The organism is Yoonia maritima (genome assembly GCF_043641945.1).
Classification (GTDB): Bacteria; Pseudomonadota; Alphaproteobacteria; order Rhodobacterales; family Rhodobacteraceae; genus Yoonia; species Yoonia maritima_B.
In genome coordinates this window covers 279,162-393,654 of the sequence record NZ_JBHZRX010000004.1, presented here as the reverse complement: position 1 = coordinate 393,654, position 114,493 = coordinate 279,162, and the positions used below count along the sequence as shown (strand labels likewise).

The 114,493-nt window shown below is 54.3% G+C and carries 106 protein-coding genes and 1 pseudogene (1 of these 107 running past the window's edge); 70 read left to right on the top strand and 37 right to left on the bottom strand.

The genetic code is table 11. The annotated features are described in order from the left end of the window. The first annotated feature begins 1 nt into the window (after window position 1). Entirely contained in the window at window positions 2-349 is a 348-nt protein-coding gene (locus tag ACHUEV_RS11505) for a hypothetical protein (RefSeq protein ID WP_106357897.1), read from the top strand. Window positions 350-356: 7 nt separating this feature from the next. On the opposite strand, the gene ACHUEV_RS11500 is transcribed toward ACHUEV_RS11505, so the two are convergent. Then, window positions 357-1,526 carry a MalY/PatB family protein gene (locus tag ACHUEV_RS11500; RefSeq protein ID WP_394179959.1) on the bottom strand — a complete coding sequence of 390 codons (1,170 nt, stop codon included), beginning with the start codon at window positions 1,524-1,526 and terminating at the stop codon, window positions 357-359. Between the two features lie 111 nt (window positions 1,527-1,637). Here ACHUEV_RS11500 and def (ACHUEV_RS11495) point away from each other — a divergent pair, with 111 nt between their 5' ends. The 19 genes from def (ACHUEV_RS11495) to ACHUEV_RS11405 all read left to right on the top strand — a co-directional run bounded on the left by def (ACHUEV_RS11495) (window position 1,638) and on the right by ACHUEV_RS11405 (window position 18,508). Beyond that, window positions 1,638-2,159 carry a peptide deformylase gene (gene def, locus ACHUEV_RS11495; protein WP_106357895.1) on the top strand — a complete coding sequence of 174 codons (522 nt, stop codon included), beginning with the start codon at window positions 1,638-1,640 and terminating at the stop codon, window positions 2,157-2,159. Between the two features lie 4 nt (window positions 2,160-2,163). Beyond that, window positions 2,164-2,625, top strand: a complete 462-nt coding sequence (gene def / locus ACHUEV_RS11490) for a peptide deformylase (protein WP_394179956.1) — start codon at window positions 2,164-2,166, stop codon at window positions 2,623-2,625. Then, the gene (gene def / locus ACHUEV_RS11485; protein WP_394179954.1) at window positions 2,622-3,122 is read left to right on the top strand and encodes a peptide deformylase; all 501 of its coding nucleotides are present in this window, start codon (window positions 2,622-2,624) and stop codon (window positions 3,120-3,122) included. Before def (ACHUEV_RS11490) ends, def (ACHUEV_RS11485) begins: the two co-directional genes overlap by 4 nt. 72 nt (window positions 3,123-3,194) lie before the next feature. Next, complete coding sequence (gene fmt, locus ACHUEV_RS11480; RefSeq protein ID WP_394179952.1) at window positions 3,195-4,094, top strand: methionyl-tRNA formyltransferase; 900 nt, start codon at window positions 3,195-3,197, stop codon at window positions 4,092-4,094. Window positions 4,095-4,162: 68 nt separating this feature from the next. Next, window positions 4,163-4,972 carry an aldo/keto reductase gene (locus ACHUEV_RS11475; RefSeq protein ID WP_394179950.1) on the top strand — a complete coding sequence of 270 codons (810 nt, stop codon included), beginning with the start codon at window positions 4,163-4,165 and terminating at the stop codon, window positions 4,970-4,972. Then, on the top strand, window positions 4,969-5,397 hold the full coding sequence (locus ACHUEV_RS11470) for a VOC family protein (RefSeq protein WP_394179948.1): 429 nt from the start codon (window positions 4,969-4,971) through the stop codon (window positions 5,395-5,397). Before ACHUEV_RS11475 ends, ACHUEV_RS11470 begins: the two co-directional genes overlap by 4 nt. Before the next feature lie 107 nt (window positions 5,398-5,504). Continuing rightward, window positions 5,505-6,536, top strand: a complete 1,032-nt coding sequence (locus ACHUEV_RS11465) for a DUF4240 domain-containing protein (protein ID WP_394180191.1) — start codon at window positions 5,505-5,507, stop codon at window positions 6,534-6,536. Window positions 6,537-6,758: 222 nt separating this feature from the next. Next, on the top strand, window positions 6,759-7,964 hold the full coding sequence (locus ACHUEV_RS11460; RefSeq protein WP_394179946.1) for an aminopeptidase P family protein: 1,206 nt from the start codon (window positions 6,759-6,761) through the stop codon (window positions 7,962-7,964). 176 nt (window positions 7,965-8,140) lie between these two features. Next, window positions 8,141-9,817, top strand: coding sequence for a Hint domain-containing protein (locus ACHUEV_RS11455; RefSeq protein ID WP_394179944.1), 1,677 nt, complete (start codon window positions 8,141-8,143; stop codon window positions 9,815-9,817). A gap of 133 nt (window positions 9,818-9,950) precedes the next feature. Then, a complete protein-coding gene (locus ACHUEV_RS11450; protein ID WP_394179942.1) occupies window positions 9,951-10,742 on the top strand; it encodes a L,D-transpeptidase in 792 nt (263 codons plus the stop codon). Window positions 10,743-10,872: 130 nt separating this feature from the next. Continuing rightward, entirely contained in the window at window positions 10,873-11,952 is a 1,080-nt protein-coding gene (locus ACHUEV_RS11445; protein ID WP_394179940.1) for a coiled-coil domain-containing protein, read from the top strand. 99 nt (window positions 11,953-12,051) lie between these two features. After that, window positions 12,052-12,336: a hypothetical protein gene (locus ACHUEV_RS11440; protein WP_394179938.1), complete on the top strand. Its 285-nt coding sequence runs from the start codon at window positions 12,052-12,054 to the stop codon at window positions 12,334-12,336. Beyond that, window positions 12,314-13,444: a hypothetical protein gene (locus ACHUEV_RS11435; RefSeq protein ID WP_394179936.1), complete on the top strand. Its 1,131-nt coding sequence runs from the start codon at window positions 12,314-12,316 to the stop codon at window positions 13,442-13,444. The genes ACHUEV_RS11440 and ACHUEV_RS11435 overlap by 23 nt, the downstream gene beginning before the upstream one ends. 74 nt (window positions 13,445-13,518) lie before the next feature. Next, window positions 13,519-15,459, top strand: a complete 1,941-nt coding sequence (locus tag ACHUEV_RS11430; RefSeq protein WP_394179934.1) for an AAA family ATPase — start codon at window positions 13,519-13,521, stop codon at window positions 15,457-15,459. Further along, window positions 15,456-15,833, top strand: coding sequence for a hypothetical protein (locus tag ACHUEV_RS11425; RefSeq protein ID WP_394179932.1), 378 nt, complete (start codon window positions 15,456-15,458; stop codon window positions 15,831-15,833). Before ACHUEV_RS11430 ends, ACHUEV_RS11425 begins: the two co-directional genes overlap by 4 nt. After that, window positions 15,826-16,170 (top strand): hypothetical protein, encoded by a 345-nt coding sequence (locus tag ACHUEV_RS11420; RefSeq protein ID WP_394179930.1) that lies wholly within the window; start codon window positions 15,826-15,828, stop codon window positions 16,168-16,170. Before ACHUEV_RS11425 ends, ACHUEV_RS11420 begins: the two co-directional genes overlap by 8 nt. 22 nt (window positions 16,171-16,192) lie before the next feature. After that, window positions 16,193-17,542 carry a DUF6638 family protein gene (locus ACHUEV_RS11415; RefSeq protein ID WP_394179928.1) on the top strand — a complete coding sequence of 450 codons (1,350 nt, stop codon included), beginning with the start codon at window positions 16,193-16,195 and terminating at the stop codon, window positions 17,540-17,542. Next, a complete protein-coding gene (locus tag ACHUEV_RS11410; RefSeq protein WP_394179926.1) occupies window positions 17,542-17,817 on the top strand; it encodes a hypothetical protein in 276 nt (91 codons plus the stop codon). Before ACHUEV_RS11415 ends, ACHUEV_RS11410 begins: the two co-directional genes overlap by 1 nt. A gap of 10 nt (window positions 17,818-17,827) precedes the next feature. Further along, window positions 17,828-18,508, top strand: coding sequence for a DUF1523 family protein (locus tag ACHUEV_RS11405; protein WP_394179924.1), 681 nt, complete (start codon window positions 17,828-17,830; stop codon window positions 18,506-18,508). Window positions 18,509-18,565: 57 nt separating this feature from the next. On the opposite strand, the gene ACHUEV_RS11400 is transcribed toward ACHUEV_RS11405, so the two are convergent. The 3 genes from ACHUEV_RS11400 to ACHUEV_RS11390 all read right to left on the bottom strand — a co-directional run bounded on the left by ACHUEV_RS11400 (window position 18,566) and on the right by ACHUEV_RS11390 (window position 22,825). Next, window positions 18,566-20,881 (bottom strand): aldehyde dehydrogenase family protein, encoded by a 2,316-nt coding sequence (locus ACHUEV_RS11400; RefSeq protein ID WP_394179922.1) that lies wholly within the window; start codon window positions 20,879-20,881, stop codon window positions 18,566-18,568. 4 nt (window positions 20,882-20,885) lie between these two features. After that, on the bottom strand, window positions 20,886-21,890 hold the full coding sequence (gene deoC, locus ACHUEV_RS11395; protein ID WP_106357864.1) for a deoxyribose-phosphate aldolase: 1,005 nt from the start codon (window positions 21,888-21,890) through the stop codon (window positions 20,886-20,888). A gap of 98 nt (window positions 21,891-21,988) precedes the next feature. Further along, the gene (locus tag ACHUEV_RS11390) at window positions 21,989-22,825 is read right to left on the bottom strand and encodes a helix-turn-helix transcriptional regulator (RefSeq protein ID WP_394179920.1); all 837 of its coding nucleotides are present in this window, start codon (window positions 22,823-22,825) and stop codon (window positions 21,989-21,991) included. Between the two features lie 109 nt (window positions 22,826-22,934). On the opposite strand from ACHUEV_RS11390, the gene rpe reads away from it, so the two are divergent. The 3 genes from rpe (at window position 22,935) to ACHUEV_RS11375 (ending at window position 25,449) form a co-directional block, all read left to right on the top strand. Next, on the top strand, window positions 22,935-23,618 hold the full coding sequence (rpe, locus tag ACHUEV_RS11385; protein WP_394179918.1) for a ribulose-phosphate 3-epimerase: 684 nt from the start codon (window positions 22,935-22,937) through the stop codon (window positions 23,616-23,618). A gap of 242 nt (window positions 23,619-23,860) precedes the next feature. Then, on the top strand, window positions 23,861-24,541 hold the full coding sequence (locus tag ACHUEV_RS11380) for a response regulator transcription factor (protein ID WP_394179916.1): 681 nt from the start codon (window positions 23,861-23,863) through the stop codon (window positions 24,539-24,541). Then, window positions 24,526-25,449 (top strand): ATP-binding protein, encoded by a 924-nt coding sequence (locus ACHUEV_RS11375; RefSeq protein WP_394179914.1) that lies wholly within the window; start codon window positions 24,526-24,528, stop codon window positions 25,447-25,449. The genes ACHUEV_RS11380 and ACHUEV_RS11375 overlap by 16 nt, the downstream gene beginning before the upstream one ends. 23 nt (window positions 25,450-25,472) lie before the next feature. Here ACHUEV_RS11375 and ACHUEV_RS11370 read toward each other — a convergent pair whose 3' ends face one another. Beyond that, window positions 25,473-26,693 (bottom strand): urate hydroxylase PuuD, encoded by a 1,221-nt coding sequence (locus tag ACHUEV_RS11370; RefSeq protein WP_394179912.1) that lies wholly within the window; start codon window positions 26,691-26,693, stop codon window positions 25,473-25,475. Window positions 26,694-26,783: 90 nt separating this feature from the next. Here ACHUEV_RS11370 and ACHUEV_RS11365 point away from each other — a divergent pair, with 90 nt between their 5' ends. From ACHUEV_RS11365 to ACHUEV_RS11350, 4 genes are read left to right on the top strand one after another with little or no spacing between them, the layout of a single operon-like run. Beyond that, a complete protein-coding gene (locus ACHUEV_RS11365) occupies window positions 26,784-27,704 on the top strand; it encodes a LysR family transcriptional regulator (protein WP_394179910.1) in 921 nt (306 codons plus the stop codon). Between the two features lie 60 nt (window positions 27,705-27,764). Further along, on the top strand, window positions 27,765-29,165 hold the full coding sequence (gene puuE, locus ACHUEV_RS11360) for an allantoinase PuuE (RefSeq protein WP_394179908.1): 1,401 nt from the start codon (window positions 27,765-27,767) through the stop codon (window positions 29,163-29,165). After that, the gene (locus tag ACHUEV_RS11355) at window positions 29,162-29,635 is read left to right on the top strand and encodes an ureidoglycolate lyase (RefSeq protein WP_394179906.1); all 474 of its coding nucleotides are present in this window, start codon (window positions 29,162-29,164) and stop codon (window positions 29,633-29,635) included. The genes puuE and ACHUEV_RS11355 overlap by 4 nt, the downstream gene beginning before the upstream one ends. A 44-nt stretch (window positions 29,636-29,679) precedes the next feature. Then, window positions 29,680-31,095, top strand: a complete 1,416-nt coding sequence (locus ACHUEV_RS11350; protein ID WP_394179904.1) for a uracil-xanthine permease family protein — start codon at window positions 29,680-29,682, stop codon at window positions 31,093-31,095. Window positions 31,096-31,165: 70 nt separating this feature from the next. Here the strand turns inward: ACHUEV_RS11350 and ACHUEV_RS11345 are convergent, their stop codons facing one another. Continuing rightward, on the bottom strand, window positions 31,166-31,411 hold the full coding sequence (locus ACHUEV_RS11345) for a hypothetical protein (RefSeq protein ID WP_394179902.1): 246 nt from the start codon (window positions 31,409-31,411) through the stop codon (window positions 31,166-31,168). Window positions 31,412-31,621: 210 nt separating this feature from the next. Here ACHUEV_RS11345 and phnC point away from each other — a divergent pair, with 210 nt between their 5' ends. The 6 genes from phnC to ACHUEV_RS11315 all read left to right on the top strand — a co-directional run bounded on the left by phnC (window position 31,622) and on the right by ACHUEV_RS11315 (window position 36,796). After that, window positions 31,622-32,443 (top strand): phosphonate ABC transporter ATP-binding protein, encoded by an 822-nt coding sequence (gene phnC, locus ACHUEV_RS11340; protein ID WP_394179900.1) that lies wholly within the window; start codon window positions 31,622-31,624, stop codon window positions 32,441-32,443. A 59-nt stretch (window positions 32,444-32,502) separates the two neighbouring features. Then, entirely contained in the window at window positions 32,503-33,411 is a 909-nt protein-coding gene (gene phnD / locus ACHUEV_RS11335) for a phosphonate ABC transporter substrate-binding protein (protein WP_394179898.1), read from the top strand. 72 nt (window positions 33,412-33,483) lie between these two features. Next, window positions 33,484-34,353 (top strand): phosphonate ABC transporter, permease protein PhnE, encoded by an 870-nt coding sequence (phnE, locus tag ACHUEV_RS11330; protein WP_394179896.1) that lies wholly within the window; start codon window positions 33,484-33,486, stop codon window positions 34,351-34,353. Further along, a complete protein-coding gene (gene phnE / locus ACHUEV_RS11325; protein WP_394179894.1) occupies window positions 34,350-35,651 on the top strand; it encodes a phosphonate ABC transporter, permease protein PhnE in 1,302 nt (433 codons plus the stop codon). Before phnE (ACHUEV_RS11330) ends, phnE (ACHUEV_RS11325) begins: the two co-directional genes overlap by 4 nt. Before the next feature lies 1 nt (window position 35,652). Beyond that, window positions 35,653-36,267: an LbetaH domain-containing protein gene (locus tag ACHUEV_RS11320; protein WP_394180189.1), complete on the top strand. Its 615-nt coding sequence runs from the start codon at window positions 35,653-35,655 to the stop codon at window positions 36,265-36,267. A 112-nt stretch (window positions 36,268-36,379) separates the two neighbouring features. Continuing rightward, on the top strand, window positions 36,380-36,796 hold the full coding sequence (locus tag ACHUEV_RS11315; RefSeq protein ID WP_394179892.1) for a VOC family protein: 417 nt from the start codon (window positions 36,380-36,382) through the stop codon (window positions 36,794-36,796). 44 nt (window positions 36,797-36,840) lie between these two features. Here the strand turns inward: ACHUEV_RS11315 and ACHUEV_RS11310 are convergent, their stop codons facing one another. Beyond that, window positions 36,841-38,031, bottom strand: coding sequence for an alpha-D-ribose 1-methylphosphonate 5-triphosphate diphosphatase (locus ACHUEV_RS11310; RefSeq protein ID WP_394179890.1), 1,191 nt, complete (start codon window positions 38,029-38,031; stop codon window positions 36,841-36,843). 70 nt (window positions 38,032-38,101) lie between these two features. After that, on the bottom strand, window positions 38,102-38,812 hold the full coding sequence (gene phnF, locus ACHUEV_RS11305; RefSeq protein WP_394179888.1) for a phosphonate metabolism transcriptional regulator PhnF: 711 nt from the start codon (window positions 38,810-38,812) through the stop codon (window positions 38,102-38,104). A 105-nt stretch (window positions 38,813-38,917) separates the two neighbouring features. On the opposite strand from phnF, the gene phnG reads away from it, so the two are divergent. The 8 genes from phnG to phnN are packed head-to-tail and all read left to right on the top strand — an operon-like array spanning window position 38,918 to window position 44,260. After that, complete coding sequence (gene phnG, locus ACHUEV_RS11300) at window positions 38,918-39,373, top strand: phosphonate C-P lyase system protein PhnG (RefSeq protein ID WP_394179887.1); 456 nt, start codon at window positions 38,918-38,920, stop codon at window positions 39,371-39,373. After that, window positions 39,373-39,960 (top strand): phosphonate C-P lyase system protein PhnH, encoded by a 588-nt coding sequence (phnH, locus tag ACHUEV_RS11295; protein WP_394179885.1) that lies wholly within the window; start codon window positions 39,373-39,375, stop codon window positions 39,958-39,960. Before phnG ends, phnH begins: the two co-directional genes overlap by 1 nt. Beyond that, a complete protein-coding gene (locus ACHUEV_RS11290) occupies window positions 39,960-41,042 on the top strand; it encodes a carbon-phosphorus lyase complex subunit (RefSeq protein WP_394180187.1) in 1,083 nt (360 codons plus the stop codon). Before phnH ends, ACHUEV_RS11290 begins: the two co-directional genes overlap by 1 nt. After that, a complete protein-coding gene (locus ACHUEV_RS11285) occupies window positions 41,039-41,317 on the top strand; it encodes a hypothetical protein (protein ID WP_394179883.1) in 279 nt (92 codons plus the stop codon). Before ACHUEV_RS11290 ends, ACHUEV_RS11285 begins: the two co-directional genes overlap by 4 nt. Before the next feature lie 51 nt (window positions 41,318-41,368). Then, on the top strand, window positions 41,369-42,238 hold the full coding sequence (locus ACHUEV_RS11280) for an alpha-D-ribose 1-methylphosphonate 5-phosphate C-P-lyase PhnJ (protein ID WP_394179881.1): 870 nt from the start codon (window positions 41,369-41,371) through the stop codon (window positions 42,236-42,238). Further along, window positions 42,235-43,005 carry a phosphonate C-P lyase system protein PhnK gene (phnK, locus tag ACHUEV_RS11275; RefSeq protein WP_394179879.1) on the top strand — a complete coding sequence of 257 codons (771 nt, stop codon included), beginning with the start codon at window positions 42,235-42,237 and terminating at the stop codon, window positions 43,003-43,005. The genes ACHUEV_RS11280 and phnK overlap by 4 nt, the downstream gene beginning before the upstream one ends. A 35-nt stretch (window positions 43,006-43,040) precedes the next feature. Further along, complete coding sequence (phnL, locus tag ACHUEV_RS11270) at window positions 43,041-43,724, top strand: phosphonate C-P lyase system protein PhnL (RefSeq protein ID WP_394179877.1); 684 nt, start codon at window positions 43,041-43,043, stop codon at window positions 43,722-43,724. Beyond that, a complete protein-coding gene (gene phnN, locus ACHUEV_RS11265; protein ID WP_394179875.1) occupies window positions 43,721-44,260 on the top strand; it encodes a phosphonate metabolism protein/1,5-bisphosphokinase (PRPP-forming) PhnN in 540 nt (179 codons plus the stop codon). Before phnL ends, phnN begins: the two co-directional genes overlap by 4 nt. On the opposite strand, the gene ACHUEV_RS11260 is transcribed toward phnN, so the two are convergent. Further along, on the bottom strand, window positions 44,242-44,919 hold the full coding sequence (locus ACHUEV_RS11260; protein ID WP_394179873.1) for a DUF1045 domain-containing protein: 678 nt from the start codon (window positions 44,917-44,919) through the stop codon (window positions 44,242-44,244). The genes phnN and ACHUEV_RS11260 overlap by 19 nt on opposite strands. Window positions 44,920-44,953: 34 nt before the next feature. Between ACHUEV_RS11260 and ACHUEV_RS11255 the strand changes: the two genes are divergently transcribed. Next, the gene (locus ACHUEV_RS11255; protein ID WP_394179871.1) at window positions 44,954-46,099 is read left to right on the top strand and encodes an alpha-D-ribose 1-methylphosphonate 5-triphosphate diphosphatase; all 1,146 of its coding nucleotides are present in this window, start codon (window positions 44,954-44,956) and stop codon (window positions 46,097-46,099) included. 76 nt (window positions 46,100-46,175) lie between these two features. Here the strand turns inward: ACHUEV_RS11255 and ACHUEV_RS11250 are convergent, their stop codons facing one another. Together ACHUEV_RS11250 and ACHUEV_RS11245 are read right to left on the bottom strand one after the other, a co-directional pair. Beyond that, window positions 46,176-46,385, bottom strand: coding sequence for a cold-shock protein (locus ACHUEV_RS11250; RefSeq protein ID WP_394179869.1), 210 nt, complete (start codon window positions 46,383-46,385; stop codon window positions 46,176-46,178). Window positions 46,386-46,625: 240 nt separating this feature from the next. Further along, the gene (locus ACHUEV_RS11245; protein ID WP_090195363.1) at window positions 46,626-46,832 is read right to left on the bottom strand and encodes a cold-shock protein; all 207 of its coding nucleotides are present in this window, start codon (window positions 46,830-46,832) and stop codon (window positions 46,626-46,628) included. A 273-nt stretch (window positions 46,833-47,105) separates the two neighbouring features. On the opposite strand from ACHUEV_RS11245, the gene ACHUEV_RS11240 reads away from it, so the two are divergent. Further along, window positions 47,106-47,501, top strand: coding sequence for a BrnA antitoxin family protein (locus tag ACHUEV_RS11240; protein ID WP_394179867.1), 396 nt, complete (start codon window positions 47,106-47,108; stop codon window positions 47,499-47,501). Window positions 47,502-47,551: 50 nt separating this feature from the next. On the opposite strand, the gene ACHUEV_RS11235 is transcribed toward ACHUEV_RS11240, so the two are convergent. Next, entirely contained in the window at window positions 47,552-48,550 is a 999-nt protein-coding gene (locus ACHUEV_RS11235) for a hypothetical protein (RefSeq protein ID WP_394179865.1), read from the bottom strand. A gap of 232 nt (window positions 48,551-48,782) precedes the next feature. Further along, window positions 48,783-50,438, bottom strand: a complete 1,656-nt coding sequence (gene ettA / locus ACHUEV_RS11230) for an energy-dependent translational throttle protein EttA (protein ID WP_394179863.1) — start codon at window positions 50,436-50,438, stop codon at window positions 48,783-48,785. Between the two features lie 330 nt (window positions 50,439-50,768). Here ettA and ACHUEV_RS11225 point away from each other — a divergent pair, with 330 nt between their 5' ends. Both ACHUEV_RS11225 and ACHUEV_RS11220 read left to right on the top strand, forming a co-directional pair. Further along, window positions 50,769-51,209 carry a universal stress protein gene (locus ACHUEV_RS11225; RefSeq protein ID WP_394179861.1) on the top strand — a complete coding sequence of 147 codons (441 nt, stop codon included), beginning with the start codon at window positions 50,769-50,771 and terminating at the stop codon, window positions 51,207-51,209. Window positions 51,210-51,219: 10 nt separating this feature from the next. Further along, window positions 51,220-52,773 carry an alanine/glycine:cation symporter family protein gene (locus ACHUEV_RS11220; RefSeq protein ID WP_394179859.1) on the top strand — a complete coding sequence of 518 codons (1,554 nt, stop codon included), beginning with the start codon at window positions 51,220-51,222 and terminating at the stop codon, window positions 52,771-52,773. A gap of 126 nt (window positions 52,774-52,899) precedes the next feature. Here ACHUEV_RS11220 and ACHUEV_RS11215 read toward each other — a convergent pair whose 3' ends face one another. From ACHUEV_RS11215 to ACHUEV_RS11160, 11 genes are all read right to left on the bottom strand, one after another. Continuing rightward, window positions 52,900-54,339 carry a type IV pili methyl-accepting chemotaxis transducer N-terminal domain-containing protein gene (locus ACHUEV_RS11215; RefSeq protein WP_394179857.1) on the bottom strand — a complete coding sequence of 480 codons (1,440 nt, stop codon included), beginning with the start codon at window positions 54,337-54,339 and terminating at the stop codon, window positions 52,900-52,902. Between the two features lie 215 nt (window positions 54,340-54,554). Then, on the bottom strand, window positions 54,555-56,147 hold the full coding sequence (locus ACHUEV_RS11210; protein ID WP_394179855.1) for a phosphate ABC transporter substrate-binding/OmpA family protein: 1,593 nt from the start codon (window positions 56,145-56,147) through the stop codon (window positions 54,555-54,557). A gap of 553 nt (window positions 56,148-56,700) precedes the next feature. Continuing rightward, window positions 56,701-57,774: a BMP family ABC transporter substrate-binding protein gene (locus ACHUEV_RS11205; protein ID WP_394179853.1), complete on the bottom strand. Its 1,074-nt coding sequence runs from the start codon at window positions 57,772-57,774 to the stop codon at window positions 56,701-56,703. A gap of 24 nt (window positions 57,775-57,798) precedes the next feature. Further along, window positions 57,799-58,713: an ABC transporter permease gene (locus tag ACHUEV_RS11200; RefSeq protein WP_394179851.1), complete on the bottom strand. Its 915-nt coding sequence runs from the start codon at window positions 58,711-58,713 to the stop codon at window positions 57,799-57,801. Beyond that, window positions 58,713-59,792 (bottom strand): ABC transporter permease, encoded by a 1,080-nt coding sequence (locus ACHUEV_RS11195; RefSeq protein WP_394179849.1) that lies wholly within the window; start codon window positions 59,790-59,792, stop codon window positions 58,713-58,715. The genes ACHUEV_RS11200 and ACHUEV_RS11195 overlap by 1 nt, the downstream gene beginning before the upstream one ends. Next, on the bottom strand, window positions 59,779-61,302 hold the full coding sequence (locus ACHUEV_RS11190) for an ABC transporter ATP-binding protein (RefSeq protein ID WP_394179847.1): 1,524 nt from the start codon (window positions 61,300-61,302) through the stop codon (window positions 59,779-59,781). Before ACHUEV_RS11190 ends, ACHUEV_RS11195 begins: the two co-directional genes overlap by 14 nt. Further along, window positions 61,299-62,039 (bottom strand): xanthine dehydrogenase accessory protein XdhC, encoded by a 741-nt coding sequence (gene xdhC / locus ACHUEV_RS11185; RefSeq protein ID WP_394179845.1) that lies wholly within the window; start codon window positions 62,037-62,039, stop codon window positions 61,299-61,301. The genes ACHUEV_RS11190 and xdhC overlap by 4 nt, the downstream gene beginning before the upstream one ends. Next, window positions 62,036-64,336, bottom strand: a complete 2,301-nt coding sequence (gene xdhB / locus ACHUEV_RS11180) for a xanthine dehydrogenase molybdopterin binding subunit (protein ID WP_394179843.1) — start codon at window positions 64,334-64,336, stop codon at window positions 62,036-62,038. Before xdhB ends, xdhC begins: the two co-directional genes overlap by 4 nt. After that, complete coding sequence (locus ACHUEV_RS11175; protein WP_394179841.1) at window positions 64,333-65,688, bottom strand: xanthine dehydrogenase small subunit; 1,356 nt, start codon at window positions 65,686-65,688, stop codon at window positions 64,333-64,335. Before ACHUEV_RS11175 ends, xdhB begins: the two co-directional genes overlap by 4 nt. A gap of 216 nt (window positions 65,689-65,904) precedes the next feature. Beyond that, window positions 65,905-66,381, bottom strand: coding sequence for an SRPBCC domain-containing protein (locus tag ACHUEV_RS11165; RefSeq protein ID WP_394179839.1), 477 nt, complete (start codon window positions 66,379-66,381; stop codon window positions 65,905-65,907). A gap of 14 nt (window positions 66,382-66,395) precedes the next feature. Continuing rightward, the gene (locus tag ACHUEV_RS11160) at window positions 66,396-66,695 is read right to left on the bottom strand and encodes an ArsR/SmtB family transcription factor (RefSeq protein ID WP_394179837.1); all 300 of its coding nucleotides are present in this window, start codon (window positions 66,693-66,695) and stop codon (window positions 66,396-66,398) included. A gap of 783 nt (window positions 66,696-67,478) precedes the next feature. Between ACHUEV_RS11160 and dnaE the strand changes: the two genes are divergently transcribed. Next, entirely contained in the window at window positions 67,479-70,979 is a 3,501-nt protein-coding gene (gene dnaE, locus ACHUEV_RS11155) for a DNA polymerase III subunit alpha (RefSeq protein ID WP_394179835.1), read from the top strand. Here dnaE and ACHUEV_RS11150 read toward each other — a convergent pair. Beyond that, window positions 70,976-71,281 (bottom strand): hypothetical protein, encoded by a 306-nt coding sequence (locus ACHUEV_RS11150; protein ID WP_394179833.1) that lies wholly within the window; start codon window positions 71,279-71,281, stop codon window positions 70,976-70,978. The genes dnaE and ACHUEV_RS11150 overlap by 4 nt on opposite strands. A 152-nt stretch (window positions 71,282-71,433) precedes the next feature. Between ACHUEV_RS11150 and ACHUEV_RS11145 the strand changes: the two genes are divergently transcribed. Next, on the top strand, window positions 71,434-72,549 hold the full coding sequence (locus tag ACHUEV_RS11145) for a Hint domain-containing protein (protein WP_394179831.1): 1,116 nt from the start codon (window positions 71,434-71,436) through the stop codon (window positions 72,547-72,549). A 4-nt stretch (window positions 72,550-72,553) separates the two neighbouring features. Here ACHUEV_RS11145 and ACHUEV_RS11140 read toward each other — a convergent pair whose 3' ends face one another. After that, window positions 72,554-72,757, bottom strand: a complete 204-nt coding sequence (locus tag ACHUEV_RS11140; RefSeq protein ID WP_394179830.1) for a SlyX family protein — start codon at window positions 72,755-72,757, stop codon at window positions 72,554-72,556. Window positions 72,758-72,904: 147 nt separating this feature from the next. Here ACHUEV_RS11140 and hisS point away from each other — a divergent pair, with 147 nt between their 5' ends. The 5 genes from hisS to ACHUEV_RS11115 all read left to right on the top strand — a co-directional run bounded on the left by hisS (window position 72,905) and on the right by ACHUEV_RS11115 (window position 78,201). Next, the gene (hisS, locus tag ACHUEV_RS11135) at window positions 72,905-74,395 is read left to right on the top strand and encodes a histidine--tRNA ligase (RefSeq protein ID WP_394179828.1); all 1,491 of its coding nucleotides are present in this window, start codon (window positions 72,905-72,907) and stop codon (window positions 74,393-74,395) included. Continuing rightward, the gene (locus ACHUEV_RS11130) at window positions 74,395-75,468 is read left to right on the top strand and encodes an ATP phosphoribosyltransferase regulatory subunit (protein WP_394179826.1); all 1,074 of its coding nucleotides are present in this window, start codon (window positions 74,395-74,397) and stop codon (window positions 75,466-75,468) included. The genes hisS and ACHUEV_RS11130 overlap by 1 nt, the downstream gene beginning before the upstream one ends. Next, window positions 75,468-76,157 carry an ATP phosphoribosyltransferase gene (gene hisG, locus ACHUEV_RS11125; RefSeq protein WP_394179824.1) on the top strand — a complete coding sequence of 230 codons (690 nt, stop codon included), beginning with the start codon at window positions 75,468-75,470 and terminating at the stop codon, window positions 76,155-76,157. The genes ACHUEV_RS11130 and hisG overlap by 1 nt, the downstream gene beginning before the upstream one ends. Window positions 76,158-76,229: 72 nt before the next feature. Then, a complete protein-coding gene (locus ACHUEV_RS11120; protein ID WP_394179822.1) occupies window positions 76,230-76,769 on the top strand; it encodes a hypothetical protein in 540 nt (179 codons plus the stop codon). A 43-nt stretch (window positions 76,770-76,812) separates the two neighbouring features. Then, complete coding sequence (locus ACHUEV_RS11115) at window positions 76,813-78,201, top strand: pyridoxal phosphate-dependent decarboxylase family protein (RefSeq protein ID WP_394179820.1); 1,389 nt, start codon at window positions 76,813-76,815, stop codon at window positions 78,199-78,201. Window positions 78,202-78,205: 4 nt separating this feature from the next. On the opposite strand, the gene ACHUEV_RS11110 is transcribed toward ACHUEV_RS11115, so the two are convergent. Continuing rightward, window positions 78,206-78,637, bottom strand: coding sequence for a DUF1489 family protein (locus ACHUEV_RS11110; protein ID WP_394179818.1), 432 nt, complete (start codon window positions 78,635-78,637; stop codon window positions 78,206-78,208). 148 nt (window positions 78,638-78,785) lie between these two features. Here ACHUEV_RS11110 and ACHUEV_RS11105 point away from each other — a divergent pair, with 148 nt between their 5' ends. From ACHUEV_RS11105 to ACHUEV_RS11070, 8 genes and pseudogenes are all read left to right on the top strand, one after another. Beyond that, on the top strand, window positions 78,786-81,068 hold the full coding sequence (locus tag ACHUEV_RS11105; protein WP_394179816.1) for an adenosylcobalamin-dependent ribonucleoside-diphosphate reductase: 2,283 nt from the start codon (window positions 78,786-78,788) through the stop codon (window positions 81,066-81,068). Between the two features lie 467 nt (window positions 81,069-81,535). Then, window positions 81,536-81,742, top strand: coding sequence for a hypothetical protein (locus ACHUEV_RS11100; protein WP_106358773.1), 207 nt, complete (start codon window positions 81,536-81,538; stop codon window positions 81,740-81,742). A 185-nt stretch (window positions 81,743-81,927) separates the two neighbouring features. Further along, complete coding sequence (locus tag ACHUEV_RS11095) at window positions 81,928-85,347, top strand: AAA domain-containing protein (RefSeq protein ID WP_394179814.1); 3,420 nt, start codon at window positions 81,928-81,930, stop codon at window positions 85,345-85,347. Between the two features lie 241 nt (window positions 85,348-85,588). After that, window positions 85,589-85,672 (top strand): annotated as a pseudogene (locus ACHUEV_RS11090) (integrase); the annotation flags it as partial. A gap of 483 nt (window positions 85,673-86,155) precedes the next feature. Next, window positions 86,156-87,883, top strand: a complete 1,728-nt coding sequence (locus ACHUEV_RS11085) for a hypothetical protein (protein WP_394179812.1) — start codon at window positions 86,156-86,158, stop codon at window positions 87,881-87,883. 376 nt (window positions 87,884-88,259) lie between these two features. After that, window positions 88,260-88,916, top strand: coding sequence for a hypothetical protein (locus tag ACHUEV_RS11080; RefSeq protein WP_394179810.1), 657 nt, complete (start codon window positions 88,260-88,262; stop codon window positions 88,914-88,916). 103 nt (window positions 88,917-89,019) lie between these two features. After that, on the top strand, window positions 89,020-89,211 hold the full coding sequence (locus tag ACHUEV_RS11075; protein WP_394179808.1) for a hypothetical protein: 192 nt from the start codon (window positions 89,020-89,022) through the stop codon (window positions 89,209-89,211). Beyond that, window positions 89,208-89,996 carry a metallophosphoesterase gene (locus ACHUEV_RS11070; protein ID WP_394179806.1) on the top strand — a complete coding sequence of 263 codons (789 nt, stop codon included), beginning with the start codon at window positions 89,208-89,210 and terminating at the stop codon, window positions 89,994-89,996. Before ACHUEV_RS11075 ends, ACHUEV_RS11070 begins: the two co-directional genes overlap by 4 nt. 482 nt (window positions 89,997-90,478) lie before the next feature. Here the strand turns inward: ACHUEV_RS11070 and ACHUEV_RS11065 are convergent, their stop codons facing one another. The 6 genes from ACHUEV_RS11065 to ACHUEV_RS11040 all read right to left on the bottom strand — a co-directional run bounded on the left by ACHUEV_RS11065 (window position 90,479) and on the right by ACHUEV_RS11040 (window position 98,180). Next, complete coding sequence (locus ACHUEV_RS11065) at window positions 90,479-92,257, bottom strand: IlvD/Edd family dehydratase (protein ID WP_394179804.1); 1,779 nt, start codon at window positions 92,255-92,257, stop codon at window positions 90,479-90,481. A gap of 45 nt (window positions 92,258-92,302) precedes the next feature. Then, window positions 92,303-93,463 (bottom strand): fumarylacetoacetate hydrolase family protein, encoded by a 1,161-nt coding sequence (locus tag ACHUEV_RS11060; protein WP_394179802.1) that lies wholly within the window; start codon window positions 93,461-93,463, stop codon window positions 92,303-92,305. Between the two features lie 17 nt (window positions 93,464-93,480). Then, a complete protein-coding gene (locus ACHUEV_RS11055) occupies window positions 93,481-94,437 on the bottom strand; it encodes an ABC transporter permease (protein WP_394179800.1) in 957 nt (318 codons plus the stop codon). Continuing rightward, the gene (locus ACHUEV_RS11050; RefSeq protein WP_394179798.1) at window positions 94,434-95,468 is read right to left on the bottom strand and encodes an ABC transporter permease; all 1,035 of its coding nucleotides are present in this window, start codon (window positions 95,466-95,468) and stop codon (window positions 94,434-94,436) included. Before ACHUEV_RS11050 ends, ACHUEV_RS11055 begins: the two co-directional genes overlap by 4 nt. Then, the gene (locus ACHUEV_RS11045; protein ID WP_394179796.1) at window positions 95,465-96,982 is read right to left on the bottom strand and encodes a sugar ABC transporter ATP-binding protein; all 1,518 of its coding nucleotides are present in this window, start codon (window positions 96,980-96,982) and stop codon (window positions 95,465-95,467) included. Before ACHUEV_RS11045 ends, ACHUEV_RS11050 begins: the two co-directional genes overlap by 4 nt. A gap of 61 nt (window positions 96,983-97,043) precedes the next feature. Continuing rightward, on the bottom strand, window positions 97,044-98,180 hold the full coding sequence (locus ACHUEV_RS11040; protein ID WP_394179794.1) for a sugar ABC transporter substrate-binding protein: 1,137 nt from the start codon (window positions 98,178-98,180) through the stop codon (window positions 97,044-97,046). 117 nt (window positions 98,181-98,297) lie between these two features. Between ACHUEV_RS11040 and ACHUEV_RS11035 the strand changes: the two genes are divergently transcribed. Both ACHUEV_RS11035 and nanR read left to right on the top strand, forming a co-directional pair. Continuing rightward, complete coding sequence (locus tag ACHUEV_RS11035; protein WP_394179792.1) at window positions 98,298-99,212, top strand: SMP-30/gluconolactonase/LRE family protein; 915 nt, start codon at window positions 98,298-98,300, stop codon at window positions 99,210-99,212. Window positions 99,213-99,274: 62 nt separating this feature from the next. Beyond that, window positions 99,275-99,976, top strand: a complete 702-nt coding sequence (gene nanR, locus ACHUEV_RS11030; protein WP_394179790.1) for a transcriptional regulator NanR — start codon at window positions 99,275-99,277, stop codon at window positions 99,974-99,976. Here the strand turns inward: nanR and ACHUEV_RS11025 are convergent. Then, window positions 99,973-100,224 (bottom strand): hypothetical protein, encoded by a 252-nt coding sequence (locus tag ACHUEV_RS11025; protein ID WP_394179788.1) that lies wholly within the window; start codon window positions 100,222-100,224, stop codon window positions 99,973-99,975. The genes nanR and ACHUEV_RS11025 overlap by 4 nt on opposite strands. Before the next feature lie 666 nt (window positions 100,225-100,890). Beyond that, window positions 100,891-101,652: an SDR family NAD(P)-dependent oxidoreductase gene (locus ACHUEV_RS11020; protein ID WP_394179786.1), complete on the bottom strand. Its 762-nt coding sequence runs from the start codon at window positions 101,650-101,652 to the stop codon at window positions 100,891-100,893. 267 nt (window positions 101,653-101,919) lie between these two features. Here ACHUEV_RS11020 and ACHUEV_RS11015 point away from each other — a divergent pair, with 267 nt between their 5' ends. The 4 genes from ACHUEV_RS11015 (at window position 101,920) to ACHUEV_RS11000 (ending at window position 105,703) form a co-directional block, all read left to right on the top strand. Continuing rightward, window positions 101,920-102,945 carry a TRAP transporter substrate-binding protein gene (locus ACHUEV_RS11015; protein ID WP_394179784.1) on the top strand — a complete coding sequence of 342 codons (1,026 nt, stop codon included), beginning with the start codon at window positions 101,920-101,922 and terminating at the stop codon, window positions 102,943-102,945. A 71-nt stretch (window positions 102,946-103,016) separates the two neighbouring features. Next, window positions 103,017-103,598, top strand: a complete 582-nt coding sequence (locus ACHUEV_RS11010) for a TRAP transporter small permease subunit (RefSeq protein WP_394179782.1) — start codon at window positions 103,017-103,019, stop codon at window positions 103,596-103,598. A 2-nt stretch (window positions 103,599-103,600) separates the two neighbouring features. Beyond that, window positions 103,601-104,914, top strand: coding sequence for a TRAP transporter large permease (locus tag ACHUEV_RS11005; protein ID WP_394179780.1), 1,314 nt, complete (start codon window positions 103,601-103,603; stop codon window positions 104,912-104,914). 69 nt (window positions 104,915-104,983) lie between these two features. After that, the gene (locus ACHUEV_RS11000; RefSeq protein WP_394179779.1) at window positions 104,984-105,703 is read left to right on the top strand and encodes a FadR/GntR family transcriptional regulator; all 720 of its coding nucleotides are present in this window, start codon (window positions 104,984-104,986) and stop codon (window positions 105,701-105,703) included. A 386-nt stretch (window positions 105,704-106,089) separates the two neighbouring features. Here the strand turns inward: ACHUEV_RS11000 and ACHUEV_RS10995 are convergent, their stop codons facing one another. Then, window positions 106,090-107,085, bottom strand: coding sequence for a glutathione S-transferase family protein (locus tag ACHUEV_RS10995; RefSeq protein ID WP_394179777.1), 996 nt, complete (start codon window positions 107,083-107,085; stop codon window positions 106,090-106,092). A gap of 112 nt (window positions 107,086-107,197) precedes the next feature. Beyond that, complete coding sequence (locus ACHUEV_RS10990) at window positions 107,198-107,629, bottom strand: DoxX family protein (RefSeq protein WP_394179776.1); 432 nt, start codon at window positions 107,627-107,629, stop codon at window positions 107,198-107,200. Between ACHUEV_RS10990 and ACHUEV_RS10985 the strand changes: the two genes are divergently transcribed. From ACHUEV_RS10985 to ACHUEV_RS10970, 4 genes are all read left to right on the top strand, one after another. Continuing rightward, on the top strand, window positions 107,628-107,756 hold the full coding sequence (locus ACHUEV_RS10985) for a hypothetical protein (RefSeq protein ID WP_275041306.1): 129 nt from the start codon (window positions 107,628-107,630) through the stop codon (window positions 107,754-107,756). The genes ACHUEV_RS10990 and ACHUEV_RS10985 overlap by 2 nt on opposite strands. Before the next feature lie 355 nt (window positions 107,757-108,111). Further along, complete coding sequence (locus ACHUEV_RS10980) at window positions 108,112-108,675, top strand: ester cyclase (protein WP_394179773.1); 564 nt, start codon at window positions 108,112-108,114, stop codon at window positions 108,673-108,675. A gap of 694 nt (window positions 108,676-109,369) precedes the next feature. Continuing rightward, window positions 109,370-114,457, top strand: coding sequence for an Ig-like domain-containing protein (locus ACHUEV_RS10975; protein ID WP_394179771.1), 5,088 nt, complete (start codon window positions 109,370-109,372; stop codon window positions 114,455-114,457). Next, window positions 114,417-114,493: the beginning of a hypothetical protein gene (locus ACHUEV_RS10970; RefSeq protein WP_394179769.1), read on the top strand. It continues 580 nt past the right edge of the window; only the first 77 of its 657 coding nucleotides appear in the window; it begins with the start codon at window positions 114,417-114,419; its stop codon lies off the right edge, out of view. The genes ACHUEV_RS10975 and ACHUEV_RS10970 overlap by 41 nt, the downstream gene beginning before the upstream one ends.

Sequence of the window (114,493 nt, the reverse complement as noted above, 5' to 3'; positions counted from 1 at the left end):
TATGTATGAGTTTTTGCCAGAGGCGGTGCGCCTGGGCTTGGAAGAAGCCCGTAAAGCTGCACTAAAACGCAAGGATCGTTTGTCGGTGCACGACGGCGATGACACGTATCGGATACGTCGGTTCTGGGATGGGGGATTCGCCCTGGACCTTGACGCGTCAGATCGTTTGCGCGGCCACGTCGATATTTATGATGGGCCAAAGCACCTTTATCAGTGTCTTGTCGTATCGTCAGTCGCTGAAGATAATGAACGCGTCTTTGAATTCAAATGGCTGCGCCCAGTGACGGACCGGCCTGCTGCCGATTATGTCATGCCAGAGTTCGCTCCAGCAGGTTTGCTGGAGCGCTAAGGTATTCTTACTGAAGGTCGCTGAACGCCTTTTGCATCCGTGCGATGGCGTCTTCGATCTGTGCTTTGGGTGCGCCTAGGTTAAACCTTAGGAAGTTATCGCCGCCGGTCCCGAACGTCGGGCCATGATTGGCCGCGATCTTGGCGGTTTGTTCAACGCGGTTGGTGAATTCTTCGCGGGTCATGCCTGTGCCCGAGAAATCGACCCAGGCAAGGTAGGTTGCCTCAAGCGGCATTGACGAAAGGCCGGGGATCGCGTTGATCCCGGCGTCGAAAATCTTGCGGTTCTCGTTCAAATATTCACGTAATTCATCGACCCAAGCAGCACCTTCGGGGGAATACGCAGCCGTCGCCATGTGTAGGCCAAAGCTGTTTGCCGAAATCCCAAGCGCGGCCATCCGCCCACTGAATTTTGCACGAAGATCGGGGTCTTCGATGATGACGTTGCCGGAATGGCTTCCTGCGATGTTGAACGTCTTGGTGGTGGCCGTCATCATCACGAGCCGATCAGTAATACCGTCGATGTGGCGCATCGGGATGTGCGTTTGGCCGGGCATGGTTAGATCGTGGTGGATTTCGTCAGACACAAGGATCAGGTCGTGCCGTTTAGCAAATGCCGCGACGCCTTCTAATTCTGCCTTTGTCCAGACGCGCCCGCCGGGGTTATGCGGCGAACACAGGATAAGCATCCGTTCGTTGCCCAACATCTGCGCATCATAGGCGTCGAAATCCATTTCATAGCGGCCATCGTTGTTGACCAATTCGCATTCGACAACTTGCCGGTTAGCAGCATGAATGACTCGTGCAAAGGCATGATAGACGGGCGTGAACAGCACGACGCCGTCGCCGGGTTGTGTAAACGCATCGATGCAAAGCGCGGTGCCATTCACCAGACCATGGGTGGTGAAAATCCACGACGGATCAATGGTCCAGCCGTGCCGTTCCTGCATCCACCACTGAATGGCCGCGCGGTATTTGCTTTCGTCACCAAAATACCCATAGACGCCGTGATCCACCATGTCTTGGACGGCTTTTTTGATTGGGTCAGGCGCGCGGAACTCCATATCGGCGACCCACATTGCGATACCTTCATCGGGGGAAACACCATAGATGCTTTCCATCCCGTCCCATTTGACACAATGGGTGTTTCGGCGATCAACAGGGGTATCGAATGTCATGGGGCTCTCCTTGGCTGATTTGCGCAGGGTCGCGCAGATGAAGGGCCATGTGCAAGCGCGATATTGTACCCCCTTCTTGCGGTACACCGGGTTAGCGATTAGATCACCCGCATGGCTTTACGAAATATTCTTATTCACCCTGATCCTCGGCTCAAGAAGGTGACAGCACCCGTCGCATCGGTGTCGGACGACATCCGTCGTTTGGCTGATGACATGTTGGAAACGATGTATGATGCACCCGGTATCGGGCTCGCGGCACCACAGGTTGCGCAGATGCTGCGCATGATTGTTATGGATTGCGAAAAAGACGAAGGCGCGACACCTGCGCCCATGGTCCTGATCAATCCGCAGGTCGTGTGGTCGTCGGATGAACGCAGCGTCTACGACGAAGGCTGTCTTTCGATCCCTGATCAATACGCCGAGGTCGAGCGCCCAGCAGAGGTCGAGGTAGAATGGCTGAACCTCGATGGTAAAACTCAGCGCGAAAAGTTCGACGGGTTGTGGGCGACATGCGTGCAGCATGAGATTGATCACTTGGATGGGAAACTGTTCATTGATTACCTGAAGCCGCTTAAGCGCCAGATGATCACTCGCAAGATGCAAAAGCTGAAACGCGAAATGGCGCGGGGCTAGGGCGTTGGCCGTTCTGGACCTGCGTTTTGACGGCGATCCGGTGCTGCGCGAAGTTGCGACAGCGATCGACACCTTTGATGCAGCCTTGGCGCAATTGGCCGATGATATGCTGGAAACGATGTATGCCGCGCCCGGTCGTGGCTTGGCTGCCCCGCAGGTCGGGATTAGCCAACGGATTTTCGTGACAGATGTCACGTGGAAATATGCCGAGCCGACACCGCTTGTCTTCGTGAACCCGCAGATCACGTCACAGTCGGACGAAACGCAAACTGGGACCGAAGGTTGCCTGTCGATCCCTGACCGTAGCTTTGACGTGCCGCGCCCCGTCTGGGTCGAAATGCGCTGGCAGTCAGTAAATGGCGCCGTCCAAGCCGCGCGGTTTGACGGCATGCAGGCGATTTGTGCCTGTCACGAATTGGATCACCTGAACGGCATTTTAATCACCGATACTGGGATAGAACTATGATGCACCGCCCTTACGTGATGTGGCCGCACGAGGCATTGCGCACGAAGGCCGCGCCAGTGACCGCGATCACAGACGAAACCCGCGCCATCTGGGATGAGATGATCGTTGCGATGGATACGATGCCCGGCGTCGGGTTGGCGGCACCTCAGCTTGGTATCGGGTTGGCATTGGCGGTTGTTGATGCGTCCGAGGGGCGTGGACAGGCCGTGCGGATGGCGAACCCAGAAGTTCTTCACGCCAGTGTAGAGCCGCGCGTCCACGAAGAAGGGTCGCCAAATTTGCCGGGTGTTTGGGCAAAGGTGTCGCGTCCGCGTGCTGTGACTGTTCGGTTTTTGAACGAACAAGGCGTTCAGGAAGATCGCGATTTTGTTGGCCTTTGGGCAACCTCCGTCCAGCACCAGATTGACCATCTTGCGGGTAAGATGTTCTTTGATCACCTGACGAAAATGAAGCGCGATATGCTGATTAAAAAGGCGCGCAAGCTGAACCGAGGTTAGGGGGGGCGATCAAATTTAGCTAAATTTGATCTATGCCGTTGCGCGAAACTGAAAGTAAGAAAGAGGTTCAAGATGCGTGTCGTCTTTATGGGAACGCCCGATTTTTCGGTGCCAGTCTTGGATGCTTTGGTTGACGCAGGGCACGACGTCGTGGCCGTTTATTGCCAGCCCCCGCGCCCAGCGGGGCGCGGCAAAAAAGACCGCCCAAGTCCTGTCCAGCAACGTGCAGAGACATTGGGTCTGACTGTACGATACCCGGTTTCGTTAAAGGTGCCGGAGGCCCAACAAGAATTCGCAGCGCTAAATGCAGATATCGCGGTGGTCGTCGCATACGGTCTGATCTTGCCACAGGTCGTTCTGGATGCGCCTCGGCATGGTTGCCTGAACATTCACGCGTCTTTGCTTCCACGCTGGCGTGGTGCTGCGCCAATCCACCGTGCGATCATGGCGGGTGATGCACAGACTGGCGTTTGCATCATGCAGATGGAGGCCGGGTTGGATACAGGCCCCGTATTGTTGCGTGAGGCCTTTGACATCGGTGCCGAAGAAACTACCGGAGAGTTACATGATCGCTTGTCTGCGTTGGGTGCCGATCTGATCGTGCAAGCGCTGGACCGATTGGATCAGCTTTCACCGCAGGTTCAACCCGAGGACGGTGTGACCTATGCCGCCAAGATCGACAAAGCGGAAGCACGGGTGGATTGGACGCAGCCCGCTGAAGACGTCGACCGCCTAATCCGCGGCCTTTCGCCGTTTCCCGGCGCGTGGTGTGATGTTGCTGGCGAACGCGTTAAACTTCTCGCCAGCCGCACTGTCCCTAAAGACGCAGAACCCGGCACTGTTTTAGACGGCTTCATCATCGCTTGCGGGTCGGGCGCTGTTGAGATCACACGTGCGCAGCGGCAGGGCAAGAAAGCAATGTCAGCCGAGGACGTGCTGCGCGGTTTGGATTTAGGGACACGTTTGTCCTGACCTGATTTTCGGGACTTGGTTTACTTAACGTAATCGTTATAGTCCCCTTTGATAAGGGGAGGAAACGCATGAAAATCATACCGCTTTTGGGCTACGGCACGTGGAACAGGCCCGGTGATGCTGCATATGACGGTACGCTGTCTGCCTTGCGGGCCGGGTATCGCCATATTGATGGCGCAGAGGGTTACCAGAACGAAGAACACGTCGGTCGCGCAATTGCCGACTTTGGCCTGACACGTGATGAGCTGTGGGTGACCACCAAGGTCGCGCCCGAGAGCTTTGGCCCCGGTCAAATCCGTCCACATGTTGAAGCATCGCTAGAAAGACTGGGCGTTGGTCCGGTTGATTTGCTTCTGTTGCACTATCCTTCGATCAACGACGAATATGAAATCGAAGACTACATGGCGCAATTTGCGGCGGTCTATGAGGCAGGTTTGTGCCGTAACATCGGCGTATCGAACTTTACGAAGCGATACATGGATCGTGCGTTGGAATTACTGGGTGATCGTCCGATCCTTACTAACCAAGTCGAACTGCATGTATTCATGCAAAACAAACCCATCGTGGATTATTGCCGCGCTAAGGGCATTCCGCTAACCGCGTTTTCTCCGCTTGCGCGTGGTGCTGTTGTTGACGATCCTGTTCTGACGACAATTGGCCAAAACCATGGGGCGACAGCTAGTCAGGTCGCCTTGGCATGGCTGTTGTCCGAAGGGCACATCGTCATCCCTTCATCGGGTAATCCTGACCGCATTCGTGAAAATCTAGCCGCCGCTGATCTGCAACTAACGCCAGAAGAACTAAAACGGATCGAAGGCCTAGAACGCGGTATGCGGCTTGTGAATGGCCCGTGGTGCCCAGAGTGGGACATCGCATGAGCAAACCGCCATTTTCGTTGGTCGGTATTGACCACGTGGTGTTCATTGTTGACGACATGCCCAAAGCGCTGGCGTTTTATCAAGATGTGCTTGGCTGCGTTCCCGGCTATTCCTATCCCGCGATGGGAATGGAACAGGTTTGGGCGGGTGCCGCACTGATCGTGTTGTGGGATATGACCCATCCGGGGGCGGCCAGCGCAGTGCCGCCTGTAGCCGGCGGGCGGAACGTAGATCACGTGTGCATCGCTACCAGCCCTTTTGACCCCGATGACATGCGGTCGCATTTATCAGCGCACGGAGTCACGATCGACCGCGAAGCCCAACACGGAGGCGCGCGCGGTGTCGGGCATTCGTTCTACATCTTTGACCCATTCGGCAATAAGCTCGAGATGAAAGGGCCGGCGGAATATCCTGACGGCCGGTGAGTTGAGCTGATTGTAGCGTCATTGTGAGCGACTAGTGACAGGATTGCCTGCTGAGAATAGGCTCTCGAAGTTGATTTTATACTAATAAATTGGGGTTAGACTTGGCGATGGAAATACTTGATTATGAAACCTTTTGGAAGATCATTGACGATACGCGTGGGGCTGGCCGCGACGGTCAAGATGAACTTCTTCGGTTGGCGTTATTAAAGAAAACCCCCGAAATCATATCAATGTTTGCAGCTAGATACCAAGATGCTCTGGACCGCGCGTATCGTTGGGATTTGTGGGCCGCAGCATATATTATTAATGGTGGATGCTCGGATGATGGTTTTGATTACTTTTGTGATTGGCTAATTTCACGTGGGCGTGATGTTTTTGAGGCGGCAATTGCTGACCCAGAAAGCCTAGCAAATTTGGACGACTTGGAGGATGTCTTCTTTGAAGAGTTTAGATATGTCTCAAGTCTGGCTTATGAACAGTTGACTGGCGACGACCTAGCACTTCCAAAAAGCAAGAAGTGCAAGCCGGATGGTCAGAAATTTGATGAGAGAACAGTTGGTCAGCTTTTTCCTCGGCTTGTAGGCGAACAAACTGCTCAAACCGATGAGCTGCGGTCTTCTCAAGAGATCGAAATAGCATTTGACGGTGTGCTAGCGGAGTTGGTTGGCAAACGCTTGACGTCTATAGCCCCAGTTCTAACGCCGGGACCATTCCGCAAAACTGATGGAATAGCATTCTATTTTGCGCTTGGCCGTCCAAGATTAGAAGCAAAAGCCTGGACTGTTGAGTGTACCGATAGAGAAAACTTATCGACTCTGGAGCTAGCCAAGTCGGAAATGCGCGAAGCGAACCAGCCCTCAGGCGAAGAAACGATATCCAGCAAAAGAGCGAGAATTGTAGACGCGACACAAGAATTGTTTGCAGGCAAATCAGGTACTCGAATAACAGTTAAAACGGCGCAACATGTCGGCCAAGGAGATTTAAGAATAACACTCGAGAATACGCCTTTTTGTCGATCAATTGTGTTGCATGGATTTGACAACAGCGATGGTAATTCGAACTTGGCCGTCTTGGTGAAACAAGACGATGATTACTACTACCATAGCCCATGCGGTTTGGAGAGACGGCGTCCGAAATAGCATTCGATAGCACTACGACCGTAGGCGATAATTCCTTATTAAGCGGAAATGAGGACTCCTAGGTTTAAGTAGGTCATTCTTGTTGCTCTTCTAAGTAACCATCCAACTGATCAATATTGATTTGGGTGCGCCCGCAGCTTAGCATTTGAACAACAACGATGGCGTCGTTGTGATTCCATACATGATGTCCTGAACGCCGGGACCTTTTCACGAGGGTCTGACATGACTGCACGTCCGCAATTTTACCGTTTTCACCAAGGTGCCGAAGTCCTGCCATTTGCTGCTTCTGAATACGAAGCTCGGCTGGCTGGCCTGCGTCTTATTATGGCGCAACAGGGGCTTGATGCCGCTGTTTTCACTTCGATGCACAACATCGCCTATTATTCGGGGTTCTTATACTGCGCTTTTGGGCGGCCTTATGGGCTGGTTGTGACGCAGGCGGATTGCGTAACGATTAGTGCGGGGATTGATGCCGCGCAGCCTTGGCGGCGCTGTTATGGCGACAACATCACCTACACGGATTGGGAGCGTGACAATTACTGGCGTGCGATCGTCTCGGTGACGGGGCAGGGCCGGCATGTGGGGTATGAAGGTGATCACCTGACGCTGCTTCAGCATGAAAAGCTAAAGGCATTCATGGCCCCCACTGCAATGACTGACATTGCCCCGGCGACAATGCTACAACGGATGCATAAGTCGCAAGCAGAGCTGGACCTGATCCGCGCCGGTGCTGCTGTTGCTGATGTGGGTGGTTTTGCTATTCGAGATGCGATCAAACCCGGCACCCGTGAGATAGACGTCGCAATGGCAGGTCGTGACGCGATGGAGCTTGAGATCGCGAAGCGTTTCCCCGATGCAGAATACCGCGATACGTGGGTTTGGTTCCAATCGGGGATCAACACGGACGGCGCGCATAACCCCGTGACGAGTCGCGTGTTAGAGCAGGGTGATATTCTGTCCCTGAACACTTTTCCGATGATCAACGGGTATTACACAGCGCTCGAGCGGACACTGTTCGTAGGCGAGGTCGATGACGCGAGCCTTGCTATATGGGAAGCAAACATTGCTGCACACGAATACGGCATGTCGCTGTTGGTGCCGGGTGCAAAGTGTTCTGACGTAACAGCCAAGATCAACGCATTCTTTGAGGAACGTGATCTGCTGCAATACCGTACCTTTGGATATGGGCATTCATTTGGCGTGCTGTCGCACTACTACGGTCGCGAAGCAGGGCTCGAGCTGCGTGAAGACATCGACACCGTTCTTGAACCCGGCATGGTAATTTCGATGGAGCCCATGCTGACAATCGCCGAGGGACAGCCAGGTGCTGGCGGTTACCGAGAGCATGACATTTTGTTCGTCACCGAGCATGGGAATGAGGACATCACGCGCTATCCGTACGGACCAGAATTCAACGTGGTCGGGTAACTCGTTGGTTGGGCTACGTGTGAGGCGCGGGATATTATCGCGCTTCCTGAATTTGTCTAGGGTTTATTTGGTGATGAATGGCCCTTACGCTTTGAGTTGCCATAGGTTTATTGAGTAAGCTGTAACGAGCTTGTGTGTCGCATGTAGCCGCCGCAAAATGTACGAGGGCCGCCAATATGGCAGATAATGACAGCAGCAATCCGGCCACGGAACAAGATCAGACGATCACTGGAACCTCTAGTGCTGACCAGCTGACTGGCGGGCTTGGCTCTGATGTGATCAATGGCGGTGCTGGCGATGATGTTCTGCAGGGCGACGGTCCGGTTGGGAATGCCTGGCACTACGAGACATATGATCACGATTTTGGTTCGAGTTCTAATCAGGCATTTGATATTGGTAGCAATCCTGCCGAGCGGACGGCCTCTGGTTACGTTACCGACTTTGATGTCGAAGGGATAACCAACACTATCCGCAGTGCTGGAGGTAACCCGAACGACTTCGGCGTGATATATACGAATACAATTTCTGTGAATGTTGGGGGCTCGTATACATTTTCAACAAGCTCTGATGACGGTTCTACGCTCCAGATATTTGATTCAGCAGGTAATCCGGTCATTTGGGATAGCCAGTCGTCCCCGATAGGTGACAATAGTTACCTGAACAATGACTTTCACCAACCTGATACGACGCGTAGCGGTACTATTACGTTGGATCCTAACGAGACCTACACCATCCAAATCCGATACTGGGAGAATGGCGGTGGGAACGTCCTAGGCGCAACCGTCAGCGGTCCTGATACTGGAGGCGGATCTCAAAACCTATTGACGTCATCGATGCTCAATGGCGCCCCCGATCCTGACTATTCCACCACTGGTGTAGCCGCCGGCGTTGAGGGGAATGATGTCATCGATGGTGGTGCCGGCAACGATACGATTGACGGCGGTGGCGGCAACGACACCATCATCGGCGGGGCGGATAATGACACTTTGACCGGTGGCGAAGGTAACGATACGTTTGTTTACAGCGTCGGTGATGGCGATGACGTAATCACAGACTTTAACACTGGCACTGGTCAGGTGCTGGGTGACGGCGACCAAACCAACAACGACTTTCTCGATCTGTCGCCTTACTATACTGACATTAATGAGGCTCGTGCCGATCTGGAAGATGACGGCATTCTGAACCAATCTGTTGGTGATTTTAGCGACAATACATCGCTTGCTGGTGGGTCGATCACCCTTGTTGGTGCGGTAGCTGGCGATCTGCGGACGGATAACGTGAACCTTGCCTGCTTTGTGCGTGGCAGCAGGATTTCTACGACGCGTGGCGAAGTCGAGGTCGAAGACCTGCGAGCTGGCGACATGGTTCATACAGTGGATAACGGTGTGCAGCCTGTCTTGCACGTCGTTTCGCGCAAAGTGCCTGCGACCGGACGATTTGCACCGATCGTTATTTCAAAGGGGGCCTTGGGTAATGAACGTGACCTGCTGGTTTCTCCGCAGCACCGTATGCTCATGGCGGGCTGGCAGTCCGAAATCATGTTCGGCGAAGGCGAAGTCTTGGTCGCGGCGAAGCATTTGGTCAACGGTGACACGATTTACCAAAAATTCGGGACCGAAGTGGAATACTTCCACATCGTGTTTGAACGCCATGAGATCATTTATGCAGAGGGCGTTCCAAGCGAGAGCTTTCTTGTGTCTTCCGAAAGCGTGCAACAACAAGAACAAGAGACATACGACGAACTGGTCGCATTGTTCCCCGAGCTGGTTACATCGCCTGAGAAATTCAATAAATCAGCGCGCCGCACACTAAAACTGCACGAAGCCAGTCTTTTGAGCGCAACCAAACACTAGGTCAGTTTGTTATGCCCATGCCATTGCGTGATTGTCACGATTTGTAATGCATTCGCAGAAATCCGCTTGGTGGCTATTTTGCCTTGGCCGCATGCAGTGCTAAGAGGCCAAGATCGAAATTTTGGGTGAGTGTATGCAACCTTTGACAATTCTAACGCGTCGTAGCTTTGGCGCCATGATGCTGGCCAGTACCGCCGCGGCCTGTGCGCCACGCGTAACCGAAGAGGTCGCGCCGCCCGTCGTGGAAGACTTTGTTGATGGATACGGACCGATTGAAGATTCAGGTTACCGTCTGCCCGGCATTCCCTCGCAATACTTGCATGGCGTGAACCGCCGCGTATCCGGAATTTACAACGGCGAGCAAAGCGGTAATACGATCGACGTCGATCCATTCGCGAAGTTTTTGTACCACGTCCGCGAAGATGGCACGACGACCCGCTATCCGGTTGGAGTTGGCCGCGCTGGCAAATCTATCCGTGGAAGTGCGACAATCCGTATGAAACGAAAGTGGCCGGGCTGGACGCCGACCGCGAATATGCTGCGTACTGAACCGGAAGTGTATGGGGATTTGGCTGCTGGTATTCCAGGTGGTTTGCGTAGTCCGCTGGGCGCACGTGCATTGTATTTGTACCGTGGTTCGCGCGACACTTACTATCGCATCCACGGCACGAACGATTTGGAATCTATCGGGAATTCTGGTTCGGCTGGCTGTATTCGTATGTTCAATCAAGATGTCATTCATCTGTTTGATCAGATCGATACGCCGATGAAGGTCCATATCCGTGGACAAGAGGAATCTTTGCGCGTTGACCCCGAAAACTTTGAGCGCGGCATCGAGTTGCCTCCTAAAATTATCGACGCAGAAGAGCTGTTGGGGCCAGAAGCAGTAGCAATGGACCACCCGCCAGTTTTTGACGACGCTTAAGCGCTTTATTTTGCTGGTAGGTCTTGTAAGAATTCGCCCGAACGGGTGCGGTTTCGTATGCCGTGCGTTTGAAAAATACAGTGGCAGTCCCTACATGACTGTTAACACAGAATAAAAGAGGGATATTTTAATGGCCGATTTTCAGACCCAGATTCAGGAATCGCAAGAACAAGTTGCCGCTGCACAAAGCAAGATTTCAGAACTGACAAGCCGTATTGAAACGGCGCGGACAAAAATGGCCGAAGGCACTGACATCGCTGTCGATATTGAAAACGCCAGCCTTGATGAGGTGCACGCACATACAGACCTCATGAATGCAAACATCGCAGAGCTGATCATGGGCTTGGACGATGTGACATCCGCATTTTCCAAAGACTTTGATGAAATGCGATCAAAGACTGGCATGGAAACCTTTATCGGGATTTTCAGCAAGGCCAAGGCCGACAGCATGCGCCAGGAACGTATGCGCACGGCATCAATAGATGATAAATTGCAGGACTTGATCAGCAAATCTGACGTGATCATGAAACTGCTTGAAGGCCAGCTAGCTGTGCTGAATGAACAGAAAACCAGTGTCGAAAAGAACCTTGGTGGCACCTTGCAAGAACGCGAAGCGGTTGTTGGTGAGCTGGAAGCGATCCGCGCTGACATCTTGGCCGTTGATCCGCAGATCATCACGCTTGAAGGTAAAATTTCGGTTGAACAAGACGCCGCGGCGCGTACGAAACTGGAAACCGAATTGGCTGGCTTGAACGCCAGCTACAACGACATGGTTCAGCAAGAGCAAGTGAAACTAGCAAAATCCCAAACGCTAGAGCGTTATATCGAAAAGGGTAAAACCTGGATCGACAGTTTGCAGAACCAAGCGGCGACGCAGATGGTGCTGATCAACAAACTGCAAACAGACACTAAGCAGCGTGTTGTCCTGTACGACGCCCTATCCAAGTCTTTGAAAACCGCACAGCAGCAGGACGTCGCCCACAAGATCAACGAAATCGGTGTAAAAACCGACCAAGAGGCCCAAACCGCGATGGCCGCTATCGGTGCCGCGACCAACGCGCGCATGGCCGACATGATGGAAGCCCACGAAGACCACATGGTCTTTGCCCGCGAGATACTTGAGCAAAAAGCGAAAGCAGACGAACGCTTTGTGCGCCGCTTCCAACAGATCGTCGAAAAGCACGACAGCAATCAGTATGGGGCTGATTAGGGCCGCAGTTGCACAGAAAGTCTGCCAGTGAGGTTTAAAGATAAGATTCGTATCGCGACTAAGATAGGTTCAATAGCTCTGTTATCGGGGATTTTACTGTTGATCGCGACGTATTCAGCCGCTTCGGTTGGTTATATTCTGTTGGGTAAAACCTTCGCTATTATTGGCATGGTTACCCTTACGTTTGCTTTCGTGCTCTTGGTATTTGGTGTTGTTGGCCGTTCGGCGCATCGTTGGATGTGGTTTAACGTTCTACAGCGGTCGGCACTTGCGATGTATGGACGAACGCCGAGCGAGAGGTTTCTCCATAGTTTTGATAGCACTTTCTGGCGCTGGTGGCTTCATATTGATCTGGAAGGGCATGACCGCGATGGACTCCTCTAACCTCCAAGCCGATCATATGAAGCTCGAAGATACCCGCGTGACCCGTCGGTATTTTGGCAAGTTTCAACGGATCACGGGCTATCTAACCAAGGTCGCCGCGACGATGGAGGCTGAGGGGCGTTTCTCTCGGCGTGATATTGAGGCCTTGGCGCAATACCTTGTTGGTTTGAATTGGACCTTCACGGCGCTGGCCCACAAATACCATTTCTCGGGGCGGTTTGCCTATGCAGGCAAGCTGACCTTTGACCGGGTGGAAAGCGGCTTTCCTGTCTATCAAGAATTGCTTGAGATGGCGAATGACGCGCTTCAGGCCGAACGCCACCTTGGGTCGATGCCAAGTACGGATGATCTGAAAGACCAAATGGTACGGGTCATCCTAAGCGAACAGGAAATCCCGACGAAGCTGCAATATGCGCTGTCACAGCGGCTGTATTACGAAGAGCTTTTGCGCGGCGACCAGTTTTGGGCGCGTAACGATCCGCAGGCTGTTTGGGTCGAAAACAAGGCCGACCGCCGTGTGTTTCAAGTGCACTGGGCCGTTTATGATAGCCAGATCAATCTGCCAACGATCTATATCATGGATGTCGAAGATACCGGACGCACTGGCCTGCCCAAAGATGAACGCCGCTGGCCCGAAGCCCAAGCGCATCTGATGGCGCAGTCGGTTGCGGGGCTAAAGCTGCTGACGATCGCAAAGGGCTTTGACGAAGATTTCGACGACCTGCATCCAACGCGCCTGCGCCGGTTCCACATTGGTCCGATGTATAGCAACGCCTTTACTCGCCAATCGGGTCCACTACGCGAGGTTCTAGAGGCAGCGAATGCCCCTGTTGGCGAAGATTGGGCGCTTGTGTGGTCCGAAGAAGAGCTGGTCGCCGAACGTGTTGAGCATGTGAAGTCAGGCTGGTTCGGGTCGGTCGAACGTCAGATCTTTGCGCGCGATGTGTTCGAGCAGGGTGGTGCGAACTTGGGTGCGACCCGGTTAGAACGATCCCTTATTATGCCAGAGCGCCCCTATCAGGCGTTGGCTGAACGGAACCCGCGAGGATTTAGCGATATCCGCAAGTTTGTCGTCAGCGATAGCGGACGCGTGCTGAGCTATCGTTAGCGAGGAACAAATTTAGCTAAATTTGTTGGCCTCCGGCGGGAGTATTTTAAGCAAGATGAGTTGAAAGAAGAGATATGAGCCAGACAAGCGATCAAATGGAACTGCGTGAAGACGATATCCGCAAACACTATATGCCAGTGGCCGAGATGTTGATGCGTTTGGATCATAGCCCTCGTTTGGCGAAGGCGCGTTTGTCATTGGAAGCGCCCGAGAAGTCGCCGGATGTGGCAGCGACGCGGCGTCGGTTTCGTTCTACGACGCCGGGTTTACTTTCGCGCACATCGGCACCTTCTGGCGGCGTTCGCCTGCTTGATCGTCTTGCGGAAACGGACGACGATGATCCGCTGACTTCACCTGCGCAGGCGTCCGTGGCGCATGCGTTGCGCCGTGCGATGTCCATCGCTTTGGCCGTGGCAGAGGCTTACTCTGATCAGACGCCCTTGACCGAGTTGAAGCGTGTTAATCTTGAGGGGCGTATGCCATCAGAAAGGTCCGTTGAATTTGCAGAGTATCTGGCAGCCGAGAGTCTGATTACCCTGTATACATTTGCGAATGCCACGTCATTTTTGTTGGCGAGCCATGGCACAGAAACCAGCGTTGAAGTCGGGCCTGTCGATGAGGTTTTGACCGATAATGCCCCGTTAGCATTGCACGGTGCGATTTGGGAGCTGGATCAGAAACTAGGTCAATTTGCTAGGGACGAGGCCACTTTGATCGCGACTATGCTGGCATATTGCGAGCAGCTGATGGATCGCGTGGCGCAGCGTGCAAGCACGGCCCCGCATATGGTCGCGTTCAATAATTCCAGCTGGCATGTTGAGGCTGACGATTTCACCGTTCAGGGCTTTACGCCAGCCCGCAAGGCCAAGGGTTCTGCTCTGACCATGACCTTTAAGAAACCGAACGAGGTCGTCGGTAACCACATTGCCAAATATCAGGCGATGAAACTGGCCAAGATGGTCATGGCCTATGACTTTGATCGCAAGCTGAACCCGTTTGCGGAACTTGGTGGGTTTATCTTTACCTTTATGGGCGACGGTAAGCCGGGGACGGGTAAGACCACGCTTATCCAAATGATGGCTGGCTTGGTGAACGATTACTGTCAGGTCGCGGGCTATCCGTTCCGCTATCAGAACCTTTCGACCGACAATATTGACAGCTACCAGGGTAAATCGGGCCAGAACGCCAAAGCATTTATCAACAACGTGCTTGATCCGCATGTGATCGGCTTTGGCACGATTGATGACATTGACCAGCTTGCGGGGAAACGGGGGGACCGTCAGTCATCTGCTGGCCAGCTAGAGATCACCGCCGTGCTGATGGAAAGCTTTGCGGGTGCGAACACCGTTGTCCGCGGGAACTGTACGTTTGGCATGTTTTCAAACTATCCTGAAAACGTCGATGATGCGCTGCGTCAGCGCGCTGGCGCGCGTTTCTTGGTCGATGGTCCGCAAACGCGCGAAGACTATATCGACATTCTTTATTTGCTGATGGGCAAGAACCACGAGATCCCAGTCGGTGCGCATGAAGTGTTTAGCGCGCAAGAGATCAAAAAGGCAGTCGCCGCGTCGTTCGAAGGGCACTCGCGGCCCAAAGAGGTCGGCTTGCTGAATGTCTATGACCGTGTTTCGTCTGAGATTGGCACGCTTGATACGATTGCCAAAATGGGGACCTATCTGAAAGCGATTCAAGAGGCTGATCCGCGTTTTACTGGCCGCGCTATTAAGAACATCACTGACGCGGTGAAGGTCCGCGCGATGGACTTTGAACTGCCAGACGAATGGATGGAAAGTCCCGATCTGTTTATGTTCAAAGACTATGACACTAAGAAAGCCATGATTTCCGACCTGCGCGCGCCGATCACGGTCGACATGGTAATCCAAGAAATCAACCGCTACGCAGACAGTGAGTTCCGGTATGCAGATAAGTCCGACGAAGTCGCGATTGAAAACATGGTCCGCGATTTTGGTCGTCAAGAAGAAGCGAAGAAGCGGTATCTAGGGGGCAAAGGTTGAGCCATCAATCGGCACATGATGTCTATGTTGTGGCGGTGGGATCGCTTGCGTTAGGCGCAGTTGGCTGGTGGGCAACTGGCCGTTTAATCACGCAGAAACTGCATGTCCTTTTGGCGTTGCCGTTCGCAATGATTGGAGCTTTGCTCGTAACGCTTATTGCTTCGTTTCCGGTTGGTTTGGTGGCCGTTGGCTGGGACCATTTTGAACATTCTCCAACCTATTTGGGGGCGCTCGGATTTGTTGTAGAGCATGGTCTGGGAATGTCGTCCGGTGGTGTCGCTGCTATTTTGCTACGCGCCGTATGGATTATCGGCCGTTATGTTTGGGCACTGCTCAGCCCCAACTTCACGATAAAGGCTTCGCTGGATGGGTAGTTTTGTTTCTGACAGCTTATTTGTTCCGGCCGTGACGCTTGCGTTGCTCGCGTTTGGTGTGCCGCGTCTTATGTCAAAGCTGTTGCCTGAAGGCGTGAGACCACTACTGCTAAACGCGTTCCTGTCTACGATCGTCCTGTTTGTGATTTCAGCGACTTTTTTCGCTGTTCTCTACATATGGCAAGGGGTGCCATTCGCGGAAATGATGGTACCCGGCTGGTCTGCGAACATCGCATTCTTCGGGCGTCTCGGCCTAATCGCAGCAATTATATGGGCGCCCATTATGCTATTGTCTTTGGCTGGCTTACCCAAAAAATGGGTGAGCGAAACATGGTAGCGTTATCCAACGGAGTTGCAACATGCATCGACTAATCGAAAAAGGCCTGATGTTTGGCAATCTGATCCGGGTGGATAGTCCGGTGTTGGTTGAACGCTATAATCGTGCGCTTAAGCATCTTACTGGACGTAAAACGGTACAGGATGTGTTTCATATTGATATTTCTGGGTTCAGCCCCGAGTTGGGTGAAGAGTTTGGTGATGATCTCTATCTGAACCACGCGGGTGTGAACCGCCAGTTTATTCTACTGACGACAGAGCAGGCGACCGCACCGCTGTTGAATGCAAAGTTTTCGACTGCGCGTAGTATTCTCAAACAGTTTATCAACGAAAATAGATCAGAGTTGTTTGCCTTGACTGCGCGCGATGCCGTTGCGGGCGAATTGGTTAACTCTGTCTATTTGGCCGATAGTCCGGCGCGCCTTTTTGATATTCGTAAAGTCCGGATCGAGGCTGATACGACCAGCGGCACAGTGGCGATGGCTGATAAGCTGGGTAAGATGATCGATCGGTTTAAGTCTGAACAGGATGCGTGGTTCGATGATGTGTTGATCGCGGATATGATTGGCATGGCGAAAAAGACGGGCGATGTCGTGCGAAATCCAGTTCGGCTCAAGCAGATGGAATTCGATCAGGACAACTATTGGACAGATCTGTTTGGCGGCATGTATCTGTTTCGGGGTGTTGAACATCCTGCGGCGATTGTCGCGACCGATAAGGACGACTTTGACGACCTGCCTATTCGGTTTACCTTCGATCTTAGGGATCGTTCAGCCATTGCTAAGTTCCTAAGCATTAACGATCTGGTTGAACCCATTATCGACGCACGTGGTGTCGATGCCGCCGCGATTTTGCATCAAAAGATGGATTTCATCGTGATGGAGGTCGCCGCCGCGATGGGTGAAAACCTTGCTGGCGCGACCCGTCGCGACCTGCGCCGATTGGGCAGACAGTATGCGCAGAAACTGCCAGAGGCTTGGCAGGGGCTTGCCGCATTGTTGCGATGGGCCGAAGAAGACGGACCATGGCCCAAGATCACGTCAGAGCATCCGGCGTATTTCTATACGCTGCGCGCTAAGCCTCACGCGGATGCAGATTTGGTAAACATGTTGTTGGCTGAACTTACGCCGCTTGATATCAGGCAACTGTTCATTTGCCATAAAGAGGTGTTCTATCGCGCCTACGCCACATGGCCGGACGAAAAGCGGGCTTATGTCGTTGATTTCCTTGATCGTGAGTATCAGGTAGATAAGGCAGGAACCCGACAAGCGCTATATGGTCACGAGGCCCCGATGGAGGAGCCAAGGCCGCAAGCGCAACCTGATTTGATTACCCGCGTTGGCCCGTGGGGCGCGCTCGGTAGGAGGAGCTGATGGGATTTATTCGACTAATCGTGTTCGGCTTTGTCGGGCTAAGTGTGCTGTATCTGATGATCTCGGTCTATTCGCGGTCGGTCAGACGTGAGCGGCTAGAAAAAGAATTTGACGCCGATCACCCGGACAATGTTGATCAAGACGCGCGTGATGCCTATGTCGCTGAAGGAATTGCAGCCTATAACAGTTCGATCCGACCCAAATTGATCGGGCTGGTCTATGTCGTTCCTACCATCGCCATCGCCGCCATTATCTATATGATTAACGAGAACTAAAGGAATTCCCATGCACCGCATTAAGATAGCTTTTCGGGTTCTTGTATTCATGTTTGGCTGGGTCGTACTGCATTATGCACTGCCGCAGCACGATATTGTACGTGTTGTGAACACATACCAAGAACGCCAAGATCTGAACGATTGGACCCGCATTTTCTGGGCGCGTCCGGATGACCAGTCTGCCACGATCATCAATCGCGACGTTCAGTTCATACAGACGGTTAAAAAGAAAACCTACCTTCTGGGATTTTTGCCGCGCGATACAACCGAAGTTATGGTTTATCGTAATGAGGATACAGGATGGTCTTGGCCGTTCTATTTCAAGTTCGACACGGCATCGCTACAAACCGAGGCGGACGATTTGCGTTCGACCCCTGAACAACCGAAATGGGCAGTGGTGACCCATTACGGTTGGCGCAACGAATACTTCTCAGCTTTTCCCAACGCAGTCGCGATCCGTCCTGTTGATAGTCCGAACGTGACTATCATTCCTTGGTTCAACATCTTTTTCTTTGTCGCCCTTATGGCAGCCATTGCGTTTATACGTGCCATGTGGCGTCAGTTTCGTGAACGTACAGTTGATCCTATAATGGATAGCGCTGGTCATCGTGTGGACGAAGTTCAGGCAGATATCGCTGAGAGTAGAGGCCGTATCTCTCGATGGATCGGTACTTGGCGGTCAAAGAAATAAAACAAAAGGCCCCGAAAAGTCGGGGCCTTTTCTGTATGATGAATTGGCGAAGGTTCGTTACTCGCCGTATGGGATCCAGATGTTTTTGATCTCTGTCGCGGCCTGAAGATAGTCATGTGTTGCTGGATTTGTTGCCAATCCGTTGTTCACCCAAGTGCGTTTCAGGTTCTCCGCACTGGCCTTTTCTACCGCTCCGCTGACATCGCTGCTTGAGAAAGACCAGACCGCGTCCAAATCCATATGGCTAGCGAGCGTCGGTGCCAGTTCTGCGTGGTCGCCTGTGATGATGTTCACCACGCCCGCAGGAACGTCTGATGTTTCTAGCACTTGGTAGAAATCAGTCGCCGCCAGCGGGAATGCAGCGCTTGGGATAAGGACCGTGCGGTTGCCCATCGCGATTGCGGGTGCCATTGCGCTGATTAGCCCAGACAGTGGGGTATCGTCGCAGAGGATGCCGATGTTTCCGACCGGTTCTTTCATTGCTAACGCGACACCACGGATCGGTACGCCATGCGCCTGACCATCGTATTTGTCGGCCCATGCGGCGTAAGTGAACAGCGTTTGGATAGCTGTTTCGACCTCTGCCGCGCCGGATTTTCCACCAACAAGGGCGTCAATCCTTGCCGCAAATTCGGCACCCCGTGCCGACAGGTTTTCTGCGATGTAAAACAGGATTTGCGCCCGTAGGTGGCCAGTTGTCTTGGACCAACCTTTGGCTGCGTTACATGCCTCGACCGCGTTGCGGATGTCTTTGCGATTGCCAATGCCACTATGGCCCAGCAGCTTGCCTTTGGCGCTGTAGACAGGGCTTGAATAACCACCGTCGGGACGTGCTTGTTTGCCCCCGATATACAGTTTTGCTGTACGATCGAGAGGGTCCGCAGGCTGACCGTCAGTAGCTGCAAATGGCTTGGCTGGCTTGATTGGCTTCGCAGATGCCTTTGGTTTTGTGTAACCTGTCAGACCTTCCCAGCCACCTTCACGGCCAAAGCCGCTTTCGCGTACGCCACCAAAGCCAGCAGCAGCATCCATCATGTTGGTGCCATTGATCCAAACGATGCCCGCAGCCAGTTTAGGCGCGATATCGAGCGCAAGGTTGATGTTTTCCGACCAGACCGATGCGGCAAGGCCATAGCGCGTGTTGTTCGCGACTTCGACTGCCTCGGATGGCGTGCGGAATGTGGTTGCGGCCAGAACAGGGCCAAAGATCTCTTCCTGCATCAGTGTCGATGCGGACGACAGGCCAGTGATCAGTGTTGGGGGATAGAAACAGCCTTCGGGTGCTGCGACCTGATAGGTTTCGCCTTCTGTATTAGCGTTGACCATCTTGGTGATCTGGTCCAGCTGAACCGGGTCCACGATGGCTCCAACGTCGATACATTTGTCGAGCGGGTTGCCGATGCGCAGCCCATCCATCCGGGCTTTGAGTTTGGCATAGAATCGATCAGCAATGCCTTCTTGGACCAGCAGGCGCGATCCGGCGCAGCAGACTTGACCTTGATTGAACCAGATCGCGTCAACCAACCCTTCGACCGCGCTGTCGATGTCGGCATCATCGAATACGATGTAGGGGGATTTGCCGCCCAGTTCGAGAGAAAGCGCCTTGGTTGATCCGGCCGTTGCTTCGCGAATTTTGTGGCCAACTTCGGTGGATCCAGTGAATGCGATTTTATCGACATCAGCGTTGACCAGTGCTGCACCTGTTTCGCCGTCACCAGTCACAATGTTCACGACGCCCGGCGGTACGCCTGCCTCAGAACAGATTTCGGCAAAGACCATCGCGGTCAGCGATGTGTATTCTGCTGGTTTCAGAACGACCGTGTTCCCCATCGCCAGCGCAGGCGCAATTTTCCACGCAAGCATCAGCAGTGGAAAGTTCCATGGGATGATCTGACCGCAAACACCCAATGCCTCGCGGTCGGGCAGTTCCTCGTCCATCAATTGGGCAAAGCCCGCGTGGTGGTAAAAATGGCGGATCGCCAGAGGCACATCAATGTCGCGGCTTTCGCGGATCGGTTTGCCGTTGTCCAATGTCTCCATCACGGCCAGCAGACGGCTGTGTTTTTGCAAAAGGCGGGCAATTGCATAAAGGACACGCGCACGTTTATGGCCCGACTTGGCCCATGCAGGTTGCGCCTTGCGGGCGGCTTTGACAGCGGCTTCCACCTCGGCTGCGTTGCCTTTGGTTACGCCTGCCAGCTTTTCGCCTGTGGCTGGGTTGTTCGATGAGAAATCATCGCGCAACGCACCCCATTCGCCGTTGATGTAATGGCCCGCGATGCCGCCACGATCGGCGATCCACTGCAGCGCCTCTTTGCTACTTTCAGGGGCAGGGCCGTATTCCATGGTGTCGAAGATTTCTTTGATGGTCATGATCTTATCCGATCGCGTGACGCCAGGATGCCGAATAGGCGCCTGTGACGTGATGTTCGAGTTGCCGTTCGATGTCGCCCAGTAGGCTGGATGCGCCAAAGCGGAACAGGTCGGGTTGCAGCCAACGGTCGCCCAGTTCGTCTTTGATCATCGACAGATAGACCAACGCGTCTTTGGCTTTGGAGATACCGCCCGCGGGTTTGTATCCAACCTTAATCCCCGTACGTTCCTGATAGTCGCGGATCGCGCGGATCATGGTTAGCGTGACGGGCAAGGTGGCGTTGACGGGTTCTTTACCAGTGGACGTTTTGATGAAGTCAGCCCCGGCCATCATGCAGACTAGTGATGCGCGCGCGACGTTGCGCAGCGTGCCCAACTCGCCGGTGGCAAGGATTGCTTTGACGTGGGCGTCACCACAGGCCGCGCGCATTTCCTTCATTTCATCGTAAAGCGCCTGCCAATTGCCTGTCAGCACGTGGCGACGTGAAATCACGATGTCGATTTCTTCGGCACCCGCTTTGACGCTTTCGCCGATTTCAGCGATGCGCAGGTGGAACGGCGATAGGCCAGCAGGAAAACCAGTGGAAACAGCCGCCACGGGAATACCCGACCCTTGCAGGGCGTCTACGGCAGTTTCGACCATATCGTGATAGACGCAGACCGCACCTGTGGTCAGCCCGGTCATGCCAAGCTTTTCAAGGATATCTGCCCGCACAGGTTGGCGAGCCTTGGCGCATAGGCGTCGTACGCGCCCTTCGCTGTCGTCCCCTGAAAGGGTCGTTAGGTCGATCAGACTGATCGCTTTACATAGCCAAGCGGCTTGGTAATCTTTTTTGACAGACCGCCGACCGGGCAGCGTTGCTGCGCGTCGTTCGATGGCCGATGTATTTGCTTGGACAGCCATCACCCAATCAAGGTCAAGTGGCATGCCGTCGTTACGCTGTTCTTGCACCTGCGGAAGCTGGTGCAAAGTGGTGGAGTGAGTAGTTTGCAAGGGGGCCTCCTGCATTGCCGGAACAGAGTGCCAGTTTGGCCAATGATTGGCAAGTTTTGATCAATTGATCAAAACCGTTTTTTGAGTATTTGACGCAAGGTGATGGGGATCATTTAGCCTTGAGGCTGGACGAGTTCACGCTGGTATTTGTGCCGATATTGGAGTGGCGTCAGCCCATATGCGTTTCGGAACAGTTTGTGGAAATGTGACATGTTCGGAATGCCGACGTCGCGGGCTATCTCGCTGATTGGGTCACTATCGGTGATTAACACGCGTGCGGCGTGGGTCATACGAAGGTCGTTGATGAAATCTGACGGCGTTTGGCCGTAGTATTTACGCATGCTCCGCGAGACATGCGGATGTGCTTTGCCCGTTATCGCGACAAGACCAGCGGAGCCTTCCCGAAACACGGCTGGGTCTTTGGCTGTCTGGCAGGCCTGCGCCAGCCATGCGGGTGCGTCTTTTGGCTGAATATCACCCGTTAGGTCGGCGCAAAGCGGTAGCAAGAATGCCTCTGCGTGCAGTGCGGTACAGGCGCTGCGCTCCAAAAGGACGGCAGCGTGGTTTAGTGTGGCCAATTGGCGGATATCGCGTTGGTGTAACGCGATTTTGGCGTCGGACCAGAAAAGGTGACCCTGCAGGTCTGGATGGCGTTTTCCAAGATTAGCAATCGTATCAGGGTGGATGCACAGTGAAACAACAAGAGCATGTTCACCGCGACCTTGTAGCGCATGATGCTGACCGGGCTGTAGAAAACAAGCGGTGCCTTCGTCCAGCGTGTCGGTGCGGTCGGGGAGGTGATGTCTGACCTGACCGTTTTGGACCCAAAACAGTTCGAAAAAGTCATGCGTGTGCAGGGCTTTAGGGCGTTGAGGCGTCAAGGTCGCGCGCGTCAGGTGAATTTGCGCGCGGTTTTGCAGAATGTCTTTGTGATACAAAGTCTGGACCATACCGCAAATTAACACAGCCTTTGCTGCATTGCAGCATATATCTTCACGGCGTGACAAATGGGCGGACTATGACTATTTGCTGTGGCAAATCCAAATATGAGGTGCGCCCATGTCCTTTGATCGTTCTTTGAAGATCGCTCCGTCGATCCTATCGGCTGATTTCGCCAACTTCGGCAAAGAGTGCGAGGCGATTGAGGCGCAGGGTGCTGATTGGGTGCATGTTGACGTCATGGATGGGCATTTCGTGCCAAACATCACTTTCGGTCCGGCGACTTGTGCTGCGATCCGCCCGCATATCAAAGGCGTCATGGACGTGCATTTGATGATTGCGCCAGTCGATCCATATATCGAAGCCTTTGCAAATGCGGGCGCTGATGTGATCACCGCCCATGTCGAGGCTGGCCCACATATTCACCGCACATTGCAGGCGATCCGTGCAGCAGGTGCCAAGGCAGGCGTTGCCCTTAACCCCGGCACGCCAGCAAGCGCGGTCGAATATCTGTTGGACATGGTTGATCTCGTCTGTGTGATGACAGTGAACCCCGGATTTGGTGGTCAAAAGTTCATCCATAGCCAAGTCGAAAAGGTACGCCAGCTGCGCCAGATGATTGGTGAACGCCCGATCCATATTGAAATTGATGGTGGCGTCGATCCGACAACAGCGCCTTTGGTTGTCGAGGCAGGTGCAGACGTATTGGTCGCAGGCTCCGCTGTGTTCCGTGGCGGGAGCGTCACTGATCCGACCCCATATGGCGACAATATGAGGGCTATTCGGTCGGCTTGTTCTGGCTAATCGTAGATCTACGCAAAATCTGCACAATTCACAGGGATAGTGTGCACCATGCTTTTTTAGATCTGCCTGAGAGCAGTAACAAAGAGGCAAGAAAATGGTTGTACGTGGTATTCCAAAAAGACTGGCACGGGATGCGTGGTGGCTGGATGATGAATAAACTTCGCTCATCCGACCGAATGCCGCAAATTGCGCTACCTAAACGAATGCTGACACCGTAGTTTGGCATTGATGGAGGTGGGGCAATGATATTGATCGCAGATGATGATGCGCAAATTCGTGACGTATTGCGCATTGCGCTGGGGCAGGCAGGTTTCGGTGTGACTGAGGCGGCCGATGGTCGCGCAGCGCTAGAAGCTGCACAAAGCCTGTCACCTGACTTGATCGTTCTCGATATCGGCATGCCCGAGATGGACGGGCTTTCGGTGTGCCGTGAATTGCGCAAGACTTCGCAGGTGCCCGTGCTGTTTTTGACCGCGCAAGCGGATGAAGTTGACCGGATTGTCGGCCTTGAACTGGGCGCAGATGATTATGTGTCCAAACCGTTTTCACCGCGAGAGTTGGTGGCGCGTGTCCGTGCGATTCTGAAACGCAGCGGACCAGTTGAAACAACGCAGGCCGTCTTGCGCCGGGGCTTGCTGAGTATCGATCCAGAGCGACACCTTTGCCACGTGAATGATGCGCCGGTGACGTTGACTGCCCGCGAAATGGAACTAGCGCTGCATTTAATGCGACGCCCCGACAATGTGTTGTCCCGCCCACAATTGGTCGACCAAATCTATGGCACCAACGTACATGTCAGTGATCGTACGATGGATAGTCATCTACGCAATTTGCGGGCCAAGCTGGCCGAGGCGGGCTGCGCCGACGCGATTGAGACTGTACATGGTGTTGGCATCCGGATGGGCGCATGCCGCGGCGCGTAATTGCCAAATGGCGACCGCCTTTGGCTTTTGTGCTGGGTGGGACACTCGCTGCAGTGTTCTTTTTGCCGCTTATTGGTATCGGTTATTTCCGTGTCGCTGGTGGCGTTCTTGGCTGGGCCGAGACGACTTGGATGATTGCCTGGATGGCGTTCGTTGCGACGGGTGTGCTCGGGTTCTTTTTGTGGCGACTTGTGTTGCGCCCTGTACGCGCCATTACGGATTACGCGCAGGCCGAAGGTGATGCTGAAGTACCGACCCATTTCGGTACGCCTGAGTTTTCCAAGCTAGGAAGCGCGGTGTTCGCGATGACCGAGACCCTACAGGGCCGTGAGGCCGTTCTGCGGTCTTATGCAGATCACGTGACCCATGAATTTAAATCACCTTTGACTGTCGTGCGCGGGGCGGCAGAGCTGCTGGATGATCCAAATCTGTCAGTCGCCGACCGCACCAAAATGCTGCAAAACATCACTGACGCAGTGGCGCGGATGGAGGCGCTATTGGATGGTCAACGTGCGCTCGCCCGTGCGCAAGACCCGTTGCCGCGAGGGAGTTGCGTTCTTTCTGAGGTCGCTGACTTTGATGGCGTGCGTGTTATAAAGGATGGCGAAGTGCCGTTCTCACAAGAGGTACTAAAACTGGTTTTGACCCATCTTGTTGGAAACGCCAAGGCGCATGGCGCAACAGAAATCCAAATCACGCATCATGATGATCGGGTCGTGATCGCTGACAACGGGACAGGCATTTCCGAAGGTAATCGGGATCGCATTTTTGATCCGTTTTTTACAACGCGTCGTGACGCCGGTGGGACAGGTATGGGGCTGCCTATTGTGGCACGAATGCTTCAGGCGCAGGGAGCGCAGATCAGCTTGTTGGACGGACCGGGTGCTGCGTTCGAAATCAGGTTTTAGGGCGCGGTGGGTTAAAACCCACCCTACGACCCTGCGCGGTACCAAGCGATCAGTTTAGCGCGGTCTTCGTTTTCGATATGCGTAACGTTTGCAGGCGGCATTGCTTGGCTAACCCCGGCCTGCAAATAGATTTGGCGTGCGTGTTTTGTGATGTCCCCTGTGGTTTCTAGGAACACCCCTTTGGGTCCTTGCTGCATATTGCCCCAGACCGGTTCGCGCGCGTGGCACATTGAACAGCGGCCAATGACGATATCGTGGACTTCGTCGTATCCTTCGGCACTCGCAAAGCGTTGCTCGTATGCGGTTAATTCACGCGCCTCAGCCTCTTCATAGCTGTCATATCCGCGCTGTGTGGATAGCCATGCGATGATGAGGAACAGGATGACGGTGACGGCCCACGTCCAGCTTGGTTTGCCTTTGCGAGCGTGCATTGAATTGAAATAGTGACGGATCGTAACACCCATCAGGAATACCAACGCCGCGATAATCCATGCGTATTGCGTACCGAACGCCAGAGGATAGTGGTTCGACAACATCAGGAATATCACGGGCAGGGTAAGGTAATTATTATGTGTCGACCGCAGCTTTGCGATTTTGCCGTATTTCGGGTCCGGCGTGCGCCCGGCCTTTAGGTCTGCAACGACGATCCGCTGGTTCGGCATGATGATAAAGAACACATTGGCCGTCATAATCGTAGCGGTGAACGCGCCCAAGTGGAGCAATGCAGCGCGGCCGGTAAAGACTTGGTTATAGCCCCACGACATGGCGACCAGCAGCACAAACAGCAGCACCATCAATACGGTGGGCGTGTTTCCAAGCGGGGATTTGCAAAGGTAGTCATAGATCAGCCAGCCGACGGCAAGCGACGCGGCGGAGATAAAGATGGCCTGCCAAATCGCCAAATCAGCCTTGGATGGGTCGATCAGGAATAGCTCAGCCCCGGCCCAGTACACGACCGCGAGCATGGCGAAACCAGACAGCCAAGTTGAATAGCTTTCCCATTTGAACCAGGTCAGGTGTTCTGGCATCGCCTTTGGTGCGACCAGATATTTTTGGATGTGGTAGAAGCCGCCGCCGTGGACCTGCCATTCTTCGCCATCGGCGGGGCCGTCGATATCGCGGTTCAGCGACAGATCCAGTGCGATGAAATAAAAGCTGGACCCAATCCAAGCAACTGCTGTGATCACGTGCAACCAGCGCACGGCAAAGGCGAGCCAGTCCCATAGAATTGCCAGATCGTACATGCGTGTCCCCTTTTTGCGACTAGTCTAGTCAACGGCTTGGTTTTCTTGTATTCCCTGATACTGCCAAGCTCTATCAAAAATTGCAGAATAATGTCTTACTTTGAGAATATCCGGACTTTTGTCCGTGTCTACGAACTGGGGTCGATGTCAGCGGCGGGGCGCGATCTGAGGATTTCGCCAGCTGTAACGTCTGCCCGGATTTCGCAGCTAGAGGATCACTTGTCTGTGCGCCTGTTCCAGCGCACGACCCGTAGCCTGACGCCGACGGCGCAGGGCAAGGCGTTTTATGGGGGCGCTTGCAGTGTCTTGGACGCCGTCGATTATGCCGAGGCGCAGGTTTCTGATCTGACCGAAAACCCCAAAGGGCAGCTGCATGTTGCAGCACCTTTGGGTGTCGGGCGCCGATTGATTGCGCCGCATGTTCCCGAATTTACAGAGCAATACCCGTTGATTGACGTGCGGCTGCGTATGACTGACCGGACGGTCGATATGACCACTGAAGGGTTGGATTTGGCGTTTCATCTGGGCCAGCCCGCAGACAGCAACCTGCGCCAACGCAAGATATCGGATGTGGCGCGGGTGCTTGTCGCGTCGCCTGAATATATCGCCGCGCGGGGGCATCCTGCGGATGGTGCTGCGCTTGTGAGTGACAAACATGAATGTCTGAACCTACGCTTTCCCGGTGCGCTTGAATTCCAGTGGCAGTTGATGACCGAAGACGGCCCACAACGTTTTCGCGTCAGCGGTCGCTTGGAAAGCGACGATGGTGATGTTCTTACGGACTGGGCGCTTGCAGGGCAGGGAGTTGCGATGAAGCCCCGGTTTGAGGTGGCAGAGCATCTTGCAAATGGTGCGCTTGTGGTTGTGGCTGCGGACACGCCGCCGATGCCCGTCCAGATGTCGTGCCTTTATACCCATCGTCGGCACCAAGACCCGAAGACCCGTCTGTTTATGGAATTCATGATTGATCGGATCGGTGATGCTATTCGAACTGCCGAAAGACTTTCGTAAATATTTTGAAAACAATCGGGATTATTTCTGATTAACATGGCAATGAAATAGGAGGCACCGGTGCAAAGATATCCGCGTGACATGATCGGCTATGGGGCGAACCCTCCGGCGGCGAATTGGCCGAACGGGGCGCGGATCGCTGTGCAAATTGTTTTGAACTACGAAGAAGGCGGCGAAAACAACGTGCTGCACGGCGATGCCGCGTCAGAGGCGTTCTTGTCTGAGATCGTGGGTGCCGCGCAATGGCCGGGTCAACGCCATTGGAATATGGAAAGCATCTATGAATACGGCAGTCGTGCCGGCTTCTGGCGGTTGCATCGGCTGATGGCTGATCTGCCGATCACCGTTTACGGGGTTGCCACTGCACTGGCGCGCAGCCCTGAACAGGTCGCTGCGATGAAAGATGCGGAATGGGAAATCGCGAGCCACGGTTTGAAGTGGATCGAATACAAAGACGCCCCTGAAGATGTCGAACGCGCCGATATGGCCGAGGCGATCCGCCTGCACACCGAGGTCGTGGGTGAACCGCCGCGCGGATGGTACACGGGCCGTTGTTCTGACAACACTGTGCGACTAGCTGCGGAGACTGGCCAGTTTGCCTATGTGGCGGATACCTATGCTGATGACGTGCCGTATTGGTCAGAGTTCGGTAAAACCGATCAGCTGATTGTGCCTTACACATTGGACGCCAACGACATGCGTTTCGCGACGCCGCAGGGCTTCAATTCAGGCACGCAGTTCTTTGAATATCTCAAGGCTAGCTTTGACGCGCTATACCGCGAGGGCGGGCGGATGTTGTCTATTGGCCTGCACTGTCGCCTGATTGGCCGCCCCGGCCGTGTCGAGGCTTTGCGTCAGTTTATCGAATATGCGCAAAGCCACGATGATGTTTGGTTCGCGACCCGTGAACAGATCGCCGATCATTGGGCGACCGAGCACCCGCACCAGCGCTTTGTCCGCCCATCGCAAATGGGCCGTGATCAGTTTGTGCAGGCCTATGGTGGTGTCTTTGAGCATTCGCCTTGGATTGCCGAGCGCGCCTTTGATCTAGAGCTTGGGCCTTCGCATGACACCGCAGTGGGTTTGCAAAATGCGTTTGCCCGGATGTTCCGATCCGCAAGCGAAGAGGAAAGACTGGGCGTGCTGACAGCGCACCCGGACTTGGCAGGGAAACTGGCGGCAGCGAAACGCCTGACAGCGGAAAGCACAGCAGAGCAAGCCAGCGCAGGTTTGGACGCGTTGACCGACAGCGAGCGCACGGAATTTGAAGCAGGCAACATGGCCTATACCGACAAATTCGGTTTTCCCTTTATCATTGCCGTACGCGACCATGACAAAGCGTCAATCAAGGCCGCCATGCAGTCACGTTTAAACAACGACCGGGCAACAGAATTCAAAGAAGCCTGCCATCAGGTCGAACGCATCGCATTGCATCGGCTTAAGGAAATGTTGCCAAGATGACCCGAAACATCAGCATATCCCCTCTGACGGCAACGGCGTTCGCGCCATATGGGGATGTGCTGAATTGCGATGGCGATCCTGATAAAGTCATCAACGCTGGCCTATGTGGGCGGTTCCACGACCGCGCAAAGGTTGATGTTGGCGATGCACGGGTGGGGATTAGCCTGTTCCGGTCGAAACTGCGTCAACTGCCCTACCAGCTCGATCTTGTTGAGCGCCATCCAGACGGATCGCAGGCGTTTATCCCGATGAGCATGGACCCGTTTTTGGTCGTCGTCGCAGACGCTGATCTGCAACCCCATGCATTCATCACAAACCCCGGAGAGGGGATCAATTTCCACCGCGGTACGTGGCACGGCGTTCTGACCCCATTGGCAGCGCCGGGCCTATTTGCCGTGATTGACCGTATCGGTGACACCCCAAACCTAGAGGAGCATCACTACGACACACCCTATTTCATCAATTTCTAAATTTGACCGGCGCTAAGATCGGCAAACCATCAGGGACGAAAATAATGACAGATAATTCAATCGGGACGCCAGAACAGCTGCGCGACCCAGACTATTTTCCGGGCATCGCAAAGGCGGTCCCACTTGGCATTCAGCACGTATTGGCGATGTTCGTATCGAACGTGACACCTGCCATCATCATTTCAGGGGCAGCTGGCTTTGGCTTTGGGTCCGATGCGGGGGCGCTAGGGTTCCCGGATATGACCTATCTTATCCAGATGTCGATGCTGTTTGCGGGCATCGCGACACTGTTCCAAACAATCGGCATGGGTCCTGTTGGCGCACGCCTGCCTATCGTGCAAGGCACGTCATTCGCGTTTATCCCGATCATGATCCCTCTGGTCGCTGGCAAAGGGGTAGAGGCAATGCCCGCCCTGTTTACCGGCGTTTTGATCGGTGGCCTGTTCCACGCGTTGCTAGGCACCGTGATCGGTAAGATCCGATTTGCCCTACCGCCCTTGGTGACCGGACTGGTCGTCGTCATGATCGGTTTGGCGCTGGTCAAGGTTGGCATCCAATATGCTGCGGGCGGTGTTCCTGCGGTGAATAGCCCAGAATACGGCAGCCTGTTAAACTGGGGTGCCGCTGGTACGGTCATCATCGTGACCCTCGCACTAAAGTTCTTTGCCAAGGGCATGTTGTCGATTTCTGCTGTGATCATCGGGTTGATTGCCGGCTATATCTATGCGCTGATTTTCGGGATGATCAGCTTTGGCGGTGATTTCGGCATCGCGGCCAAAGTCAGCAATGCAGCTACTTTCGCAGCGCCAATGCCGTTCAAATATGGCTTTGAATTTAGCGCGGCAGCGGTCATCGGCTTTTGCATGATGGCGTTTGTGTCGGCAATCGAAACCGTCGGCGACGTCAGCGGGATCACCAAAGGCGGCGCGGGGCGCGAAGCAACCGACAAAGAAATCCAAGGCGCGACCTTTGCTGACGGTTTCGGCACTGCGATTGCTGGCATATTTGGCGGCTTCCCCAACACATCCTTTAGTCAAAACGTTGGCCTGATCGCGATGACCGGCGTGATGAGCCGCCATGTCGTGACCGTTGGCGCAATCTTCCTGATCATCTGCGGGTTGGTTCCCAAGGTGGGCGCGATCATCAACACGATCCCCATCGAGGTTCTGGGCGGCGGCGTAATCGTCATGTTCGGTATGGTCGTGGCCGCTGGCGTATCCATGCTTTCCGAAGTCGATTGGAACCGCCGCAACATGGTGATCTTTGCGATCGCCCTGTCGATTGGCTTGGGCCTTCAGCTAGAGCCAAATGCAGTCCAGTACCTGCCAGACACAATGCGCATCTTGATGACATCCGGCCTGCTGCCATCAGCCTTCATCGCGATTGTGCTGAACTTGGTGCTGCCCAAAGATTTGGACGGCTCACCTGACATCGCAGGCGGTCTATCCGGCGATAAATAAGACACAAGGGGCCTCGCATTCGCGGGGCTCTTTTGTATGTGAATGTCAGCTATGAGCCCGAAGTGTCTCTTCAGACCAGATGAACCAAGCCTAAATTTTCGAATAAGAATTTTGTACCATGAAATACAAGTGCTCCGTTGTCTTGTTCGATCATGATGCCATCATAGTTGGGCAAACCCCAGTTAGACTTTGGAAAACTTGCCGTATAACTATCTGATATCGTAGAAAATACGACCTTGCCGTTTAGGTCATGGATCGATACCTGATCTCCGGCAACAATTGTAGTTAGCTGATCTGCGGTCACTGTAGCACCCATAGGTTTTTCAATCTAACGCTTAGCGTTTTGCGATCACAAGTCAACGGCAGCAAAGTCCCGCACAGCTGCTATCTGGCGGCAAGACTGCAAGCACGCGCGATGATTAATTGCTTTGCAATATACGTCATCCCCCGTCACAAAACCTTCACCATTCCTTAACAAATCTGCAAAGCGAGGGGGTCACACAGCACAAGACTTTGGAGAGCCTTGATGCTGCGTATTGATGACCTGACTAAGGCCTTTGGCCCGAATAAAGCCGTAGATGCGGCGAGTATTGTTGTCGATAAACCTGTGATGATCGGGATTATTGGGCGGTCGGGGGCGGGTAAGTCGACCTTGCTGCGGATGCTGAACCGTCTTACCGATGCGACCTCTGGCGCGATCATGTTTGAAGGTCAAGATGTCACGCAGCTGCGTGGTGCGGCCAAGCGCAACTGGCAATCCCAATGCGCGATGATCTTTCAACAGTTCAATTTGGTGCCACGGATGGATGTTGTGTCCAACGTGTTGCACGGCACGTTGAACCGTCGTTCGACCTTTGCAACGATGTTTAACCTCTATCCGACCGAAGACATTCACCGCGCGATTGAAATTCTTGACCGTCTTGGGATCGCTGAACATGCCCCCAAACGCGCGGAGGCTCTTTCCGGCGGTCAACAGCAGCGCGTCGCGATTGCGCGTGCGTTAATGCAGGACCCCAAGATTATTCTGGCAGATGAACCTATCGCGTCTCTTGATCCGATGAACGCGCAAGTCGTGATGCAGTCCTTGCGTGATATCCACGAACAAGACGGCCGCATGGTAATTGCGAACCTACACACGCTTGATACCGCGCGCCGTTATTGCGACCGGGTGATCGGAATGCGTGCTGGGCGGATCGTATTTGATGGCACGCCTGAACAACTGACCACTGGCGTGGCCCGCGACATTTACGGCGCGGACGAGACATTCTCGGAAGCGGCCACATCCACCGAAATTGAAACCCTTAGCGAAGAAGTCGCGAGACTGGCGGACATCGCCGAAAGCGTCTGAGCGCAAGATTTAACCCCAAAGCCCCGTCTGCTTGGGGCGTTTTGTAAGAGAGAAGACCAATGAAAAAACTGATTGCTGCCGCGCTTGCGACAACATCGCTGACGGGCGCTGCCTTTGCTGAAGGCCACGCCATTGACGAATTCCGCATCGGCATCTTGGGTGGCGAGAACGCACAAGACCGCATGAATTCATACGAATGCCTGCGTGGTTACACCGAAGAAGAGCTGGGCGTAGAAACAAAGCTATTCGCACCAGCGGATTATAACGGCGTTATTCAGGGTCTGCTGGGCGGTACGCTTGATATGGCTTGGCTGGGTGCGTCGTCTTATGCTGCGATCCATATTCAAGACGAAACAGCTGTTGAGCCTATTTTGGTTAAGATCAACCTTGATGGCTCTTACGGCTACCATTCTATCGGTTTCGCGCGTGCCGACAGCGGAATTAAATCGCTTGAGGACATGCAGGGCAAAGTGTTTGGCTTTGGCGATCCAAACTCGACTTCTGGCTACCTAATCCCATCCATCGAGATCCCGCAGCAGACCGGCGCGTCCATGGAATCCGGCGATTACTTTGGTGAAGTCAAATTCACTGGCGGTCATGAGCAAACAATCGTTGCTGTGAATAATGGTGACGTTGATGGTGGTGTGACTTGGGCTGACGGCCAAGGCGAATGGGAAGACGGTTTCAATTCTGGCGCATTGCGCAAAGCGGTTGATGCTGGTCTGGTCGACATGAACGATCTGGTTGAAATCTGGCGTTCCGCGCCGATCCCGGAAGGTCCGGTTGTTCTGCGCAGCGCGCTGCCGCAAGACGTCAAAGACAAGATGACTGCGCTGGTTGATGGTCTTTATGATGCGGACCCAGATTGCGCTTACGGCGTTGCCGCCGGTGAAACACTTGGCTTCGATCCAATCACACATGACGCATATGTTTCGATCGTCGCGGCCCGTCTCGCGAAATCAAACTGATCGGTTTTTTATGAAGTTCTGCAGGTCCCGGTTTTCTACTGGGGCCTGTAATTTTATATTCAGGATAAACTGATGGCAGAGCTGACGACAGCAGATATCCAAGCAAACTATTTGGCACAGGTTCGTAGCAAGCGGATCATGAATACAATCTTGTTGATTGTCTTTGTTGCGCTGATGGCTGGCGGTTTCGCGACCGCAAACGACCGGAATGCAGGTGGCTTTTGGAACGGGTTGCCGATGCTTCTCGACTTTCCGGGTGATGTGATATCCGAAGCCGTTGAGCGCGCGCATCTTCTGCCTGGGTATTTCGTTAAATACCTGCCGTCACTGATCGAGACGGTCAATATCGCCGGGGCCTCGACGCTGCTTGGTGGGATTGTCGGGCTTGTCATGTCGTTACTCGTGACTCGTGGTCTCGCGCCTTGGCCTTGGCTTGTTGGGCCGCTGCGCCGCGTTTTGGACGTTTTGCGGGCTGTGCCCGAAATTGTTATCGCGCTTGTGCTGATCTTCATCTTGGGCGGTGGCCCAGTGCCCGCCATGATCGCCATTGCGCTGCATACGGTCGGCGCACTGGGGAAATTGTTTTCCGAAGTAAATGAAAACGCATCACTCAAACCTATCGAAGGATTGGAATCGGTCGGCGCAGGTTGGGTTCAGCGGATGTGGTTGGGTGTCGTCCCTCAGGTGGCACCAAACTACTTGAGCTACGCGTTGCTTCGGTTTGAGATCAACATTCGCGCCTCAGCGATCCTTGGCTTTGTGGGGGCGGGTGGCATCGGATACGACCTGCGCAACACCATGAGCTGGGGGCAGGGCAAATTCGACGAGGCCGCAGCCATTTTCTTGCTGCTTTTTCTAACCATCGTGGTTGTCGATCAAACATCAAGCTATCTGCGTAATCGGCTGACGCATGGCTCTGCCAAAGGGGAGATCCACGTATGACCGTCATGCCGCTCCAAATCCGCACTGCCGGGCAGTTTCAACGCAAGCGGATGATGTCGTTTGCTGTGCCTGCGGTGATCCTCTGCTATTTTGCCTATATCTTTGTTGCGTTTGATATTGGCGGGTTGGCGGAACGCGCCAATCTTCAAAACGCGCGTACCTTGGTGTCAGACGCCTACAGCTACAAAACCCATGTGACCCGCGATAACCGTGATGGTTCTGTCGATGTATCCATCGAGGGCGAACGTAAGGGGCGGTATCTCGACGGTAACAGCCCTGCTTGGGTCACCTTGGGTAATGACACCATTGTCGATCTTGGTAATGACCACATCGTCACATTTGGCGAAACCCAAGTGACCTATGACATTCCGGGGTATGGCCTGATTATTACTGAGCCCGGCCGTAGCGGTGTAAACGCGGTATTTCCGACAAACGAATTGCCAGACTGGATCAACGCGTCGAAAAATCGCGTGACGATCTCAACAGACGCGGGCCGCCTTACCGTTACCCGTAACCGGTCTGAAGTTTTTCGCTATTTCTTGGGGTGGGAGCTGTTCTTTTTCACACTCGATAGCCCGTACCATGGGATGGCGTTTGGCACGCTGCTTGGTCATGCGTTTCATGGTGAAGCAGGTGCCATTTGGTCCGAGTTTTGGGCGAACAAGATGTGGCGCCATGGCGATGTCGCATGGGCCCTGTTTGAGACGATCCTGATGGCATTTCTGGGTACTTTTGGTGCCGCGATGGTCGCGTTGCCGCTTGGTTTTTTGGCTGCAAAAAACTTTAGCCCACTCGGCAGTCTACGTTTCGCCGCGCGGCGTGTGTTTGATTTTTTGCGCGGCGTCGATGGTTTGATCTGGACGATTGTTTTGTCGCGGGCCTTTGGGCCGGGTCCATTGACGGGTTCTTTGGCGATCTTGCTGACGGACACCGGGTCATTCGGCAAAATGTTCTCGGAGGCCTTAGAAAACGTTGACGGCAAACAGATCGAAGGCATTACCTCTACTGGGGCGAAGCCACTGCAACGCTACCGTTTCGGCGTCATTCCACAGATCACGCCCATCTTGTTGAGCCAAATTCTTTACTATCTGGAATCCAACACCCGTTCAGCGACGATCATCGGTGCGATTACGGGGGGCGGGATTGGTCTTATGCTTACTCAAGCGATCAACACCCAAAAAGACTGGGAAGAAGTCACCTATTATATCGTCCTGATTATTCTGATGGTGATGCTGATGGATACGTTCTCGGGTTGGTTGCGTCGCAAGCTCATTAAAGGCGACGAGGGGGGACATTAAGATCGCACGACTAAAAGCAGACACCCCGTTCGTTCATCCAGATTGCGAGATCACGGATACGACCTTTGGGCGTTATACCGAGGTTGGGCGTGGCAGCCGAATGGCGCATTCGCAGATGGGGGATTATTCGTATTGCGACCGCTTTGCTGATATCGCCAATGCCCAGATCGGGAAGTTCGCCAATATCGCAAGCTATGTCCGAATTGGCGCGACGGATCACCCGATGGATAAGGCCAGTTTGCATCATTTTCACTATCGGTCCGCTGACTATTTTGATGACGCGTCCCACGACGAAGATTGGTTCGCGCATCGCAGGTCGCGGCGTGCCGATATCGGGCATGACACTTGGATCGGACATGGTGCCCAGATACGGCCAGAGGTTACACTTGGCCATGGTTGCGTTGTTGCGGGTGGAGCGATCGTGACCAAAGACGTGCCGCCGTACATGATCGTTGCAGGTATCCCCGCCGTGCCGCTACGTGCGCGATTCTCTGACGATATCGCTGAACGGATGATGGCGCTCGCATGGTGGGATTGGCCGCATGACCGTTTGCGTGCCGCGCTGGATGATTTCCGAGCGATGAGCGCCGAAGTCTTCATCGAAAAATACGCTTGATGACGAATGGTGCTTAGTCGCCAAATGCACCAATATTGCCGTAGCTACCGTTCAGCAGATAGGCTGTGGTCAACTGGTCGCAATAAGCACACCTTCGGAAAGGACCTACGTCATGATTGCCTACGTCACCGTCGGGGCTGATGATATCGCGCGTGCGAAGCGATTTTATTCTGCGTTCCTGCCCGCCCTTGATTACGGGCTGGAGGAAGGCCCCGAAGGCTTAAGCTATGCGCTGGCTATAGAACCGGGTCAGTCAGTCGCACTCCCTGATTTCTACGTTAAGCCAACGTTCAATGGGCTTCCGGCATCCGCTGGGAACGGTGCTATGGTCGCGTTTGAAGCGTGCAATCAAAAGCAAGTGCGCGACCTTCACGCCGCCGCGCTTGCGGCTGGCGGATTTGACGAGGGGCAGCCCGGTTTTCGTGACGCCTACGGTCCTCATTTCTATGTTGGCTACCTTCGCGACCCGCAAGGCAACAAGATTGCTCTGTTTTCTAACGATCCTAACGAACCGGGGCGAGATGGATGAAGCGGGGTGCGTGGGCGACGGCACGCATTGATTTCGTTACTTCGCTATTCGGCTGCGATCCGTAGCTTCGGTGCTGCTTGGGTCAATCGATGGGCAAGGCCGCCAGACAGGTGCGACCAGCGACCGGTGGCCATTGTGCCTTCGATTTGGCGGGTGGCGGCGTTGATGATGGTCAAGTCGGCACGTTTACCTTCGTCGATGACGCCACGGTCGCCCAGCCCCATGATCCGGGCGGGGCGGGTAGAAATCATCCCCCACGCGCGGGCGAAATCCATGATGCCGGCATCGGCCAACGCAAATGTTGCTTGGGCAAGGGTCGGATAGTGATAGTCCGAAACGAGCGCGTCGCACAGCCCTTCGCGGATCAGCGATACAGCGGCGATATTACCCGACTGTGATCCGCCGCGCACGACATTGGGCGCGCCCATGATCACCGGATCAGCCCATGTTTTTGCCAATGCCGCGGCGCTTCGGTGTGTCGGGAATTCACAGATTTTCGCGCCAATCATCGAATAGTATTCGCGAGTACGGCCATCTGGATCATCGTGGCTACCATAGCGTACAGCCAGCCGATCAAAGGCTGCAGCCAGATTGCACAGATAACGGGGCACCTGAGTATTGAGATCACGTGTTGCTTCGACCAATGCGATATGTTCGGCGGCGCTTCTTCCTGCTCGTGCCGCCCACGCGGCGACCCGGTCTGGTTGCGTTTTTGCCATCTCAACAGCTTCATCAAGGTGGTTGTTGAAAACAACGTAATCCACGCCGAATGTCTCGATTGCATCAATCAAACGGTCTTGGGTGTCGACGGTGTGTGTTTCGCATCGGATTTGAACACGCAGGTCAGTCAGCAGATGTGGACGGTAATCACTATGTGCTTGCAGGAACTTTTTCGCAAATTCTGGGCCACGACCGCCGCCTTCCCACGACCAGCTTTGCGCCATCCATGCGGTGGTGACCCCATTTGCAGCAGCGTCCCGGTCGGTGCCAGCCAGCCCCAGTTGAACAGGAAAGGGGGCCGATGGGCGGGGCGCAAGGTGGTGTTCGAAGGCATCGCCGTGCAGGTCGATGATACCCGGCAATACGTAATACCCAGCCAGATTTATAGATGGCCCAACGGCATGGGTGTCTTCACGTATGAACCCTTCGCGAACCGCGATGCTGCCTGTCGTCAGTTGGCCGTCTCGCAGGATTTGCGCGCCATTGAAGGAAAGAAATGCAATCGGTGGTGTCATCTGTCCGCTCGCCTGAGGGTTGTTTCAGGTGTTATCGCGCACTCATGTATCGCCCGTGTGACATTTGGGTTTATGAATTGTTAACAGTCAGGGTGACGCGGTCGCCTGCAAACCAAGTATGTCCGAATTCAATCGGCATCCCTGCGGTGTCGATGTTGATACCAACAGAACGCAGGATCGGTGCGCCCTCTGATATTCTAAGATGCAATGCCTGTGTCGCGTTGGCCTGTTTTGCGGTTAATCTTGTGGATGCGCGGGTGTAGTCCGCGACGCCATAGCGTGCGAGAGCGGCAGTGACGGATTTCGTTTCGTCCAAATCACTCAATATATTTGGAAAACGTTCGGCGGGAAACACGCTGCGAAAGATCGCGATGGGCTGACCATCAGCTAAGGATAGCCCGTCGTAAACATGAACGGCCGCACCTGCCGGGATTTCTAACGATTCAGCTTCGCGTTGATCTGCTGCTCGGGTTTCAAGCGATAAAATTTCCTTGGCCGGGGCACGCCCCGCGGCGGATAGGTTTTGGTGAAATCGCACCCGTCGTCCGATGGGATAGTCGGTCGGCGTTTGCGCAACAAATACCCCTGCGCCCCGCCGGGCATGGACAAGCCCGTTATCGGCCATCGCCGCCAAAGCGCGCCGCACTGTGTGCCGGTTCACACCAAACCGCGCCGAAAGCGCAGCCTCGGTAGGGAGCTTATCGCCGGGGCCATAGCGCCCTTCGGCGATATCGTTGGTCAGTGCCGTGCTGATTGAAGTCCAAATTGCAGTGCGCGCCATGTTGTCACGAAAGTTTCACATCATCAGGGATTGCCTGCCGCGGGCGACTCGGCTTAGGATTTGTCTAGTTGTATATTAATTTAGACAAACACACAAGGTGTCTAGATGGACGAAGTGAATGTTGCGAACGCTGCACGTAAGAAATGGATGGGCATTTTGGCTAAATCCGACGCTACTGTCTTGGTGGAAATTTGGGCCTCGTTTGGCGTTAAGCCTGATTTTGAATTTTTGCGTGCCCCCGAAATTGGCGGCGTGATGGTGCGCGGTCGGGCAGGGGCAGTTGGTGCCCCGTTCAATTTGGGCGAAATGACTGTCACGCGTTGTTCGATCAAGCTGGATAGCGGTGTCGTGGGCCACGCCTATGTGCAGGGCCGCGATAAGGAAAAGGCGCGTATCGCCGCCTTGGTTGATGCTTTGATGCAGACTGATCACGCGCCCGAGGTGCAGGCCAAAGTGATCGACCCGCTTGAAGAAACGCAGCTTGTCGTAAAGGCCAGTCGTGCCGCCAAGGCTGTAGCGACCAAAGTCGATTTCTTCACGATGGCCAGAGGGGAAGACTGATGCAGGCCGCGACTTTAGAAGGCGGGTTCGCCAATGCCCCCATCGATGCTGCGCATGCGTTCCGTCAGATTATGACGGCGATGGCGCAACCCGGTGTTATCAATAACGTCAAAGGTGCAAAGCCGCCCGCACCCCTGTCCATAGCCGCTGGCGTGGTTCTGTTGACGCTCTGTGATCCTGATACGCCCGTCTATCTGACCCCGCAGTTCGACACTTCAGAGATCCGGTCATGGATCACATTTCACACTGGGGCACCATTAGTTGATGCGAATGCGGCAAGCTTTGCGGTGGGTGCTTGGGGTGACCTAACGCTGACCGATTTTGCGATCGGAACAGCGGAATACCCTGACAGATCCGCGACGATTGTGGTTGAGGTTTCATCGCTATCTACCGAGGGCGCGACCCTAAGTGGCCCGGGTATCAAACACAAAGCGAGCCTTTCGTTGCCTGACGTTTCTGCGTTTCAAAAGAATGCAGCGCTGTTTCCCTTAGGTTTGGATTTTGTGTTCACCTGCGAAAACAACCTTGCCGCCTTGCCACGTACAACCAAAGTTACTGCGCCGACATGCGCGACAAAGGTGTCCTGATGTATGTTGCGGTAAAGGGCGGCGAAAAGGCGATTGATAATGCCCATGCTTGGCTGGCCGAAGAGCGTCGCGGCGATAAATCTGTCGAGGAGCTATCCGTCCCGCAAATTCGAGAACAGCTTACCCTAGCCGTCAATCGGGTCATGGCCGAAGGGTCACTATACGATCCCGACCTTGCCGCGTTGGCGATTAAACAGGCCCGTGGTGATCTAATCGAGGCAATCTTTCTGATCCGGGCTTATCGCACGACGCTTCCTCGGTTCGGCGGATCAGAGCCAGTTGATACCGAAAAGATGGCCTGCGACCGGCGTGTCTCAGCAACCTTCAAAGACGCGCCCGGTGGGCAAGTATTGGGTCCAACATTCGATTACACCCATCGTCTGCTTGATTTCAAATTGGCGGCAGACGGCGAAGTGCCCGAACTACAAAGTGAAGCAACAACTGATGCGGAGACGCCGCATATCATGTCATTTCTTGACCGCGAAGAATTGATCCAGCCCGAACCTGAAGGGCTTGAAACACCGCCTGATCTAACACGATCACCGCTAGAATTACCGGCAACCCGCGCGTTGCGATTGCAGTCACTGACGCGTGGCGACGAAGGCTTTATCCTTGGCATGGCCTATTCCACGCAGCGTGGATATGCGCGCAATCACGCTTTTGTCGCGGAATTGCGGATCGGTGTGGTCGCTGTCGAATTGGACATCCCTGAATTGGGCTTCGCCATTGATATCGGAGAGATCACCCTCACCGAATGCGAAACGGTAAACCAATTTAAAGGCTCCAAAACAGAACCTCCACAGTTCACGCGCGGATATGGATTGGTGTTTGGCATGACCGAACGCAAAGCGATTTCCATGGCGTTGGTCGACCGCGCGTTGCGCTGGAAAGAACTGGGTGAAGACAATGTCGGCGCGCCAGCGCAGGATGAAGAATTTGTGCTGTACCACGCGGACAACATTCAGGCGACCGGGTTCCTAGAGCATATCAAGCTACCGCATTACGTGGATTTTCAGTCTGAATTAGAACTGATCCGTAAGCTGCGTCGTGAAGCGAAAGCTGCACAGGAGGCCGCAGAATGAGATTTTCTAGAGGCTTAACAGTCGCCACCGCTACCGCCGTCGAAGCCTCCTCCACCATCGAAGCCGCCTCCGTGATATCCACCTTCACCACCTCTATGGCTGTCTTTGGTTCCGGGCTTTCTGTTGCTCGTAAAAAGGTACAACACCGCACCAAGAAGCCCCAAAATGAGATAAATGGTGAAATTGGGGTGCGCATTCATCTGCTCACACAAAAATTTAGCGGCGACAGTACCTTCTTCACAATTAAAAATCTTAGCGAGCCTGGTCATGCGTAAATGTGTTCCTGTTATGACTATCGCGCTAGCTATATGAGTTTGAGATATAAAATGTCTGATTACAACTTTGCATATCTGGACGAACAAACCAAGCGGATGATCCGTCGTGCGATCCTTAAGGGGCTTTCGATACCGGGGTATCAGGTGCCTTTTGCGAGCCGTGAAATGCCGATGCCTTATGGCTGGGGGACGGGTGGTGTACAGGTTTCGGCTGCGGTTCTGACACCGGACGATACGTTTAAGGTCATCGATCAAGGTGCGGATGACACCACAAACGCGGTGTCGATCCGTCGCTTCTTTGAAAAGACAGCAGGCGTGGCTGTGACCGAAGCAACGGTCGACGCCAGCGTGATCCAGACACGTCACCGCATTCCTGAACAGAATCTGCGCGGTGATCAAATCTTGGTCTATCAGGTGCCGATCCCGGAACCGCTGCGGTTTCTGGAGCCGTCCGAGGTTGAGACCCGCAAGATGCATAGCCTTGAAGAATACGGGCTGATGCACGTGAAACTGTACGAGGATATCTCGCAGCATGGCGCGATCGCGACGGCCTATGCCTATCCGGTGAAGGTCGAAGGGCGCTATGTGATGGACCCGTCTCCGATCCCGAAATTCGATAACCCGAAACTGAACATGGCGGGTATCCAGCTGTTTGGCGCAGGCCGTGAACAACGGATTTACGCGGTACCGCCCTATACGGATGTCGTCAGCCTCGATTTCGACGACTACCCGTTCGAAGCCAGCAAAGCCGATCATGCCTGTGACCTATGTGGTGCCGAGGATAGCTATCTCGATGAACTGATCGTCGATGATGAGGGTGGGCGGATGTTTATGTGTTCTGACACGGATTACTGCGCGGGCCGGCGCAAGGATGGTCATGTCGGTGCGCAAGGTGCGCCCTACGGGGAGGACGCAGCATGAACCCGTTGCTGAATGTTCACGGAATATCGAAATTCTATGGTAATCGTATCGGCTGCAAGGAAGTATCATTCGACTTGTTTCCCGGCGAAGTCATGGGAATTGTTGGCGAAAGCGGATCGGGGAAATCGACCCTGTTGAACTGCCTTGCCGGGCATTTGCCCCCTGATCAAGGTGCGGTGAATTTTGATACGCGCACCGATGGTATGCGCGATACCGTCACGATGTCAGAACCTGAACGTCGAATGCTTTCGCGTACTGACTGGGCTTTTGTGCACCAACATGCGCGTGACGGGCTACGTACGAACGTAAGCGCCGGCGGCAATGTAGGTGAACGGTTGATGGCTGTTGGCGCGCGCCATTATGGCGAAATTCGCGATCAGGCGACTGATTGGCTGGGCCGGGTCGAGATTAACGCAGATCGGGTTGATGACCGCCCCAGCGCCTTTTCTGGTGGCATGCAGCAACGGCTACAGATTGCGCGCAATCTGGTCACAGGACCACGGCTGGTGTTCATGGATGAGCCAACAGGTGGGTTGGATGTGAGCGTTCAAGCCCGGCTTTTGGATTTGCTGCGCGGTCTTGTCCGCGAGATGAACCTCAGTGCGATCATTGTGACCCATGATCTGGCTGTGGTGCGTCTTCTTGCTGATCGGTTGATGGTCATGAAAGATGGGCATGTGGTTGAAACTGGTCTGACAGATCAAGTGCTTGACGATCCGCAGCATGGCTATACCCAGCTGTTGGTGTCGTCCGTGTTGCAGGTTTGAATCTTGAGTATTTGGAACAAGGCGAGGGATTGACGATGATCCAAGTCGAAAACGTAGCAAAGTCATTCACGCTACATAACCAAGGTGCCGCAGTCATTCCTGTTATGGCAGGCGCGTCGTTGCAGGTGGCTGCGGGCGAATGTGTTGCGCTAGTTGGGCAGTCAGGGTCCGGAAAATCAACGCTGATGCGCATGATTTACGGTAATTACCTCGCTGCCTCTGGGCGGATCATGATTGGTGACGTGGACGTCGCGAGCGCCGAACCACGCGAGATATTAGATCTGCGTCGCTATACGCTGGGCTATGTCAGCCAGTTCCTGCGTGTCGTTCCGCGCGTACCGACAGTTGAGGTGGTCGCCGAGCCATTGTTGGCGACTGGCACGGAACGCAACGCTGCGATTTCACGGGCGAAGGTGTTGTTGGATGATCTGAACATTCCAGAACGGCTTTGGGGCTTGAGCCCGACCACGTTCTCTGGCGGTGAACAGCAGCGGGTCAATATCGCACGCGGCTTTGCCTATAACTATCCAGCGCTTTTGTTGGATGAACCAACGGCGAGCCTTGATGGGGCTAACCGCGAAGTTGTCATGTCGATGATTGAAGAGGCCAAAGCACGTGGCGCGGCGATCATCGGCATTTTTCATGACGAAGCCGCCCGTGACCGGGTTTGTGATCGAGAGATTGATGTGACTGGGTTTACACCGAAAGCCCCCGCATGACGGGACGCTTTATCGCCGTAGTTGGCCCATCTGGCGTCGGCAAGGATAGCGTGATGCGCGCTATGGCGGCTGATCCTAGGCTTGTTCTTGCCCGCCGTGTCATTACCCGCCCCGGTGATGCCGGTGGCGAAGACTTTGAAGGCGTTAGCGAAAGCCGCTTTCTACAGATGCAAACAGCGGGGGAGTTTGCGTTGTCTTGGCCTGCACATGGTTTGCACTATGGGATTCCGGTCACCGTCGATCGCACGCTTGAGCAGGGCGTTGATATGCTCGCAAACCTGTCGCGCGCGCAAATTGTGACGGCAAAACAGCGTTTTGAACGATGTGAAGTGATCGTGCTAACCGCTAAGCGAGAGGTGCTTGCGCAACGTTTGATGGCGCGTGGCAGAGAGAGCGCCGAACAGGTCGAGCACCGGCTAAATCGCGCGAGTTTTGCACTGCCTGACGGTGTGGCCGCACATATCGTTGATAATAGCGGACCACTTGATCTTGCTGTGCAGACTGCCCTTAGTCTCCTTTATCCTGCTAGGTCGTAACGATGAATTTCGTGAAACATCCCGTCGCTGTCTTCCCCCATCAACGTGATCTGACCGATCGGAAACGGTCGCGGGACCAAAGGCAACAGGTGCGGTGCCAATGCATCAGTGACGTCTGCGCCAAGGCCGGGATCGATGCGGCCGGACAGCGTAAGGTGAAAATGAAAATCGTCGCTGACATAGGGGTAACCCCATGTCGTCAGGTTCTCTTCTTGGCGCTCGGACAGGTTGGCTTGCCTTCGGCGGGCCAATTCAGCGGGCGGGGCCGGCGCACGAAAGTCGTCCAAAGCTTCGACGATGTGCTGGGCAACAGCGTTCAGCGTGGTGGCATTGCCGCGTGGGCGCAGAGCCAAGAAGCCGCGATGGTGCTTAAGAGACAACCCATCAAGTCGGAACGCGGGGATGGTCCCGGCCAATTGGGCGGTGGCCTGTTCCAGCTGGCTTTGCATGGTGCCTTTGGCCAGCCGAAACGGTGCTTTGAGCGTGCCGTGAATGCCGTATTTACGTGGGGCCAGCGTCAGCTTGGCCACATCAAGATCAGCGATTTGCGGGTGAACGCATTTGCGGCCCGCCTTATTATCCCACCCCAGCCAAGACGCACAGAAGTCGGCGAACGGGCCGGGTGGTGGAGTATAAAAAATTGCGTAACGTTCGAACATGAAACACTCTTTGCCAAGGTCGCGTGACAAATCCATGACACAAGAAATTATCCTCGCCAATGCCCAGATTATCCTTGCTGATGAAGTCATCACAGGCAGCCTAAAAATGCAGGGTGGTATGATCACTGACATTGGCCAGGGGGCGACAGTTCCGAACGGGGCAATCGACTGTGGAGGCGACTTTGTTAGCCCCGGTATGATTGAATTGCACACCGATAACCTTGAACGCCACATCAGCCCACGACCCAAAGTGGACTGGCCGCATCGTGCCGCAATTGTTGCGCATGATCGCGAATTGGCGGGCACCGGTATCACGACTGTGTTCGATGCAATTCGGGTGGGCTCCATCGTGTCAAACCAAGGTCGGCGCTATGGCAAATACGCACGGCAAATGGCTGACGAAATCTTGCAAATGCGCGATACTGGGGCGCTGAAAATCAGCCACCACATCCATCTCAGGGCCGAGATTTGTTCTGAAACGCTCGTGGAGGAATTGGACGAATTTGGTGAAACTGATCGGATCGGGATCGTGTCATTGATGGACCACACGCCGGGTCAGCGACAGTTCAGTGATGTCGAAAAATATGTGGACTATATTTGCGGAAAGCACGGGATGGATCGTGCTGCGTTGCCTGATTACATTGATTTTTTGTACGGGCTACAGGCGCGTCTTGGCGCCAAGCATGAAGTGGCAGCTGTCGCTGCCGCAAATCGTTACGGCGCTACATTGGCAAGCCACGACGACACAACAGCCGAACAGGTTGCAGCAAGCCATGCCTACGGTATCACTTTGGCAGAATTCCCAACAACGGTGGAAGCGGCACATGCCTGTCACGAGGCGGGAATTGCCACAATAATGGGGGCGCCGAACCTCGTACGCGGTGGGTCGCACTCAGGTAATGTTGCGGCGAAGGCGCTCGCCGATTTGGATCGCTTAAGCATACTCTCGTCTGACTACGTACCCGCGGCATTGCTGCTGGGGGCGGTGCAAGTCTCGCAGATTTGGGGTGATTGGGCCAAGGGCATGGGGACGGTGACCTCGCAGCCTGCACACCACGTACATCTGGATGATCGCGGTGTTCTTGCCATCGGCAAACGCGCAGACGTGTTGCGCTTTGGCTTAGTCAACGATCTGCCAATTGTTCAGTCTGTTTGGGCCGCAGGGCGATTGGTTGCTTAACGTTTTGCTAATGCCTCCAAGCAATAAGGGCGCTCCAAAAGGAGCGCCCTTAGATTTTTTCAAATAAAAATACTGATTAATCAGCTACAGTCAGATTCACAGCGCTTTCACGTCCGTCACGTCCTGCTTCGATATCAAAATTAACTTTTTGATCGTCGCGCAGACCAGTGAGACCGGAACGCTCAACAGCAGAAATATGGACGAAAACGTCCTTAGAGCCGCCGTCGGGCGCGATGAAGCCGTAGCCTTTAGTGGTGTTGAACCATTTGACAGTGCCTGAAGCCATGTCTGTGTCTTCCTTCAATATCGTCCGCTCACGGAAATGCAGCGGTGTGGCTCGGTCAAACTTAGATCGATTGACTGGGCCGAAAGAGGAGACAGTGGTCGATAATTTAACGTCGCGACTCAACCATGGCAGAGTCCGCAACAAAATCAACAATTTTAGAGAATTGTCCGCGAAAAGGCATGAATTCGCGCAAAAATTGTGGCGAAAGTGAACACTCTCGCCACAAAATTCATAGATCGCTTATGCGAGCGCGAGGTTAACCGCAGATTCGCGGCCATCGCGGCCAGCTTCGATATCGAAAGTAACTTTCTGATCGTCGCGCAGGCCAGTCAGGCCAGAACGCTCTACAGCGGAGATGTGAACGAATACGTCCTTAGAACCACCATCGGGAGCGATAAAGCCGAAGCCTTTAGTTGTGTTGAACCATTTCACGGTGCCAGTAGCCATCGTGTTTTCCTTTATAATCAATACCATCCGCATAATTGCGATGGTTTGGCTTAGTCAGTGCAAGATCGAAAGACTGTAGCCGAGTAGGAAAACAGTGGTCGAGTTGGATAACGTCTGCCAACCCCATGTGGGGCCTTACCATCAATAAATCAAGTAAAATCGACGTGTCGGCCCAAGGTCGGTATCGCGTCGGCGATGCGTCGGGTGCCAACGCACGGTTGTTTTAGCGATTCGAAATGCAGCTAGGTGATGTTCTTGGGGAAGGAGAGAACGATGCCCCGAATGTCCAAGGCGCAGAGGATCGCGCGCCAAAAGATGATGCGATACCTGTATGAAGAAAATATCGACGAAACCGACCTGTCGCTGGAACTGCGCGATAAGGTGCCGCTGGCGTGGCATACGCTGGAACATGATCTGGATGTCGAAGAACCCAAGGTGAAGATCACGCTGCGGTTGGATGAAAGCGTCGCGAAATTTTACCGGGCGATGGGGCCGGGGTATCAGGCGCGAATTAGCCGGATACTAGGGCTATGGGCCAATATGAAAATCGGCGAGGCGTTGCGGATGGAAGAGGCGATCTATGCGCAAATGAAGATTTTGAATGGGCAAGATCGGGATGCTGCAGCGCAGGGAGAGCGGCCCAAGAGTTATGGGGTTGATGTAGAGTGAATGTGGTGATCCGGCGCTGATGTTGCTTCGAAAGATTAGCTCACATGGGGCTAGATCTTTCGATATGAAATCAATTCCGCTTTCGGAAATCTGACTCTCATAGAAAGGGGCAAAGGGCTACCTAGGCCGTCTAAGATACCACTCCGTGCCATTGCCGAAATCTTACTAATTTCATTATCGCTGAGAGTTTCAAGCCAACTACTCCGCACATAGCAGTTTTCCAAATGTACAACTGATATCGCAAAGAGTGCCGATATTAAGTCGGAGCTATTTGCGTCTAACGAATTAAGAAAGGTGTCAATTCTGTGAGCTCTATATTTCTGATAGCCTGACAATACTGCGTAAAAGTTGTCGCCAACGTTCCCGCAGAAAAGTGATACGGAGTTCCAGTGCGTTCGTATTGGATTGCACTCAAATAAGCAGTTCTTGTCTAGATCCCACGCCGGTTCAAAAGCACCAGTGGATGCAAACGGTACCTGACGGTCAAATTCGAAAAAGGTGTAATGGAAATTGCCAGATACCCCTCTGTAATAATCTCGAAAGAGTTTCTTGAGTTTTCTCGTGTTGACCTTGATTGCGCGTTCTGCCCCACGTTTTATCCATTTATAATTTTGCAGCGTTTGGTCGGCGTTTCGGAGCTTTAAGTCTTCAACTAGTTCACGATATATTTGGACCATGACATGCTTCCGATATAGCTCCATCGCCATAGAGCGGATGCCAAGAATAGTTGCGGTCTGCTCATTCAAAGTGATGTTTTGTTGTTCAATTTTTTCGAAGATGCCCCGGTCATGCTCTTCACAAAAACCTGGAAATGTAGATGCTTTCCGCACTCCGATACACTCAAATAGGAGACGGTCTTCAGAAGGTCTAGCCTTCAGGGATGGGCCAATTTTTGTAACATGACCGCTTTCGGCTATCGTTTCTAGTGGTCCGCGGCGCTGGAGTGAATGTGACTGAATGGCGATTTTCTTACATTGTCTTCCATCTTTGTCGAAGTGAAGACACCGATTCCCGGCCGCTGCTACGGCGGTCGAAATCATCCTATGCATATTACCTACATATTTATTGTTTTGGGCGCACAAACGTTGGAAACCTTGCCTAAGTCTTTTCTAAGACAAATGCCGCGTGCGGCATTTTTTATCTTCGAAATGCGAACGAGTTATGCCACCAAACTAAGGACGTTAACAATGGAAGCAAGGACCAAGGTACGCCTTTTATTAAACCGCAAGGCGGGACGACCCCAAGGCCGCCCTGTTCAATCCTCTGTCAATCTTCAGATAACTAACGCACAAACTTCTTATGCTTCATCCGCTTTGGTTCCAGTGCGTCTGCGCCTAGCCGTGCTTTCTTGTCTTCTTCGTAGTCGGTAAATCCGCCTTGGAACCATTCGACGTGGGCGTCGCCTTCGAACGCGAGCATGTGGGTGCAGATACGGTCGAGGAAGAAGCGGTCGTGCGAGATGACGACGGCGCAGCCTGCGAAATCGACCAATGCGTCTTCTAATGCGCGCAGTGTTTCGACGTCGAGGTCGTTGGTAGGTTCATCGAGAAGCAGGACGTTGCCGCCGGATTTCAGCAGTTTTGCCATGTGCACGCGGTTGCGTTCACCACCTGATAGCAGGCCGACTTTTTTCTGCTGATCGCCGCCTTTGAAGTTGAACGCTGAGCAGTATGCGCGCGAGTTCATAGACGCATCGCCGAGTTCGATGATTTCCGCGCCGCCGCTGATTTCTTCCCAGACGGTGGTGTTTTCGTCGAGCGCATCGCGTGACTGATCCACATAGGACAGTTTCACGGTTTCGCCGAATTCGACGGTACCTTCATCAGGTTCGATCTGACCTGTCAGCATGCCAAACAATGTGGATTTACCCGCACCGTTGGGGCCGATGACGCCGACGATGCCGCCGGGTGGCAGGTCAAATGACAGGTCTTCGATCAAGAGCTTGTCGCCCATGGCCTTCTTAAGGCCGTTCACCTCGATCACCTTATTACCCAAGCGTGGTCCGTTCGGGATAATGATCTGGGCGCGGCCCATTTTTTCGCGCTCTGACTGGTTGGCCATTTCGTTATAGGCGCTGATACGGGCCTTGGATTTGGCTTGGCGTGCTTTGGCGCCTTGGCGCATCCATTCCAATTCGCGCGCGAGGGTGCGCTGCTTGGATTTGTCGTCTTTGGCTTCGCGTTCCAGACGCTTGGCTTTGGCCTCTAGCCAGCTGGAGTAGTTGCCTTCATGCGGGATGCCTGAACCACGGTCCAGTTCCAGAATCCAACCTGTAATCGCATCAAGGAAGTAACGGTCGTGGGTGACGATCAGGATTGTGCCTTTGTAGTCGATCAGGTGCTGTTGCAGCCAAGCGATGGTTTCGGCGTCCAAGTGGTTGGTCGGTTCGTCAAGCAGCAGCATGTCTGGCGCGTCCAGCAAAAGCTGACACAGCGCGACACGGCGTTTTTCACCACCAGACAGGGTTGTGACGTCGGCATCATCCGGGGGGCAGCGCAGGGCTTCCATTGAGATGTCGATCTGTGCGTCGAGATCCCACAGGTTTTGGCTGTCGATTTGGTCCTGAAGTTGCGCCATTTCATCAGCGGTTTCTTCAGAGTAGTTCATAGCGACTTCGTTATAACGATCAAGGATCGCCTTTTTGTCGGCCACGCCCAGCATGACGTTTTCACGTACGGTCAGGTTCGGGTCGAGTTCGGGTTCCTGCGGCAGGTAACCCACGCGCGCACCTTCGGCCGCCCATGCTTCGCCGGTAAAGTCTTTGTCTTGACCAGCCATGATCCGCATCAGGGTAGATTTACCCGTGCCGTTCACACCAACCACACCGATTTTCACACCGGGCAAGAAGTTCAGGCGGATGTTTTCGAATACCTTTTTCCCACCGGGATAGGTTTTGGACACGCCGTCCATGAAATAGACGAATTGATTGCTGGCCATCGGGGGACGCTCCGTTGATCTGAGAAGTTGGCCCTAGATAGCGAGACTCAGCGGTGGGGGCAATCGCGGAAGCGGTGGTTTGAACGCCCGAAGTTGCTTCGGCTGTAGAAGTCGAATGTTTTGAATGAGGTGATACTGGTTTCTATTTGTGTTGCTGGCCGTCTGTTTTGCGGTCTTATGTGCTGGATTATGCCTATTTTGCAATTTTTTCACGCTGAATGGCATTGTTGGCGTATCATTGATCCCAACAGCCGCCAGAAGCTGACCACCCCAAATGGTCGATTTGCGTTTGGGTTTTCTTTTCAATCAATAGACAAACAGGGATTTGCAATGAGTGAAACAGTATTTGTCGTCGGGATTGACGGCTCGGATGCAGGAGAGCGAGCGCTCGCCTTCGCCAAAGACCGTGCCAAAGCGGTGGGAAGTTGTACGATCTTGCTATGCTACGTGATCGAATGGTCGCCGTTTAGCTTTCAGACCCCCGAAGAAAACGCGATGCGGCACAAGCGACGCGAAGAAGAAATCAGCATGGCGCTTTCGCGTGTGTTGGACCCTGCGGTCGCGGCAACAAAGGCTGACGGCTTTAGTGTGACTGGGGTCGTGAAGCACGGCGATGTTGCCGAAATTCTTGACGACTTGGCAAAGGAGCATGGCGCCGCACAGATTATCGTTGGCCGTGTTGGCCGTCGTGGTCTGAAAGAGCGTGTCTTTGGTGGCGTAACAGGGCGACTGGTGGCTTCGGCTTCGGTCCCCGTGACAATCATTCCGTAGGGGCGAGAACATGAAAAAGCTATTAACTGCGGCCATGCTTGCCGCGATGTCTCCTGTGGCGGTAGCCGCGCAAGAGGCGTCTTTAGACGATAAAATCAATGATGCATTTGCTTGGTCCACGGGTTGGTTCGTGACCCTAATCTTTAACCCACTGCCATTCGAGATCGCTGGATCAAGCTTTCCTTGGATTGTGATGTGGCTGGTCATCGGTGCGACCGTGTTTACGATTTACTTTGGCTTGATCCAAATTCGCGCATTTGGACACGCGATATCATTGGTGAAAGGTGACTATTCTGATCCCAATGACGCGGGTGAGGTAAGCCACTTTCAGGCCTTGGCGACCGCGCTTTCGGGAACGGTTGGTTTGGGTAACATCGCGGGTGTGGCTGTGGCCGTCGGTATCGGCGGGCCGGGTGCCACGTTTTGGATGATCTTTGCGGGTCTTCTGGGGATGGCGTCCAAGTTCACCGAATGTACGCTAGGTGTGAAATACCGCAATGAATACGCGGATGGATCGGTTTCCGGTGGTCCGATGTATTATATGACCAAAGGCTTCAAGGAACGGAATCTGCCGGGTGGCAAAGTGCTGGCGATCCTTTTCTCGATCTTCTGTATTCTTGGTGCTTTGGGTGGTGGGAACATGTTCCAAGCGAACCAAGCGCATGCGCAGATTTCAGGCATTACAGGTGACTATCCGGGCTGGATCACGGGGCTTGTCTTTGCTGTCGTGGTCTTTGCTGTGATTGTTGGTGGTATCAAATCCATCGCTCGAGTGACCGAGAAAGTCGTGCCATTTATGGGCATCATGTATGTGTTCGTTGCGCTGATCATCTTGCTTGTGAACTATGACCAAATCGGTTGGGCGTTCGGCCAAATCTGGGCTGGTGCGTTTACCGGGCTTGGTGTCGCTGGCGGCTTTGTCGGGGCGCTGATCCAAGGCTTTAAACGTGCTGCGTTCTCAAATGAGGCTGGTGTTGGTTCTGCGGCGATTGCCCACTCTGCCGTGCGGACCAAAGAGCCGATTACCGAAGGGGTCGTTTCACTGCTAGAGCCGTTCATTGATACGGTCGTTATCTGTACGATGACTGCGTTGGTGATCACGATTTCTGGTGTGCTAGTCGTCGACCCCGCAACCGGCAACTACGTCCTGAACGAAGCTGGGACTGGGATCCAGACTGCTGACGGATCATCGGGCGTGCAGCTAACATCGGCGGCGTTTGCCACCGGATTTAGCTGGTTCCCTTATGTGCTGGCAATTGCGGTCATCCTATTTGCGTTCTCGACGATGATCAGTTGGTCCTACTATGGCCTTAAGGCTTGGACTTATCTGGTTGGCGAAGGTCAGGCGCAAGAACTGGCATTCAAGATCATTTTCTGCGTTTTCGTCGTGATCGGTGCCGCGGCCGAATTGGGCGCGGTCATCGATTTCTCGGATGCGATGATCTTTGCAATGGCAGTTGTGAACATCACAGCGCTGTATTTCTTGATGCCCATCGTGAAGGCCGAGATGAACAGCTATTTCGGTCGACTGAAGTCGGGCGAGATTGTGAAACACAAGCACTAAACCAGGTAGCAATCAAAAGAAGGCGCGCCGAGTAATTGGCGCGCCTTTGTCGTGGGGTATATCCAAAGCAAAAGACGCGGGCATTGCTGCGCCGCGCCTCTCCGTAGACCTGGTTTCTCAGGAGAATTACATCAGGCTTTGCACATTGATCCCAAAGGTCATTGCGCCGATAACTTCGCCGGTTGCTGGATCAACAACGGGCATAGATGCCTGCGATTGATAGAAGCCAGTGCTGTCATCAAACTCTATATCGCTGATATGAAGCGCATCTGGGCCAACACCATATGTTTGCTGGTGCTTGGCTTCGTCGCCCTGCCAGAAGTCGGATGTTGGGACGCTTTGCGCGACGTTCAAGCCAACGTAGTCCATGATGAACACTTCGGTCACAAAGCCGGCGGTTTCATCTTGGTGGGCACGTAGCCATTCAGAGACTGGGTTGTCCAGTGCAGTCGTCATAAGCGGTCCGCCATCGCCCGATGCTTCGGCGCGCCATTGTTGATCAAGCGCGATGACTTCGTCTTCGGTGATGTTTGCATGTGCTGCGTTCTGGGCTTTGACCGCGTCGATGACACGTGCGTCAGAGACCCAAGTGCTTAGCTCTGCGGCTGCATATGCCTCAAGCGGTACGCGGTAGATGCCGTCTTTGCCGGGGGTCGCAATTAGATACAGGGTAATCGCGTTGTTCATGCCAACGCTAAGTTCCTGTGTCAGCGCGTTTGATGCGATGACATCTTCTGCAGTTGCTGCTTGGCCAGATTTGATCGCGTCATAGATGCCGCGTCCTGCCTGCCACTTTGCATAGGTGCTTTCTAGGCTCGCCTTAACGGTGTCGTTTGGCGGTGGATTCACACCAGCTGCAGGATAGCCGTCACGTAGTGCGACCAATGACAGTTCGAACATGTCGACAGTCGCAATCAGCTCTTCAAGCGCGACGTCTGTGTGGGTGTCTGTTGCCAGTTCACACACTGCGCGTGTCATACGCTGCGCAAGTGCGCGCTGGCGACCAGCAAAGTTCAGAACGGTTGCGTCGCTTTGCAGCAGTTCTTGTGGGTTTGTGTATTCACCTGACACGTCTGCGGCCAGATTTGTGGTCTGATCAAACAGCGCATGATAGCCTTCGCTGATTGTCTCGACGTCTGCGTCGGTCGCCGTGCCGCCAAGCATCTCAAGTGCGGCGTGCTCCATCGGATCCCAGATTTCGTGAGTCTGTTTGATCGCCTTTAGGATACGTGGTGTTGTTTCTTCGCCGGGCATCCCCAAAGCGCGGTCGCCGAATTCCAGACCTTTTAGGATCGCGTCAAAGTTATCGTGGACGTGCTGAAGATCGTATTCGGCTGTCTCGAGGTCGATGCCCGCGTTATAGCGGCAGCTTGCCGAAGCGACGGATTCTGAGAGGCCGCGAAGGCCAAAGGCGCGGTTTACGCGGGCTTTGCCGCCATCATATAGCGCGGTGTCGATTGACTGTGCTTGTACTGTTGTTCCGCCAAACCCCATGAGGGCGATGCAAGCGGTTGTAGTGAATGCCATGCGGCGGGTGCGGGACTTTGTTGAAATGTGGTTCTGCATTTTGAACTCCTGTAGATCCGACCGGGTCAGCGCGAAATTCATATCGGCTTTCGGTCGTAGTTATGGATTTCTTGACGCTGTCTTGGCTGTGGTGGTGGCCGAAATCGGCACGCCGACAGAGGCAAGCAAAGAACGCGGTGCTACTTGGTCAAATTGATCTGAAAGTGCAGCGCGCTGCACAGGCGCCAGGTTGTCTGGCGCCTGCATAAGCCAAGTTAGCCCTTGGCTGCTTCGATCCATACTTCAACGCGGCGGTTGATCTGGCGTTCGTTTTCAGAAGTGTTGCAAGCTGATGGAGCGATTTCGCCGTAGCCCGCAGTTGCCATTTCGATACCGGCAAGACGATCACCAGCTAGGCTGCTTAGTTCAGCGCGAACCTGTTCGGCACGTGACTGAGACAAAGAACGGTTGCTGTCAAATGCACCCACGTCATCGGTGAAACCAACGAACATGACTTTGGTGCCTTCTTCTTGGGTTTCCAAGTAATCGGCTAGACGCTGCATGTTTAGCAGGCCACGCTCGTCAAGGTTCTGTGAACCAGTACGGAAGCGGAAAGTTGTAGACAGGCGGTCATAGTCAACCATCTGTGACAGCATTTCACGCATGAACCCACCTTCGTAGGCATCTACATTTGGGTTCAGCAATGCACGAGCACGGTCGCCATCAAGCGATTGTGCGCGACGGTCGATACCCAGATCGATAAAGCCTGCTTTGCCGATAACTTCGTCAGCTGCTGAAGATTCAGCGTAGTGGATGAAGTCCATTGTTGCTTCGTCTGCAGTGTCGTCACGTGTGTAGAGGTACATCAGGCGCTGAAGGGCGTATTCTGAGGTGCGTGCAGAGAACGCGTCTGGCGTCATTGTCAGACCACAGTCGTTGACCAGTGACAGAGCGCTTGCGCCGCGTTGGAACGCGTAACCAACAAAGCCGATTGCGTTTTCGTCGGCGTTAACCTGAGCCGCCATCTGGTTGTTGTCAGCGACTAGGATTGTGTCTGACAGTGGGGCAGGTGCCTGATCGCCGAACACACCGTTCATGAATGTTTCGCGTGTGCCAGAGTCGACCGCACGGTCAACTAGTGTAATTGGTGCGTTTTCGCCGCCAACTTCGGACCAGTTTGTGATGCTACCGTTATAGATACCGCGCAGCTGTTCCAGCGTGACGGTTTTCACTGGGTTGCTTGGGTGTGTGATTACGACAAGGCTATCTACAGCGATGATGTGCTCGCTGTCTGTGCTGACCATGTTGCCTGCGCCGTCTGCACGCAGGGCGCGTGCTTCGTCAGGTGTGATGCGGCGGGCGGACATGCCGACCTGTGCGCTACGATCAAGCAGAGCGTTGAACGCGTCGCCAGAGCTAGTTGATGAGATCAGGTAAGAACCCATTGGGTCGCCAAACCCTTCGTCACCAACCATTTCAGTGACGAACTGGCCGTCAACACCAGTTGCTGTCTGTGTTGCTTCTGCGCCTAGGTATGCGCCGTAGCCGGACATGAGCAGTGGCATAACGCCTGTACCGATCGCGTCAGAACCGGCGATTGTGATGTCTGCGTCGGTTGAGCCAAAGTCTGGGCAGTCTGCGCCAGCACAACTTACACGAGAGGCGGAGATGCGAAGGTCACCAAGACCTGTGCGGATGACATAGTTGTTGTCTGTAAATTCAATAAATTCGCCTACTAGGTTCACAGTACCATCGGCAGATTTCAATGTAACTTCACCAGCCATTGTTGCAGCGGGCGTAATAAGTGCTGCTGACAGGGCGAAAGATGATACTAGGTTCTTGTATTTCTTGTAGACGGTCAGGTCCATAAATTTTCTCCATAACTCATTGAGATGTGTACGCTTTACAATGAGCGGTTTCCCGCCTTCCTGACTTTTAAGCAACCTGTACTTTTGTGTAAGTCGATTGCCTTATTGTGTTTTCAGCTTTTGGTTGCGTTTTTATCAGCGCATTAACTATGGACGAAAAAATTTATATTTTCCCCCTTACGCGAGGCGTTATTAAATTGGGGAGAGGAACTATAATCGTTTAGACAATTACAATTGCCAGAAATGCAATTAATTCTGTGTTTTGCACAAAAGCTGCAGGTGGGGCTTCGCTGTAAAGCAATGCCGCTGTCCGATGCGATTTGGGTTGCTAAATAATCACACCACTTACACCCTCTAAAATGCACAACCTCAAATTGTTTTTGTGTCCCAAATGTGGCCGCGTGATTTGCGATAGCCACAATATATGCTCGCAAAAATCATCTAAACCCGTACTGGCTCGCAGTTTTTCGCCTGCTGGCTGACCGAGTTTTGTACCGAAAATGCAAAAAAGCCCCGCCAAAGACGGGGCTTTTCCAGATCATTGATTGCAGTTTTACTGCGGGATTTCGCCAGTCAGGCCTTCAACGTAGAAGTTCATGCCTGCCAGAGTACCATCGTCTGCAGTTTCGCCTTCGGCCAACCATGCTGTGCCGTCTTGCTTGTTCAGCGGGCCAGTGAACGCGTGGTATTCGCCAGAAGCAAGGCTATCGCGCAGGGCTTCTGCGGATGCTTTTACGTCTGCAGGTACTGCGTCGGTGATTTCACCGATGCCAACCATGCCAGCGCCGATACCATCCCATGTGTTCGTGCTTTCCCATGTGCCGTCCATGACAGCTTGGGTGCGCGCAACATAGTATGGGCCCCAGTTGTCGATGATCGAAGATACGCGTGGGAATGGACCGAATTCAGCCATGTCAGACGCCTGGCCGAAGGTCACGACATTGCCAGCCGCCTGCGCTGCGGCCTGTGGTGCAGTTGAGTCAGTGTGCTGCAGGATCACGTCAGCGCCTTGTTCGATCAGAACAGTTGCTGCTTCGGCTTCTTTTGCAGGGTCAAACCATGTGTAGGCCCAGACCACTTTGAATTCGACGTCAGGGTTTACAGCCTTGGCGTGGATGTAAGCAGAGTTGATACCGCGGATAACTTCGGGGATTGGGAAAGACCCGATGTAGCCGATGACGTTGCTTTCAGTCATGTGACCAGCGATGTGGCCCTGAACAGCACGGCCTTCGTAGAAACGTGCAGAATAGACAGACACGTTGTCGGCTTGCTTGTAGCCAGTCGCGTGCTCGAACTTTACGTCAGGGAATTTTTCCGCGACGTTGATCGTTGGGTCCATGTAGCCGAACGACGTTGTAAAGATCAGGTCAGCACCGCCAAGTGCCATTTGCTGCAGAACGCGCTCTGCGTCGGCGCCTTCTGGTACGTTTTCAACGTACACAGTTTCGACTGCATCGCCGAATGCTTCTTCTACGGCAAGACGCCCTTGGTCGTGTTCGTATGTCCAGCCGCCGTCGCCCACGGGGCCGACGTAGATAAAGCCAACCTTCGTTGGATCTTCAGCAAAGGCTGCTGTGCTAAGGCTTGCGGCAAATGTTGCCCCGGCCATAATTGATTTGATAGTCATACTCATCCCCTTGGTGGTGACGCCTCAACGCGAGGCATGGAAAGATTGGCCCAGTGATCCCGGCGCCCGTCCAGCACGCATAATAACCAGAACGGCTATTGTTGCCAGATACGGCGACATGGAAAGATATTCTACCGGGATCGCCATCCCGGCTGCTTGTAAGTTTAGCTGCAACACGGTCACGCCGCCAAACAAATAGGCGCCAAGCAAAAGCCGCAGTGGTTTCCAGCTTGCAAAGACCACAATCGCAAGCGCGATCCAGCCGGCACCTGCGGTCATGCCTTCGGTCCATTGCGGTACGCGAACAAGGCTAAGGTAAGCACCGCCAAGTCCAGCACAGGCCCCGCCAAACATAATCGCCAGCATCCGCACGCGAACAACGTGATAGCCCAAGGCATGTGCTGCTTCGTGGTTTTCACCGACTGCACGCAGGATCAATCCCGCGCGGCTGTATTTCAGAAACGCCCAGACAGCGATGACAATCGCCAGCCCAACGTAGACCATTGGATCATGCTGAAACACAATTGGACCAATGACAGGAATATCGCCAAGCAACGGAATGTGCCAATCCGGAAAATCCGGTGCTTTGATCCCGATATAGCTTTGCCCCATCAACGCCGACAGGCCCAGCCCAAATAGAGTGAGAGCAAGGCCCGTGGCGACTTGGTTCGATAATAGAAATTGGGTGAGGAAGCCAAACAGCAGTGATAGCATCGCGCCACCAATTGCCGCCCCGATAAAGCCAAGCACGGGAGACCCGGTATTAACCGCGACGATAAACCCGCAAACGGCACCGGTGATCATCATGCCTTCGACGCCAAGGTTCAGCACACCGGCACGTTCAACAATCAATTCGCCGACTGATGCTAGGATGATTGGGGTTGCCGCCACCATAAGTGACGCAAGAAGCAGAATGGGATTGATTGCGGTCCAGTCCATTAGGCCATTGCCCCCTTACCAAACCGCACGCGGTAATTTGTCAAAACATCCACCATCAGCAAGAAGAACAGCAGCATCCCTTGCATCAGTTGGATCGCTGCACCCGGCAGGCCAAGGTTGGATTGGGCGATCTCGCCCCCGATGTAGGTGAGGGCCATCAGGCCTGCAGCTAGCAAAATGCCAATAGGGTGAAGACGACCAAGGAAGGCGACAATAATCGCGGTGAACCCATAGCCGACGTTGAAATCAATGCTGATCTGTCCTGCGGGGCCTGCGACCTCGAACAGGCCAGCGGCACCAGCAAGGCCACCCGAAATACCCATGCAGATCAGAACCAAGGTGCTGGGGTTAACGCCAGCAAAGCGGGCGGCGCGAGGGCTTTGCCCGGCAAGTCGTACGTTAAATCCAAACAGATGGCGCGACAGAGTTACATAGGCAAATATGACAGCGATCAGGGCAACGACAACGCCCCAATGCATGCCTACATTCTCTGATATCCAACTGGTTGCGCTGTCATATTTGGCTAAATTGCGCGATCCTGGAAAGCCCATACCATCAGGATTACGCAGTGCGCCCAGCGCCATAGATGCTAGCAGTTGTTCCGCCACATAGACGAGCATAAGCGACACTAAGATTTCGTTTGTGTCGAATTTGACTTTCAAAATCCCTGGGATCAGCGCCCAAAGCGTGCCACCCAACACCCCAGCAACAATCATCAGAGGAAAGATAAAGAACGATTCAGTTGGATAAAACGCCAGCCCAACAGCCGCACCGCAAATTGCGCCGACGATATACTGACCTTCGGCGCCGATGTTCCAAATACCCGCGCGAAAGCCAAAGGATAGCCCAATCGCGATCAGCACAAGGGGTGCGCCCTTGATCAAAAGCTGCGGGCGGTAGAACCACGCGAATTCAGAAAACAGTGGGTCAAAGAAAATCGTGCGGATGGTTTCGAACGGGTCCTTGCCCAACGCCGCAAACAATAGCCCACCACATATCATCGTCAGCAATACTGCAAAGATTGGGGCGGCCAGTGTCCAGACGCGCGAAGGCTGCGCACGTTTTTCAAGCGTCAACATGGGCGACCTCCATATCATGCGCACCACCAAGCATCAGGCCGATTTCTTCAACCGTGAGGCCCTGCGCTGGGCGTGGGGCTGATAGCCGGCCTTCGTTTAGCGCGGCGAAGCGGTCAGAGATTTCCATCAGTTCGTCCAAGTCTTGCGAAATACAAATCACGGCGGTGCCTTTGGCGGCCAGATCAAGAAGTGCCTGACGAATAGATGCAGCGGCGGATGCGTCAACACCCCATGTCGGCTGGTTTACCACGAGAACATCGGGGGTTTGCATGATCTCGCGGCCGATCACGAATTTCTGCAGGTTCCCGCCAGACAATGATCGCGCTGTATTTTGTGGGCCGGGGGTCCGCACGTCAAAGGTGCTGATGACGTCCTCAGCAAAGCTGCGTGCCTTGCGCCAGTTTACGAAACCTTTGTTGGCCAGTTTCTGGCGGGTTGTCGCGGTCAGAACGGCGTTTTCGGTCAAGCTCATGTCGGGGGCAGCGGCGTGGCCCATCCGTTCTTCTGGTGCGGTTAGAAGACCAAGTTTGCGCCGGGCGTTGGGCCCAAGCTGGCTAATGCTTTGCCCCTGATAATTTACCATGCCTTTGGCGGTACGCATTTCGCCTGAAAACGCTGCGACCAATTCGTCTTGGCCGTTGCCTGCAACGCCACCAATTCCCAGCACTTCGCCCTTTTGTACATCAATCGAAATATCACGTAGGGCGGTGCCAAATCGGTGCGGTGCCTTTGCCGACAGCCCCTGAAGTGACAGGACCGTTTCGCCTGTTGGCCGTGCCGCGCGTTCGGGCACAAGCAGGGCGGACCCCACCATCAGCTCTGCCATATCGCGTGCGCTTGTCTCGCGTGGATCACAGGTGCCAACGACTTGGCCCAACCGCAGCACAGTCGCGTTTTCACACAGCGCCCGAATTTCTTCTAGCTTATGCGAGATGTACAAGATCGCGGTGCCTTCGGCGCTTAGCTTGCGCAGGGTCTTGAATAGGATGTCGACCTCTTGCGGGGTCAGAACCGAGGTGGGTTCATCCATGATCAGCAGTTTTGGGTCTTGTAGCAGGCAGCGAATGATTTCCACCCGCTGGCGTTCACCGGCTGACAATTCACCAACGATCCGTGAAGGATCAAGCGGTAGCCCGTATTGATCCGATACAGCACGCACGCGTTCTGCGATCTCGCGTTGGGGCGGTGGGTTTTCCATACCAAGTGCGATGTTTTCGGCCACATTCATCGCGTCGAATAGCGAAAAATGCTGGAACACCATGGCCACGCCTGATGCGCGGGCTGCGCGTGGTTCGGCAGGCGCATAGGGGGCGCCGTTCAGGGTCATGGTGCCGCTATCTGGTTTCACCAGCCCATAGATCGTTTTGACCAAAGTCGACTTGCCCGCGCCGTTTTCACCAAGCAGCGCGTGGACTTCGCCGGGTGCGATTTCGAACGACACATCTTTGTTGGCGACTACACCGGGGTAGGCTTTGGTCAGCCCGGACAGGGCAAGCAATGGCTGGTTCATGCGGTACGGTCCTTGGTCCGGTGCGTTTGCGGCGCGATCATCGCGGTTGCGACGCCAAGCGCAAGGGCCGCCGGGTGTTTCCCAAGAGATGGATCGCCGATTGGACACGCGATGCGCGAAATATGTTCCGGTGCGTGCCCCAATGCGGCGAGCCGCGCCCGAAAACGTGCCCATTTCGTCGCTGATCCAATGAGACCGGCGTTGTGAAAGTCACGCGATAGAATCGCATGGCACAGCGCGAGGTCCATGTCGTGGCTGTAAGTCAGGATCAGGTGATCTGCATCGTCGGGCGCGTGTTTGACGACTTGGGATGGATCGCTCGCGACCAATGTCGTGGTGTCCGTTTTGGGAAACCGGTCGGCGCTGGTGTCTACCCAAGTGATCGTAAAATCGGGCAGGGGGGCCATGACATTGACGATGGCCCGCCCGACATGGCCCGCGCCGTAGATCCAAAGTGGTCGTGCTTGGCTTGTGGTCATGCCATCAGCATGTTCCCACGACAGCGTCACCGACCCGCCGCAACATTGTCCAAGGCCGGGCCCCAGTGGGATCGTGCGGGTTTGCGTTGTTTGCCCGCTCATCAGCATGCTGCGGGCTTCGGCAATTGCATCCCATTCGAGCCGCCCGCCGCCGATGGTGCCTTCGGTCGTATCCGGCCAGACCATCATTTGTGTGCCAGTATCGCGGGGTGTTGACCCGGCGGTTTTGGTAATGGTGATCCGAATGCCGTTGGTCATCCGCGTGCCCTGTGGATCGCGTTCAAGATTTCTTCGGCAGTTGCAGGGGCCTGAAGGTCGGCGTAGTTCGGACCGCAGGCACCGACCGCATCGGAAAGTGCTAAGAATGCGGATATGCCCAGCATGAACGGTGGCTCGCCCACGGCTTTGGACCGATAGATCGTCTGAGCGGGGTTTGGTTCATCCCAGAGGTCAACGTTGAACACATCAGGCCGATCTGAACAGGCGGGGATTTTATACGTTGATGGTGCGTGGGTCCTCAGCCGCCCCTTGTCATCCCAGACGAGCTCTTCTGTTGTTAGCCAACCTGCGCCTTGGACATAGCCGCCTTCGACCTGACCGATATCCAAGGCGGGGTTTAGTGATGCGCCCGCGTCATGCAGGATATCTGTGCGTAGAATGCGGTTTTCTCCCGTCAGCGTGTCGATGACGACCTCGGTGACGGCGGCCCCTTGGGCGAAGTAAAAGAATGGTGTGCCGGTGCCTTTGGTCCGATCCCAAGCAAGGCCGGGGGTTTTATAGAAACCTGTGGCCGATAGGCTGACCCGGTTTTGATAGGCGGTCATTGCGGCCTGCGCGAAGGACATGGTTTCGCCTGCAACGGTGACTTGACCGTCTTTGAATGACACGTCCTCTGTCCGGCTTTGATTGAGTTCGGCGAGGCACGCGGCGATCCGGTCGCGGATTGTGTCGCAGGCGTTGGCGACAGCCATACCGTTTAGGTCTGACCCTGATGATGCAGCAGTGGCTGACGTGTTCGGTACTTTGCCAGTGTCGGTCGCGGTGATCTTGACCGCGCTTACGTCAATGCCAAAACGGCTGGCGGCGACCTGTGCAATCTTTTGGAACAGCCCTTGGCCCATTTCTGTGCCGCCGTGGTTCATATGGACAGAGCCGTCTTGGTAAACATGCACCAGTGCACCAGCTTGGTTCAGGTGCGACAGGGTAAAAGAGATGCCGAATTTGACCGGGCTGATCGCGATCCCTTTTTTCAGGATCGTTTGCTCGGCGTTCCATTCTGCAATGGCCGCGCGTCGTTTTTTGTAATCTGACGTTTCAATCAGCCGTTCCGTCATCTCGTTCAGGATGAAATCAGTGACCGGCATGTGATACGGCGTAGTCTGGGGGGCGGGTGGATCAAGATCCACCCTACGGTCTGCCGCCGCGTAGTAGTTGCGTTGCCGCACAAGGACGGGATCGATCCCGAGTTCGCTTGCGATATGGTCCATCACCCGTTCAATGCCGAGCACCCCTTGGGGGCCACCGAACCCGCGATAGGCGGTCGCAGATTGCGTGTTGGTTTTTAGACGGTGGGACGTGATGCGCACTGCTGGCAAGTTGTAGGCATTGTCGGCGTGCAACATGGCGCGGTCCGCAACAGGCAGCGATAGGTCTTGCGCCCAGCCACAACGCGTGGCTTGTGTGAAATCAACGCCGGTGAGTTTGCCTGTGTCATCATAGCCAGCGACATAGTCGATCCGAAAATCATGCCGCTTGCCCGTGATCATCATGTCATCGTCGCGGTCGTAACGCATTTTGCAGGGGCGACCGAGTGCTCGCGCAGCGACGGCGCAAGCGACGGCTAACGCGTTACCTTGGCTTTCTTTGCCACCAAAGCCACCACCCATGCGCCGGACTTCGACGCGTACGGCGTGCATTGGAACCCCAAGCGCCTCTGCCACTTTGTGTTGGATTTCGGTGGGGTGCTGGGTGGAACTGTGGACGAGCATATCCTCGCCCTCTTGCGGAAAGGCGAGCGCGGCCTGACCTTCGAGGTAGAAATGTTCTTGGCCACCCATCGTGATGCTGCCGCGCAACTGGTGCGGGGCATTTGACAGCGCGGTATCGACGTCGCCTTTCTTCCAGATAACTGGGCCGTCCTCGAAGCGGCTGTTGGCGGCAAGCGCCTCATCAATCGTCAGGATTGGCGTTTCTTCAGTATAGTTGACAGTGCCAAGTCGTGCGGCTTTGCGCGCGTTCAGGTGGCTGTCAGCGACAACCAAGAAAAGCGGCTGACCCAGATAATGTACCGCACCCGTCGCGAGGAGTGGCTCATCATGGACGGAGGGCGACACATCATTCGCAAAGGGTAGGTCATCGGCGGTAAGGAGGGCGACCACGCCGGGTGCTGCGCGAACCGCGTCTAGGTTCATGGTGTAACTGCCGCGCGCGATTTCGGACATGCCGAACGCCAAGTGTAGCGCATTTGCAGGTGTCGGAATGTCGTCGATATAGCGGGCGGTGCCCGTCACATGCAGTTTCGCCGCATCATGCGGAAGGGGTTTTGCGACGCTCATGGTGTGACCTCTAGCACGTTAGTGGCCTGTCCAGTGCGGTCGGCAAAGTAGCGGTGCAGCAGGTTTTGTGCGATCTGGAGCCGATACCCGGCAGAGGCGCGCATGTCTGACATTGGTGTGTAATCGTCACCGAATTTCGTGGCGGCTTGGGCGACTGTCGTGCTGTTCCATGGTTGGCCGATCAGGGCGGTCTCTACTTCGGTGGCGCGGTGTGGTGTGCCGGCCATCCCGCCAAATGCGATGCGGGCATCGACGACGGCGCCATCTGATACGGTGACGTTAAAGCACCCGCAGACGGCGGAGATATCTTGGTCAAACCGTTTCGAGATTTTATAGCATCGCAGGTCAGGTGCTGCTTTCGGGATCGTCACGCCAGTAACGAGCTCGCCGGGCACACGGTCTTGTTTGCCGTAGGCGATAAAGAAGTCTTCGATTGGCATTTGCCGTTCTGTGTTGCCGTGGCGCAGGTGCAATGTTGCGCCCATTGCAATCAGCGCAGGCGGGTTGTCCCCGATTGGCGAACCGTTGGCGATGTTGCCACCGATGGTGGCTGCATTGCGCACCTGCTCCGATCCATAGCGCCGGATCATCGCTGCCCAGTGCGGATGATGATCACGAGCCAGTGCAAGCGTTTCGGTCATCGTGACCGCCGCGCCAATATGGATATCATCGCTGCCGATGGTCGTTTCGCGTAGTTCTGCGCAGCGGTTTAGGAACGCAATTTTTGGCAGTTCGCGCAGTTGTTTCGTGACCCACAGCCCGACATCAGTGGCGCCAGCGATCAGGGTAGCATCAGGGTTGGCAGCGTACCATGTGCTGAGTTCATCAAGGTTTTGCGGTGCATAGGGTGCGGGTGATACTGCAGGCAATTCATCGTTTAGCCATGTGGGTACTTCGGCCGTTTCCGCAGCTTTGGCAGCACGGATAATTGGGGCGTAGCCCGTGCAGCGGCACAGGTTTCCGGCAAGGACATCATCGTGGTTGGTGCGCCCTTGGCTGTGCCCTGCGGCCATCGATGCAATAAAGCCCGGCGTACAGAAACCACATTGCGATCCGTGGTGAGTGATCATTGCCTCTTGGACGGGGTGTAGTTCGCCGTCAGGGCCGCTGATACCTTCGACCGTGCGCACAGATTTTCCGTGAAGCTGTGGCATGAAAAGAATGCAGGCGTTCAGGGCTTTGTCGCCGGTGTCATCGCGTACTACAACTGAACACGCGCCACAGTCCCCTTCGTTGCAACCTTCCTTCGTGCCGCAAAGCCCGCGTTCCACACGTAGCCAGTCCAGCAAGGTCTGCGTCGGTTCCGCATCCACCTGCACGGTTTCCCCATTCAGAAGAAACGTGACATCCATATTGTAAACCTGCCGCCTTACCAAAACATGTATTCCAGCCTTGGGCGTCGATGCGGCGTAGACGCTCGGGCTAAACTGGCGTCTATGAAAGCCGTGCTGACCCGTTTTGGCAAGGGTAAACACCACTGCAAATGCTAGAAACTTGACTATTTGATTAAATATTAACCGCGTCGCTGTGTGGTTGTGGCCGCAAGGGTTGGCAACACTGAAATGAAATCAGAGCGTCCGAGCCAATGTTGCGAGTTGATCCGTTGCCGCGCCCCAGCCCTGTTCAAAACCCATGGCGGAATGTTTTGCGGCGCCAGCAGCATCGGCGTGCCGAACCTGTGCGGTGTATCTGCAGCCATGGTTTTCATGATCCATCGTAAGGTCGATGACATAGGGAAAATCTATGTCGCCATCGCCAATCGCGACGGGCACAAACCCGGCGGTCATCATGTTGGTCGTCACAAGCCGCTTGCCTAAGTCTGCGATTAAAACGCAGCCCTCGCCAATGTGGTCGCCGTGGTCGGGCACCCGCATGGTAGTGTTGAACTTTCCGCCATGCCAGGGTTCGATCTCGGCATGGATGGTCTCGACCGGTTTTGGGGCGAACCACTGTTTGATAAGATCGACTTCGGTCCAGCATCGCCAAACGGCTTGGGGGGACGCGTTAATGTGGCGGGTCAAAGATAGAATTGTTTCATCCGTCATATCATTCGCCTTCGTTAATCTGCAGATCCTTCCGGACGATTTTCCCACAAATGGCGTTGCCATGCTAGCCATCCTTGCGCCTCGATCAGGGGGGCATATTCAATGTGGCAAGTGCGGACACGGCCTTTTTTGACCGACCGTACGATCCCAGTTTTTTCCAGCACCCCAAGGTGACGCATGAATGTCGGCAGCGCCATATCGTGTGGCGCGTGCAATTCGGTAACGCTGGCTGGGCCGCTCACAAGCCGTTCAATCACCGCCCGACGAGTCGGATCGGACATGGCTGAGAAGAATGCGTTCAATTGCTGTGTCATGGGAACGTCATATTTCCGATTCCATAGGGCCGCGTCAATGCGTGTGGTGATGCGCAAGCGGCCTTTGTTGACCGTTCGATGACTGTGAGGTTCACATCGCAGGCCGCCCTAATGTATGTATAGTGGTCGTTGCGTTAGAAGGCTGCGAATGGCAGCTTTGAGCCCAAAGCGACTGAAGATTGCCGAACCACTGACTAGTTGCATTGGACACTATTTCTGGCCTAAGAAAATGTGATGATAAGTTCCATTTCTTTCAACGTGACCAACGATGAGGGTTCTTTGCTCTGCCCCGTTTGCGGCTTCCCAGATTATTCATCATCTCCTGCGTATTCCAAAACTGGTGGTTTAATCGGAACAACGATTTGCCCTTGTTGCCTTTGGGAGCCAGGCTTTGACGACTCTCCGGCAGCATCGGCGCAAGCTAAGCCAACAATCCTAGCTTCTGTCCTAGCGTATCGAAATGGTTGGGCTGCAACTAAACAATGGCAGGGAAGACGGAACCGCATTCCGGAAGGCTTCGATAGTTCAAAGCAGCTCGCAGAACTACTAGAGTTTGCGCCTCACATTCAGTGATCTCGAACGGCAGATTCGTCCCGCTTAGCGGACCTTGGCGCACATTGAAGCTAAGGTCAGTTTGGGGCCGGGTATATTTGATGTTTGGAGCAGGACCGTCTGACGGGCGGGTGCTATAGCGGCCGAGAATTGTTCGCCAATGTAGGCGCCTCATCAAAGCATCCGTCTTTGTTATCTTGTGTGCGGCCCAGCATCAGATAGTTTGGCCGCATGAGTACACATCCCCGATTCATCCACCTGCGCGTCCATACTGAGTATTCTCTTTTGGAAGGCGCTGTTCCGGTCAAGAAATTGCCGGGTATGGCTGCCGCCATGGATATGCCCGCTGTTGCCGTGACCGACCGCAACAACATGTTTTGCGCGTTGGAGTTTTCAGAGGGCGCTTCAAAGGCCGGTATTCAGCCGATCATCGGGTGTCAGGTTGATCTGTGCTATACGACGCCAGAGCCGGGTAAACGCCCCGAAGATCCTGCGCCTATCGTTCTGCTTGCCCAGACCGAAGCGGGTTATATGAACCTGATGAAGCTGAACTCTTGCGAGTATCTTGATGCAGGTGGGCAGTTGCCTCAGGTCACTTTGGATGACCTAAGCCAATATCATGAAGGATTGATTTGTCTTTCGGGTGGTCCCGATGGTCCGATTGGTCGTTTGCTGCGTCAGGGTCAGCGTCCGAAGGCCGAAGCGCTGATGGATCGTTTGGCTGTGACTTATCCAGATCGTTTGTATGTGGAACTTCAGCGTCATCCGATTGATGGTGGCCTGCCAGAGGCAGAGCGCCTGTCAGAGCGCGGCCATGTCGAGATGGCATATGCAAAGAACCTGCCTTTGGTCGCGACCAATGATGTCTATTTTCCTAAGACGGGTCTGTATGAAGCCCATGATGCGCTGTTGTGTATTTCTGAAGGTGCGTATGTCGACCAACAAGAGCCGCGTCGTCGTCTGACACCGCAGCATTATTTCAAGTCTCCACAAGAAATGGTGACGCTGTTTGCCGATCTACCAGAGGCCATTGAGAACACGGTTGAGATTGCAAAGCGCTGTGCGTTCAAGACTTACAAACGTGATCCGATCCTTCCTAAGTTTGCTGATGACGAGGTCGCGGAATTGCGGCGTCAGGCCGAGGAAGGTCTGAAAGCCCGGCTTGCCATTATTCCGCACGCGGCTGAGGTCGCTGAATACGAAAAGCGACTTGAGTTCGAGCTGAGTATTATTGAGGGCATGGGGTTCCCCGGCTATTTCTTGATCGTTGCTGACTTTATCAAATGGTCCAAGGATAACGGGATTCCCGTCGGTCCGGGGCGGGGGTCTGGTGCGGGGTCATTGGTGGCATATGCGTTGCTGATTACCGACCTTGACCCACTGCGCTATTCGCTTCTGTTCGAGCGGTTCTTGAACCCCGAACGTGTCTCCATGCCCGATTTCGATATCGACTTTTGTATGGACCGCCGCGAAGAAGTTATTCGCTATGTTCAGGAAAAATATGGCCGCGATAAGGTGGGGCAGATCATCACCTTTGGTGCGCTGCTGTCCAAGGCCGCCGTGCGCGATGTTGGTCGGGTTTTGCAGATGTCTTATGGGCAGGTCGACCGTCTGTCCAAGATGATCCCTGTTGAGGGTGTGAAACCTGTTTCGATTGAAAAGGCGCTCGCGGACGAGCCACGCCTGCGCGAAGAAGCCCAGAACGAAGAGGTCGTTGATCGTCTGCTGAAATACGCGCAGCAGGTCGAAGGCCTTCTGCGGAATGCATCAACCCACGCTGCGGGTGTTGTGATTGGTGACCGTCCGTTGGACGAATTGGTCCCGCTGTATCAAGATCCGCGCTCTGACATGCCTGCCACCCAGTTCAACATGAAGTGGGTTGAGCAGGCCGGTCTGGTTAAGTTTGACTTTTTGGGTCTAAAGACCCTGACTGTTATTCAGAACGCCGTTGAGCTGGTCAAAAAGAATGGCCGCACGTTGAATGTCGCTGCAGATGGGACTGAATTGTATCAGGCCCCTGTTGGTTTCGAATACGATATCGGGGCGATTCCGCTGGATGATGAGGCATCCTATAAACTCTATTCCAGCGCCAAGACCGTCGCGGTGTTTCAGGTGGAATCCAGCGGCATGATGGATGCGCTGAAGCGCATGAAGCCGACCTGTATCGAAGATATTGTTGCGCTTGTGGCACTATATCGTCCCGGCCCGATGGAGAACATCCCGACCTACTGCGAGGTTAAGAACGGCCAGCGCGAGATTGAATCGGTGCATGAATCCATCGACTATCTGCTGGCAGAAACTCAAGGCATCATCGTTTACCAAGAACAGGTTATGCAGATCGCTCAGGTCATGGCTGGTTACAGCCTTGGTGGTGCAGATTTGCTGCGTCGTGCGATGGGTAAGAAGATCGCCGAGGAAATGGCCAAAGAACGTCCCAAATTCGAAAAAGGGGCGATGGAAAATGGGGTCGATAAGAAAAAAGCGGCCGAGGTTTTTGACCTTCTCGAGAAATTCGCGAACTACGGTTTTAACAAATCGCACGCTGCGGCCTATGCGGTGGTTTCTTACCAAACAGCATGGCTAAAGGCGAACCACCCGGTCGAATTTATGGCCGGTGTGATGAACTGCGATATTCACCTTACAGATAAACTGGGTGTCTATTTCCAAGAGGTCAAAAAGGGCCTTGGTATTGAATACACGCCACCTTGTGTGAACAGGTCGCAGGCCACCTTTGACGTGTTCGAAGGCAAACTTGTCTATGCGCTGGGCGCGTTGAAAAACGTCGGTGTCGAGGCGATGAAGCTGATCGTCGAAGGCCGTGGCGACAGTGAATTCGTGAACCTTTTCGATTTCGCGCGTCGGGTTGATTTGAAGCGCGTCGGTAAACGTCCACTGGAAATGCTTGCACGGGCAGGGGCGTTCGACGTGCTTGATCGCAATCGCCGCCGCGTAATGATGAGCCTTGATGCGTTATCCGGATATTCGGGTGCAATCCACGATCAAAAGTCATCCAATCAGGTGTCGTTGTTTGGCGAGGCTGGCGATGATCTGCCCGAACCCCGGCTTGCGGGGGGCGACGATTGGTTGCCCGCAGAACGGTTGGCCGAGGAATTCAAGGCAATCGGTTTCTACCTGTCCGGTCACCCGCTTGATGACTACATGGGGGCGCTAAAGCGCAAACAGGTTCTGACACTGGACGAGGTCACAGCAAAGGCAGAACGCGGCCCTTGCGTTGTAAAAATGGCTGGTACTGTTTCTGGTAGGCAGGAGCGTAAATCTGCACGCGGGAACCGCTTTGCCTTTGCGCAGCTGTCAGACCCGACCGGGCAATATGAGGTCACGTTGTTCTCTGATACGCTGGAGGCCGCGCGCGATTACCTTGAGACAGGTAGTCAGGTTGTGCTGTCTTGCGAAGCCACGATGGAAAGCGACCAGCTAAAGCTGCTGGGCCGTTCTGTAGCGCCGATTGACAATGTTGTTGCTGATGCGGGCGGTTCGGCGTTGCGGGTGTTTATCGACACACCAGACGCCATCGAATCCGTCGCCAATATCCTAGCGAGCGCAATCAAAGATGGCGTGCGGGCAGGGCGCGGTCCTGTTTATTTTAACCTGATGCATCCCGATTTGCCGGGTGAGGTTGAATTAGACCTTGGTGAAGATTTTCCTGTGAACCCGCAAATCAAAGGCGCGCTGCGCAGTCTGAATGGCGTGATCGAAGTCGAAGACGCCTAAGCGCTGGTCTGTGCAAACGGATCAAGTCGCGCAATGGCGCGTTCGTTCTTGATGATGCAATAGTTGCGGCGGTCGTCTTCGAATTCGGGGATCGCTGCCGTAATAGTTTCAAGGTTGGGGGCCGCGAGGATCATTGCCTCACCTTGCTCGCCATTGAACTCTTTGGTTTCGTCTGGGGTGAATATCAAACCCATAACGATATCACTTGCGGGAAATAGCTTTGCTTGGGCGTTTTCGATCAAGTCACCGATTCGCGGCTGCAATCTTTGGGCCGTTTCATGCGGTAAAGTGACGATTGCCATCAGTTTTTCCCCCTATTCGGCGCGGTTATAGGCTAATTGTATCGGTGTAAGCCTGTCTTTTGGTATAGTTATTTAGCATTTCTCAGTATTTTTGACTGAAAAACTCCGTAAAGCCAGTACTGGAATTCGTTTTGTAATGATGAGTGGAAGATATGCCGTTTCTATTTGATTGGTCTACATTCTCGAGCCCTAATGGGTCGACTACCATCAATGATGGTGCGAACAGCACGAACTTTACTTCGAGTGCGTTCAGTTCTTTTGGCGCAAATGATCCACGATTTTTCGGGAACTATAACGGAGCGCTTTTTGCACAGAATGTAGATGCCGGAGAAGAATCTGGCATCCAGATGACGTTCACGAATGCGGTAAAGAATCTTAGCTTTGAAATCCTTGATTTGGATTCAAATGGAACCTCGTGGGACGATCAGGTGGAGATCGTTGCCTTTGATGCGCAGGGCAATTTGCTGAAACCGATCTTTACCAATCTAAGCTCAACCCATACCGTTGTTGACGATTACACGGTCGAGGCCAGCGGCGCTGATAGCAATTCCGTTGATGGTCCGGGTGATCCAGACTCGTTAACTGTGTCATTTGATCGTCCTGTCGCGTCAATTCGGATCATCTTTTCCGGCAGTGATACCAGCGGTGTCCGCACCGGTGCGGTCGGGATGGGCGACTTTACCGGCGACGTGGTATGCTTTGGTCATGATACTCTCATTGAAACCGACAAAGGTAAGGTCGCCGTCCAAGACCTGCGCGAAGGCGACTTGGTCATGACGATGGATAACGGGCTTCAGCCGATCCGCTGGGTCGGGTCACGGACTGTTGATGCCGTTGGGAAATTTGCACCAATCGTTATTTCCAAAGGTGTTGTCGGCAATACCCGTGAATTGGTTCTATCACCGCAGCACCGTGTAATGATGCAGGGCTGGCAGGCAGAGCTACTGTTTGGTGAGGCCGAAGTGCTGGTCGCCGCGAAACAGTTGGTCAACGACGAAACCATCGTCCGCCGCGAAGGCGGTGAGGTGACTTATTACCATATCCTGTTTGATCGCCACGAAGTGATTTATGCAGACGACGCCCCATGTGAAAGCTTTCACCCGGGTCATGTCGGCATCAACGGAATGGACGAAGCGCAAAGCGCAGAGATATTTGCGCTATTTCCAGAGCTGGAAGACGATGTTCTTGCCTTTGGCCCGACCGCACGATTGGCAGCCAAAGCCAGCGAAGGCGCGTTGTTAGGGTCTTGGGCGCTGCGCGCTGCCTAGCAACCTACCAATGTGGGGGGCGCTGGTCGGCGAGCGGCACGGTGCCACCTGCGTCTAATTCGCGCGTTGCTTCGCGTTCCATCAGCATTGCCAACCGCCGCATGGCAAGCGCCAGTTCGGTCTCTTGTCGCGCGACGATATCCGACAGCTCTTCGACTGTGCGTGTCAGATGGGCGATTTGTTCTTCTAGGTGCAATGTATCGGTCATGTTGCTGCATTAGCGGAACAACGCTAGCCTGCATAGTCCGGGATTTTCCCAAAACCACACGCTGCGGCAGTTTTTCTATGACTGCATTGCTCCTGTGACGTAGCCGCGTTAAACGGCGACCTATTATCCGCGAAGATAGGACCCAATATGGCCAAGGTTAAAAAGCAGCCCCGCCCAAAGGCGCAGACACCCAAAGGTTTCCGCGACTATTTTGGTGCAGAGGTGGCAGAGCGCACGGAAATGCTGACCAAGATTGCCGGAGTCTATCATCGTTACGGCTTTGACGCGCTGGAAACATCGGCTGTCGAAACGGTCGAAGCATTGGGCAAATTTCTGCCCGACGTTGATCGCCCGAACGAAGGTGTGTTCGCGTGGGAAGAAGACAACGACTGGCTTGCACTGCGCTATGATCTGACAGCCCCATTGGCGCGTGTCGCGGCGCAGTACCGCAATGACCTGCCGTCCCCTTATCGTCGCTATGCGATGGGTCCGGTTTGGCGCAACGAAAAGCCCGGTCCGGGTCGGTTCCGTCAGTTCTATCAGTGTGATGCTGATACTGTCGGCGCGTCTAGCGTCGCGGCTGATGCTGAAATCTGCGCGATGCTGTCTGATACCCTAGAGGTCGTGGGCATTCCGCGCGGCGATTACGTTGTGCGCGTGAATAACCGCAAGGTGCTGAACGGCGTAATGGAAGTCGCGGGCGTCTTTGACCCAAGCGACCCAGATCGTTTCGCGTCCGAGCGCGGCATTGTCCTGCGTGCGATTGATAAGCTGGACCGCCTTGGTGTGGACGGTGTGCGCGCATTGCTGGGCGAAGGCCGCAAAGATGACAGCGGCGACTTTACCAAAGGTGCAGGCCTTTCTGCTGAACAGGCTGAAATCGTCATGGGCTTTATGGATGCCAAACGCGACACAGGCACGGCGACTGTCGCCCGCCTGCGCGAACTGGTGACTGGTTCCAAGGTCGGCGGTGACGGCGTTGCCGAGCTTGAGACGATTGCCGAACTGCTGGACGCTGGCGGCTACAGTTCAGACCGCATTGAGATTGATCCTTCCGTCGTGCGTGGTCTTGGCTATTACACCGGTCCGGTGTTTGAGGCTGAATTGACGTTCGAAGTCACCGATGAAAAGGGGCGTCCGCGCAACTTTGGTTCGGTGTCCGGCGGTGGTCGTTATGACGATCTAGTGAAACGCTTTACCGGCCAAGAAGTGCCTGCAACAGGCGTATCCATTGGCGTTGACCGTCTGTTGGCTGCGCTGCGTGCTAAGGGGCGTCTGGACACCGTTGCTGCTGGTCCCGTCGTTGTGACAGTGATGGATCGTGCGCGTATGGCTGACTATCAGGCGATGGTGGCTGAACTGCGTAACAACGGTATCCGTGCAGAGGTTTATCTGGGTAACCCCAAGAACTTTGGCAATCAGTTGAAATATGCGGATAAGCGCAATTCGCCTGCTGCTGTGATTGCGGGTGGCGATGAGTTTGACGCGGGTAAAGTCCAAATCAAGGATCTGATCCTTGGAGCAGAGATCGCCAAGAACGCGACCCTTGAGGAATGGAAAGACCGCCCGAGCCAGTACGAAGTGCCGCGCGATCAAATGGTCGCGAAATTGCGCGAGATTTTGGACAGTCAAAGCTAATGCCAAATTCACCTGAAACTCGGGCCGAGGCCCGCCGCCTGCGCGATCTGTTTGCCGCCCAAGGTGCGCAAGTGATCGAGGCGGATGTACTGCAATCGGCTGAAACGCTGCTTGATCTCTATGGCGAAGACATTCGCGCGCGCGCTTATCTAACGTCTGATCCGCTACGCGGTGAAATGGTGCTGCGTCCTGATTTCACGGTTCCCGTTGTGCAGATGCATATGGAAAGCCACGCTGACCCCGCGCGCTATGCCTATGCGGGCAAGGTGTTTCGTAAGCAAGAAAACGACGAAACCCGTGCGAATGAATACATGCAGGTCGGCTACGAGGTATTCGACGGGCAGAACCCTGCCGCCGCAGATGCCGAAGTCTTTGCCGTGATCGCCGAAGGTCTGGCTGGGCTACCTGTGCGCGCCGCAACTGGCGATATCGGCATTCTGACAGCTGCTGTGCGTGGTTTGCAGACGACTGATGCCCGCAAGGCGGCGTTGTTACGCCATATCTGGCGGCCGCATCGTTTTAAAACACTGCTAAAGCGTTATGCGGGCGGTAAGGTTCCAGCGACACGCACTGCGTTGCTTGCGGCTGATGATCCGTTTGCAAATGCAGGTTCAGATATCGGTTTGCGCAGCCGTGCCGAGGTTGAGGCCCGGATCGCGGCATTGCGCGACGATGCACAACAGCCACCGATTTCGTCGGATGAGGTGATGCTGATCGACGCGATTTTGGATTTGCGTGAAACGACGCCCAATGTCCTGAGCCACTTGCGAGACATCGCAGTTGATATGCCGGCGATTTCGGATGCTGTCGCCCGGATGGAAGCACGCGTGAATGCATTGGATGCACGTGGCGTTGATGTCGATAACCTCGAATTCGAAGGCAGCTATGGCCGGACATCGTTGGAATACTACGACGGTTTTGTATTTGGGTTCTACGCAACAAAACGCCCTGATCTGCCGCCAGTGGCAACGGGTGGCCGTTATGATGCGCTGACCGCCCGCTTGGGCGAGGGGCGTGCGGTACCGGCAGTCGGTGGTGTGATCCGTCCTGACTTAGCCTTGGGGGTTGCGTGATGCTAAAGCTTGGTGTGCCGTCAAAAGGGCGGCTAATGGAAAAGACGTTCGACTGGTTCGGAAGCCGGGGCGTGACCCTGCGCAAGTCTGGATTAGATCGCGAATACGCGGGTGCCGTCGAAGGAATCGAAGGCGTTGAACTTGTGCTTTTGTCTGCCGGTGAGATCCCACGTGAATTGGCATCCGGGAATATCCACCTTGGTGTTACGGGGTCTGACCTTGTCCGTGAAAAGCTGGCGAATTGGGACAGCCAAGTTGGTGAACTTGCGCCGATGGGATTTGGTGGCGCCGATCTGATTATCGCTGTGCCGCAGGCTTGGGTTGATGTCGATACGCTTGACGATCTAGATGCGGCCGCAGCTGCATTCCGTGCGAAGCATGGGTTCCGTTTGCGGATCGCGACAAAATACCACCGTCTGGTACGGGAATTTCTGCGTGAACATGGCGTTGCAGATTACCAGCTGATTGACAGCCAAGGCGCGACCGAAGGTACCGTCAAGAACGAGACTGCAGAGGCAATCGCGGATATCACCTCGACGGGCGATACGCTGCGTGCCAATGGTCTAAAAGTCCTTGATGATGGCCTGATCCACGCCTCGCAGGCGACCCTGTTTCGCGGGCGCCGCAAAGATTGGACAGATGAGCAACGCAAGACGTTGAAGACCCTACAGATGATTTTGGGAATTTGACTTAATTCGTTCTTAATTTGGTCAGGATGTAGTGCTAGATCACTGGCACCAGGTATTTTTTCAGGACTAGTTATGAGATTTGTTTTCGCGATTTGGGCCCTGGTTCCAGGGGCCGCACAGGCTGATTTTGATTACTGGGATTATAGTGACTGGCGCGTCACGGTTGAAACATTCGACACTGGCGAAGACCTTCGCGTGAACTGCACCGCTTCGACGGGTGGCGATGGTGTGCCGTCGCTTCGGATCGATGTATCAAATGGCGATGCCTTACCGCCACACAACTATCCGGTACCCACTTTGCATGAATTTGCCCCTCGTGGATACGATACGGTCATGCAGGATGGTCAACGCGTTCTGTTTGAATTCGATCCGGGCAATCTGACCGAAGGTTATGTGACGGCTGGCTTCGACAACCACGGCATCAAACAAGCATCTGCCCGCGCAGGTGAAGGCGATAGCCTTTGGTTGCTGCAAACGATGCGTCAAGCCGATCAGCTCTGGATCACGCTGGATGGCGAAGTCGTCTATGGCGCGTCGCTCGCTGGCTTTACCGCCGCTTACGGCAAGATCGCAGAGCAATGCGGGTTTTCGACGGCTGGGGTGATCAACTAACCAAAGGGTTGTTCCCGCCTGTGCGGCATGGCTAAGTGCTGCCATGACACATGATGAATTGGTAGAATGGTCGCGTCGCGCGGCAGAATGGGCGCTTGATTATCACAACGGATTGCGTGATCGGCCTGTAAGGGCGCAAGTTGCTTATGGGGATACGGCGGCAAAGCTGCCAGCTGTCGCCCCTGATGCGCCTGAACCAATGGAACAGATTTTTGCGGATTTCGAGGCGACTGTGCCCGATGCAATCACGCATTGGCAGCACCCAAGGTTCTTTGCCTATTTCCCTGCGAATGCATCACCTGCATCAATGTTGGCCGAACAGCTAACCAGTGCTATCGCGGCACAGGCGATGTTGTGGCAGACATCACCTGCCGCGACCGAGATCGAACAAGTCATGGTTGGCTGGTTGCGTGCGGCTTTGGGGCTTTCGGATCATTTCACAGGGACGATCCATGACAGCGCGACCACTGCAACATTATCGGCGGTCCTTACCATGCGTGATCGGGCGACAGGATGGCGTTCGGTCGATGAGGGGTTGTTTGGTGGACCGCGCTTGCGGATATACGCTTCGGCGCAGACGCATTCGTCGGTAGATAAGGCTGTGCGCGTTGCAGGCATGGGACAGGCCAATCTGGTGAAGGTGCCGACGCGTGCCGATTATGGCATGGACCCTGATGCGCTTGATGCTGCGATCAGCGCAGACATTGCATCGGGGCATAAACCTGCCGGGGTCGTTTTGTGCACTGGCGGTACGTCGATTGGGGCATGTGATCCGATTGCTGAATGCCTTACTATCGCAAAACAGCACGATCTTTACACCCATGTGGATGCGGCTTGGGCCGGATCGGCGATAATCTGTCCAGAGTTTCGCGATCTATGGGCGGGCGTTGATGGCGCTGATAGCGTTGTGTTCAATCCTCACAAATGGCTGGGTGTGCAGTTTGATTGTGCGGTTCAGTTTCTTGCAGATCCAGCGCCACAGATTAGGTCACTTGGGTTGCGGCCAGAGTACCTGCAGACCTTGGGGCAGGATGAAATAGTGAATTTCAACGAATGGACCGTACCATTAGGGCGGCGGTTTCGTGCGTTGAAGGTGTGGTTCGTGTTGCGGGCCTATGGGCTGGATGGGCTGCGTCAGCGCATTAGAAATCATGTAGCTTGGGCAGGGGAACTGGCCGAAGCAATCAAGCAAATCGAAGGGTGTGAAATTGTGACTGGGCCAGTTTTGTCACTGTTCACGTTTCGATTTGGTGATGACGCTAAGACCGAAGCATTGCTTGAACGCATAAACGACGATGGTCGCGTTTATCTGACGCAAACACGTCACGAAGGGCGGTTTGTGATCCGAGTGCAAGTAGGGCAGTTCGACTGTACCCACGACGATGTGATGACAGTTGCAGAAGTGGTGTCACAAATTTCTAGAAATTTGTGAAGGCCTAACGCACACCAATATCGGCGAGTGCTTTGGATAGTTCGGGGGGCAATGCTTCTTCGGCTTGTTGCCCGGCAGTTAGGTCCTCTGGGGCATCGTCAGCGGGCAGATAGCGCCAGCCCTGAAACGCGCGGCGCGGGGTTGCAGCAACGCGGATTAAGCCGGGTTTACTGACGATAGCGCAACGGCGGATACCGTCTTCGCCAATGACTTCATCGAGGCGGATAATAGGCTGGCGGCATTGGATCACGCCTTTGATCACCCAATAGATTGACCCACCGTTAAGTATTTCGGCCTCGCGCTTGGGCCACATGCGGGTTATGTGCCGGGGGTACCCATCATCAGTCTGCGCGTGACGCGTATCCTGCCATGCAGCTAATCCCGCGACATCATCAGTGCCAACAGACAGCTTTACTATATTTACGCATTTTGTCACATTTGACCCCTAGATGTGGTATCATCATCCCGATATAGACCGGTTCTCACGATTCTGAAAGTAGGGCCGCTGCCCTTGCTTTCAATCATTCACCGCTTATGCTTTGCAGCCTCGCTGCAGCCCATCAGAATCAAACAAGGATCATCCCATGACCGCTTTTGCCGCCCCGATTGCCGAACAAATCTGGGATATGAAGTACCGCTTCAAGCAGGCAGATGGAACGCCAATCGATCAAACGGTCGAAGATACATGGCGCCGTATCGCTAAATCTTTGGCTGTGGTCGAAAAAGACCCGGCGGTTTGGGAGGAAAAATTCTATGGCGCGTTGTCAGATTTCAAATATCTGCCCGCTGGCCGGATCACTGCAGGTGCAGGTACAGCGCGTTCTGTGACGCTGTTCAACTGTTTTGTCATGGGCACTGTTCCTGACAACATGGGTGGCATCTTTGACATGCTAAAAGAAGCCGCGCTGACCATGCAGCAGGGCGGGGGGATCGGTTACGATTTTAGCACCATTCGCCCCAAAGGCGCATCGGTAATGGGCGTCGCTGCGGATGCCTCTGGCCCGCTGTCGTTTATGGACGTCTGGGATGCGATGTGCCGCACGATCATGTCAGCAGGTTCGCGTCGTGGTGCGATGATGGCGACCATGCGTTGCGATCACCCTGATGTCGAAGACTTCATCACGGCAAAATCAGACGCAGCCCGTCTGCGCATGTTCAACATGTCCGTACTGATTACTGATCCCTTCATGGACGCGGTTAAGGCGGACGGACCTTGGGATTTGGTGTTCAACGGCAAGACATATCGCACCGTTCAAGCCCGCGAATTGTGGGATGCGATCATGCAGTCGACCTATGATTATGCCGAACCCGGCGTGATTTTTATCGACCGCATCAATCAGATGAACAACCTGAACTACTGCGAAACCATTGCCGCGACGAACCCATGTGGTGAGCAACCTTTGCCACCTTACGGCGCGTGTTTGCTCGGTTCGATCAACATGGCCCGCCTTGTCAGTAATCCGTTTGAAGCCGGTGCTGCGCTTGACGCTGATGCGATGACTGATCTGGTCGCGACCGCCGTGCGCATGATGGATAACGTTGTTGATACATCGCGCTTTCCGCTTGAGGCACAAGCACAAGAGGCCGCGGCCAAGCGCCGTATCGGGCTGGGGGTCACTGGTTTGGCCGATGCATTGCTGATGGTTGGCCTGCGCTATGGATCAGAAGAGGCGGCGCGTCAGACGGACGAATGGATGCACGCGATTGCCCGCGCCGCATATCTGGCGTCGGTGGATTTGGCGAAGGAAAAGGGTGCGTTCCCGCTGTTCGACGCTGACAAGTTTCTGGCAAGCGGCGCAATGCAGGACATGGATGATGATGTTTGCGAAGCAATCCGTCAAAATGGCATACGAAATGCGCTGCTCACCTCGATCGCGCCAACTGGTACCATCAGCCTTTATGCAGGCAACGTATCATCCGGCATCGAGCCCGTGTTTGCCTATGCCTATACCCGTAAGGTTCTGCAAAAAGATGGGTCGCGAACTGAGGAAGAGGTCGTCGATTACGCCGTTCAACTGTGGCGTGACCTAAAAGGCGACGCGCCTTTGCCAGACTATTTTGTTAACGCGCAGACGCTTGCGCCGCTTGACCATGTACGCATGCAGGCCGCAGCGCAAAAATGGATCGACAGCTCGATCTCGAAAACGATCAACTGCCCCGAAGACATTAGTTTTGACGATTTCAAAGAGGTCTACATGGCTGCTTGGGATCAGGGCTGTAAAGGTTGCACGACCTATCGCCCGAACGATGTAACAGGGTCCGTTCTGTCCGTGTCATCCGAAGCATCGCCGTCCGAGGTTCCAGAGCAAGTACGTGAAGGCGACGAAGGATCTGAGATCATCTATATGTCAGAGCCTCTGGACCGCCCGAATGAGCTAGAAGGCGCGACGTACAAGCTGAAATGGCCGGATTCAGAGCACGCGATCTACATCACGATCAACGATTTGGTCATCGCTGGTCATCGCCGTCCGTTTGAAGTGTTTATTAACTCCAAAAACATGGAGCATTTCGCGTGGACAGTGGCCCTAACCCGGATGATCAGTGCAGTATTCCGCCGCGGCGGTGATGTGTCATTCGTTGTTGAAGAATTGAAAGCGGTCTTTGATCCGCGCGGAGGTGCATGGATGCAGGGCAAATATGTACCCTCAATCCTCGCAGCGATCGGCGGCGTAATCGAAAAGCACATGATCGCAACTGGCTTTCTAGCTGGCGAAGGCATGGGGCTAAAAAGCGACCCTCAAGCTGACGTAGTGTCTTTGAATAGCAAACCACGTGGAAAATCCTGCGGATCCTGCGGTTCTTATGACTTACGTATGGTCGAGGGCTGTATGACCTGCGGATCGTGCGGATATTCAAAGTGCGGGTAGGGTAGGCATACCTTACTCTTCTGGAATGACAGGTAATGTGAAACTTATTGACGTCGAGTTGCCAGTTTTTGAGATCTAATATGCAACTTTTGCGCTCAAACATTTTTGGGACGTAAACTTTGCCACCGTATGGGACACCAGTATTTGCACATTTGCTGGAATAGCATCTGGCGACTACGGGGTTGGCAGATATGGCATGTGTAAGATCGATCACAGCTAGCGTGATAGTGTTAGCGCGTTCAAGCGGCCCAGCCCGGACCATCGCGAGGTTGGTCCTCGCTGCGGCGCAGCTTAAGACTCTCCGCATCGTGGCATACGTCGTTTCAATCGATTATGGCAACGTTGCTTCCGGCCCAAAGCCAGAAAGCTTGAGAAAGGATCGGCGCACTAATTGAAGCACCTTGTCCGTTCTAATTTACGCGTAGAACCGTCTCAAAGAAGACCGCGACATCACTTGGAGAGAAGCGATGACTAACAGCGACGATCTGGTTGAAGCGATTGAGGTTATGGCGCGAGCTGTCGGTGCCCACGCGATTTGCAAATATAAATTTGATCGGTTGCGGATCGAGTTTCCAAAACTGCCCGATAATGATCAACAAGCGAAGGCTCTTTACGTGATTGCTGATCTAGTCGAGGAGGCCGCTGAAAACCTTCAAGGGCAAGAAGATTTGTGAACTGTCTGTTCCTTCCAAATGTTGCAGTCGATGTTTCCGCCGCGCCAAGGCGAACTTGGGAAATGTTCCAACTGAAAATATACGCGTCTCATCGCGTTGCCGATCGCATTGGCATGTGTTTGTATTGATGAATTAAATTGCGCAGAGCCATCACCTGGTTCTAGCGAAAACAGTGATTGAGCATTATGAAGCAAGAATTGCAAAAGACCCTGAAATATTGGCGAGCGTCTCTTGCTGATGGCGCATTGGGGCAGGGTCGCTTCAAGCAGCGTGATCGGAAGAACTTTATTGAACTGTCCAAAGACACCCTGGGCAATGGTATTTTGCCAAGGAATCAGGTCAAAAAAGTCTTTGAGGGAGAGAAACCTGATACCAAGCTGATGTCGGTCCGACTTTGGCCGATGGTCACCGCCCGCATGAAGTCCCATGGTGCGACGCTATCAAATGGTTTTCCCGAACTCGTTGCTCCTGTCGTTACCGAGGCGTCAGTTGATCGAGATGGAAATATTCGACCATCACGAAATGTGCTTGCGCGGGACCTACTTACGCCGTTGCCGAATGATGAGTTTTCGCTAGGCAGCATTGAGGATTTCGATACGTTCTTGTCGGCTACACCATTCTCGCCGGACGAAAACTCTCCGATCTGGTCACAATATCTGAGCCACTGCCGCGAAATGCTTGATGCCGCGTCACCAGGGTGGCCAGCAAACGACGACAACTACGTCTCTGCAGGTGTCGGATTCATTGAGGTAGCAGGAGATGCAGCTGCCACCATCGCGCAGGTCATCAAATTATATGATAGTCTCATCGAAGATAAACCAAAGACACCGCTCTTAGGGCAATTGGCGGTTCCGTCGTCAGCGCAAAAAGAACTTTCTACACAGACCGAGGCGAACTTCGCCAATCGCCTTGGCCATGCCAACGATGCGTTTCCTCTGGCGGACCATCAACGTCAAGTTCTCTCGTATCTTTCAACCGGCAAAGATGGAGATGTCCTTGCTGTTAACGGTCCACCGGGAACGGGCAAGACGACGATGCTCTTGTCCGCTATCGCTGATGCCTGGGTCCGCGCGGCACTTGCAGAAGGCAAGCCACCAATCATCGTCGCAGCGTCGAGTAACAATCAGGCTGTGACAAATATCATCGATGCGTTCGGGAAGGACTTTGCTGAAGGTGTAGGACCATTTGCGGGACGGTGGCTGCCTGACATAAAAAGCTACGGTTTGTTTTTGCCGGCGCGTTCCAAAGAAGCGGAAGCTGCTTTGAAGTATCAGACAGAGCGCTTCTTTCGTGAGCTTGAAAGTCATGTCTATTATGAACGCGCCAATGAGGCGTATCTGACCTCAGGCAAAACGGCCTTTCCCGATCTTGAAAATGCAGATGTTGCAAGCATCGTTTCTCAATTGCACAAACTGATTTCCGCCGAGGTTTCCAAACTTTCCAATGCGGACAGGGCGCGTAAATGGGTTGAAAAAGCAGCGGTTAAAGTCGCTGACCTGCTGGGTAAAGACCCGGTGACCACTTCGGCCCAGCTTGAAAATGTCGCGCATGATAGCGAGGCAACGCATAAACGCCACAAATCTTGGGAGTCCTGCTGGATCAAATACCAAGCTGATGAACCCTTCTTGCTCTCTTTGTTCAGCTTTCTTCCTCCTGTTGCACGAAAAAGAGTAATGAAGGCACGTGTTGCGCTTGAAGATGCTGGCTGTACGCTCGACCTTTCCGGCAGAAGTTCGGTTGCAAGCATCGGCACCTCGCTGCGAGAGGCTCTGCGCTCGGCTAAAGACGTGGCCGTTGCCGCTCGTCATGCCTATGAAGAGGCAAAGGCTGCGATGAAGGATCTGGATCAAGCCCAGGATGATTGGGCCGGCAAAATCGAAAATCTGGGTGCGCCACCAGTGCCAGCTTCAGACGCACTGACCGTTGATCGGTTTGCAGATTGCCACACGCGCTTTCACCTCTTTCGGCTTGCCTGCCACTATTGGGAGGGACGCTGGCTGCTCGAAATGGAGGAGAACCTCGATGAGATTGCCGGAGCACACCGAAAGACCGGGTTAAAGACAGTCGAGCCACGCTGGCACCGTCGCATGATGCTGACACCCTGCGCCGTTTCTACCTTTGCAAGCCTGCCAGGCAATATGTCATATGGCCTCAAATCCGGTGGCGACTGGAAGACTGGATATTTGTACGACTTCATCGACTTACTGATTGTCGACGAAGCGGGGCAAGTCCTGCCCGAAGTGGCGGCGCCATCATTTGCATTGGCAAAGCAGGCTCTGGTTATTGGTGATACCCAACAGATTGAGCCGATATCATCCGTTTCCAGTTCAGTTGATATTGGAAATCTGCAGAACTTGGGATTTCTGAAAGACGCCTATACCGAAGCCGATCTGACCGAAGTCTCAGGCACGGGTATGCGCAGTGCTGATGGCAATGTGATGCGATTAGCGCAGCAGGCGTGCTCTTTTGAGCCGTATCCGGACCTGGAACGTGGACTATACCTGTTTGAGCATCGACGCTGCTATGACGAAATTATCAGCTTCTGTAACACGCTTTGCTACAAGGGGATGCTACAGCCCAAGCGGGGTAGCGCGACTGAAGAGCGCGTTGTCCCGGCAATGGGTTATCTACATATCGACGGTATGGCATTGAGTTATGGCGGCAGCCGCGCCAACACGACCGAAGCTGCAACGATTGCGGACTGGCTGGCAGCGAACCGCCAAGATCTTGAACAGCAATATGAAAAGAAACTGGAAGACATCGTTGGTGTTGTCACGCCGTTTGGACGCCAGGTACAAGAAATCAAAGGCGCATGTGCTGCTCTGGGTATTAGCCCGAAAATGACGGTCGGCACCGTGCACTCTTTGCAAGGTGCCGAGCGACCGATCATCATATTCTCGCCCGTTTACTCGAAACACGCTGACGGGCAATTCATCGACATGTCACCAAGCATGTTGAATGTGACCGTCTCTCGTGCAAAAGACAGCTTCCTTGTGTTTGGGGATATGGACGTTTTCTCCTCGGCCGCCAAAGGTACACCCCGCGCGGTGTTGGCCGAGGTTCTCTTCTCTCCAAATGGCTCAGCGCTGGAGTTTGCAGCTCGACCACGACCGGACCTTCAAGTTTCGGATCAATCGTTAATGACATTACGGGATGCGGCAGAGCATGACAGCTTCCTGATCGAGGCGCTGTCGTCATCAGCGCGCGAATTCACCATCGTCAGTCCTTGGGTCATTGCTTCGACAATGAAACGCGCTGGTCTGCTAGATGCGTTCCAGAAAGCGACAAATAGGGGGGCTGAGATCGACGTGTTTGTTGATCCGCTCCTTAATCAGTCACGGAATGATGATGGCACAACACAGCTCGACATCGCAAAGACTGTGCTGGCAGAAGTTGGTGTCCGCATTCACGAAGTGCGCCAGCTCCATAGCAAGATCGTCATCGTGGATGCCAATCAACTTTGTATCGGTTCATACAACTGGCTGAGTGCAGACCGAAAGGGACGTTACGCCCGCCATGAAACATCAATCGCCTACAGTGGATCGCATCTTCAGGGCGAGATCGATGTGATCAAGGGAAGCCTAGGTGGCCGTGAAAAGCGCTAGTGCGTTTCTCTCTTCTTTCATTATCTATATCAAATATCCGTTTCTGAAGCTGCACCCGTACTCGAGTTCGCTGGGATTTTGACCGACACACTCAACCTATGGGCGGTTAACATAACACCCGTTCAGCGATGTTCCCGGTTCGTTACGACTTAGCACTTCAACCAACAGCTGTCTGCGCGCGCCGATACAAAGTAGCGCGCGCAGACTGGTTGATGCCGCTTCGCCGGGCGTCTGGCCCGGCATGAAGCCCAAGCATGTCTGGGCAATCCGCGAGCGGCTCGAGTTAGCCGAGAACCATCGTGACCTTGCTCTGTTTAATATGGCTAACCCGTGCCTACCAGAATGATTACCAACGTGAAGCCCAGGGCGATAACAATGGGCTTATTTTCTGGCGAGAGTGAAAACAGCGCGTTCATCGGAAGAACTCCAGCTTGTATTTGATCCGCAGTGTGCGCAGGGCTCCAAGGATGACTGCAGCAAGAAGAACCAGCCCCTCTATCAGCGAATCAACCGAGAGAAGTCTGCTATGCGGGACGAAGCTGTCACTCGGTGCGCACTCTTAAACGGCCGCTTTTCATTCGGCGTTTGCGACGTTCCACAGTTGTTGTAGAATGTCCGATGACTTTGACCTTCACGTCATAAATTGGCCTTACAGCAAACCCATATGGTTGAAAAGTTGTGCTCGCGCCGGTTGTTATTGAATATCATTTGGCAATTGGTGCCTCTAACGAATATAGCCCCGATGTTGAACGTGGCACAGGCTGGGCATGGGCTGTTTCAAAGGATACGACAGGGTGGAATTCGCAATATGAAAAAGACAATTCTTCTGGCAATCGTAGCGGTCGTGATTGCGGCGCTTACATTGGTTTTCCGACCCACTGCCGAACAGCCGCCTGCAATAGCGCAGTATGACGACGTCAATGCGATTTACAGGCCATCACCGCCCGTTGGAGCCGAACGTATTGGCGATGATGTCGAACGATTTGGCAATGCTGTTGCGATGCACAACGACATGGTCCTTGTGGGCACATCGCAGGTCGCTGACTTCTATCTGTTCAATCACAAAACTGGTGAGCTGCTGCAGACTTTTGACGCCACAGGAGGGTGGTCCAGCGACCGCAACAGTCTTGCGCTTAACAGCAGATATGCGCTGATTGGTAGATCTTCGGCACGTAAAGGAGATGGTGTCGCTTTTCTGTTTGATATCGAAACGGGCGAACTGATCCAACGTATTGGAAACCCTAACCTTTCTGAAGACGGTCGGTTTGGCGGAAGCGTGGCGTTATCAGAAACCCGTGCATTGGTGGGACGATTTAGGGAACGCTTTTCACCGTCTTGGCAGCAAGAAGATCCATATTTATTTTTGTTCGACCTCGACAATCTGGACAATGTTTTGCGTTTGATAGTTCCCGATACCTTGGGGGTTGGCATGACGGGGGCCGAAGTCGCGCTGAATGACCGTTATGCCGTCGTTAAGCCCATCTTTAACGATACACATACTGATGGCCGGACCACGGTCGAACAAAGGTCCGAGGTTTTTGTCTACGATGCTTGCTCGGGTGCGTTGCTTCACAGGTTGCAGTCCCCATGGCTAAGCGCGCCAGGACGCAATGCTTACAAGGTGTTGGGTGACAGCAACTTTGGTTCAGCGTTGGATTTGCACGATGATCATTTATTGATTGGGTCAGGGCGATATAGCGAAGCGGATGTTACTTCCGCCTATCTTTACGATCTGAACGACGGATCGCTTCAGGCAGAGTTTTCTCCGACGACAGCAAACCCCAAAATCCAGTTTGGATCAGGTGTTGCACTGAATGAAACCCATGCCTTTTTCGCATCAGGTCTTGATCGTGTTTTTGGTGACGCCAGCAATCCTGAGATAGACGGCGTACTGACTATCTTTTCCCGAGAGACAGGCGAGGTTGTTTTTGAAGAGATGCTAAGCCCCGCCATTGATGATGATACCTCACATCTGGATCCGGTTGTCGCACTATCCCAAACGCATTTTGCTTTTGGGACCCCGATGACCATCTGGCCTGTCGGTAACGAGGGGGCGGTTTATGTCAAACCTTTGCCGGGCATTAAGTCGCCTACCGTTTCAGGCGAGCCCCGTCAGCATGATCCAGATTGCCAGGTGACTTTCGATCTTGTTGCTGAAAGTGCAGAACGGATTTCTGAGCTTGCACGCGACAGAAACGCCGTGACTGCCGCAGAAGAGACCGAGCGTCAGGAAGAGTACTATCGTGTACGCGCGGCTGCCGAGACAACAGCCCGCCAGATATTTGCGAAAATTCCAGATCATGATTCCGAGACAATTCGCGTCATCGGTGCCGCATTTCGGTTCCATACTTTCGATGGTGAGATTGTCTTCGCTCAGATACAAAGCTCCGACATCCATCCGCTGCGCAAGGCAAGTATTTTGACAAGCCTCGAAGACGGGCGGGAAGGCACAGTTGAACACCTTCAAGGATTTCTGAGTGGTCTGCGAAATGAGATATTTTGCGGAAGTCCGGTAAGCGAACTTTGTTATCGTTGATTGGCAGAGGAGCCCGGTTCTGCGCCAATGTCGCGCAATCCCCGGATCTTCGTGTGTCTGACGTCAGCGCCTATCGACCGCTACCTCCACAGACAGGAAAGCAGCCATTCAAACAACTTGCTGCATCGGTCGAATTGGGCTCTTTCGAGACATTCGCTGCGACTGTCGTTTGGTTCAGTTTGGCACTCCAATGACTGGTACGCGGGACAAAATTGGCTTTCGCTGCGGCTGCGCCAATGTCCACTCTTGAATCTTACAGGTAAGGTATTGATAAATATCTTCGCAAACGCCTTGATCAATCAGAGAGTTGCGTAACAGCCCTGCTATCGGCACCGACGAGGCGACGCTAGCTGCCTTGGATAATTAGGAACGAAAAATGCGATTATTTGGCGGCATTAAAGATACATTTAAAAAAAGTGAGGCGGCGGTTATCGTTCAAAACCTCTTGGAGATGCAGCAAAAAAGTGGACTTTTTGACAACGACCCCGCATCGTCTGCAACGAGTTTAGTTGATGCCGTATGGACGAAGAATCCTCACCTGTTCGATGGACGGTTCGGACAGAGACCACACAAAATTTCACTAGCTGCTTCAGCATTTTCAAACGCAATAGACGTTCTTGAGGTTGGGAATCCAAACAGTAACTGCTTTGCGATGTGCCTTGGTAACATCCTCAACGAGGTGTCCGTAAACGGTAAGCTATATCCGTTGAACAATCTGGATATGGATTTGCTCGACACCGCCGCTAAAACTTTCACCCGAATTTCCGAAGAGTTCGCCGCGTCTCCGCTAGGTCAGGAGATCGACAACTTGATGAACCAAAACGAGGACGGCTGGGACGAATGGTTTGATCGATACAAAGTTGCTGCAGGGAAACAAAATCCAGTACTAGCACCTGATGAAAATGGCCTTTCGTTGATCGACATAATGGATGATGAGCCAACCAAGCGAGCCTTTCGTGATGGCGTAAACCCAGAAAATCTGGGGAAGATGTTTGCAGAACAGTTCGACATTACAAAAATGGGTTTTGAATGATGCAGGGGCACAATTTCCCGAAAGCCGACATTCGCCATCTCGCAGAAACCGGGCACTCTGGGCTCGAAGCCGACTTTCGCCGCACCTGCATCCAGATCGGGACATGAAAGACAAAGTCGATGGCTGTTTCGCGGGACAAAGCGCCATTTCGCTGCATTCGCGCCAATGTCCGGTTGTCCTTGGTATCGCGCGCATGAAGCGGTGTGGTATTGAACCAATAGAAATGACACATTTCTGCGTTGGTACGATCTACGAGCGTAAACTGGTTGCAGCCGAACTGGGCATTGATCTTTGAAACTACTGATACTCTCTGACCTACACGATGATTTCTGGGCTGAGGCCAATCGTAACCCATTTGAGGGCGTTGAGGAACAGATTGGCGGGCTCGACCACCTTCTAATAGCGGGCGATCTGAGCAATAAGCCAAAGGTGCGATGGCAGTTCGCATTTGAGAAACTATCCAGGTTGTTACCATTGGATCGCGTATCGCTCTTTCCTGGAAATCACGATTTTTATGATTTTCGTTTGGATGGTGAAGATCGGCTCGCGCTGATTGCCGAGTCCTTTGGTGTTAACTATGTGCAGAAAAAGCAAATCACGCTGAGGTCGACGCGTTTGCTCTGCGCGACGCTTTGGACGGATTTGGCGCTTGGGAATGGGTGGGCTGCGAATGAAGCTCAAATTTCTACGAAGATGAATGACTACCGCTACATTCGTGTTGCAGCGAAAGGCTACCGACGGATCACACCTGCTGATATGCTCGCGAGACATCACGACCACCTGAGCTGGCTCGACCAAAAGCTTGGCGAGACGTTTGACGGCCAAACCTATGTTGTGACACACCACGCTCCGCATCCCTCTGTTCTGACATGCGGTGGCGGACGTGTTGCTGCTGCCTATGCTAGTGATCTGAGCGCGCTTCTGGAAAAGCACAATCCAGCGCGCTGGTATTTCGGCCATAGCCATGACGCCCAGAATGCGAAGGTTGGGAATACGCAGTTGATCAATGTGTCACTGGGCTATCCGGAGGAAGTGGCAGATCCGGCAGCGCGTATCCGGGATCTGATTTTTGAGATATGAACAGGGGGCGTTCAGCCTAAGGGCTGTTAACAAACAACTGTTCAGAGATGTTCCCAGTTCGTTACGACTTAGCACTTCAACCAACAGCGGTCTGCGCGCGCCGATACAGATTAGCGCGCGCAGACTGGTTGATGCCGCTTCGCCGGGCGTCTGGCCCGGCATGAAGCCCAAGCATGTCTGGGCAGTCCGCGTGCGGCTCGAGTTAGCTGAGAACCATCGTGACCTTGCACTGTTCAATATGGGTAGTCGAGGAGGCTGCTGAAAACCCTCAAGGGTAAGAAGACGTGTCATTTGGTTAAGATTTATTGAGATTTAGGGGCACCTCAAGTTGGCGCGAGCGGGTGGATGCGACTCTCACCAGGATGCCCGAGATCAGGGCGCTATTGGCAGGCTGGGGTGCAATCTCGCGGCGCCGTGGCAACCCCATATCCCGGTGGTCTGTATCTGGCACTCGAACGCGTAGAGGGAAAGTCGTCGCCCGCTTAGTGGTTGTGTTTGGGCAACTTTGCCGATGTGTTGCGCATGGCCGGCGCATCGCGCAGGACCATACCCTCGCTCAGCTGCGTCGTATTCTCCATGAAGAGCTTTTCCCAAGGGGTATGCGGCGCAATGCTCTTCGGGCCTGCTTTGGCCGCTCGCTCTGCCAATTCTTCTTTACTGAGATCGAGATCACACCTCCCGCGATCCAGGTCAACGGTCAGCCGGTCCCCATCGCGCAAAAGTGCGAGACCACCACCAAGGGCTGCCTCAGGTGAAACATGCAGGATGGACGGGCTGTCTGATGTGCCGGACTGCCGTCCGTCTCCGATGGATGGGAGGCTCTCAATCCCGGCAGCGATCAACTGGTCCGGCGGCTGCATATTAACCACTTCGGCAGAGCCAGGCCACCCAAGTGGACCGGTGTTGCGCATTGCAAGGATACAAGTCTCGTCGATATTAAGTGCGGGATCGTTGATCCGCGCGTGATAGTCCTCCGCCCCATCAAAAACGACTACTCGTGCAGTAAAGCAGTTGGGCCGTTCCGGATCGCTGAGAAAGCGCGTCCGAAAGCTGTTTGAAATCACGCTCGCTTTCATAATGGCGAAATCAAAGAAATTGCCCTGCATCACGATGAAGCCTGCGCTTTTGCTGAGCGGGTTATCACATGATCGGATAACTTCCTCGTTCAACGAACCATGCCCTGCGAGATTGTCAGCAAGTGACGTACCTGTGACCGTCAGGCAGTCAGTTTCCAGCAGTCCGGCCTTGGCCAGTTCCGCCATGACAGCAGGCACCCCGCCTGCGCGGTGAAAGTCTTCTGAAAGATAAGCACCAGCAGGCTGCACATTGGCCAGAAGCGGGATGCGCAAACCATGATCCTGCCATGCAGATGTGGGCAGGTCGTGACCCGCATGTGCTGCAATCGCCGTCAGGTGCGGCTGTGCATTGGTAGAACCGCCCAGGGCCGAGACAATACGGATTGCGTTGCGCAAGGCCGCTGGCGTAATAATGTCGAGCGGGCGAATGTCGCGGGTGACCAGATCGACCGCTGCTTTCCCGCTTTGATACGCCATCTGACCGCGTTCGCGATATGGTGCTGGTATGGCGGCAGCACCGGTCAGTGCCATCCCAAGCGCTTCGGCAACTGCGTTCATCGTGCTGGCCGTGCCCATAGTATTACAATGCCCGGCAGACGGTGCTGATCGCGCCGCGCGATCCAGAAAAGTGCGTTCGTCAATCTCGCCTGCTGCCATGGCGCGCCGCGCGCGCCAGATGACCGTGCCAGAGCCCACACGCTCTTCCCCGGACCAACCGTTCAGCATCGGTCCTCCATTCAGCACGATCGCGGGGATGTTGACTGTTAAAGCCGCCATCAACGCAGAGGGCGTGGTCTTGTCGCATCCCGTCGTGAGTACAACCCCGTCAATTGGATAGCCATTCAGGATTTCGACCAATCCTAGATAGGCAAGATTGCGATCCAACGCTGCCGTTGGCCGCCGGCAGTTCTCAAAAATCGGATGTGTGGGAAAGGACAACGCAATCCCGCCTGCGTCGCGGATGCCGTCACGAATTCGCTTTTCCAGCTCAAGGTGAATGCGGTTGCACGGCGACAGGTCGCTGCCCGATTGGGCGATCGCGATGATCGGCCGGCCGGCCCGCAGTTCTTCCGGAGTAAGCCCGTAATTCATGAAGCGCTCCAGATAGAGCGCCGTCATGTCGAGGCGTTCGGCGTTTGCGAACCAATCCTGCGATCGCAGGCGTTTAGGCGGGCTATCTGACATGGGCCGTCCGGTAAGCATGTGGCTGCGCGTCTGAGGTCTGAGCGATCAAAGCAGTTTCCTTCCGGCAAGATTGGTCATCAAGGCACGGTGGCCGAAAACCCACGGATCGCAAGACGTCGACAGGTCGACCGGATTTATCAGCGTCCCAAGGCCGGGGCAAGAGACACTGACGACATCACCGATGTGATGGGTAAAGCCCTGCCCTTCACCATCGCGATCTTTTGTCGGTGCGAACAAACTGCCGAGATACAGCATGAAACCATCAGGATACTGATGGTGACGCCCGATGGTCTGATCGACAATGCTTTGCGGCGGGCGACTTATCTGCGACATTGGGCAAGTTTCCCGCAGCGCAAATCCATCCCTGCCGCCGATCTCGAGTGTCACAACCGCCGTTTCCACGTCTGCCATAGAAAAGCTGTCGTCAAAAATGCGGATGAATGGTCCGATGGCGGCAGAAGCATTGTTGTCCTTTGCCTTGCCCAGAAGCAGGGCAGAGCGCCCCTCCACATCGCGCAGGTTCACGTCGTTCCCCAAACAGGCACCCTTCACCTCGCCTCTAGAGGAGACGGCGAGGACGATTTCGGGTTCGGGGTTGTTCCAGTTCGACATTGGGTGTAGCCCGACCCGCGCACCCCAGCCGACAGCGGACATCGGTTGCGCTTTTGTGAAGACTTCCGCATCGGGGCCGATGCCAACTTCTAGATACTGCGACCAAAGCCCTTGCGCGATCAGCATCTTCTTTACGTCAGCCGCTTTTTCTGAACCCGCCACCAGATCACTGAGTGATCCTCCGATGATGGCTGCAACCTCGGCTCTGATCGCCTCGGCATGGTTCAGATCGCCTGCGGCGCGCTCTTCGATCACCCGTTCGATCATGGAGCGCGCAAAGGTCACGCCCGCAGCTTTGATTGCCTGCAGATCACAGGGCGCCAGTAGATGCAGGGCCTCTGTCCGGCCCTCCTGCTTGCGCGACCCAGCTTCCAATTCAGTCAAGTCTCCGATCGGTTCTCCAGTTAACGATGCTAGTGTGGCTGGCAGATTGTCAGTGTCCAATAGGGCCGAGACCGTCGGGAACTGCGCACTGGTGATATCCAGTACAGCGCCGACTTTGACCATTACCACGGATGGGCCAATTCCAGGACGCCAGACACGACCGATATAGGTGCCCGCCGGATCAAGATTGATGGTTGCTGTGTCTTGCACGCTCACGCTTTCCTTACTCAGTTTCTGCTTGTTGTTTCACGACCATAGACCAGTAGCATGCCGATGATCACGGTGCCGTAAATAATCTGGCGGACGGCTTCCGGCATTTGCATGATCGATAGCACAGAATTCAGGAAGACGATCAGGATGACACCGATCAGCGTCCCGATATAGCGCCCGCGTCCTCCCAGAATATGTGTGCCGCCTAGCACCACTGCTGCGATTGCGGGCAACAGATAGGGGTTGCCCATGCCCTGATAGGCTTTTGCTGAATAGCCTGCCAGGAGAATCCCCGCAGTTGCGGCGCAAAGCGATGAAATCATGAAGGCCCCGACAATCACCCATTTCGTGCGTATGCCCGACAGAAATGCCGCCGATTCTTTTGCGCCGGTTGCGTAAACCGCCTTGCCAAAGCCCGTGCGTGACAAGAGACCCGCAATCGCGATGGATACACCCGCCCAGACAAACAGCGCGACCGGAATGCCGAGCACGCGATCAGCTGCAAGAAACCGCATCAAGGGCGTCGCTTCGGTCTGCGGCGCGAAACCACCGGTATGGGCGACCATCAATCCGCGCAGAGCCGTATCTACACCCAAGGTAAAGATCATCGAGGGAATGCGTAGAACTGACACGCCCAACCCATTGAACAGCCCTACGATCAGCCCCACCGCCAGCCCGGCGGGAATAGCCCATGGCCCCCCGACGGTGGTGGCCATCATGGCTGCCGCTGTCAGTGTCCACGGGATCGACAAGTCAATGTGTCCCAGCAGGATCACCATCATCATTCCAGCAGCACACACCCCAAGGAATGCGCCGATCTGCAATTGTTGCGCCAGATAGGACGGCATCAGCATCGGCGCCGCGCCCTGTGTGATCAGTGTATAACCCGTGCCAATCAGAATGATTACCAACGTGAAGCCAAGGGCGATAAAAATGGGCTTATTCTCCGGCGAAACTGAAAACTGTGTGTTCATCGGAAGTGCTCCAGTTTGTTTTTGATCCGTAGAGTGCGCAGGGCACCGAGGCTGACTGCGGCAAGAAGAACTAGCCCCTCGATCAGCGGTTGGATCAGCGGATCAACCGAGAGAATGCGGAAATAGAACGAAATGACCCGCAGAATGCCAGTACCCACAAGCGATCCGATGGCCCCGCCGATCCCGCCAAGAAGTGATGTGCCTCCGAGCACCACAGCGGCAATTGAATTCAGCGTATAAGCCCCGGCTTGCGTGATGTCGGCGTTCCCCGATGAGGTCTGGATTGCCAGATATAGCCCGCCACAAGAGGCAAAGAACCCCGCCAGTCCAAAGGCTGCGATTTTTGCCCGGCGCACAGGAAGCCCCGATAGCTTGGCAGCACTCTCGGCCGATCCGATGGCATAAAGTGTGCGACCCGTTACCGTGCGCTTGAATGGCGTCCAGACACCGAAAGCCACGACCAGCAGGATGATCAGCGGAACCGGGATATTGGCAAAGGGTTGCAGCCAGGCTGCGTTGCCGTCATCGGCAAGACCGTATGTTTCGGCAAAATCAAAGACGGAATTCGTCAGCGCCCAATTCAGGTCGGCATCGATGTCTCCACCCGGCGTCGGGCGCAGAAGCAACGCCAAGCCCATCGCGATGGCCCCTGTAGCGAGGGTGGCGATGATCGGCTGGATGCGCCCGAAGACGACAATCAACCCGTTCATTACACCAAACGTCGTACCGGCCAGCAGCGTCAAGAACATGCCAAAGATCATCTGCGCGGGCGTGCCCACCACCAGATAAGAGGCAAGACAGGCCGTCAGCGTCATCACCGCACCCACCGACAAATCAAGCCCGCCGATAAGCACCGGGATCGTCTGCGCCATGGCGACAAAGGCGATGGCCACGGTTTCATTTGCGTTCTGGATGAAGACCGCCGTCGAAAATCCGCGCGGATGCAGGATGTGATAGACAACAAAGAGCACCAGAAACAGGATTAGTGCAGCGGCGAATCCGCGATTGCGGCGCAAGGGTTTCGCGATCATGCCGCACCTCTTTCGTGCATGTTGAGCGAGGCCGCAACGATTGCGTCCTCCGTCAACGCATCGCCTTCCAGTACTGTCACCACCGCACCGTCATAAAGGATCGAGACCCGGTCGCAGCAGCCTATCAGTTCAGCATAGTCGGTTGAATAAAAGAGGATCGTTTTGCCTGCGTCTGCCAGTTCGCGCATCAGGCGAAATATCTCTTGCTTGGTGCCCACGTCGATCCCGCGTGTTGGGTCGTTCAGTAGGACGATGTCGGGATCAAGCATCATCCACTTCGCGATGACCACCTTCTGCTGATTACCGCCGGACAAGGTTTCCACCGGGTTCGCGGTATCGCCCGCCTTGATTTGCAATCGGGTGACCCCGTCGCGCACCGCATCATCTGCCCGTCGGCTGTCGATGATCGGCCCGCGTGACACGGCTGCGTAATTCGGCAGCAAAAGATTGTCGCGGATCGACAGGTTCAGCATCAGACCTTCGGTCTTGCGGTCTTCCGGGATGAGGGCCAGCCCTGCTTTTTTGCAAGCGGCGGGCGAGGTGGGCCGAAAGGGTTTGTCATGCAGCTTGATCTCTCCTTCTACGCCTTTCAGCGCACCGAAAACTGCGAGCAGCAATTCCTTGTGGCCCTGGCCGTCAAGACCGCCCAAGCCATGAATCTCGCCCGCTTTGACCTTCAGGTTCACGCCTTTCAGGCTGTTTTCCCATCGCAGGTTTTTCACTTCCAGCGCGGGCGGCGCAGGCTGTCGCTTGGGCTTGGGCGGGTATTGCGCGGAAATCTCGCGCCCGATCATAAGGCGCACGATCTCTGCATTGCTGCGTTCGCCCTTGTTGAAGGTCTCGATATGCTGGCCGTTGCGAAAGACCGACAGGCGATCACAAAGCGCGTCAACCTCGTGCATGCGGTGGCTGATAAAGACACTGGCCACACCGTCTGCACGCAGATCCGAAAGCAGTGCATATACGGTGTCGACATCCTTGCCAGTCAAGGCCGAGGTCGCTTCATCCAGGATCAGTAGCTTGGGGGATTTGGCCAGCGCCTTGGCGATCTCAACGATCTGGCGACGCGACAGGCTCAGATCGCGGATCAGGGTGTCGGGATGGACCTCTGACGCATTGAGCCGGGCAAGAAGTTCCGCTGCCTGCTTCCGCTGGGCTCTTCTGTCAATCAGGCCGAAACGCTTGGGCGGAGTATCGATATATATGTTGTCGGCCACCGAAAGATCGGGGATCAGCGATAATTCCTGAAACACACAGACGATGCCATCGCGCACCGCTTCGGCGGTCGAGCTATAGGTCACAGGCCGTCCCTCGACCAGCACTTCGCCCGCGCTTGGCTTCAAAACGCCGGACAGAATCTTGATCAGCGTCGATTTACCGGCGCCGTTTTCGCCAAGAATGCCGTGCACGCTGGCGCTGTGGCAGGTGAAATCCACCCCCGACAGCGCCGTGATGCCGCCAAAATAGCGCGAAACGTCGCGCAGCGCGACAATTTCCTCTTTCGCCTTGGTCATCTGTAGTGTCCCTGAAAAAACGGGGCGCAGACGTTCAGGTCTGCGCCCGCCCTAGTTCTGCTTAGTTCGTGTCGGACTCATCCTGCGCCATAATCGCGGGGCCAGAGATATTCACGTCACATGGCGGGAATTCGTTCACAGTGAAGAAGTTGTCCGGTAGGTCCGACCAATAATTCACACCGTCTTCCAGTTCATCATAAGTCGCCATCGGCAGCGGAACCGAGATCAGCTGCGGCATGACATTGCCTTGAAGTGCCGAGACCGCGGCCTTCATCGCGATGGCCACAAGACCGGGCGACTGACCGATAGAAATTCCTTTCAACCCTTCATCGGCATACTCGGCCAGATAATTGCGATAGCCGTTCTCTGACTCACCTGAAATCGGGACCATAGGATGCCCCGAATCGAGCATCGCCTGCACGACGCCAGTGGTTCCACCTTGTGCGAGGATGGCGTCGAATTCACCATGTACGGCAATGGCATCCGCCACGACCTTCTGCGCGGTTCCGTCATCCCAGTTGCCGACAACGCTGACCCGACCCCAGTCACCACCAGATTCATCCAGCACGTCGTTGATCCCCTGCGACCGGTCACGGTCAACGGAATTCCCCGCCAGCCCGCGCACTTCCAGCACCTTGCCAGAGGTCTTGCCGACTGCCGCAAGTTCACCCAGCACATGTTCAGCATAGGTGCGCCCCATCAGATACTGGTCTTCATTGACTTGCATGACCTGGTCAGTGTCGAGCACGTTGTCGAATGGTACGAGGACCACATCGTTGCGGTCGGCCAAGCGGATCACACGATCGAACCCGTCAGGGCTGACGGCAATGGTGACGATGGCGTCGTAGCCTTGGTTGATAAAATCCTCGATCGCGCCAAGTTGCGCAGGCGCGTCTGTTCCGGTCGAGACCACCTTCAATTCGGCAATACTATCTGAAATTGTCGGGTCTTCAGCAAAGGCCTTTGCCGTTTGGATCATCTGAATCCGCCAGGTGTTTCCGACGAAGCCATTGACGACTGCGATCCGGTATGGACCCTCGCGTTCCTCCCACTGCAGATATTTCGTTTCTTCGTCCCACGGCGCAAAGCATGCCGGGTTGTAACCGGGTCCTTCGACGACCTCTGGCCCGGCCAAGGCCGATGTAGTCAGGAGCGCCGCACCAAGCGCGAGTCCCCAGAGCGCTTTCTGAGTCTTCATTGTCTTCCTCCCATAAAACTTCTTTCCGGCTTCCTCCAAAGCCGTCGTGACTCGACCTTATATACTAATCATGTCATCATACCAGTATAAATTCGATGACGTAGAGGAGAACAACATATGCCGCTTCGGGACTACGAGGTTCATGACGACCGTTTTCGGGGTCTGATCCTAGCGAACACGCATATCGAAGTGCTTTGTCAGGGTGGCCGCTGGCTCGAAGGGCCCGTCTACTTCCCGGCAGGAAAATATCTGCTGTTCTCTGACATTCCGAATGATCGTGTTATGCGGTGGGATGAAACGGATGGTAACGTGTCCACGTTCCTTTCACCTTGCGGATATCACAATGGCCACAGCCTGGATCCGCAGGGGCGGTTAGTCTCTTGTGAACATCAGGGGCGCCGGATTAGCCGGATCGAACATGATGGCACGACCTCCAATCTCGCCGACCAGTTTGAGGGAAAGCTTCTGAATTCACCCAATGATATTGTCGTCAAATCCGATGGGACCGTTTGGTTCACCGATCCAACCTACGGGATCGACAGTGACTATGAAGGCGATGCGGCACCCTCTGAGATTGGTGAGAACAATGTCTACCGGATCAGCGTAAGTGGTGAACTGAGCAAAGTCGCAGGTGACCTGCGGCAGCCCAACGGGTTGGCCTTCTCTCCAGATGAGAAGATCCTCTATGTCTCGGATACCGGCCAGACACATTACCGGGACTGTGCGCCCGTGATCCGCGCCTATCCGGTGTCGGCCGACGGCCTTGGGGCCGGGCAGACAGTGGCCGCCAGCGATTGCGGTCTGTTCGACGGATTTCGGGTCGATGTCGCAGGCCGCATCTGGACCTCCGCCGGAGATGGGGTGCACTGCTATGCGCCTGACGGCACCATGTTGGGCAAGATCCTAATTGATGAAGTTGTCGCAAACCTCACCTTCGGAGGGCCAAAGCGAAACCGGCTATTCATCTGCGCTACAACCACACTCCGCGCCGTCTATGTCAATACATCTGGCGCTACATGGCCCTTGGCCTAGCTTGAAAACCACCCCTCGCTCAAGTATCCATCACCTCACTGATAGGGACAGATCTCTGCACAATGGCTGACGACGACAAGACCAAACTCATCACCCGCCTGAAGCTTTCGGATCAGGTGTTCGACAAGCTTTGGCAGATGATTGCAGATGGTGATTTGTCACCAGGCGATTTCATGCCATCGGAACGATCACTGATGGAACGTTTCGGCGTCGGTAGGCCTGCTGTACGGGAAGCGCTTCAAAGCCTAGCCAATAAGGGCGTCATCACGATCTCACATGGGGAACGCAGCCGGGTAAATGAATTGAGCGCCAGCAATGCGCTGCATCAAATCGAAGACATCGCCAAGCTGCTATTGTCGTCAGAGCCGGATAATATTGAACACCTCAAGAACGCCCGGAAACTTCTGGAGTACGGCATTGCCCGCTTGGCCGCCCCCCGATGCACATCGGCAGACGCTGCCGACCTGCGGGCATTGATCGATAAGCAGCGTAAGTGTGTTAACGATAGTGAGCGGTTCATCGAGATGGATATCGCATTTCATATGCGAATCGCTGAGTTAGCCGGAAACCCAATTCTGTTGGCCGTTTCAAAGGCGACACTGACATGGCTCTTTGAGTATTATCGGCCCCTGCTCTATTGGGAGGGGCGCGAGGTGACAACGCTGATAGAGCACAGTCATGTCGTCGATGCGCTTGAAATGCAGGATGAAGAGGCGGCGGTTGCTGCCATGCGGCAACATCTCAACAGGTTGGATGCATCCTAAGGTGCACGCCAGACTTCAAGAATACCGATGACAATGTCGGTAATTTCACGGTACCGTCCAACGCGGCCATGATCATTGGTGCCAATCAGCTGGGTATGGCCTCGGCCTATATCTATAAGTGCGACGATCTTGACCGTCTTACAGGGGCCGCCAGTGTCTGGGATAACCAGCCGGTCCGGACCGAGTGCTTCACGCTCGCCATGTCTTGCGATTCGATCTACGACATCGCAGTCAAGGAGCAACGGCACATCCGCACGCCATCGGAGGCGAGGTTGATTAGTGGCGCACCACTTATGACTGGACGTACACCTAGAGGGCGGCCCAGCCTGATCGGGGACCGCAGCTTCAGCTAAGACCTGATCCGCAACCAGACTGGCAGGGAGTACATTTTGAGCGGCACCTGCCGGACCTTCACCTTGGGGCGAAGAATTCTGCATCTAAGCGATGGCGGATATCGTTCGGAAAATGACTTACCATTAAGATGACGCAGGCGAACGTATCATCAAGTGGGGACCGGACGGTGAACCTCATTGGTCAACCAGTTCTAGACCATTTGGAACCGCGAGCTAGTAGAGATGCGCCTCTTCGCAGGTGGCAAGCGGCTTGTGTCCTAGCTGGTGGGGTAACCGTGGGGTGTGGATGGCAAGGAGTATGCGGGCGAAAACGCAGGCAGTTGACCTAGAGAGAGGAACACCCAAAGCCATCGCTACGCATCTTGACTAGCACTGCTGCACGTCCTTACGTCCACCAACCAGTCAACAAGGCGATGCGGCAATACATGAGTAAGGTCTATTCGAACTCGCAGGGTTTTCTCAGGGTGTCCACGTGGTTCGCAGTTGCCTATAACTTTATCTGTTTTCTGTCGCTTATGCCCTGTGTCGCTGATCTGTGTCTCGGGTCTTCCTACGAGCCAGTCAAACCGCGCAGGAGTAGCCACCGTCAACAGGCAGACTGACACCTGTCACAAAATCAGCTGAACGTGAGCACAAGAACACTGCTGCCCCGCGCAGATCGTCGGGTCGGCCCCAGCGTCCTGCAGGTGTCCGCAGCTTCACTTGTTCCTCCAACGTCGGTATCTGCTGCTTGGCAGTGACCGTCAGATCCGTCTCGATCCAGCCGGGCAGAATGGCATTCACTTGAATGTTGTCCGTTGCCCAAGCGCAAGCCAGCGATTTGGTCATCTGCACCAATCCGCCCTTAGCTGCAGCATAGGGAGCAGACATCGCTGATCCGAACAACGACAGCATCGAGCCGATATTTACGATCTTGCCCGCACCTTGGTCGCGCAGGATCGGGTAGGCGGCCTGTGATACCGCAAAGGCCGAGGTGAGATTGCTCGTAAGCAAGGCGTTCCATTCTTCGAGGGAATACTGCTGTGGCAGTTTGCGGTCGTTTGTTCCGACATTATTGATCAGGATATCAAGTCTGCCAGCGTCTTGGGCAACGTGACTGATGACGGATTCGACGTCGCGGGGGTCCGTCATATTGCCGACATAAGAGAGTGGGGCAGCGGAGCCCGTTCGGCGCAGCAGTGCTGTCGCACCGTCGTTTTTTGAGCCGTCGCGCCCGACAATGGCCAAGTTTGCGCCGGCGTCGGCAAGAGCTTGCGCCATCGCCAGCCCAATTCCTCCATTGCCGCCGGTCACAAGCGCGACTTTGCCCTTCAGAATGTTCATGGTTTTGCTTTCCTTCTGGTGATCGCGATTCTCATTTTGTAGGACCAGTGACTTCTATTTGCTCCACATTTGAAGAAAAATCATGTCATAAACTCGCGAAATATTCTTAAAACTATGCATTTGTAGGATGAAAAGGCTGATTTTTCACAAACTGTTGTTGCTTTGATCTGTCGACCATGCGTAGTTTTTGACATCACGGTGGAGGATTTGATCTCCGCCCGTGAGACTAAGCACGAGATTTAAGCATCAACAATGGGAGGTATGGAGATGCGCTTTATTGAGAAGCTGACCAGTATAGCTGCGCTTGCAGTTTCGGTCTTTGGATTTACTGGTGCTGCCACGGCGCAGGATTACAACTGGACATTCCAGACATCTGAAACCGCGGGCGAACCCGGTTTCGTCAACAAGCAGAAATGGGCCGAGGAAGTCGGCGCGCTGTCCGGTGGACGTATTGCAGTAGAGATTTTGCCGATTGGTTCTGTCGTGCCGCACACGGATACGCTGGACGCCGTCGGTGCCGGCATTCTGCAAGGGCATCTGACCGACCCGAGCTACTTTTCCGGCAAGGATCCGGCTTTCGCGATGATGGGCAACCTCGTTGGCGCATGGAGTGATCCCTTTGAACTGCTGGGCTTCATGGAAAGCGGCGGCGGTAACGAGCTTTATTCTGAACTGGTTGAGCCTTACGGTGTACATTTCATCGGCGCAGCCGCCACCGAGCCTGAGGCCTTTGTATCCCGCGTGCCGATCCGTGCGGTCGAAGACTTACAGGGCGTCAAAATGCGTGCCCCCGAAGGCATGGTCTTCGAAATCTTCACCAAGGCAGGTGCGGCACCCGTGTCATTGCCAGGGTCCGAGATATTTTCGGCTCTGGACAAAGGAGTGGTTGATGCGGCTGACAACACCGTCTTTGCCACTAACCAGGCGCTGGGGATGAACGATATCGCGAACTATCCACTTTATCCTGGTTTCCATTCGCTGCCTATGATTGACGTTTCGATCAACAAGGAAATCTGGGACGGCTTACCAGGAGATCTTCAATCCATTCTGACAGCCTCTGTGCAGCAGTTCAGCTTTAATCACATCTATTCTGTTCGTCAGCTAGACGCGGCTGCCGTAGAAGAAGCCCGTGCAAATCCCGACATCGAGATCATCAACTGGTCCGGTGATGAGCGCGCCAAATTCCGTCGCATCGCGCAGGAAGAATGGCAGAACTGGGCGCCGCGCACAGAGATGACACAGCGCTACTATGATGCTGTGACGACATATCTGCGCGGCCGAAACCTGCTCTGATACAACAAAAAGCGTCCGTCATGTGATGTGGCGGGCGCAAGACTGGTTTGCGAAAGGAGGGCTGGCACATCATGGCGGATGCGGCTGAAATTAATTCCGAGATCAAAGATGTAGATACCGATACCCGGACTGGGTTGGATCGACATGTCGCGTCATCAACCAAGTTTTTTGCTTGGGCTATCTTCGTAGCATTTGTGATTACCGTCATTGAGGTGATTTCGCGATATGTCTTCGATACTCCGACCTACTGGGCCCATGAGACGACCACCTTTCTGATCGCCGCGATTTTCCTGCTGGGTGGCCCTATCGCCTTGGCGCGCGACAAACATATCCGCGTGCGCATGATCTACGATGCTGTTAGCCCGCGCCGTCGCCGGATGCTGGATATCATCAATTCCTGCATCACATTGGTCTTTTTTGCGGGTCTTTCCTTTGCCAGCTGGACGATGGTCGGAAAGTCATGGTTTACGCCAACGGGCGAGTTGCGGCTGGAAGGCACGGGCACCTCATGGAACCCGCCAACCCCTGCCTTGCTGAAAATGCTCGTGATGATCTGTGTGGTTGTCATGTTCGTGCAGACACTTTTGCACCTGATCGCTGCGATCCGCCGAGATGTCTCTCAAAACACATACACATCAAAGGCGGAGCACTAAATATGGGCCTGAACGCGCTTGGCATCGAATACGGCTCATATCTGTTGGTCGCATCGATCTTTCTGTTGCTTCTAACGGGACAGCCTCTTGCCTGGGTCACGGGTCTCGTTGCGCTGGCCTTTACCTTTGGTTGGTTCGGTACTGCGGCGCTGCCGCTAGTAACGTCACGGATATTTGGGTTCATTACGGAATACTCGCTGGTCGCCATTCCGATGTTCATTCTGATGGCAGCGATGCTGGATCGCTCTGGCATCGCAAGGTCGCTCTTTAACGGCATGCGCATTCTGGCCGGGCGCCTACCTGGTGGCGTCGCAGTGCAAACGCTGATCGTAGCGATCCTCATGGCCGCGATGTCAGGCGTCATCGGCGGAGAGATCGTGCTGCTCGGCATCTTGGCGCTGCCGCAAATGCTGCGTCTGGGCTACGACCGGAACCTTTCGATCGGTGTCGTTTGCGCCGGAGGCTCGCTAGGCACCATGATGCCGCCGTCGATCGTCTTGATCATCTTCGGACTGGTCGCCAGTGTATCGATCGCTGATCTCTTTGTGGCGGCGATTACGCCCGCACTGTTGCTACTGGCCTTTTATGTCGCGTACGTTCTTTTCATGTGCTGGCGCAATCCGCAGTTGGGGCCACCCATGTCCAACGAGGAGGCAGCCGAGGAATCGCTGTGGAGTGCGCTGCGCTCGCTCGGGGCACCTTTGCTGATCGTTGTGGTGGTTCTTGGGTCAATCTATGGCGGGATTGCCTCCATCACCGAAGCGGCTGCGATGGGCGTATCGGCGGTGATGATCATTTCGCTTTTCCGACGCGAGTTGAGCTTAAAGATGATGCAAGACAGCCTTGTCCACACGCTCGAAACATGTGGCATGATCATCTGGATCGGGATTGCTGCGGCGGTGCTGGTCGGGGTCTATAACCTGATGGGGGGCAATCGGTTCGTCTCTCAGTCCATCCTCGCGCTTGATGCGCCGCCGGTAGTGATCATCATGGTGATGATGCTGATACTACTGGTCTTGGGAATGTTTCTTGACTGGATCGGGATTGCATTGCTGACGCTTCCCATCTTTGTGCCGATCGTGGTGCAGCTAGGGTACGATCCGATTTGGTTCGGCATATTATTCGCGGTCAATATGCAGGTTTCGTACTTGACGCCGCCTTTTGGTCCTGCAGCGTTTTATCTAAAGAGTGTGGCGCCGAAGGATATCACACTCAAGCATATCTACACCGCTCTTCTGCCGTTTATCGCGATCCAGCTGGTGGTGCTAGCGATCATTCTCTTTTATCCGCCGATTGCGACGTGGGCTGTTAGATGACAAAAAGGCAGCAACGTCCTGCGTCCCGAAGGGTCGCGGGCCGTCAGATCATCTTGGGGGTATTGCGCGTTGGACGAAACATCTGGTGAACTCGATAGCGGTTCGGCTGTCGAACACGTGGTAGGCCAGATCCGCGAGTTGATTGAGACGGATGGTTTGACCGTCGGGGACAAGCTGCCGACCGAACGGGAACTCTGTGAGAAATTTGCGACTAGTCGCAACACTGTGCGCGAGGCGATGCGCATGCTCAAGGCCTATGGCATTGTCGATGTGCGACCGAAGGTGGGGGCTACCATCGTTGATCATCGGATGAACCGCGCCTTTGATATCCTATCGTTCAACGTCGCCGAGATATCACGCAAAACATTCGACGATATTCAGGGGTTCCGTGAATTAGTCGAGATCGGCGTTGTTCTGAACGTCTTTGATACGGCGACCCCAAAGGACATCGTCGCGCTGCGTGAGATCAACCAGCAAATGGTTGAAGCGCCGAACATGGTTGAGGCGTCACAATGTGATCTGGAGTTCCACACCGGACTGCTGGCCCTTACTGGCAATAAATCCATTCTTGATATCTACAGGCTTATGACTCCTGTCATCCTACGCATAATGCAGCGCGGCAAGACGCGCCGCATTATCCAGGGCGAAACCTTTCTTGAGCACGAGGCCATTTTGCGCGCCATAGAGGAATCTGATAGTCTGGCCTATCAATACTTGATGCGGAGCCACCTGCGCGCCGGACTTTCCACATTCGCTTCGCCGACGGATGTCGAGTCAATGTCAGGATAACGGACTGAGTGGGCCGCACTATTGCGAAAGATTTAATAATCGCCGTGTGCTGGGATGATTATCAGTTTGGCCGCCGGGCACATTGAAAAAAGACCGTCATTTTCGCCGCCATATCACTGACGGCCTACCGAACAGCGACCAGCATGGCCGTCAAACAAGTGCAGCTAATGAGCGCGATAATGTCATGCCCTAGCTTCCAAGCTTGTGAACCGTGCATGTGGCGGTGCCAGTTGCGAGTGAACGCCTGGTCAGGTCTTCGATCCTGCCGGCAGCTGTGCCCATTGTTTTTCACGATGGTCGACAGCCTACTTGCGTAATTTCCGGCAAAATGGGGCGCTGAAACTTGAACGCGGCACTTCAGCGTCAGCCATCCACGATATGCTGCGTCATTCGAATAGGGGGGATTCCTCCGACGGCAACCGACTGGCTGCGATCAACTCCTCGACATGTGCCGGACCAACCGGCCTGATACCCGTCGGGTTCAGTGCCTTGACGGAGTAATAGCCGCGGGTGATGTGATCCATGTTGACCGTCTCGCCCACGCCCGGCAGCTGCAGGATCCGCTTCAGGTACTCGGTCAGCCTCGGATAGTCGGCGATCTGGCGCAGATTAGTTTTGAACAGACCGTGATAGGCGGCATCGAAGCGGATTAGGGTAACGAACGCACGGATGTCCGCCTCCGTCAGCTCATCGCCCAGCAGATAGTTACCCGTCAACTGGCCCTCGAGCATATCCAACGTCTGGAACACGCCGAGGACCGCCTCGTCATATGCTTCTTGCGAACTGGCAAACCCCGCCTTGTAGACGCCGTTGTTGAACTGATCGTAGAGCGTGCCGTTCAGTGCATCGATTTCTGCCACCAGATTATCGGGGTACAGGCGTATATCGGACGGCACCAGTTTCTCAAACGCCGTGTCGAACATCCGCAGGATGTCGGCACTTTCGTTGTTCACCATCACATTGCGCTTGGTGTCCCAAAGCACAGGAACGGTCGCGCGCCCGGTAAAGCTGGGGTCGGCTTGCGTATAGATCTCGTGCATGTAGCGTGCCCCGAACAGCGGGTCTTCGTCGGCACCGGGATAGCTGCCAAACTGCCAACCCTGCTCGGTCAAAACTGGGTTGACGACCGTAACCTCCACCATCTTTTCAAGGCCCTTTAGCTTGCGGGCCATCAAGCAGCGCGAGGCCCAGGGACAGATCAGGGCAACATACAGCCGATAGCGTCCCGGAGCCGCCTCAAAGCCCGCTTCGCCGGTGGGGCCAGCGCTGCCATCGGGGGTGATCCAGTTCCTGAAACTTGACACCTGGCGCACGAACCGACCTTTTTTGTCGGCCTTCTGGACAGGCTGCCAGTTCTCGACCCATTTTCCGTCGATAAGCATTTTCTATTCCTTTTCAGTTTCTTATGCAGTTCAGGGCTGAACGGGCATTTGGGGGAGGGTATGCGAGGCTAGACATTATGTGTGCATTTCGTCAGCAAATAATGGGGACACGTCAGGCGAATTGGCCCAAAGCGCGGCTCAGCGCGGGAATGCGCAGTGCGAATGTACCCGCGCCAAGGATCGCGATGGCGATCTGCGCTGCGGCCCAGAACAGCGGGAACTCCCAGCCACCACCTTCGGCAGAGAACAGCCACCCATTTCCGGCATGCACCCATGTCGCCCCCAGCAGCACCGGGATCAGGGCCAGCGACACCAGCCGGACCGCGACACCCGCGATCAGGGCCAATCCGCCGCCGATCTCTGCTGCGATGGTCAAATAAGCCAGGACTCCTGGCAGGCCCAGGCTCTCAAAGAAGCCTACCGTACCGGCGACGGTGAACACCTTCACCTTTAGAAGGCCATGGGCCAGGAAAAGCCCGCCACTGGTGAGACGCAGCAAAGTGGCTGCATAATCGGCGGATACGGGGGAGGTTTGGGTGGTCATGTCATTGGTCCTTTCGGTCGATAGCCCGCTGCGTCGTATTGGATTGGGGCTGGTTGAAACTGACGCCAAGCTATGCACCGCTGATAGAGAACAAAATGGTATTATCGGCGTAACACTATCCTCATGATGTTCTTAATTATGCCGTAGAACAGTCGGTGTAGGTTGAAGGCTGCTTCGAATTGAACTCAGCCCGCTCCGCCGTGAAAATGGCTGTAGCGGGCTCCGTTGGGGGGGGCGATCCCCAGCTTCGAAGTTTGAGTAGGGTAGGAGGAAGGTCGCTACGTGCAGTGCAACAAGCGCGCGCTGATTGATTTCGAGGTGGAGGATATTCGCTGGTCAGGGCGCCTGTAGACATCTTTCAATTGAGAACAAAATGAAGAGAGTGAAACAATAAATTCAACATTTTCTGCGAAATTATTCATCGTTACTTCTTTTGGCAACGCATCACCGGGATGCGCCAACCCTGAAGAGGAGAGACCACTATGACCAAAAAAATCAAAGCTTTAGCTACCGCAGCCCTAATTGCCCACGGCGTCGTTCCGGCGTCGGCCGATGACAACGCCGCGACGCTGGCGGCACTCGCCGAACTGGCCGCCCGTCAGGCTGAGGATGCCAGAATCGAAGCTAACCTAGAGACCTTCGATACCCTCGATTTCGAGGTGTTCTCTAACCAGCAATGGGAACGACTTCATGAAAGCCACGCCGAAGACATCAAGGTCCATTGGCCGGATGGTCGTGTGACCGAAGGTATCGAGATGCATATCGAAGACCTGCAAGCCTTCTTCACATTCGCCCCCGACACCCGTATCGAAACCCACCCGATCCGTATCGGCCAAGGCGAGTGGACAGGCGTCGTCGGCGTTATCGAGGGCACGTTCTCCGAACCGATGCAGATTGGCCCGGACCAGTTCATCGAACCCACTGGAAAAAGCTATAAGCTGACCATGGCAACCATCGGCCACTGGACTGAAGAGGGTGTCATGGATGAAGAGTTCTTGTTCTGGGACAACCACGCCTTCTATAAGCAGATTGGCCTGATCGACTGATCCACGCACCGCCAATGATGAAGCGCCACTTCCGTATGTGGGGCGGCGCTTTGCATTTCCAATTCCCGAGGCAAGTGGAGTCAGTTGTCGAAGAAGAAGTATTTGGTCTCGTTCAGCCTCAAAACCCCAATGAGTTTGATCTGATCCGTCCTGCCGTAGCTAATGACCGCTGAACCGCTGCCATAGTTGATGCAATTCAGATCGGCAAATTGGATCGGGTCGCAACTGCGTTCGATCAGATCCAGACCACTTCAAAATCGGGGATTTAGTCGCCGTCGTCAACCGTGATCATACGTGCGCAGCGCGCCTCCATACGGCGAGAAAATCAGTCAATAGGTCACCGTGCAACAAGATCATGCTGCCCAATTTAGAAGGCCGGGACAACGCGAACCCGGAGCCGTTTATCTAACCTCCTGACTTTTATGTGGTCTCGGGATGGCACTGCTATTGAGCAGATAATCGCCACTTACTGATAAAGTAATACTTATTGATGACAGGCGTAGTAATCTACGGCAAGTTTGTACAAATTTGTTTCTAACGCGAGAGCCACATGCCCTGACCAAACCAAACTTTATGCTTGTGAATTCAAGTATCTGAAAATCAGCACAAACCGTCCTGAATGAAAACTGACCGTAAATTGAGTCAGAAAATTAAGCCCAATTATTTTAGTCAAATCTCTTAGATGGGGATCCAAATGGATAATCACTCTCCCGCTGCCGATCTTGTGTCAATGTCTGGCGCGACGCATGTCGCGATCTCGAACGGATCTTGGTTCGATCCAGACACTTGGCGTGACCGCGAAGTACCCGGCGCAGACTCTAAGGTTTTCATTCCGACGGGCGTTGATGTTTCGTATGACGGGATGTCCGAGGAGAGCGTTTTTTCTGTTGGGGTTATGGGTGAGCTTCACTTTGCGACGCAAAGTGACACAAAGCTAGTCGTTGATACGATGGTTGTGGGCCACACGGGCAAGCTGACTATCGGTACTGCCGATGCTCCTGTCGCTGAAGGCGTCAATGCAGATATTGTGTTTGCAAACAATGGGGCGATTGATGTCAATTGGGACCCTAGTTTGCTCAGCCGCGGTTTGGTGGCGCTGGGAGAAATTGAAGTTCACGGTCAGGAAAAGTCAGCGCACCATAAAGCGCTCACTGATCCAATGGCGGGCGATACGACGATTACCTTGGCCGAAGTTCCCACCAATTGGCAGGTTGGTGATACGATCGTCATCGCGGGTTCACGCTATGATGGTCATAAATGGGATCAGGACATTCGTGCCGTTCGCTATCACGAGTCCGAAGATGAAGTACGTACGATCACAGCAATAGACGGCGATACGATCACGTTTGATTTGGCGTTAGAGCACGATCACGATTCCCCACGCGCGGATCTCAAAATTTCGGTGGCGAACTATTCTCGCAACGTGACCTTCTCGTCCGAGGAGGGGGCCGCAGTTAACGAGCGCGGGCATGTGATGTTGCATTCGCGTGAAAGCGACATCCGCTACGCGGCTTTTGAAGAACTTGGCCGAACCGACAAATCCTTTGATGCGAAAGCTGTCAGTGTGTTTGGGGATGACATTCAGTCAGATAGCAACGTGCAGGGGCGGTATTCGCTGCATTTCCACAGCAACGGTGTGGATGATGCGGACAACCCTGCGATGGCTGTCGGGAACGCTGTGTTTGGGTCCCCCGGTTGGGGGCTGGTGCACCATAATTCCAATGTTCTAGTGCACAATAATGCGACGTTTGACACGTTCGGCGCAGGTTTTGTCGCCGAAACAGGGAACGAAATTGGAACTTGGACAGACAATATCGCGATCAATGCTGAAGGCGTTGCTTTCACGAATCCCAAGAACACGGTCGATCTCGACCTGTTTGATATGGGCCGGACGGGCGATGGATTCTGGTTCCAAGGCCGGCTCGTACATGCCGAAGGCAACGTTGCTGCAAGCGTAACTCATGGGTACACATATTTTCATCGAGGTCCGCGCACAGACGATCCGAGCGTCCGCGGGAACATCAATTTAGAGAATGGTCAGTTTGAGCTCGCCGATGCGCTTGATGGGAAAGGATCAATCACCATTGATGATGCGCCGATCCTTACATTCCACAATAACGAAACCTTTGCTTCGCATCAGGGTTTAATCGTCGTTAAGGCCAACCCAAATCAGGGACACGATATCCATAGCGAATTCTCTGAGTTCACGGCGTGGTCCGTGCAAGTTGGCGCGGAGCTTGAGTATACGGCGCATTATGTTCTTACCGATTTCGATTTGGTCGGCAAGGAACCCACCGCATTTTCAAACGCGTTAAACGGAATACAAATCGGCAACAATGCCTCTGACATCGTTATAACAAATGCAACGATCGACGGTTTTAACCGTGCAGGAATTGATTTGTCGCATCATTGGACGAATGATGAACTCACGCTGGACATGAAACAGTTCTTTATCGTCAATCCAGAATTCAAGAACCTTGGCGATGACGCAGAAGAAATTGCAGGTTACCTGCCTGAGTTTGATACTCTTATTGAAGGACAAGTTATCACGCCGGTGCCTGTTAGCATCGCATTGGATGAAACGCTGGTTTACAACGGAGCGCATGATGTGCCCGGCGGTCGGACGGTCCAAATTCGGGGCACGAAGACAGACAGTCTAGGTCAAACACCGATCCCAGCAGGTGATGACAGTTACAATTTAGGTCTTAGTCAGGTGGTCCATATCTTGGAAACTGATGGGTACTACAGCACTGCAGATGGCCAGAATGTTTTCTTTGCCCAGCAGTATTATTCAGACCGACTAACAGGTGAAATTTACAAATTTAGTACCCCGGTATTCATCGATGACAATGTACAGTTGGGGAATGAATTCTTTAGTTACCGCGACGCTGTTTACCGAGGTGAGGTCGACCTCAATAACGCAGCGCCTGTGGCCGCAGATGAAACAGTTACAGTTGAAGGCAACCAGGACAGCATCCTTAATTTACTAGCGAACGACGCTGATCCCGAGGGAAATGATGTGGTTATTGATGGCATCACCCCGCCGAAGCACGGACAAATTTTTGACAATGGTGATGGCACGATCACATATCGTCCCACGCAGGATTACACGGGGACCGAGACCGTCAAATATTGGGTAACGGACGGGGCTGGTAATGTATCAGAAGCACGCCTGACGATTACAACAACTGCTGCTGATGCGGTTTCTCCAACACCGGGTGGTGCGCCCGGAATAACAACAGATAGTGTACCTGAAATGCAAAGTCTGGATGGTTTGGCTGATCCGACAATTGCTTATGGTCTTGGCGGTCTGTCTGACTGGTCAACGGGTATGGTTTTTCTGGATATCATGAAGTCATCTCGCGGCTTAGTCGGGCACACCGACCAGTGGGGCGCTTTTTCCAATGAGCAACTGTCAGAGGCGGGATACCTCGACGAAAATGGGTGGCCGACAGAAATTCCGGAAGAAATCGACTCTATTGGAACAATTTGGGCTTGGTCGGACACCAATGACAATGAAGGTGTTCGTGCAACGCGTGCCGGCACATATGTTTTGGAGTACGAAGGCGAAGGTGAGTTCAGACTCGGTGGAGATGTTGAGATCATCAGCCACGAAGGAAACAAAATTACATTTGAGGCTGGCGGCAACACGATTTTTCTCAATATTTCAGAGACGGACCCGAATGGCACCGGCGATCACCTTCGCAATTTCACGATGATCAAAGAAGAACACCTCGACCTTCACGAAGCGGGTGCAATTTTCAATCCCGATTGGCTGGATGTGATCGAGGACACCCGTGCAATTCGCTTTATGGACTGGATGGGGACGAACAACTCCACCATCAGTGAGTGGAGCGAGCGCGGTATGATCGACAACCAGACCTGGACGGGTGGTCAGCCTCCTGTTGAGGTGATGGTCGAACTGGCCAACCAAATCGGCGCGGACCCTTGGTTCACCATGCCACACCTCGCCACCGAAGAGTACATGCGCGAATTCGCCACCTACGTCCGCGACAATCTTGACGAGGGTCTGAAGGTCACTGTCGAATACACGAATGAAGGTTGGAACTGGGCTTTTCAGCAGACCCAAGAGTTATTGGCCATGGCCAAAGAAGAGTTTGGCGAAGAACTCGGCAGAAACGTCAATTCCTATTACGCCTACAAAGCTACTCAGATGGCATTGATATGGAAAGAAGTCTTTGGCGACGAGGCCGAAACACGTCTAACCACGGCACTTGGCGTCCAGACCGGCAACGAGTTCACACTTCCATCAATCTTGAATGCGCCAACCTGGGAACAGGCTGATCCCGAGAACTATCAACGGCCCGCAGATGTATTCGATGCGATCGCAGTGACCAGCTATTTTGGCAGCAGCATCATGTCCAACGAAGAAAATCGCAACGCGCTTGCTGCGGCGATTGCGGATCCTAATGTCGATGCAAATGCATGGCTGACAGCCATGCTTCGTGACCCAGAATACAGCGGCTCGGTTCCAAGCAAAATTGAACAGCTGAAAAGCCTCAAGAATATCATTGCTGAAGATGGACTCGAGCTTATCCTTTACGAAGGCGGACAGCACGTTCACCACCTGTTTGCAATCGACGACAGCGCTGCAGACTTTGAGACATTCCTAGCCGAGTATGTTCGCTCACAGGACATGGCTGATCTCTACCAAGATCTCTGGGATGGCTGGATGGAAGTTGGTGACGGTCCCAACATGCAATTTGGCGATGTTGGCGCGTCCAGCAAATATGGGTCGTGGTCGCTGCGCACTTGGATTGGGGACACAAACCCAAGGGCTGAGCTGATTGATGAGTTGAATGAGACAACACCAAACTGGTGGGGTGGCCGATCTGGAGAGGCGTTTCAGCAAGGCAAAATTCTTACTGGGGACAATCTGAACAACAGTCTTGGGGGCACCAAGGCTGAGGATTTCCTAATTGGTCTTGACGGTGACGATGTTCTCTACGGCTTTGACGATGATGATGGCCTGAATGGCGGCGATGGTGACGACATTCTTTGCGGCGGCACTGGCAATGATCGTATCGTTGGTGGCGAAGGCAATGATATAGCCATCTTTGAAGGCAACTTGGCAGACTACAGTTATGTAGCTGACGGAGAAGCGCTCATTGTTACGCATCTTTCGACCGGTGACATCGATAGGTTAATTGATGTCGAAACACTAAGCTTTGCTGATATTGAACTGGACGTATCTAGCGGCACTATCACGCCAATTGAGCCAACACCGGATCCAATCATGGTTGATGGTCCAGCCGCATTGCGCGACGCCATTGAACAAGCAAATGGTGGTGAGACAATTATCGCTGCGAATAGTGACGCCGATTACGTGGTCGATCTTGCCCAAGCAACCGGTGCTTCTGGCGTGGCTACGCTTACGGATAAAGAGCCCCTAGACCCAACCAGTAGTGAGGATCTGACCGTGGTCTTTGCGGGGTCCAATGGTCACGACCAACTGGCGGGTGCTGGCGGTGCTGATGTCATTGTCGGAGGCAAAGGGATCGACCGCATGTTTGGTGGCGATGGGGCGGATATATTTGTGTTTTCTCAGGGCACTGAATTGGACATTGTCTATGACTTTACTGACGGGGTTGACCAAATCCGGTTAGATGGAATGGATTTTGAAGATGTCACAATCACCGAATATCGCGGCACAGGCGCGTTGTTGGAAACAGACAGTGATCGCATGATCTTGCGTGACGTGGATCACGAAAGTCTAACGATTGACGATTTCATCGTCGCTGCTGATCCTCTCACATTTTAAAGACATAAACGGACAAAAATTAATGAAAAAATCTAT

What these genes read in the sequence shown, in the direction of transcription:
- ACHUEV_RS11505 (WP_106357897.1), top strand. Translation starts at nt 2, where the DNA reads ATGTATGAGTTTTTGCCAGAGGCGGTGCGCCTGGGCTTGGAAGAAGCC.
- ACHUEV_RS11500 (WP_394179959.1), bottom strand. Translation starts at nt 1,526, where the DNA reads ATGACATTCGATACCCCTGTTGATCGCCGAAACACCCATTGTGTCAAA.
- def (WP_106357895.1), top strand. Translation starts at nt 1,638, where the DNA reads ATGGCTTTACGAAATATTCTTATTCACCCTGATCCTCGGCTCAAGAAG.
- def (WP_394179954.1), top strand. Translation starts at nt 2,622, where the DNA reads ATGATGCACCGCCCTTACGTGATGTGGCCGCACGAGGCATTGCGCACG.
- fmt (WP_394179952.1), top strand. Translation starts at nt 3,195, where the DNA reads ATGCGTGTCGTCTTTATGGGAACGCCCGATTTTTCGGTGCCAGTCTTG.
- ACHUEV_RS11475 (WP_394179950.1), top strand. Translation starts at nt 4,163, where the DNA reads ATGAAAATCATACCGCTTTTGGGCTACGGCACGTGGAACAGGCCCGGT.
- ACHUEV_RS11470 (WP_394179948.1), top strand. Translation starts at nt 4,969, where the DNA reads ATGAGCAAACCGCCATTTTCGTTGGTCGGTATTGACCACGTGGTGTTC.
- ACHUEV_RS11465 (WP_394180191.1), top strand. Translation starts at nt 5,505, where the DNA reads ATGGAAATACTTGATTATGAAACCTTTTGGAAGATCATTGACGATACG.
- ACHUEV_RS11460 (WP_394179946.1), top strand. Translation starts at nt 6,759, where the DNA reads ATGACTGCACGTCCGCAATTTTACCGTTTTCACCAAGGTGCCGAAGTC.
- ACHUEV_RS11455 (WP_394179944.1), top strand. Translation starts at nt 8,141, where the DNA reads ATGGCAGATAATGACAGCAGCAATCCGGCCACGGAACAAGATCAGACG.
- ACHUEV_RS11450 (WP_394179942.1), top strand. Translation starts at nt 9,951, where the DNA reads ATGCAACCTTTGACAATTCTAACGCGTCGTAGCTTTGGCGCCATGATG.
- ACHUEV_RS11445 (WP_394179940.1), top strand. Translation starts at nt 10,873, where the DNA reads ATGGCCGATTTTCAGACCCAGATTCAGGAATCGCAAGAACAAGTTGCC.
- ACHUEV_RS11435 (WP_394179936.1), top strand. Translation starts at nt 12,314, where the DNA reads ATGACCGCGATGGACTCCTCTAACCTCCAAGCCGATCATATGAAGCTC.
- ACHUEV_RS11430 (WP_394179934.1), top strand. Translation starts at nt 13,519, where the DNA reads ATGAGCCAGACAAGCGATCAAATGGAACTGCGTGAAGACGATATCCGC.
- ACHUEV_RS11420 (WP_394179930.1), top strand. Translation starts at nt 15,826, where the DNA reads ATGGGTAGTTTTGTTTCTGACAGCTTATTTGTTCCGGCCGTGACGCTT.
- ACHUEV_RS11415 (WP_394179928.1), top strand. Translation starts at nt 16,193, where the DNA reads ATGCATCGACTAATCGAAAAAGGCCTGATGTTTGGCAATCTGATCCGG.
- ACHUEV_RS11410 (WP_394179926.1), top strand. Translation starts at nt 17,542, where the DNA reads ATGGGATTTATTCGACTAATCGTGTTCGGCTTTGTCGGGCTAAGTGTG.
- ACHUEV_RS11405 (WP_394179924.1), top strand. Translation starts at nt 17,828, where the DNA reads ATGCACCGCATTAAGATAGCTTTTCGGGTTCTTGTATTCATGTTTGGC.
- ACHUEV_RS11400 (WP_394179922.1), bottom strand. Translation starts at nt 20,881, where the DNA reads ATGACCATCAAAGAAATCTTCGACACCATGGAATACGGCCCTGCCCCT.
- deoC (WP_106357864.1), bottom strand. Translation starts at nt 21,890, where the DNA reads ATGCAGGAGGCCCCCTTGCAAACTACTCACTCCACCACTTTGCACCAG.
- ACHUEV_RS11390 (WP_394179920.1), bottom strand. Translation starts at nt 22,825, where the DNA reads ATGGTCCAGACTTTGTATCACAAAGACATTCTGCAAAACCGCGCGCAA.
- rpe (WP_394179918.1), top strand. Translation starts at nt 22,935, where the DNA reads ATGTCCTTTGATCGTTCTTTGAAGATCGCTCCGTCGATCCTATCGGCT.
- ACHUEV_RS11380 (WP_394179916.1), top strand. Translation starts at nt 23,861, where the DNA reads ATGATATTGATCGCAGATGATGATGCGCAAATTCGTGACGTATTGCGC.
- ACHUEV_RS11375 (WP_394179914.1), top strand. Translation starts at nt 24,526, where the DNA reads ATGCCGCGGCGCGTAATTGCCAAATGGCGACCGCCTTTGGCTTTTGTG.
- ACHUEV_RS11370 (WP_394179912.1), bottom strand. Translation starts at nt 26,693, where the DNA reads ATGTACGATCTGGCAATTCTATGGGACTGGCTCGCCTTTGCCGTGCGC.
- ACHUEV_RS11365 (WP_394179910.1), top strand. Translation starts at nt 26,784, where the DNA reads ATGTCTTACTTTGAGAATATCCGGACTTTTGTCCGTGTCTACGAACTG.
- ACHUEV_RS11355 (WP_394179906.1), top strand. Translation starts at nt 29,162, where the DNA reads ATGACCCGAAACATCAGCATATCCCCTCTGACGGCAACGGCGTTCGCG.
- ACHUEV_RS11350 (WP_394179904.1), top strand. Translation starts at nt 29,680, where the DNA reads ATGACAGATAATTCAATCGGGACGCCAGAACAGCTGCGCGACCCAGAC.
- ACHUEV_RS11345 (WP_394179902.1), bottom strand. Translation starts at nt 31,411, where the DNA reads ATGGGTGCTACAGTGACCGCAGATCAGCTAACTACAATTGTTGCCGGA.
- phnC (WP_394179900.1), top strand. Translation starts at nt 31,622, where the DNA reads ATGCTGCGTATTGATGACCTGACTAAGGCCTTTGGCCCGAATAAAGCC.
- phnD (WP_394179898.1), top strand. Translation starts at nt 32,503, where the DNA reads ATGAAAAAACTGATTGCTGCCGCGCTTGCGACAACATCGCTGACGGGC.
- phnE (WP_394179896.1), top strand. Translation starts at nt 33,484, where the DNA reads ATGGCAGAGCTGACGACAGCAGATATCCAAGCAAACTATTTGGCACAG.
- phnE (WP_394179894.1), top strand. Translation starts at nt 34,350, where the DNA reads ATGACCGTCATGCCGCTCCAAATCCGCACTGCCGGGCAGTTTCAACGC.
- ACHUEV_RS11315 (WP_394179892.1), top strand. Translation starts at nt 36,380, where the DNA reads ATGATTGCCTACGTCACCGTCGGGGCTGATGATATCGCGCGTGCGAAG.
- ACHUEV_RS11310 (WP_394179890.1), bottom strand. Translation starts at nt 38,031, where the DNA reads ATGACACCACCGATTGCATTTCTTTCCTTCAATGGCGCGCAAATCCTG.
- phnF (WP_394179888.1), bottom strand. Translation starts at nt 38,812, where the DNA reads ATGGCGCGCACTGCAATTTGGACTTCAATCAGCACGGCACTGACCAAC.
- phnG (WP_394179887.1), top strand. Translation starts at nt 38,918, where the DNA reads ATGGACGAAGTGAATGTTGCGAACGCTGCACGTAAGAAATGGATGGGC.
- phnH (WP_394179885.1), top strand. Translation starts at nt 39,373, where the DNA reads ATGCAGGCCGCGACTTTAGAAGGCGGGTTCGCCAATGCCCCCATCGAT.
- ACHUEV_RS11290 (WP_394180187.1), top strand. Translation starts at nt 39,960, where the DNA reads ATGTATGTTGCGGTAAAGGGCGGCGAAAAGGCGATTGATAATGCCCAT.
- ACHUEV_RS11285 (WP_394179883.1), top strand. Translation starts at nt 41,039, where the DNA reads ATGAGATTTTCTAGAGGCTTAACAGTCGCCACCGCTACCGCCGTCGAA.
- ACHUEV_RS11280 (WP_394179881.1), top strand. Translation starts at nt 41,369, where the DNA reads ATGTCTGATTACAACTTTGCATATCTGGACGAACAAACCAAGCGGATG.
- phnK (WP_394179879.1), top strand. Translation starts at nt 42,235, where the DNA reads ATGAACCCGTTGCTGAATGTTCACGGAATATCGAAATTCTATGGTAAT.
- phnL (WP_394179877.1), top strand. Translation starts at nt 43,041, where the DNA reads ATGATCCAAGTCGAAAACGTAGCAAAGTCATTCACGCTACATAACCAA.
- phnN (WP_394179875.1), top strand. Translation starts at nt 43,721, where the DNA reads ATGACGGGACGCTTTATCGCCGTAGTTGGCCCATCTGGCGTCGGCAAG.
- ACHUEV_RS11260 (WP_394179873.1), bottom strand. Translation starts at nt 44,919, where the DNA reads ATGTTCGAACGTTACGCAATTTTTTATACTCCACCACCCGGCCCGTTC.
- ACHUEV_RS11255 (WP_394179871.1), top strand. Translation starts at nt 44,954, where the DNA reads ATGACACAAGAAATTATCCTCGCCAATGCCCAGATTATCCTTGCTGAT.
- ACHUEV_RS11250 (WP_394179869.1), bottom strand. Translation starts at nt 46,385, where the DNA reads ATGGCTTCAGGCACTGTCAAATGGTTCAACACCACTAAAGGCTACGGC.
- ACHUEV_RS11245 (WP_090195363.1), bottom strand. Translation starts at nt 46,832, where the DNA reads ATGGCTACTGGCACCGTGAAATGGTTCAACACAACTAAAGGCTTCGGC.
- ACHUEV_RS11240 (WP_394179867.1), top strand. Translation starts at nt 47,106, where the DNA reads ATGCCCCGAATGTCCAAGGCGCAGAGGATCGCGCGCCAAAAGATGATG.
- ACHUEV_RS11235 (WP_394179865.1), bottom strand. Translation starts at nt 48,550, where the DNA reads ATGCATAGGATGATTTCGACCGCCGTAGCAGCGGCCGGGAATCGGTGT.
- ettA (WP_394179863.1), bottom strand. Translation starts at nt 50,438, where the DNA reads ATGGCCAGCAATCAATTCGTCTATTTCATGGACGGCGTGTCCAAAACC.
- ACHUEV_RS11225 (WP_394179861.1), top strand. Translation starts at nt 50,769, where the DNA reads ATGAGTGAAACAGTATTTGTCGTCGGGATTGACGGCTCGGATGCAGGA.
- ACHUEV_RS11220 (WP_394179859.1), top strand. Translation starts at nt 51,220, where the DNA reads ATGAAAAAGCTATTAACTGCGGCCATGCTTGCCGCGATGTCTCCTGTG.
- ACHUEV_RS11215 (WP_394179857.1), bottom strand. Translation starts at nt 54,339, where the DNA reads ATGCAGAACCACATTTCAACAAAGTCCCGCACCCGCCGCATGGCATTC.
- ACHUEV_RS11210 (WP_394179855.1), bottom strand. Translation starts at nt 56,147, where the DNA reads ATGGACCTGACCGTCTACAAGAAATACAAGAACCTAGTATCATCTTTC.
- ACHUEV_RS11205 (WP_394179853.1), bottom strand. Translation starts at nt 57,774, where the DNA reads ATGACTATCAAATCAATTATGGCCGGGGCAACATTTGCCGCAAGCCTT.
- ACHUEV_RS11200 (WP_394179851.1), bottom strand. Translation starts at nt 58,713, where the DNA reads ATGGACTGGACCGCAATCAATCCCATTCTGCTTCTTGCGTCACTTATG.
- ACHUEV_RS11195 (WP_394179849.1), bottom strand. Translation starts at nt 59,792, where the DNA reads ATGTTGACGCTTGAAAAACGTGCGCAGCCTTCGCGCGTCTGGACACTG.
- ACHUEV_RS11190 (WP_394179847.1), bottom strand. Translation starts at nt 61,302, where the DNA reads ATGAACCAGCCATTGCTTGCCCTGTCCGGGCTGACCAAAGCCTACCCC.
- xdhC (WP_394179845.1), bottom strand. Translation starts at nt 62,039, where the DNA reads ATGACCAACGGCATTCGGATCACCATTACCAAAACCGCCGGGTCAACA.
- xdhB (WP_394179843.1), bottom strand. Translation starts at nt 64,336, where the DNA reads ATGAGCGTCGCAAAACCCCTTCCGCATGATGCGGCGAAACTGCATGTG.
- ACHUEV_RS11175 (WP_394179841.1), bottom strand. Translation starts at nt 65,688, where the DNA reads ATGGATGTCACGTTTCTTCTGAATGGGGAAACCGTGCAGGTGGATGCG.
- ACHUEV_RS11165 (WP_394179839.1), bottom strand. Translation starts at nt 66,381, where the DNA reads ATGACGGATGAAACAATTCTATCTTTGACCCGCCACATTAACGCGTCC.
- ACHUEV_RS11160 (WP_394179837.1), bottom strand. Translation starts at nt 66,695, where the DNA reads ATGACACAGCAATTGAACGCATTCTTCTCAGCCATGTCCGATCCGACT.
- dnaE (WP_394179835.1), top strand. Translation starts at nt 67,479, where the DNA reads ATGAGTACACATCCCCGATTCATCCACCTGCGCGTCCATACTGAGTAT.
- ACHUEV_RS11150 (WP_394179833.1), bottom strand. Translation starts at nt 71,281, where the DNA reads ATGGCAATCGTCACTTTACCGCATGAAACGGCCCAAAGATTGCAGCCG.
- ACHUEV_RS11145 (WP_394179831.1), top strand. Translation starts at nt 71,434, where the DNA reads ATGCCGTTTCTATTTGATTGGTCTACATTCTCGAGCCCTAATGGGTCG.
- ACHUEV_RS11140 (WP_394179830.1), bottom strand. Translation starts at nt 72,757, where the DNA reads ATGACCGATACATTGCACCTAGAAGAACAAATCGCCCATCTGACACGC.
- hisS (WP_394179828.1), top strand. Translation starts at nt 72,905, where the DNA reads ATGGCCAAGGTTAAAAAGCAGCCCCGCCCAAAGGCGCAGACACCCAAA.
- ACHUEV_RS11130 (WP_394179826.1), top strand. Translation starts at nt 74,395, where the DNA reads ATGCCAAATTCACCTGAAACTCGGGCCGAGGCCCGCCGCCTGCGCGAT.
- hisG (WP_394179824.1), top strand. Translation starts at nt 75,468, where the DNA reads ATGCTAAAGCTTGGTGTGCCGTCAAAAGGGCGGCTAATGGAAAAGACG.
- ACHUEV_RS11120 (WP_394179822.1), top strand. Translation starts at nt 76,230, where the DNA reads ATGAGATTTGTTTTCGCGATTTGGGCCCTGGTTCCAGGGGCCGCACAG.
- ACHUEV_RS11115 (WP_394179820.1), top strand. Translation starts at nt 76,813, where the DNA reads ATGACACATGATGAATTGGTAGAATGGTCGCGTCGCGCGGCAGAATGG.
- ACHUEV_RS11105 (WP_394179816.1), top strand. Translation starts at nt 78,786, where the DNA reads ATGACCGCTTTTGCCGCCCCGATTGCCGAACAAATCTGGGATATGAAG.
- ACHUEV_RS11100 (WP_106358773.1), top strand. Translation starts at nt 81,536, where the DNA reads ATGACTAACAGCGACGATCTGGTTGAAGCGATTGAGGTTATGGCGCGA.
- ACHUEV_RS11095 (WP_394179814.1), top strand. Translation starts at nt 81,928, where the DNA reads ATGAAGCAAGAATTGCAAAAGACCCTGAAATATTGGCGAGCGTCTCTT.
- ACHUEV_RS11085 (WP_394179812.1), top strand. Translation starts at nt 86,156, where the DNA reads ATGAAAAAGACAATTCTTCTGGCAATCGTAGCGGTCGTGATTGCGGCG.
- ACHUEV_RS11080 (WP_394179810.1), top strand. Translation starts at nt 88,260, where the DNA reads ATGCGATTATTTGGCGGCATTAAAGATACATTTAAAAAAAGTGAGGCG.
- ACHUEV_RS11075 (WP_394179808.1), top strand. Translation starts at nt 89,020, where the DNA reads ATGAAAGACAAAGTCGATGGCTGTTTCGCGGGACAAAGCGCCATTTCG.
- ACHUEV_RS11065 (WP_394179804.1), bottom strand. Translation starts at nt 92,257, where the DNA reads ATGTCAGATAGCCCGCCTAAACGCCTGCGATCGCAGGATTGGTTCGCA.
- ACHUEV_RS11055 (WP_394179800.1), bottom strand. Translation starts at nt 94,437, where the DNA reads ATGAACACACAGTTTTCAGTTTCGCCGGAGAATAAGCCCATTTTTATC.
- ACHUEV_RS11050 (WP_394179798.1), bottom strand. Translation starts at nt 95,468, where the DNA reads ATGATCGCGAAACCCTTGCGCCGCAATCGCGGATTCGCCGCTGCACTA.
- ACHUEV_RS11045 (WP_394179796.1), bottom strand. Translation starts at nt 96,982, where the DNA reads ATGACCAAGGCGAAAGAGGAAATTGTCGCGCTGCGCGACGTTTCGCGC.
- ACHUEV_RS11040 (WP_394179794.1), bottom strand. Translation starts at nt 98,180, where the DNA reads ATGAAGACTCAGAAAGCGCTCTGGGGACTCGCGCTTGGTGCGGCGCTC.
- ACHUEV_RS11035 (WP_394179792.1), top strand. Translation starts at nt 98,298, where the DNA reads ATGCCGCTTCGGGACTACGAGGTTCATGACGACCGTTTTCGGGGTCTG.
- nanR (WP_394179790.1), top strand. Translation starts at nt 99,275, where the DNA reads ATGGCTGACGACGACAAGACCAAACTCATCACCCGCCTGAAGCTTTCG.
- ACHUEV_RS11020 (WP_394179786.1), bottom strand. Translation starts at nt 101,652, where the DNA reads ATGAACATTCTGAAGGGCAAAGTCGCGCTTGTGACCGGCGGCAATGGA.
- ACHUEV_RS11015 (WP_394179784.1), top strand. Translation starts at nt 101,920, where the DNA reads ATGCGCTTTATTGAGAAGCTGACCAGTATAGCTGCGCTTGCAGTTTCG.
- ACHUEV_RS11010 (WP_394179782.1), top strand. Translation starts at nt 103,017, where the DNA reads ATGGCGGATGCGGCTGAAATTAATTCCGAGATCAAAGATGTAGATACC.
- ACHUEV_RS11005 (WP_394179780.1), top strand. Translation starts at nt 103,601, where the DNA reads ATGGGCCTGAACGCGCTTGGCATCGAATACGGCTCATATCTGTTGGTC.
- ACHUEV_RS10995 (WP_394179777.1), bottom strand. Translation starts at nt 107,085, where the DNA reads ATGCTTATCGACGGAAAATGGGTCGAGAACTGGCAGCCTGTCCAGAAG.
- ACHUEV_RS10985 (WP_275041306.1), top strand. Translation starts at nt 107,628, where the DNA reads ATGTCATTGGTCCTTTCGGTCGATAGCCCGCTGCGTCGTATTGGATTG.
- ACHUEV_RS10990 (WP_394179776.1), bottom strand. Translation starts at nt 107,629, where the DNA reads ATGACCACCCAAACCTCCCCCGTATCCGCCGATTATGCAGCCACTTTG.
- ACHUEV_RS10980 (WP_394179773.1), top strand. Translation starts at nt 108,112, where the DNA reads ATGACCAAAAAAATCAAAGCTTTAGCTACCGCAGCCCTAATTGCCCAC.
- ACHUEV_RS10975 (WP_394179771.1), top strand. Translation starts at nt 109,370, where the DNA reads ATGGATAATCACTCTCCCGCTGCCGATCTTGTGTCAATGTCTGGCGCG.